The following is a 112,010-nucleotide window of genomic DNA, read 5'->3' as shown; positions in this document are numbered from 1 at the left end:
GTGTCGCGCGAAATTCTGCAGCAGAGCAAGGATATCGACGGCATCCGCAGCGGTTGTACGCGCAAGGTGCTCGGCATGCTGGAAGACCTGGCCGAGAACGACAAGGAAAAGTACGCGACGTTCTGGGGGGCCTTCGGTTCGGTGCTCAAGGAAGGCGTTGGTGAAGACTTCGCCAACAAGGACAAGATTGCTGGTCTGATCCGCTTTGCCTCGACGCATAACGACACGTCGGAGCAGACTGTGTCGCTGGCCGACTACATCGGCCGCATGAAAGAAGGCCAGGAGAAGATTTACTACGTCACTGCCGATACCTTCAATGCCGCCAGGAATAGTCCGCACCTCGAAATCTTCCGCAAGAAGGGCATCGAAGTGCTGTTGCTTTCCGACCGTGTTGACGAGTGGGTTGTCGGCCATCTGACCGAGTTCGACGGCAAGCATCTGCAGTCTGTCGCCAAGGGTGGCCTCGATCTCGGCAAGCTGGAAGACGAGGAAGAAAAGAAGGAAGCCGAGAAGGCTGCCGACGAGTACAAGGAATTGCTGGAGAAGGTGAAGACCTCGCTTGGCGACAAGGTGAAGGACGTTCGCGTCACCTACCGCCTGACCGACTCGCCGTCCTGCCTGGTTTCCGACGAGCACGATCCTTCCGGTAATCTGGCTCGCCTGCTCAAGGCGGCCGGACAGAATGCACCGGCGACCAAGCCGATCCTCGAAATCAACCCGCAGCACCCGGCGGTGATGCGTCTGAAATACGAGGAAAATCGCTTCGACGACTGGGCTGCCTTGTTGTTCGAACAAGCCATGTTGGCCGAAGGTGGCCAGCTTGACGATCCGGCCGGCTTCGTCAAACGCATCAACGACCTGATGATGGCCTTGTCAGGCAAGTAACGCGGCACAGCGAAGAAACTCAAACGGGGCGTTCAGCCCCGTTTTTCTTTTGGCAAGCACCCATAATGCTCCCGATGAATTCTGAAGCTTTACAACTGTTGGTCACCCGTACCATGCCCTACGGCAAGTACAAGGGGCGCCTGATTGCCGATTTGCCCGGCCATTACCTGAACTGGTTTGCCCGTGAGGGATTTCCGAAAGGTGAGATCGGTCGTTTGCTGGCGCTGATGCAGGAACTCGATCACAATGGTCTGGCTTCACTGCTCGATCCGCTACGCCAGCGCTGATCGCCGAAGGGCCGCGGTAAAGGAGTGCAAATCTGAGCGGCCGGCGTTACAAAGGCTCACGAATCGCATGCTATATTGCGCCGCATGAATGACAAGACAGTAGGCGAACACCGTCTGTCCATCAGCGAAGTTTTGCAGATGATGGTTGATGACGGGATGGTTACGCAGGAAACGGCCGAAGCGCTGAAGAACGAGCGGCGCCTGCATGGCGGCAAGATTCATCCGCTGATCGTCATTGCCGATCAGAAGTGGCGGACGACCCGGCCGCCCGTCAGGTTGCTCAGTCTCGAGGTATTGACCGAGTGGCTGGCCGGCCGGAGCGGGCTCGATTATCTGCATATCGATCCGCTCAAGATAGATTTCACCGGTGTCGCAGAAATCATGTCGAGCGCCTATGCGGCGCGCTTCGGCATTCTTCCGGTGCAGGTAACGACGCGCGAAGTGGTGATTGCGACGGCCGAACCCTATATCAAGGAATGGGTCGAGGAACTGAAGCCGATCCTGCGCAAGGAGATTCGCCGGGTGATGGCCAACCCGGACGATATCGGCCGTTATCTGGTCGAGTTTTTCAACCTTGCCAAATCGGTCAAGAAAGCGGCGGCCAGGGGAGAAACCACCGCCGGCCTGTCGAGTTTCGAACAACTGGTCGAACTGGGTAAGGGCAATCGGCAATTCGACGCCAACGACCAGCATATCGTCCATATTGTCGATTGGCTGTGGCAATACGCCTTCGACCAGCGGGCTTCCGACATTCACATCGAACCGCGCCGCGATCTCGGTATCGTCCGCTTCCGCATCGACGGCGTGTTGCATCAGGTCTACCAGATTCCGATGGCGGTGATGAACGCGATGACCAGCCGCATCAAGCTGCTCGGTCGCATGGACGTCATCGAAAAGCGCCGGCCGCAGGATGGGCGGATCAAGACCCGCACGCCGGCCGGGCAGGAGGTCGAACTGCGTCTATCGACGCTGCCGACGGCTTTTGGTGAAAAGCTGGTGATGCGGATTTTCGACCCGGAAGTGCTGGTCCGCGATTTCCGTTCGCTGGGCTTTTCCGAAGATGACCAGACGCGCTGGCGGCAGATGACCCAGGCGCCGAACGGCATCATTCTGGTTACCGGCCCGACCGGTTCGGGCAAGACGACGACGCTGTACACGACGCTGAAGCAGTTGGCGACGCCGGAGGTCAATGTATGCACCATCGAGGATCCGATCGAGATGGTCGAGTCCGCGTTCAATCAGATGCAGGTCCAGCACAGTATCGACATGGGCTTCGCCGATGGCGTGCGTGCCTTGATGCGGCAGGACCCGGACATCGTGATGATCGGCGAAATCCGCGATCTGGAAACCGCTGAAATGGCCATCCAGGCGGCGTTGACCGGGCATCTCGTGTTGTCCACGCTGCACACCAACGACGCGCCATCGGCGATTACCCGCCTGCTCGATCTCGGGGTGCCGGCCTATCTGATCAATTCAACGCTGCTCGGCATCATGGCCCAGCGTCTGGTGCGCACCCTGTGCCCGCATTGCAAGAAAGCGGTGCCGACCAACGATGAGCAGCGCGCCGCCTGGCGATCACTGGTCGCGCCGTGGAAGTCGGGCGAACCGGCCCAGATCTACCAGCCGGTTGGCTGCCTGGAGTGCCGGATGACCGGCTATACCGGGCGCGTCGGCATCTATGAAATTCTCGTCAACTCGGTTGAAGTGCGCCGCCTGATCAATCCCCAGATGGAAGTGGCCAAGTTGCGCGAGCAGGCCTATCGCGAAGGCATGCGACCGCTACGGATTTCCGGTGCAATGAAAGTGGCGCAGGGGGTGACTTCGCTGGAAGAGATCATCAAGGTGGCGCCGCCAGCCGACGACGTTTGACGTCGGCAAGGGGCGCTTCGTCTCTTATCGGACGCAGAATTTGTCGTTGCGTGGGCAGGGTTTGCCGGGCTTGACCTCAGGGTGGGGCGCCGGATGCGGGACGGGCCCGGGAGGCTGTCCGTAATTGCCCTGACACAGCGCCATGCGCCGATTCTGTTCGGCCGGCGCCAGCCTGAGTCGGAGAACATTCTGGACACAGTGGTCCACCGCGCCACCGAGTCCGCCACCGCCAAATACCGGAACCTGGACCACTGCCGGCTCGGTTTTCGCCTTGGCCCGGCAGATTGCTTCAAGTTCCGCCCGCCGCGCCGCATCGACCGGATGCTGCGCCAGTTCGCGCAGGCATTCGCTCATGCTGTCCGACTGATAAACCCCTTGCTGGGCGGCCGCCTGGCGTTCTCCTGCCTGCCGCTGGCGCTCCGCCGCTTCGTCGGCCCGCTGGGCGGCTTCGCGCTGATCGACATAGTTGCGCATCCGCGCGACATCCCGCTCCGCCTGCTGGCGGGTCTCCTCCGGCACCGTGTCGTCGGGACGAACGGTCAGCGTACCGCTACCGCTCGGACAGGGAGAATTGGCAATCTCGGTCTTGCCGTTCGGCAGACGGCATTTGTAGATTTCCGCCTGCACCGGCAGGGCGAGCAGGCAAGCGGCGAAGAGGGTGAGCAGAATCTTGTTCATGGCTTCTTTATAGCTCAAACGCTTCGAATCGGGCGGCCGTTGACGAGAAAAGCGCTCCGGAGAGCGCTTTTCTCAGAGGACCGACTGGGGATTAAAGAATCATCCCCGCGCCGACCGTGTTGTTGTTGCTTTCGTCGATGATGATGAAAGCCCCGGTACCGCGGTTTTCCAGGTAGGGGTCGGCGAACAGCGGCTGGGCCAGCTTGAAGGTGACCTGGGCGATATCGTTCATCGCCAGCTTTTCGGCCGGGACTTTTTCCAGCGTATTGACATCCAGACGATGGTCGATGGCGGCCAGCTTGGCCTTCGAATCGCGCGTCGTGTGGCGGATCAGGTAGGTGCGGGCGCGGTCCATTGGCGCTTCGGCCATCCAGCAGACGGTGGCTTCGATCTGCTTGACGGCGGCCGGGACTTCGCTCGACTTGACGATCATGTCGCCGCGCGAGGTATCGATCTGGTCGGCGAGCAGGATGGTTACCGATTGTTCGGTGACGGCTTGCGGAATATCGACGCCGCCGATCTGGATGGCCTTGACCGTCGAGGTCAGGCCGTTCGGCAGCACCGTGACGGCATCGCCGACTTTCAGCGTGCCGGCTTCGACGCGGCCCATGAAACCGCGGTAGTCGTGCAGCTCCGGGTTGGCCGAATCCTGTGGGCGGCAGACGTACTGGACCGGGAAGCGGAATTTCTCGGTGTGTTCGGTATGGGCGGCCGGGGCGGCTTCAAGGATTTCGAGCAGGGTTGGGCCGTCATACCAGTTCAGGCTGTCGCCGCGGTCGACGATCATGTCGCCGTTCAGTGCCGAGAGCGGCAGGAAGCGGACATCCTCGATACCGACCTTGGCGGCGAATTCGAGGTAGTCGGCCTTGATTTTCTCGTAGGTGTCCTGCGAGTAATCGACCAGGTCCATCTTGTTGATGGCGACGACCAGATGCGGAATGCCGACTAGTGCAGCCAGTTTCGAGTGACGGCGGGTCTGGGTCAGCATGCCCTTGCGTGCATCGATCAGGATGATCGCGAGGTTGGCGGTCGAGGCGGCGGTCACCATGTTGCGGGTGTACTGCTCGTGGCCCGGCGCGTCGGCGATGATGTACTTGCGCGTCCCGGTCGAAAAATAGCGGTAGGCGACGTCGATGGTGATGCCCTGTTCGCGCTCGGCCTGCAGGCCGTCGGTGAGCAGCGAGAGGTCAACCGCGCCGAGGCCGCGCTTTTCCGAGGTCTTGGCAATGGCCGACAGCGTGTCGGCGAGGATGGTCTTGGTATCGAACAGCAGGCGGCCGATCAGGGTGCTCTTGCCGTCATCGACGCTGCCGCAGGTCAAAAAGCGCAGCAGGCCGTGGTCTTCAACTTGGGCGGTCATCAGAAGTAACCCTCTTTCTTGCGTTGTTCCATGGAGGCGTCGCTGGTCTGGTCGTCCAGACGCGTCGCGCCGCGCTCGGTGATGGTGGTGGTGGCGGTTTCGAGAACGATCTTGGAAACCGTGTCGGCGTCCGACTCGACCGGGGCGGTACAGGAAATATCGCCGACGGTGCGGAAGCGCACCTGCAGGTCGACGATCTCTTCGCCGGCCTTCACCGGGTTGGCGATTTCGCCGGAGACGAGCGGCACATTGACCGGCACGATGGAACCCTGGCGGATGACCACCGGGCGGGTATGGGCGAAGTAGATCGACGGCAGTTCCAGGCCTTCGCGCTCGATGTATTGCCAGACGTCCATTTCCGTCCAGTTCGAGATCGGGAAGGCGCGGATGTTCTCGCCCTTGTGGCTGCGGGCGTTGTACAGGCTCCACAGTTCCGGGCGCTGGTTTTTCGGATCCCATTGGCCGAACTCGTCGCGGAAGCTGAAGATGCGTTCCTTGGCGCGCGCCTTTTCCTCGTCGCGCCGGGCGCCGCCGATGCAGCAGTCGAAACCGAATTCCTCGATGGCTTCGAGCAGGGTTACCGACTGGTGCTTGTTGCGCGATTCGCCTTCATGCTTCAGGACGACGGTGCCGCGGGCCATCGAGTCTTCGACGGAGCGGACGATCAGCCGTTCGCCCAGTTCGGCAGCGCGCTGGTCGCGGAAGGCGATGACTTCCTGGTAATTGTGGCCGGTGTCGATATGCAGCAGCGGGAAGGGGAACTTGCCGGGGCGGAAGGCCTTTTCGGCCAGGCGCAGCAGGCAGAGCGAGTCCTTGCCGCCGGAAAAGAGCAGTACCGGGTTGGAACACTGGCCGGCCACTTCGCGCATGATGTGGATGGCTTCGGCTTCGAGCCAGTCGAGGTGGCTGAGCGTGGTGCCTTGAGTCGTTTGGGTCATCGCTGGTAAATCCGCGTGGATTGTTGAATGGCGTCATTGTAGCAAGGGCTTAATATTCGTTTAAGAACAAGTGCTCATCTTATTATTGCCATTGGTTATAAGTGACGGATTCCGGAAAGGGAACGTTTTCGACGTGCATCGGTCATTTGAAAGACAGTATCGCTCTGTCATCACACTGAATAAGGAGAAGAATATGAATCGCCATGCAACTTACGCCCTGTCCGTCCTTTCCATCGTCTTCCTTGGCGCCTGTGCAACCGGAATGGGAGGGCCTTCGGCTAGCGCTGATCTGGCTGCACGCTCGGGCAGTACCGTGTCGGGCAATGTCGTTTTCAGTGAAGCCGCCGGCAAGTTGCGCGTCGAGGCCACGGTGGCCGGGCTGACGCCCGGAGAGCACGGTTTCCACGTACACGAAGCGGGCGATTGCAGTGCGCCGGATGCGAGCAGCGCCAAGGGGCATTTCAATCCGGTCGGCCAGCCGCACGGTCATTACGCTGGCCCCGAGCATCACGGCGGCGATATGCCCAACCTGCTGGCCGATGCCCAGGGAAATGCGCGCTACAGTGCCGAGGTCAGCGGGCTGAGCCTGAGCGGGGCGACGAACGGCATTGTCGGGCGCAGCGTGGTGATTCATGCCGATCCGGACGATTACAAGTCGCAGCCGGCCGGCAACTCCGGCAAGCGCGTTGCCTGCGGGGTGATCGCCGTTCGCTGAACGGATTCAGGGGTTCGGCTGGATCATCGCTGCCGGGACGACCCACTGCTCGTATTCGGCGGCGCTGACATAGCCCAGGCCTAGCGCCGCCGCCCGCAGGGTGAGGTTGTCGCGGTTGGCCAGCTTGGCGATTTCTGCAGCCTTGTCGTAGCCGATATGCGGCGCGAGCGCGGTGACGAGCATCAGCGAGCGTTCCAGCAGTTCGGCGATGCGCTCGTCGTTGGCCGCAATGCCCTGAACGCAATGGCGGTCGAAACTGCGCAGGCCGTCGGCGAGCAGGCGGACGCTTTGCAGGAAGTTATGGGCGATCAGCGGCTTGAAGACGTTCAGCTCGAAATTGCCGGAGGCGCCGCCGATGCTGATTGCCACGTCGTTGCCGATGACCTGGCAACAGAGCATGGTGAGCGCTTCGCACTGGGTCGGATTGACCTTGCCGGGCATGATCGAACTGCCCGGCTCATTTTCCGGAATGCGGATCTCACCCAGCCCGGAGCGTGGCCCGGAGGCCAGCCAACGGATGTCGTTGGCGATTTTCATCAAGGCCACGGCCAGTGTTTTCAGTGCGCCATGGGCGGCGACCAGCCCGTCGTTGGCGGCCAGCGCGGCGAACTTGTTGGCGGCGCTGGTGAAGGGCAGGGCGGTTTGATCAGCCAGTTTGGCGGCGACCCGGAAACCGAATTCCGGATGCGTGTTGAGCCCGGTGCCGACCGCCGTGCCGCCGACCGCCAGCGGGTAGAGCGACGGCAGGCTGGCGGTAATGACGGCCTCGGCATGCTCCAGTTGGGCGACGTAGCCGGAAAATTCCTGGCCGAGCGACAACGGCGTCGCATCCTGCAAATGCGTGCGGCCGATTTTGATGATCCCGCTGAAGGCGGCCGCCTTGCCGGCCAGCGTTGCCGCCAGCTGGCTGAGTGCCGGCAGCAGCTGCCGGCTGATGCCCAGCGTGGCGGCCAGATGCATGGCGGTAGGAAAGATGTCGTTCGACGACTGGCCGAGATTGACGTCGTCGTTGGGATGGATGCGGCGGGTACTGCCGCGTTCGCCGCCCAGCAGTTCCGAGGCGCGATTGGCCAGCACCTCGTTGAGATTCATGTTGCTCTGCGTGCCGGAGCCGGTTTGCCAGACTGCCAGCGGAAACTGGTCGTTGTGCCGGCCGCACACCACCTCGTCGGCCGCCGTCATGATGGCGTTCGCCTTGTCGAGCGGGAGCAGGCCGAGTTCCAGATTGACCATCGCGCAGGTCGCCTTGATCACCGCCAGGGCGTGGATCAGTTCCTCCGGCATGCGTTCGGTGGAAATCGCGAAGTGTTCGAGCGAGCGCTGGGTTTGCGCGCCCCAGAGGCGGTTGGCCGCCACCTCGATGCTCCCGAAACTGTCCTTTTCCAGCCGCGTCATGGCGCTGGTCCTGCCTAATGCCGGGCGCGCAACTCGGCGTTCAACTCGTCGGCGACCTCGGCCCAGTCGGCATCCTGGAGCAAGGCTTCACGCAGGAAACCGGCCTGTGATGCCGTCCAGAAGGGTGCTTCGTGCAGTTGAACGGTTTCGGCCAGCGGGCGGTGGCTTTCGATAAAGCGGGCAATGGCCGCCTCGTCGTTGGGCTGGCCGAGTTGGGCAAACAGATGGCTCATGTTGTGTACGGGACGTTCCATGGTGCACTCTCCTTTTTTTCCCGCGACGCCGGTGTCGCCGCGCCAGGACTATGCATTGGAGTCGGCGGCGCGGCAGAAGTTCGGGCGCTGTAGCAGCGATTCCTGAAGGGCCGGTGGCAAGGGCGGCGATTGCGGCCCTTGCCCCGGCGCCCATGGTGTTCCCTAGAAGCCGACCAGATCATCAACCGGCAGCACGAGTGGGGCGCCGGTTATCCGTTCCAGGGTTTTGCCGACGATGTCGACGTTGTTGTCGAAACCGCCGTGCGAGGCATTTTCGGTCTTCCTCGCCAAGCCGCCAGCGCCGCGCCGCGTGACGAATTTTTCTTCCTGATGAATGGTCAGGCGCTCTTTCAGCTTGCTGATTTTCGCCGCATTGCGCCAGTTGGTCAGGGCTTCGGCCGAACTGGACGAGCCGTCCCAGTCGGCGTACTGCGGGTTATAGACATTCTCCAGACCGAGGATGGGCATCCGCAAATCAGCCTCCAGGGCGTTGGAAACGAAATAGAGCAGGGACTTCTGGTAAATCTGCGCCACGTTGTCGTCCCGCTCGCATTGGTCGCCCAGGATATCCAGATAGAGTTTGTCCATGATCTCGGCTTGCGGTGCGTAGTGCCGGTTGGCAAAAGCGACGGTGCACGCCGGAGCGTACAGATGGACGGACTTGACGCAGGCCGTTAGGTCTTTCTGCGCCAGATTGCCGAGCAGCCGGCCAAGTACGATGGAGCCGGCGGAATGGCCGATCAGGTGCAATTCGAATTTGTCGCCCCAGCTACCGGCCAGCGAATGCAGCGCGTTGGTCAGCAGATCGCCGCCGCGCCCGCTTTCCGCTGCCAGTTCGGCGTTCTCCTTCATTTCGCTCCACAGCGGACGGGCAAAGGGGCGGCCGATGGTTTTTTCGACAATCGGGTCGCTGACCTTGTCGGTTACCCAGCCGCCGACGCCGCCGGCCATGCCCGCTTTGTTGGTCGTCTTGTCGGCCAGGATGTTGCCCAAGGATTCGAGCAGACCGCTCTTCCACACCAGAAACAGCGGGTAGCAGCCATTGCCGAGGAAATACCGTCCCATCGCCTGGGCGCGCTTGATCGCGCCACTTTCGTTGTTGAGGCCGCCGTGGGTATAGATCACCAGCCGCTTTTTCTTCTGCGCGTTCTGCCGGAACCAGGTGTCGGGCAGGATGCATGCCTGATTCTGCAAGGTTCGCGTGACGCCATCGAGTTTGTCGAAGCGGTCGACCCGCCCGTTGTTGCCGAGCACGATACTGTGCCGGTAGGCCGTTTCCTCGTCCCACCAGTTGGTTTGCGCCGCGGCCGATGCGGCCCCCGGCTTTTCCTTGCTGCCGGTCGCCAGACGACCCGAGACGACGCCCGGTACGCCCATCGCGGCAACCCAGACGTCCATCGCATGGGCCATCCAGTCGGCGTAGCCGATTACGGCAAAGCCGCCGGCGCCCCAGTTGTTGCCCCAGGAGTTCTGGATGATGAAGCCGGAACGGTTGAAACCGACCAGGGCGAAAGCGTGCCCGCCACTCCGGGATGGCTTGCCGTCGTAGTCGATGAGCGGCAGGGTGGCATGTGAGCTGGGCGGCTTGGCGCTCGCTTTCACCTTGTCCCAGCCTTTGTGGGTATAGGCCGAGGCATAGATCGCGCCGACATCCTGAATCGCCGCCTGCAAGTCGGTAATGGCCTGCGGGTCGATGCGGTAATACACGCCCAGCGTCCGCTCGATCGAATCGACATCCCAACCCGCGGCCGGCAGGGCTTCGTCGCCCGCCCCGTAAGGCCAGTTGGATTCGAGGCAGACCCCATTGTGATACCAGCCCTTGAGCGCGCCGCGACAACTTGAGCCATCGTAGTTTTCACCCTCGTACTCATCGAAACGCCGGGCGAATTTGTACAGCATGCGCGGACTGACCGACTCAAGCTTCTTCGGCATTCCGCCGGCCCGCCAGCGCAGGTAGTTGATGACGCAGGCCAGGCCGAAGCCGGTGCAGGCGCCTTCTTGTCCCTGGTCGAGAATCAGTCCGGCCTGGGTATAGGCGCCCATGAACTGCTTGATTTCGTCATCCGCCGGGAAGGCCTGCGCCAGCGAGTGGGGCGGCGGCATGTAGGGGCGGTCGCGGAGATCAGCCAGGTCGGGCGTGACATTGAGCGTTGCCCGGCGCGCCGCGACCGGCGCGCCGGCCACGGCCTTGGCGCCGACCAGCGGTAGCACGGCGCTGCCCCATATTTTCTGGGCCATCTGGAAGGTTTCGGAGAAGCGCTCCAGCCCGTGGCTGCCGCCATTGATCACCTTGCGGGCCGCTTTCAAGTCATTCTTGCTCAAGGCTTTGACCAGCTTTTCCCGGTTGGCGCCGAGAAAGGCAGCCAGCAGGCAGGCGGCCACTTCCGGCGCACAGGCACTGTCCGGGTTCTCGGCCAGCGGAATGTTGAGCACCTTGCCAAATTTCTCGTAGTTTTCGCGCCCGGTCAATTGCACGAAACCCCGCCCGCGATAACGTCCGCCATCGCCGGGATTCTTGTTGCCCAGCCGGCCGTCGTAGGCGCTGAAGGCGGCTTGGCCGGGCCGGGTATTGAAATGCGACGGCAGTTCGGCTATCGGCACAAAACCCTCGGTCTCGGCCCGTATGGTGCCCAGCGCGACGGCGATCAGGTTGGCATCGGTCAGGCCGAAGGCGGCCAGTGCGGCGGTGACGTAAGGCAGATTGGTGGCGATGTTCGAGGTTCTGGTGAAGGGAAACAGCTTGGCCACCAACGCCGTGTCCACCTTGACGGTGAGTTCCGCGGGCGGCGAAATCCCCAGGGCAGACAAGCAGCGCGGCCCGCCGATGCCATCCGCCACCAGACCGACGCTCGATTGCCAGGCGCGCAAGGCGGTCTCGGTATCGACATTGAAGTCCTCGCCGGTCGCCAGTCCGGGATAGGTGGCGGCGTCCTCGGCCAGGGCCTTGCGCAAGGCCTTCTTCAGTTCGGCAACCTCCTTGCCGACGTTGCCGCGCATCAGTAGCAGCATGTCAATTTTTGTATTTGCCATTTTCAAGCCTCCTTGTGGTGGTTGAATCAACAACAACGTCGCCGCGGGCAACACATTGTTGTGTCTGTTAAACGCTTACCTGACCAGCGTTTCCCGAGCGGGGGCGGTGCATTCGGTATAGCCGGCCTTGGCCGTGCGGTTTGGGCACCAGGTGTTCAAGTTGACGATGTAGGCATCGCTACGCCGGTTCTTCGCCTTGAAGAGAAGCTGCTCCGCGTCGGAACGATCGGCGGCGGTGGCGACACTACGGAATGAGCCCTGGCGGAAAAAGATCGCGGTGTTGGTGAGGCCGTATTTTTTTGCCGCTGTTTCGGCCTCGTACTGCGCCGCCGCAAGATCGGTGTCGCCGCCGTAAACCACCCCCCATTGCAGCGCGGTGCCCGATGAGGTTTGCGCCTTTTCAACCAGTGCGGCACTTGAGGCAATAGTCACTTGCACACTGGCTTCGACCTTGGCCGAAGCCAGTTTCAGTTTTTTGTTTTCCTCTTCAAGTTCGCTCAGCAGAAGCTTCTCGGCCGGATCGCTGGTCCGTGCTTGGGCCGCGGCCAGTGCCTTGGAGAGCTTTTCGTTCTGGGCCGTCAAGTCGGTGATGTTGGCTTGCGCTTCCTTGAGTGCCTGGTCTGACTCGACCAGTTTGGCCTTCCACTTGAAGCCGACAATGCTGCCTTCCTCAAAGCCGGCGCTGACCAGCAAGTTGTTGAAGGTGGTCGGGAAGGCCAGCAACAGGACTACCAGGGCGAGCAGCAAAGTGTCCCGGACCAGCGCCACGAGGTCCTTCCACGTGCTCAGGAAAGTAGTCTTGCTGTCCGGGTTTGATGGGGTAGTCATAGCGATTGAGGCTATCGCATGGCATATACTAAAAACATCATTCAAATGAATGATCTTGGGGGACGGAGCTAGACTTGATGATGCTCGACGCAGTTTCGCCGCGCTGTCAGCGCAACGAGAAGAATTGCTTGAGCCGGTGATTGACCGACAGAGACAGGAGGGACCGATGCCTGAGCAAATGCACGAACTTGATCGCCTGGCCGGACAGTTGTTTCAGAGCGTTTTGACGCCTGACCGGCTGCCGGAGGTGATGGACTCTCTGGCGACTTGGTTGCAGCCGCTAGCCGGTATCGGAACTCCGGCCGGGGGCGCGGTGCCGAATTGGCCCCGTATCGTCGATCTGTTCGTCCATTGCCGGGCGCTGCGCGAGTTTGCCGATCATGCGGCCAGTTCGGCTCATCCCAGCCATGTCGCGGCGATCATTCTGACGCCGAGTGCCCGGGTTCTCGACTGCGATTACCGGGGCGAGTCGTTTCTCAAGGCCGGCAATGTCATGCGCATGCAGGGTGGTCAACTGCAGTGCACGGTGGCCGGTTTTCAGCCGCGCTTCAACGCGGCGTTGAAGGAAACGGTGGGTACCGGCCGAACGACGAACTTTCTGCTGCATCCGCCGGAGCAGCCGGCACAGCGCTTCAGCCTGACCCTGACCGGGATGCAACCGGGACTCCCGGCCGGAGATGAAGGCGGCGCCGCGAGGATTCACGACATCCTGTGTCTGGTCGCGCCACTCGATGGCCGGCGGATCGCGACGGCGCGCCAGCTGATGGATCTGTTCGGTTTGTCCGCTGCCGAAGCGCGTCTGGCGCGCGCCATCTGTCACGGCGATTCGGTCGAGGAATACGCCCGCGAGCAAGGTTTGCGTTTGCCCACGGTGCGCACCCAGCTCAGTTCGATCTTCAATAAAACCGGCACCACGCGCCAGGCGACGCTGGTTCGCCTGATTGCCGGCATACCGGTGGTGCGCGATCTGGCCTAGCTTGCCTGGGCGCCGTTCAGGAAGCGCCGGCGCAGATAGCTGATGATCTTGGCCGACTCGTACAGCCACTGGCTGTGGCCGGCCTGATCGGTGATTTTCAGGCAAGGCACCTTGGCCTGTCCGCCGCCGTGCACCAGGTCTTCGCGATTTTTCCCCGGCTGCTGCGCGTCACGTTGCTCGATGTTCAGCGACAGGCGGCGCATTTCCTGCCTGACCTTGATGCAGAAAGGGCAGGTCTTGTATTGATAGAGCACGATGCTGCTGCATTGCCGATCGACTTCGTCCTGTGCTGCTGGTGGGCGAACCAGACCGGTCGGCCGGGTCAGCCGCTCGCCCAGCAGCAGCAAGGGGCCGATGACGAGGCGCAGGGTTTTGAAGAAGGCTCTGATGACAGTTTTCATGGTCGATTCCGGGAATGTGGCGGGAGACTGCCGGGACGCCGGCAGTCATCTCCTTGTGCAGGGGCTGATCGGCCAGCCCGTTAAAGCCTCACCGGCCGGGGCGGGCCGGCGGGGTCTGGCTCAGGCGTTGGGCAGGGCAGCGTGGGCTTTTTCGTATTCCTTGAGCAAACGCTGGTGCAGCTCGCAGCCTTCAAGATTCAGGCCGGGCGATTGCAGGCCGAAGAAACGCTGGTCGCCGTCGATCAGATCGGTCGCCAGGTCCAGCGTTTCGTCGCCGTACAGACCGACCAGGGCGGCTTCGTAGGCGTCCGGATCGTCCAGTTCAAGCAGGGTTTCGATGCAGCGGTAGGTACGGCGACGGGCAGCGTCGAGCTGCTCGAACTGGCCTACCCATTCGCAGCCTTCACGCACCGCGTCCATGTCGCCGGCGGCCAGGGCGAGCATGGTCTTTAGTTCGCCGACGCGGAGATCGGCCCACAGCGAGCCGGCATCCGGGGCGAGGCCGATCAGCGCGGCGACCGGGCGTTCATCGGTGATGTTCAGCTCGTTCAAGGTGTCGAGCAGATCGCCGCATTCATCGTCGCTCAGCTCGGCGAGGTGCAGGATGGCCGGGCGGACGATGGCGCCGTTGCTGTTGTTTTCCCATTCCAGGTCGTCGATCGGGTAGATCTCCGACATCCCGGGGACCAGGATGCGGCAGGCGTAGACGCCGAGATGGTCGAAGTCGGCGACGTAGATGTCATGGCCGTCGGCCTGGATGCATTCGCACAGCCAGGCGTAGTCGTCGGTGGTCCGGCCGTTTTCCAGATCGTTGAAGTTCCAGTCGACGAACTCGAAATCCGGCGTCTCATTGAAGAAGTTCCAGTGCACGATGCCGCTCGAATCGACGAAGTGGATTTCGATATTCGGCGCGCTGGCCACTTCGTCGAGGTCGAATCCGGGCGGTGGGAAGCCGTCGAGCGCTTCGAGGGCGCGGCCCTGCAGCAGTTCGGTGAGAGCGCGTTCGAGGGCGATTTCAAAGCGCGGATGGGCGCCGAAGCTGGCGAAAACGCCCTGGTCGTGCGGGTTGAGCATGGTCACGCACATCACCGGGTACTGGCCGCCGAGCGAGGCGTCCTTGACCAGGATGCCGAAGCCGGCGGCACGCAGGCCGGTAATGCCGGCGGCGATGCCCGGATAGCGGGCGATGACTTCTTCCTGCACGTCCGGCAGGCACAGGCCTTCGCCGATCACCTTGAACTTGACGTGGCGTTCGAGAATTTCCGACAGCGCCTGGGCGCGCGCCTCGGCCGGGGTATTGCCGGCCGACATGCCATTGCTGACATACAGGTTGCTGATGATATTGACCGGGAAAAAGACCTCGGCGGCGTCGCTCTGGCGGATATAGGGAATGGCGCAGATGCCGCGCTCGAAATTGCCGGAATTGATGTCGACCAGCATTTCGGCCGGGATGCCGTTATCCGGGTTGTAGAAGGCCTGCAGTTCCGGGGTCAGCAATTCGGCCGGCCAGGCGGTGTCGGCATCGCCCTGGGCGAGGGCAAACCAGCGTTCGCGCGGGTAGTGGGTGAAGGCGCGCTGGGCGATCGCTTCGCCGAGATAGTAATGGTTCCAGAAGTAATTGCAGGACAGCCGCTCGAAAAACTCGCCGAGTGCGCTGGCTTGCGCCGCCAGTTTGCTGGCCCCCTTGCCGTTGGTGAACATCAGGTGACAGGCGCGATTGCGCACATGCACCGACCACACGTTATCGACCGGGTTCAGCCATGAGCATTCCTCGATATCGAAACCGCGTGCTGCCAGTTTGGCCTGCATCGAGGAAATGGAGTGTTCGAGGGAGGCATCTTTGCCCGGAATAAAGTGTTCGGTTTGCATCGGGCGTCCTGCCAAAGGGGGAAACGGTTAGGCAGCGGTGATGCTGCGGCAGGCAGTGTACGTCAACGCACCCCGAAGGCTGTGCAAAATTGTGACGGGCGCCGGGTTATCGTTTCGGCACTTGAGATGAGCCGGCTTGATCGGGCTTGAAAACGGCGCAGTCACGGTCGAGGCGATATTCGGTGCCAGTTAGGCATCTACTTCGCCTTTCGCCGATAGGCCCCAGGTGGGCTGCCGGTCCATTTCTTGAAGGCACGGTGAAAAGTCGTCGGGTCGTCGAAGCCGATCTGGTTACCAATCAGGGCAACCGGCATCCTGGTTTTGGTCAGGCGCTGAATAGCCACATCCCGCCGCAGCTCATCCTTGATCGCCTGGAAGCTGGTGCCTTCTTCACCGAGGCGGCGGGAGAGCGTGCGCAGGGAAAAGTGAAGCGCCTTGGCCACGTCCTCAATGCCGCTTGTCTGATCCAGCCTCTTCTCGAGGAATTCGCGGACCCGGTGGCTGACGATGCGTTCGGCAAAGGAAACGAACATCCAATCGGCCGGGGCGCGGGCGAGAAATTCGCTCAGCGAGTGCTTGTCCTGGCGGATGGGGGTTTGCAGCTGGCTGCTTTCGAAATACAGGGCGGTCAGCGGTTGATCGAAATAGGCCGGTCCGGGATAAAGGAAAACGTATTCCGAGACGTGCGCCGGGCGCGAGTAGGTGAAATCGATGCGGGCCAGCGGCATCTTCCGACCCGAAAGCCAGGAGGCAATGCCGTGTACCAGTTTGAGCATCATTTCCTGGGCAAAGAAGTTGTTGGCTGTCTCGACGGTTTTGGGAATCAGCGCTATCTGTACCAGGTTGTCCTTGTTGTCGAGCTCGAACGCAAGATCGTCGAGGATGAGGCGAAAGAACTGCGTATATCGATACAGCGCAGCAATCAGATTGGCCGATTCGAGCATGCTCAGGCACAGGAACTTCAACGTGCCGCCACGCAGCGGCCGCGAAAACATGCCGGGCGTTTCGTCGTCAATCTCTCTGGCCAGCAAGCGGTAAAGGCTGGCGAACTGGTCGGTTGTGACCCGGGCGCTGCTTTCTTCGAGCAAGTCCGGGGCGATGCCGACGCGGTGGATATAAGCCTCGCGTTGCTGTGCCTCAAGCGGGATGCCGCTCAGCAGATTCCGGATGAACTGGATGGGAACAGTGGTTGAAGACTTGCTCATGGTGTTCCTGGCGGCAATGTTTGTGTCAGCTCGGGGGTGGAACAATTTTTGGCCGATTGTGCAATGTTTTCGGCGTGACCGGCAAGCGCGCCATTTTTATGGTTAGTACAATCAGTTTCGCAATCAGTCATCGAAGTGCGGAAAATTTTGAGGTTTCTGGCAAGCAGTAAGGAGGAGGTCGGCGTGAAGACGAATTTATCCAATCTGATATCGGAATTGTCCGGGCCAGCAAAGTGCGGTGCGGCAGCATCGACGAGACCTGCGAGAAGGAAATCGAAGTAATGTACGGAAAGAGCGAGCTGGCCAATGCTTGACGGCACGATTCTGATTCGTCGGGAGGGGGGCATTGCAACGCTGACCCTCAACCGCCCGGCAAGCCGCAACCTGCTTGACATGGAGATGGCGCTGGCCCTGCGCGCCGGCCTCGACGAAGTGGCGATCGACGCCTCGGTGCGGGCCGTGGTAGTGCAGGCGGCCGGTAAGCACTTCATGGTCGGGGGCGATGTGAATTGGTTTCACGGGCTGCTTGATGCCGCGCCGAGCGAGCGCCGGACCCAGCTCAACCGGATGATCGACGAGGTGCACGGTGCCATCGGCCGTATCCGCAACATGGACAAGCCGGTATTGGCCGCCGTGCGGGGTGCCGTAGCCGGCTTTGGCTTTTCGCTGATCGCGGCCTGTGACCTGGTGGTGGCTGACCGGACTGCCTTTTTCACGCTGGCCTACAGTGGCCTGGGGGCCTCGCCGGATGGCGGCTCGACGTATAGCCTGCCGCGCCTGCTCGGGCCGAAGCGGGCCATGGAAATGGCCCTGCTCAATGAGCGCATGGATGCCGCCAAGGCTCAAGAGGTCGGCCTGATCAACCGCGTCGTCGAGGCCGCTGAACTCGATGCCGTGGTGGCCGAACTATCCACTCGCCTGGCCGCCGGGCCGACGCTCGCCTTTGCCCGAACCAAACACCTGATCAACGAATCCCTGGAACACAGCCTGACCGACCAGTTGCAGGCGGAAGAGCGGGGTTTTCTCGAATCCTCGCTGACCGGGGATTTTGCCGAAGGCGTGCGGGCCTTCGTGGAGAAGCGTATGCCTGAATTCCACGGGCGCTAGGCCCGTTCGCCCCTTTGCCGCTGCCGACGGGCAGTCCGGCAAATTTTCACGTACCGCTGATACGCGACCCTGATGCGGTCATCGGGTTCTTTTTGCCCAAAATTTCGGAGAAACACTGATGGACTTTTCGCTCACTGAAGAGCAACGCATGATCCAGGATCTGGCCCGCGAGTTCGCCGATCGCGAAATCGCGCCGCCGGCGGCCCAGGCTGATGTGGACAAGGCTTTTCCGCTGGCCGTCCAGCAAAAGGCGCTGGAACTGGGTTTGCTGAACATTGGCCTACCCACCGAATACGGCGGTGCCGGCCTCGGGTGTCTGGAGGTTGCCTTGGTCACCGAGCAATTTTGCCGTGCCTGCCTGGGAATCGGTACGACGCTGTGCATCAATGCCCTGGCTGCCGAGCCGATCCTGCTGGCCGGCAACGACGCGCAGAAGCGTACCTATTTCTCCCGCTTGGTGGCTGGCGAATTCGCCAGCTTTGCGCTGACCGAGCCGGGGGCCGGGTCCGATTCCGCGGCGATTCGTACCGCGGCGAAACGGGTGGCGGGCGGGTACCAACTATCCGGTAGCAAGATCTGGATTTCCAACGCCTCGCTGGCTAGCTTTATGGTGGTTTTTGCCAAGACCGATCCGGCGGCCGGGCACAAGGGAATCAGCGCCTTCATCGTTGAGCGCCAGTCGGCCGGCCTTTCCGTCGGCGAACCGCTGGGCAAGCTGGGCCAGCGCGCGGCGCCGAGCTGTGAGGTGTTTTTCGATCAAGTCTTTGTGCCGGAAGCCAACCGCCTCGGTGCTGAGGGCGAAGGTTTCTCGATCGCCATGCGCACCTTCGACCAGTCGCGGCCGATGGTGGCGGCCTTCGGTCTCGGCCTGACCCAGCGTTGCATTGATGAGTCGCTGGCCTATGCCTGCGAACGCCAGTCGATGGGCAAGCGCCTGATCGACCATCAGGTCATCGCCCATCGTCTGGCCGACATGCGCATCCGTCTCGAAGCTTCACGCCTGCTGACCTACCAGTCGGCCTGGCTGGCCGACCAGGGCTTGCGCAATACCGCCCAGGCCTCGATCGCCAAGGCCTTCACCTCGGATGCCGCGATGTGGGTGGCGACCGAGGCGGTCCAGATTTTTGGCGGCATGGGCTACAGCACCGAGTACCCCGTCGAGAAACTGTTTCGCGATGCCAAGGTGTTGCAGATCTACGAGGGCACTAGCGAAATTCAACGCAACATCATCGCCCGAGACATGGAACGGGCCTGAGCCGGTTTCCCCCTATTCATTGCAAAGGAAGCAAGATGCAGAACTCTCTAGATCCAGTCATCCTGGCCGCGGTCCGTACCCCCTTCGGGCGCCGCAACGGCGCTTTCCGCCAAACCCGTTCCGACGAACTGCTGGCCGGGATCGTCAGTGAAGCCGTGCGGCGTTCCGGCGTGCCGGTCGCCGGTATTGCCGATGTGATTGCGGGCTGCGTTAGCCAGGCTGGCGAACAGGGCGCCAACATCGCCCGCCAGGCCGTGCTGCTGGCTGGCCTGCCGGCCGAGATTCCCGGGGTCAGCCTGAACCGGATGTGCGGCTCCAGCCAGTATGCCGTGCATGCGGCCGCCCAGTCGATTTTGGCGGGCGACGCCGAGTTTGCTGTCGGTTGCGGCGTCGAGAACATGAGCCGGGTACCGATGTTTCTCGACCTGACGCTGGGCAAAGGCGACTTCAAGGGCTTTGACAACCTGCACCCCGGCATCATGGCCCGGTTCGCCATTCCGCATCAGGTCGAGAGCGCCGAACTGATCGGCGACCACTGGCAGATCAGCCGCAGCGAGTGCGACGAATTTGCCAGGGAGAGTCATCGGCGCGCTCACGCTGCCCGATTGGCCGGCGTGCACCAGGAAATTGTGCCGACGGCAGGTGTCGACAAGGAAGGCAACGCGATCACCCTCGATTACGACGAAGGCGTGCGGCCGGTGATCGACGTCGACAAGATGTCGGCCATGGCGCCCGTCTTCCGTACGCCTGAAACGGGTGTCGTGACGGCCGCCAACGCCAGCCAGATGTCCGATGGCGCGGCCGCCATCGTGCTGGGCAGCGCCGCGGCCGCAGCGCGCCTGGGCCTCAAGCCGAAGGCCCGCTTCAGGGCGCGGGTGGTGGTCGGTTCCGACCCGGTGCTGCAACTGACTGGCGTCATCCCGGCCACTCATCTGGCACTGAAAAAAGCCGGGCTGAGCATTGCCGATCTGGACTGGATCGAGGTCAATGAAGCCTTCGCCACCGTCGCCATTGCCTGGGTACGGGAGTTTTCGCCGGACATGGAAAAGTTCAATCCCTGGGGCGGCGCGATTGCCCACGGTCATCCGCTGGGTAGCACCGGGGCCGGCCTGATGGCCAAAATGCTCAGCGGCCTGGAGTCGCGTGACGGTCGTTTCGGCCTGCAGGTGATGTGCATCGGCCATGGCATGGCTACTGCCACCATTATCGAACGTATGGCCTGAGGGCCAGGGCCTTAACCACGAATTCGGAAGGAATGATCATGCCAAACACCTTAGCGCCGGAAATCAAACAGACTATTCGCAACACGCTGGGCGATGCACTGCAGCGCGCCGTTCGTCGCTCGCCGAACAAGGAGGCGCTGATCTTCGGGCAGCGCCGCTGGACCTACCAGGAGCTCGCCGTCGCCGCCAATCGCGTGGCGAATGGCCTGCTTGCCGCGGGCTTGCAAGCGGGTGATCGCGTCGCCGCCTACGGCAAGAACTCGGATGCCTACGTGCTGCTCTGGCTGGCCTGCAACCGGGCCGGCCTGATTCATGTGCCGATCAACTACGCGCTGACCGAAGGGGAACTGAAATATATTCTCGATCAGTCCGGGGCCAAGGCCGTGTTCCACGATGTGGCCATTGCCGAGCATGTCATGCATCTGAAGCCCGCCTTGCAATGCACGCTGTACGGCACGTTTTACGACGGCAATGAACTTGATGTTTTGGCTATGGCGGAACGGCGGGGTGGGGAGCAGCTGCCGGATGTCGCGATTGACGAGAATGCCGTCGCCCAGATTCTCTATACCTCCGGCACGACCGCCAACCCGAAGGGGGCGATGATGACCCATCGGGCCTTGCTCGCCGAATACGCCAGCGCCATCGTCGCCGTCGAAATTACTGCGACGGATCGCTCGCTGGCCTCGCTGCCGCTCTATCACTCGGCCCAGATGCACGTCTTCCTGATGCCGCAGCTGCTGATGGGGGCGACCACGCTGATCATTCAGGCGCCGTTGCCGGAGGTGTGTTTCGATACCATCGTTCGCGAAGGCATCACCTCCTTCTTTGCTCCGCCGACGGTGTGGATTTCGCTGCTCCGTCATCCGGGCTTCGATCGCCACGACCTGTCCAGCCTGCGCAAGGGCTATTACGGTGCTTCGATCATGCCGGTGCCGGTTCTCGAAGAACTACGCAGCCGCCTGAGTTCGCTACGGGTTTTCAATTGCTACGGACAAAGCGAAATCGCTCCGCTGGCGACGGTGCTTTCCCCCGAGGATCACCTGATTGCGCCGGCCTCGGCCGGGCGGCCGATCCTGAATGTCGAGACCCGGGTGGTCAATGAACAGATGGAGGAGATGCCGGTCGGGGAAATGGGCGAGATTGTCCATCGCACGCCGCAAGCCATGATCGGCTACTGGGACAAACCCGAGCAGACGGCCGAGGCCTTTCAGGGCGGCTGGTTCCACTCCGGCGATGTCGGCTATTTCGATGCAAACGGCTTCCTGTTCATCTGCGACCGCATCAAGGATGTGATCAACACCGGCGGGGTGGTCGTTTCCAGCCGCGAGGTCGAGGAGTGCCTGTACACCCATCCGGCCGTTGCCGAAGTCGCCGTCATCGCCTTGCCTGATGCGAAGTGGGTCGAGGTGGTGAGCGCGGTGGTCAGCCTGAAGGCCGGCGCCAGCGTCACGGAAGAGGAGTTGATCAACTTCGCGAAGGGCAAGATCGCGCCGTTCAAGGTGCCCAAGTACATCTTTTTCAAGCAGGAATTGCCGCGCAACACGGCCGGCAAGTTGCTCAAGCGCGAATTGCGTCGGGAATTCGCCGGCTAGTCCGGTCTGGTCGTCCCTAACAAACGAGGAATGCCGCCCGACAGGCGGCCTGAATCTCAGGAGTAAGTCATGTTTACAGGGCAATGCATCAAGCTCAGTCGTCTGGATGGCGACATCGCCCAGCTCGTTTTCGATCGTCAGGGCGAGACCATCAACAAGCTGGATCGCACCACGCTACTCGAGTTGGCGCGCGTGGTTGCGCTGCTGGCCGCCGATTCGAGCATTCGTGGCGTGCTGGTCTCCAGCGCCAAGGATAAATTCATTGTCGGTGCCGATATCAAGGAATTCGGCGAACTGTTTTCCCGCGACGATTCAGAACTGGATGCCCACATGAAATGGGCTAACCGGATATTTTGCGACTTCGAGGATTTGCCTGTGCCCAGCGTGGTGGCGATCAATGGCATGGCGCTCGGCGGTGGCCTGGAGTTTGCGCTGAGCGGAACCCTGCGGATGATGGCCGATGATGCGCTGATCGGCCTGCCCGAGGTCAGTCTTGGCCTGTTCCCCGGCTATGGGGGAACGGTGCGCCTCTCTCGTCTCGCGGGCGCCGAAGTGGCGGTCGACTGGATCGTCAGTGGCAAACCGCGGCGGGCAGCCGAGGCCCTGGCTGGCGGGGTGGTTGATGCGGTCAGTCCGGCCGATCTGCTGCTGGCGCAAGCAGCGGAACTATTGCGGCAAGCGATTTCCGGTGAAATCGATGCCGATGCCTGCCGGCGGAAGAAACTGGGTGCGCTGCCCGGGGACAAGGCGAGCCGGGATGCCATTTTTTCCCAGGCCCTGGCCAGACTGTCAAAGTCTATCGGACAGCACCAGCCAGCCGCCCGGATGGCCGTTGAAGCCCTGGCGCAGGGGGCCGACTGCGTTCGGGATGGTGCGCTGGACTACGAACGGCAGGCATTGATTCGGGTCGCCAAGACACAGGCGGCCGATGCGATGATCCAGGCTTTTCACAATCAGCAGGCCTTGAAAAAGCTGTTCAACCGGCATCGGGCCAATGCCCGGCCAGTCAAGGCCGCTGCCGTGCTGGGCGCCGGGATCATGGGGGGCGGCATCGCCTACACCAGTGCCAGTAAAGGCGTGCCGGTTCGTCTTAAGGATATCTCTCAGGGGCAGCTGGATCTGGGGATCGCCGAAGCCAGCAAGCAGATCGGGCGCCAGATCAAAAGTGGCCGACTGAGCGAGGACAAGGGGCAGAAGGTGCTGGCGTCGATCCTGCCGCAACTGGATTACGCCGGCTTTGCCGATCGCGATGTCGTCGTCGAGGCGGTCGTCGAGAACCTGAAGATCAAACATGCCGTACTGGCTGAGCTGGAAACGGTGGTTGGGCCGAACACCATCATCGCCTCCAATACCTCGAGTCTGCGCATCGACGAGATTGCCGCGCCGCTGCAACGGCCGGAGAGTTTCGTCGGCATGCATTTTTTCAACCCCGTACCGGTCATGGCGCTGGTCGAGATCATCAAGGGCAGCCGGACCAGTGAGGTCGCGGTGTCTACCGCCGTCGATTACGCCGTGAGCATGGGCAAGACGCCGATCGTCGTGCAGGATTGCCCCGGCTTTCTGGTGAATCGAATCCTGACGCCCTATGTGCGCGCCTTCATCGATCTGGTGGCCGATGGCGTCGATTTTGTCCGCATTGACCGGGTCATGGAGGACTTCGGCTGGCCGATGGGGCCGGCCTACTTGATGGACGTCGTCGGGATCGATACCGGCTGCCATGTCTTCGACGTGATCTCGGCCGGCTATCCGGAGCATATGCCGAAGCAGGAGCGCAACGCGCTGGCGGTGATGGTGGCCAACAAGCGTTACGGGCAAAAGAACGGTATCGGCTTCTACCGTTATGAGAACGATCCAAACGGCAAGCCGAAGAAAACGGTGGCCGAGGACAGTTACCAACTGCTGAAGTCGATTCAGTCAGCTCAGCCGAAAGAAGTTTCAGATCAGGAAATCAGCGAACGGATGATGCTCAGTTCCATCCTGGAGGCTGCCCGGGCGCTTGAGGGTGGCGTGGTGGCGACGGCCGGGGAACTGGATGTGGCGATGCTGCTCGGCATCGGCTATCCGCCATATCTCGGCGGGCCGCTGAAATACGTGGACTGGCTTGGTCTGCCAAAAATCGTCGAACTTGGCGAGAAATATGCTCATCTCGGGCCGCAATATCGCGTCACCGAGAAAATTCGTCAGATGGCGGCCGGCGGAGTGAGGTTTTACGGATGAGCGAATAAGCGGTCATTCGGCTTCAAATGAAAAAAGCGGGGATGGCCTTGTGGTGGCCATCCCCGCTTTTTTATGCAGCAACCGGAATCAATGCCGGTTCTGGATTTCCTCGATGTAGCCGAGCATCCCGGTATGGATGTTGCCGGCGTTGCCTTCGTCGGTGTCGATGTGCATGGCCAGGCGGAAATTGGGATTCACCCGAACCACAACATCGCCGAAGATCAGCTCGCGCTCGCCTTCGACGCGGACGCGGACGACATAGTTGTCGCGCACCCGGAAACGCATCGCATCTTCCGGCGACATGTGGATGTGGCGCTGGGCGCAGACCACGCCGCGCTCGATGGTGGTGCTGCCGTACGGGCCTTCGAGCGTGATGCCGGGCGTCCCGGCAAGGTCGCCGGACTGGCGGATCGGCGGCTGGATGCCGAGCTTGAACTGCTCGGTCATGGCGATCTCGACCTGGGTTTCCTTGCGTGTCGGACCGAGCACGCGGACCTTGGCGATGCGCCCCTTGGGACCGACCAGATGGACCTGTTCCTCGCAGGCGAATTGCCCCGGCTGCGACAGCTCATGCATCGGGGTCAGCTGGTGGCCGGGGCCGAACAGCGCCTCGACGTCGGCCTGTGCCAGATGCACGTGGTGGGCCGAGATTTCGACCGGAATGGCCGGCGTTTCCTCGGCCCTGGCTTCCAGTAGCAACTGGTTGCGTTCGATGGCGCGTAGCGCCTCCCAGGCGACCAGGCGTTCGTCGTCGTTGGTGACGACGAGGATGGTGACCGGCGAATCGTCGGCCGAAATGATGGCGTGCGAGCCCAGTTTGCCGAGATTGCGGTTCTTTTCCTCGTCGAGCTTGATACCCATGTAGCCGAGGCCCTGGCAGGCCAGGCTGCGCACCGTGGCGCTGCTTTCGCCGATGTCACCGGTAAAGGCCAGGACATCGATGCCGCCCATCGCCGCGACGTAGGCGCCGATGTTCTTGCGCACCTGGTAACAGAAGGCCTTGTGGGCGAGTAGGGCGCGGTGATGGCCGTCCTCGGCCGCCGCCTCGATTTCCTGGATGTTGCTGGAAATCCCGGAAATGCCCTTGAGGCCGCTTTCGGTGTTGATCAGCGTCGAGAGCTGTTCCGGCGACATCTGGTGCTTGTCCATCAGGTGGATCATCACCGCCGGATCGATGCTGCCGGAACGGCTGGGCATGATCAGGCCGTCGGTCGGCGTCATGCCCATCGTCGTGTCGATCGAACGGCCGTGGTCGATGGCGCACAGCGAGGCGCCGATGCCGAGATGGCAGGAAACGATCTCCAGTTCGCCAAGCGGGCGTTTGAGGACTTCCGCCGACTTCAGCGAAACATAGCGGTGCGAGGTGCCGTGGAAGCCGTAACGGCGGATGCCGTGCTGCTTGTAGAGGTCGTAGGGCAAGCCGTAGAGGTAGGCGTAGGGCGCAAGCGTCTGGTGGAAGGCGGTATCGAACACGGCAACCTGCGGCACGCCCGGGAAATGCTTGAGGGCGACGCGGATACCGGCGACGTTTTCGGGATTGTGCAGGGGGGCGAAGACCGAGAGTTCCTCGATTTCGGCAATCACCGCCGGCGTGATGACGACTGAACTGGAAAAACGGTTGCCGCCATGCACGACGCGGTGGCCGATGGCGGTGACTTCTTCCGGATGGAAGGTGAAGGCGTCGCCGAGCAGGGCGGTCGCTTCGCGCATCACCGAGAACAGTTCGGACAGCTTGAAGGGAGCGTGTTCCAGGGTTTTCTGCTGGGGTCCGACGCTGACCGTGATATGGGCGAATTCCTTGTCGGCGTTATCGATGATGCCGTGGATGTCGGCGCCGCTCTCCTGCGTGTCGTAGATGCCGAAATGAATCTGGCTGATCCCGACATTGAGGACGACGATCTTGCCCGGCGTATTGGTGTTCAGCGACAGCGCGTAGGGATCGTCGGACTTGGCGACGGCGCGGGCCTGGGCGGTGACCAGATCGACCGACATGGCGCGCGTCCGGTCGGCCAGTTGGCGGGAGAGATAGCCGACCGCCTTCGGGTTGGTCAGGATGTGGCTGTTGAAGACCTCCTGCGGAATCATCAGCACGAAGCAGCGGTTGCCGGCGATCACGTCGGCGACAATGCGGTCGCCGGTGAGCAGCGACATCACGCCGAAGACGTCGCCGGACTCCAGCTGACTGATCACGGCCCGGGTGCCGGTGTTGTCGGTCATCGAAATCTCGGCGTGGCCGCTGATCATCACGCCGATGAACTTGCCCTCGTCGCCGGTTTCCAGAATGGCCTCGTTGCCTTCGTAGGTGGCGAGCCGGGACTTGATGACGATTTCCTCGACCTGGTCGGCCGGGAAGTTTTCGAACAGGCGTACCTGCTCAAGGAAAAAACGTTTCAGATCGATTTCGCTCATGCTCGCCTCGCTTGAATTCAATATATTTATCAAGCAACAGACTATCACTTTGCTGCGGTGCAGCAAAGGCCTCCCATGGAAAGTGCTAATCGTCCGGAAAGCCCGGTTTCCGGTTGATCTCGGTCGAAGCCCGCAGCTTTCGATAAACTGTCACTGTTTTCTGCCAGAATCCGTCTTTCAAACAACACCCGCCACTTTGGATTTGCCATGACCTACAAAGTTTTTGTCGACGGCCAGGAAGGTACGACCGGCCTGCAGATCAACGAATACCTCGCCAAACGTCCCGATGTTTCGCTGCTCAAAATCGCGTCGGACAAGCGCAAGGACCTCGCCGAGCGCAAGCGCCTGATCAACGAATCCGACGTCACCTTCCTGTGTTTGCCGGACGATGCGGCCAAGGAATCGGTGACCCTGGTCGACAATCCCGATACCTGCATCATCGATGCTTCGACCGCCCATCGGATCAATCCGGACTGGGTCTTCGGCCTGCCCGAACTGGCGCCGCAGCAGCGCGACAAAATCCGTCAGTCGAAGCGCATCGCCAACCCCGGTTGCCATGCCTCGGCCTTCATCCTGGCGCTCAAGCCGCTGGTTGCTGCCGGCCTGCTGCCGGCCGCGACGCAGATTGCCGCCAATTCGATCACCGGCTACTCCGGCGGCGGCAAGAAGATGATCGAGGACTACCAGAGCCCGGCCCGCATCGACGCCCCGCGGCCCTACGCCCTCGGCCTGGCCCACAAGCACCTGCCGGAAATGGCCGCCTACACCGGCTTGACCGTCGCGCCGATCTTTCAGCCGATCGTCGGACCGTTCTACAAGGGCTTGGCCCTGACGGCCTTCATCCATCCGCAGCAATTCACCCGGCCCGCCTCGCCGGCCGACGTCCAGAAACTGCTCGCCGACTATTACGCCGGTGAGCAGTTCATCCGCATTCTGCCGGTCGATCTCGAGGGCAATACCGACGGCGGGTTTTTCAATGTCGAAGCCTGTAACGACACCAACCGCGTCGATATCTGCGTCTTCGGCAACGCCGAGCGGATGCTGCTGGTCGCCCGCCTCGACAACCTCGGCAAAGGCGCCTCGGGCGCTGCCGTGCAGGCGATGAACGTCCATCTCGGCGTCGAGGAAAGCCTCGGGCTGGTCTGATATCCGGTCGTTAGCCAACAAAAAACCGCCAGTCCGGCGGTTTTTTGTTGCCTGCTGCCTGAGTGCTCCGGCGCCTCAGTTCCGGCGCTGTCGCGGGGCGATCCATTCGAACAGCGTGGCGTAGAGCATTTCGGGGCTGACTGGCTTGCTGATGAAGTCATCCATGCCGGCGTCGATGCATTTCAGTTTGTCTTCGGCGAAGGCATTGGCGGTCATCGCCAGAATCGGCGTTGCGTTGCAGTTTTCCAGCCGGCGGATGCGGCGGGTTGCTTCCAGCCCATCCATATTGGGCATTTGCATATCCATCAGGATCAGGTCGTAGTCGTTCGCCGCGGCCAGCTTCACCGCTTCGACGCCATCTTCCGCACAATCGACCCGCCAGTCGATGTCGGCCAGCATTTCTTGCGTGACTTCCCGGTTCACCGGCTCATCCTCGGCCAGCAGAACGCGCTTGCCCGGATAATCCTGTTTCAATCGACTTTCGATCGCATCGGGGATGAAGCGATCGCTCTGGGTGGTGGCTGAGGTACCTTTCTTGAGCCGGACACTGAACCAGAAGGTGCTGCCCTGGCCTGGCGCACTCTCGCAGCCGGCATCGCCGCCCATCAGTCGGGCCAGGCGCTTGGTGATGGCCAGGCCGAGGCCGGTGCCGCCGTATTTTCGGGTGGTGCTGTTGTCGGCCTGCTCGAAGGCCGAGAACAATCTGGACAAGGTTTCCTGGGGCACGCCGATGCCGGTATCGGTCACCTCGAAGCGCAGCATCGCGCTATCGACATCTTCGGCCAGCAGCTTCACTTTCAGGCAGATACCGCCGGCATTGGTGAATTTGACGGCATTCATCGCGTAATTGAGCAGGGCTTGTTGCAGCCGCGTCGAGTCGCCCAGCAGGTTTTTCGGCAACAGCGGCAATTCGCTACTCAAATAGAGGCCTTTGGCCTGCGCCTCGTCATGCAGCATCGACGTCACATTGCCGAGTATCGATTCGACGCGAATCGCGGTTTCTTCGAGTTCGAACTTGCCGGCTTCGATTTTCGAGATGTCGAGGACAGCGTTGATGATATTGAGCAGGTGCTTGCCGGCGGCTTCCAGCTTGTCGAGCTGATCGAACTGCCGGGGCGTCAGACCGCCGCGGCGGATCATGTGGGCCATGCCGGTAATCGCATTGAGCGGGGTGCGGATTTCATGCGACATGTTGGCGAGGAAAGAGCTCTTCGCGACATTGGCCCCTTCGGCCACTTCCTTGGCTTGCGACAACTCGGCCGTGCGGGCCGCGACCAGTTGTTCGAGATGCAGCCGGTGGCGCATCAACTCCTCGGCATCGTGCTTGGCATCGGTAATGTCTTCCGAGATGCCGAGCAGGAATTCGGCCTTGCCCGCACTGTCGCGCAGGGCCAGTTTCTTGGTGTGCAGAATCCGTTGCTCGCCCTGCTGCGTGCAGATGAACTCCTCGGGAATATCAACCACTGCCGACGACAGCAGCGCCTCGCGATCCTTGGCGGTAAAGAAATCCGCCTGCTCCTCGGTGAAGATGTCATGGGCATTCTTGCCCAGCAGATCCTGCCGGCCGCAACCGAGCAATTGCTCGCCGGCCTTGTTGAACAGCACGAAGCTGAGATCCGAAGCCCGCTTCAGGAACAGCATGTTCGGAATGTTCTCGACAATCGAATTGAGCAGCCGGCTGGTCGCGCGGATTTCCTCTTCGTTGCTCCGATGCTGATTGAGCAGGGCGCCGACTTTTTCGGTCATCGAATTGATGCCGAGCTGGATTTGCCCGAGTTCGTCATTGACCGAAACCGGGATGCGGGCATCGAGGGCGCCGCCTTCCACCGCTTTCAAGACCGCCAGCGAGGCGGCGACACGCCGGGTGATCAGGCGCTGGGCGATGAGAACGATGGCCAGCGAGCTGAACAGCACGAACAAGGCCGAACCGAGTACGCCCCACAGCGTGACGGAGCGTTTCTGGGCATCGATTCCGGCGGTACTGACGGTGACCACGGTGGTGTAGATGTGCGAACGGGTCGAGTCGTTACGAATGCGCGATACGCTGGTCAGCTGATCGCCGTTGACCAGAAATTGCTGATCGGGTGCCGATTCAGTCAGCCACTGCGTGTCAAAGCCGGGAACGCCTGCCGCCAGCTGCCCGAGGTAGGCCGTGTCCGTTGCCACGATGACCCGGCCGTTTCGTCCGATGGCCATGCCGTGCCGGTAGGGGGCGGCGAGCAGTTCGCTCATCAGCGACTGACGCGAGATGGCGGTTACCGCCAATTCATCATTGCCGATCATCCGTCCGACGAGATGCAGGCGCGAGCGGAGGTTTTCGTCGGCAGCTGCGCCGTAGCGATCGATGTAGAACCAGCCGAGGGCACCGAAGGCGGCAACCTCGACACAAACCACCAGCATCGCAAGACGCGCGATCAGGCCGAGTCGGGTTTTTTTCATGGTGTGTAACGCGGCGTGTCGGCCGGCGACTCGAGTTGTGTAGTTTTCTCGCGCTCGAAGCGGACCTGTTCGGGCGGGACTTGGCCGAGTATTTCAATACCCAGTTCGGGGCGTGTCGCGTGCGGGTTCCAGCGGGCGATGTACACCGTTTGCTGGACGTGGTGGCTGACCGGATCCATGTAGGCGTCGTTGTTCTGCATGCCTTCGCTGGCCGTCCGCCGGTAGTTTTCAAGTTGCTGGATCAGCGCGCTGTTTTCGGTTGTTCCGGCACGTTCGATGGCGGTCAGCAGCGCCTTGGTCGCCAGATAGGCGGCATGGGTCACGTCGCCGGGATAGTTCAGCTTGGTATGGCCGTAGCGTTTCCGGTAGCGTGCGACGAATTCGGCGGTGCCCGGAGTGCGGAGGTTCCACGCCCAGGTCGTTCCAAACAGGGGACGCGGCGTTCCCGGAGCGGGATAGAGCTCCTCCCAATCGACCTCGCCGACGATCCACGATTGCCGTTCGAGGATCTGCGGGTCGATTTGGGCAAACAGCTTGATCTGGTTGTCGCCGCTGATGCTCGTCACCACCACGTCGGCCGGGATGGCGGCGACCCGTTTGAGGACGTCGAGCGGGTCCGGCAGGGCTTCCGGCGCCAGCACCTCGCCGACCACGGCGCCACCCGATTCGGTGATGTAGCGACGGGTCGCTTCGGCATTGCCGCGGCCCCAGGCGTTGTCCTCGGTCAACAACAGCACCCGTTTCGACTTTTTGTTTGCCAGGGCGTACTTGATCAGCGCCCGATAGAAATTTGCGCCGTGGGCATCGAAGACGAATTTCGTGCGGTGGGCATCCTCGACCGACTCGGAGGGTGCGGACGAATTGGTGTTGATGAAGAGCACGCCGTGTTTCTGACAGACGGCCGACATGCTGGCGGCGACACCGGAGCTGATCGCGCCGATCATGAAGCCAACTTTGGTCTGGGTGATCAGCTCTTCGGCGACGCGCGCCGATTGTTTGGCGTCGAGACTGGGGTCGCGCGAAAAAAGGACGATTTCGCGTCCGAGAACGCCGCCCCGGGCATTGAATTCGTCGATCGCCATTTCGGCGCCGCGGCGGTCCGCCTCGGCGTGCAGCGCGAAGCGCCCGGTGGTCGGCGCGACATGGGCAATAACGAGAGGCGCCGTTTTTTCCGCGGCGGCGGCAATGTTGATGCCGATAATCGCTGGCAGTTTGCCAGCTGCGCCGGGAAGCGATGTCGCGATCAAGCTGACCAATGCAAATGCCACCATCGATAGCTGCACACGACTTTTCATGACCGATTGTCTTCCCGCTGTTTCGTTAGAAGGGGATTTTAATTGTCGGCGCAGACATTAGCCATTTAATTGGCAGGGTTTTAACTATTTTCAACCGCCACCCGTTGTGTCTGACCTGCCGCAACGCTCCGCAGTCTGCGAAATGGATTGCTGCGGGCGGCGCGGGCTGCCGTGCATCAAGCAGCCAAATTGGCTGCTTGATGCCATTGGTATGGTCAGTGGCGAGGCAGAGTCGCCTCAGCCCTTGATGTGCAAACCGCACTCCTTGGACTCCGGATTTTCCCACCACCAGCGGCCGGAGCGGACGTCCTCGCCGGGCGAGATGGCACGCGAGCAGGGGGCGCAGCCGATGCTCGGGTAGAACTTGTCGTGCAACGCGTTGTAGGGCACGGCGTTCTGCTTGATGTAGGTCCACACTTCCTTTTCGCTCCACTCGGCGAGCGGGCTGAATTTTTCCAGGCCATTGCCTTCATCGTATTCGCGGGTCGCCAGATTGGTCCGGGTGGCAGCCTGCTCGGCGCGCAGGCCGGTGATCCAGGCCCGTTTGCCGGCCAGGGCGCGGCGCAGCGGTTCGACCTTGCGGGCGTAGCAGCAGGCCTTGCGTAGCGTTACCGACTCGTAAAAGGCATTGATGCCGTGATTGCGCACGTAGCTCTCGACTTCCTCGGCCTGCGGGAAGTAAACCTTCAGTTTGAGGCCGTAATGCTTGTGCACTTCCGCCATCAGGTCGTAGGTCTCCGGCGGCAGGCGGCCGGTATCGAGACTGAAGATTTCGATCGGCAGTTTGGCCTTGACGATCAGGTCGGTCAGCACCATGTCTTCGGCGCCGAGGCTGTTGGCGAAGGTGGCCGGCGACCAGTTGTCGGCAATCTCGGCGAGCAGCTTGCGGGCCGCCACCGTTTTGGCAGCGACGCTGGCGGTCAGTTCGGGGGTGATGTTGAGCAGGTTGGGGGTCATGGCAAGCTCAGGCGCGGCGGCGGAAACGGGGTTGCGGCTGGTCGGTCGAGGTCTGGTAAGCGTCGCTGAAGGTGGAAAAACCCTTGGCGATGGCCTGGACCGCGTTCTTGTCGCCCTTCAGGGCGTAGGCATCGAAACCGACGCGTTTCAGGAAGAACAGCTGGTCATGCAGCACATCGCCGACGGCGCGTAGTTCGCCTGCGTAGCGATAGCGCTGGCGCAACAGGCTGGCCGTCGAGTAGCCGCGGCCATCGACGAATTTCGGGAAGTCGATGGCAATGACGATGAAGTGGTCGAGGTCGCCGCCGATGTCTTCAAGCCGGTCGTCACCTTTCAGCAACAGGCCGATGCGCTTGTTGCCGGAAATGATCTCGGTCTTGCGGGCCAGCCACACGGCGGCCGGGAAAATCACGTCGCCGCTTGGCAGGGCGACGTTTTCCGGCGTTTCGTCGGGGCCGAGTTCCAGGGTTTGCCAGGTGTCGGCGGCAAGCGTGTTGTCTTTGATCAGTTGAGCCATCATGCGGCCTCCTTTTGTGCCGTTTTCGCCTTGCCGTGAGCGCGGCCTTCATAAACGCGGTTCTTGAACGGGTCGATGCCGATGCGATCGAAGGTGTCGAGGAAGCGCTCGTCGGGGTGACGGTTTTCGAGATAGACGCTGATGATCTTTTCGACGACGTCCGGCATTTCCTCGGCCGCGAAGGACGGGCCGATGACCTTGCCGAGCCTGGCGTCGTAACCCTGGCGGCCGCCCAGCGTGACCTGATAGAACTCGGCCTCGTTCTTGTCCACCCCGAGCACGCCGATATGGCCGACGTGGTGGTGACCGCAGGCGTTCATGCAGCCGGAGATGTTGAGGTCGATCTCGCCGATGTCGAACAGGTAGTCGAGATTGTCGAAGCGCGCCTGGATGGCATTGGCGATGGGAATCGACTTGGCGTTGGCGAGATCGCAGAAATCGCCACCCGGGCAGCAGATGATGGCGGTCAGCAGGCCGATGTTCGGGGTCGCCAGCCCGGCGCCCTTGGCGGCTTGCCAGACGGCGTGGAGATCGGATTTCCTGACGTCGGCCAGGATGACGTTCTGTTCGTGGCTGACGCGCAGCTCGCCGAAACTGTACTGGTCGGCGAGATCGGCGACGAGGTCCATCTGATCGGCGCTGATGTCGCCCGGCGCGGCGCCATGCTGCTTCAGCGACAGGGTTACGGCCACGTAGCCGGCGACCTGATGCGGATGGGTGTTGCGTTCGACCCAGCGGGCGAAGGCCTTGTCGTTCTCAATCTGATTGGCGAAGGCGCTGGCATCGACCTGACGGTCATAGGCCGGGGCGGTGAAATGGGCGGCGATGCGGTCGTATTCCGCCTGCGTCAGCGTCGCCGGGCCGTCCTTGATCTGCGCCCACTCGGTTTCGACCAACTGGGTAAAGGCGTCGACGCCGAGCGCCTGGACGAGAATCTTGATGCGCGCCTTGTAGGCATTGTCGCGGCGGCCAAAGCGGTTATAGACGCGGAGGATCGCTTCGCAATAGGTCAGGATGTGCTGCCAAGGCAGGAAGGGACGGACGATCTGGCCGCGGATCGGCGTCCGGCCAAGGCCGCCGCCGACGATGACGCGGAAACCGGTTTCGCCATCCTGCTGCTGCAGATGCAGGCCGATGTCGTGGAACCAGGTGACGGCCCGGTCTTCTTTGGTGCCGGAAATGGCGATCTTGAACTTGCGCGGCAGGAAGGCGAATTCCGGGTGGAAGGTGGTCCACTGGCGGAGGATTTCGGCGAGCGGCCGCGGGTCGATCACCTCGTCGGCGGCAACGCCGGCGAACTGGTCGGTGGTGATGTTGCGCAGGCAGTTGCCGGAAGTCTGGATGGCGTGCATCTCGACGTCGGCCAGGTGGCCGAGGATATCTGGGCAATCCTCGATTTTCGGCCAGTTGAACTGCATGTTGTGGCGCGTCGAGAAATGGCCATAACCCTTGTCGTAGGTGCGGGCAACAAAGGCCAGCTTGCGCAGCTGGGCGGTATTCATCATGCCGTAGGGCACGGCGATGCGCAGCATCGGCGCATGGCGCTGGACGTAGAGGCCGTTCTGCAGGCGCAGCGGGCGGAATTCGTCGCTGGTCAATTCGCCGCTTTGCCAGCGGCTGACCTGATCGCGGAATTGCTCGACACGCTCGGTGATCAGTTGGCGGTCGATGGCATCGTATTTGTACATGGAGTTTCCTTAAGCAACGATCAGCTTGCCGCCGATGAGAATGAGCATGGAGGCCAGCAAGCGGCGAAGAATATGTTCCGGCACCTTGGCAGACACCTGCGTGCCGAGCCAGATGCCGGGCAGCGAGCCAAGCAGCAGGCTGCCGAGCAGGGCCCAGTCGACGCCGCCCAGGGCCCAGTGGCCGAGGCCGGCGACCAGCGTCAGCGGTACGGCGTGCGCGACATCCGATCCGACAATCTTGACCGGCGATAGTTTCGGGTAGAGAAAGAACAGCGCGGCGACGCCGAGGGCGCCGGCACCGACCGACGAAATGGTGACCAGGACGCCGAGGGTAGCGCCGATGGCGATGGTGATCTTGCCAAGATAACGTTGGCGCAACGGCGAATCGTCATGTTGACTGGCGTAGCCGCGCAGTTTGCGGCCGAACAGAATGGCGATGGCGGTGAGCAGCAGTGCAAAACCGAGACCATTCGAGATGACTGCGCCGATCACGTTGCTGCCCTTGGGCAGTTGCGACAGTATCCACAACGTCAGGGCGGCGGCCGGGATGCTGCCGAGCGCCAGCCGGCCGGTGATGGCCCAGTCGATATGCCCCTTCCGGCCATGGGCGACAGTGCCGCCAGCTTTGGTCAGCGCCGCGTAAAGCAGGTCGGTGCCGACCGCGGTGGCCGGGTTGATGCCGAAGACCAGGACGAGCAGCGGCGTCATCAGCGAGCCGCCGCCAACACCGGTCAGGCCCACGATGGCGCCCACGGCAAAGCCGGAAAGGGTATATAAATAATCCATGGCGCGCATCGTATCAGCCACTATTTGAATCAAAAAGAATATTGGGTTAGATTGTTATATCTATCGGTTATTAAGTGCTGCCATGAAACTTCAGCAATTGCGTTACATCGTCGAGATCCAGCGTCAGGGATTGAATGTTTCGGAAGCCGCCGAAGCGCTGTATACCTCGCAGCCTGGTATTTCGAAGCAGGTCAGGCTGCTCGAGGATGAACTGGGCGTGGCCATCTTCGAACGCAGCGGCAAGCGCTTTACCGGCGTCACCGAACCGGGCAAGACGGTGCTGGCAATCGCCGAGCGCATCCTGCGCGAAGCCGAGAATCTCAAGCGGGCGAGTAGCGAGTTCGCCACCGGCGATAGCGGTCGCCTGGTCCTGGCGGCGACGCACACCCAGGCCCGCTATGCGCTGCCCATCGTGGTCCGTGATTTTGTCGCCCAGCATCCGACGGTCAAGCTGGAAATGCACCAGGGCAGCCCGACGCAGATCGCCGAATGGGTGGTGTCCGGCGAGGCGGATATCGGCATCGCCACGGAAGCGCTCGATCAGTATCCGCAACTGATCACGCTGCCGGTTCGCCAGTGGAGCCATTGCGTCATTGCGCCGGAAGGCCATCCGATTCTGCAAACGCTGCCGCTGTCGCTCAGCGAACTGGTCAAATGGCCGCTGATTACCTACGACACGGCTTTCACCGGGCGCTCGCGGATCAACCGGGCGTTCGAGCGCATCGGCACCGAACCCAATGTCGCGCTGACTGCGCTCGATGCCGACGTGATCAAGACCTACGTCACCCTTGGCCTCGGGCTGGGCATCATTTCGGCGCTGGCCTTCGATGCCCAGCGCGATACCGGGCTGGTTGCGATCGATGCGGCGCAACTGTTCGAATCGAATACCACCCGTCTCGCCTTGCGCCGGGGCAGCTATCTGCGCCGCTACGACTACGACCTGATCGCCCTGTTCGCCCCGCATCTGTCGCAGCATGTGGTCAAAGTGGCGATGCAAGGGGGGAGCGATGCATATGATCTATAACCTTTGGCGTATTCTCAGTGACACATTTCCCGTTTAATCTTCGCCGCCTATTCGGGAGATTTGCTGATGAATGCCGTACCAGACGAAAAGCAGTTGCAGAAGCTGTTGCAGGGCGTCGATATTCCGCCCTGTCCGGCGATCCTGGTTGAACTCGATGGCGAGCTGAAAAAGGATGCGCCCGATCAGCGCGAGATTGCACGCCTGATCAGCAAGGACGTGGCACTTTCCGGGCGCGTCATGCTGATTGCCAATTCGCCGGCCTTTTCGACCGGCCGCAAAATGGATTCGATCATTCAGGCGCTCAACGTGCTGGGCTCCCAGCAGCTATTCAATCTGGTGATTTCGCAGTTGCTCAAGGTCGCGCTGTCCGGCAAGCCCGATGTGCCGATGGACCGTTTCTGGGAGTCGTCGGCCCAGACGGCGCGCGTCTCGGCCGAACTGGCCAAGCGGTTGCGCTGCGTGCGTCCGGATATCGCCTATACCTTCGGCCTCTTCCACGATTGCGGCATTCCGCTGCTGATGAAGCGCTTTCCGCAAACCCGCGAAGTGCTGGCCGAAGCCAATGCATCCGAAGAACTGACGTTCACCGAAGTCGAAGAAAAACATCTGGGCACCAACCACACGATCGTCGGCTACTTTCTGGCCCGTCGCTGGCACTTGCCGAGCGATGTGGCCGAGGCCGTTCTGCACCATCACGATTACCCGATGCTGGCGCGCTCGGACACGATTTCGACTACGGCGCGGGCGGTGATCGCGGTCAACGTCCTGGCCGAGCACATCATCCGTCTGCATACCCAGGGCAAGGGCGAGGAGGAATGGGCCAAGGCCGGGCCGCATGCCTGCGAATTCCTCAATCTGTCACTTGCGACGGTCGACGACCTGATCGAGGATTTGCGCGACTGGCTGGGCTGATGGCTGCATGCGCGGCGCCGGGTCGCGCAGGATAAGGGAGGGCGTCGAGAACGGCGCCAGCTTTTCAAGGAAGTCGAGCAATTCGAGGACCGGCGAGTTGCGGAAGAATTTGGCGGCCGGCGTATCCATCCAGATGCGGTCGGCGTAGGCATAAAGCTCGTGCGGCTGGTCGCCGATGCCGTCGCCATCGCGGTCGAAGCCCTCGTAGCCATCCCAGCTGTTGCCCCACCAGACGTCGCTCATCGGGTCGCCGTCGGCGACGATGCTGACCGGCCACAAATTGCTGCGGAAGGTGTTGCCGATGGCGATGTGACTGCCCCTGACGCCGTAGAAATAAATGCCGGTGACGTTGTGGGCGATCAGGTTGTTGACGAAGGTCATCCGGTTGATCGGATTGGTTGACGAGTCGGTCATGATGCCGTGCGCGCAATGAACGATCTCGTTGCCGTCGATCAGGGCTGCCGAGATCTCCTTCAGGGCGATGCCGGCGCCGGCCGGGTCCATCGCATGGATGATCAGGTTGCGGCGGATGATCAAGCCATCCGAGTTCAGCGCAACGATCCCGGTCGAATTGTCCTCGAAGCGGTTGCCCTCGATCAGGCTGCGGTGGGCAAACAGCAGGTTGAGCGCCCGCCGGCTGTTCTTGACGGTATTGCCGACGAAGCGATTGCGCGGGGCGTTGCTCACCGTGATGTCGCGAATCTGCGCGATATCGTTCTGTTCGATACGGTTGCCGGTGCTGTACCAGAGGCGCAGGCCATCGCCGCGGTCGGCTGAAGGCCCCGGCCGGGAGCGGATGCGGTTGCGGCGCACGATGCTGTCGTTGGTCTTGTGCAGCGAGATGCCGAACAGCACGTCCTCAATGACGTTATTCTCGATCAGCAGTTCGTTGCCTTCGGCCATCAGGCCGCCGTCCAGCTTGTCATGCGAGTCGCCGCTGTTGCGCAGGGTCAGGCCGCGCAAGGTGACGCGGTCGGCCTTGACGGTGAGCACAGTGCCGTGGCCGCCGGCGTCGATGATGACCTTGCCGTCGCCGTCCAGCGTGATCGGCTTGCTGATCACTGCCGGTCCCTGGTAAGTGCCGGGCGGCAGACGGATGACGGCGCCCGGCAGGGCGGTATCGAGCCAGGGCTGCAGGGCTTGGGCGGCTTGCCCGGGCAGGGCGAAGCAAAGACAGGCGAGAGTGAGCAGGCGAAGGATCGTCATCGAACCCGGATTGTCGCGCTGACGGATGTCAATTGACGTTCACCTGCATCAAGTTTTGCGACAATTCGGTTCGCTTATTCCCAATGTTCGGTGACTTCGCTGGCCCAGGCGGTGGCCGAGAGCAGGGCACGGTTGACGGCATGGGGTTCGAGGCCGGCGGCGAGGGCGGTGCTTTCCATTCGCGCCAGGTCGAAGGCATCGCTGGCTTCGGCCACGGCGAGCAGATCGGCAAAGGGGCCGCGGCGTTCGAGCAGCGCGGCGCGCACGTCCTCGGACAGCGGCATGTCGTTGAGCAGCTCAGCCAGCGGACGGTGCAGCAGGCGATCGAGACAGGAGAAGATGCCAGTCAGGAAGAGCGGATCCTTGGCCTTGCCGGGCATCAGCTGTGCGCCGAGAACTTCCATCAGGCGGCCACGGGTGAGGGCGCTTTCGACCAGCAGCCAGTCGCCGAAATTCGGTTCGCGGACCGAAAAGAGCAGCACGGAAAGCCAGCGGGTCAGCCGCTGCCGGCCGAGGATGATCAGGGCCTGGCCGAGCGAGTCGATGCGGTGGTCGAGGCCGAGGGCCGCCGAATTCAGATAGCGCAGGATGCGGAAGGTGAGCAGCGGGTCCTGCTTCATCGCCTCGGCGATTTCCGCCGTTTCGGCATCGCCCTGGACCAGGCGCAGCAGATGCAGCAACTGGACCTTGTGCGGGTCGGCGCCGACTTCGTTGGGGCGCTGGATGCTTGCTGCGGCAAAGCGGCCGTGGAAATAATCGAAATGCGTTTGATGGCAGAACCGATGGTCGTCCAGCGTTTCGATGTTGCCGCCGAACAGATGTACCGGGTGCGTCTTCTCGCTGGCCCGGAAGGCCGAGGAGAAATCGCGGATGGCGCCGGCTTCGCTGCTGCCGACGTCGACCACGCCATAATCGGCGAGCAGGATGCTTTGCGTGAAAGCGGGATTTTTCGGCTGACGGAAGATGCCGATCGCCAAACCGCGCTGGCGCAGCGTTTCCAGGCGGGCGCCGAGCGATTCGGCGTCGGCGTCGGGAGCCAGCTGGATGAGCAGGACAAGATTGCTTGTCTTCAGGTTGTCCACGGCCGGCAGTTCAAGACTGGCCGAGTTCAGCGGAATGAAGGCCAGGCTGGTGTTCCAGGCTTCCGGGCTGGCATTCAGCGTGGCCAGCAGACTCTGATCGAATTGCCGCTGCCGCTCGCTGTCGGCATTGGCCTGGAGCATCGAATCCTGCAGGAAAAAGAGATGGCCGGCGAGGCGATTCTTGCGGTCGAAGACGGCTTCCCGGCAGAGAAAGGTCGCCGCCATCGCCGGCGCTTCCGCCTCGGGTTCGTGGTGCTCGCGCTCGGCCCTGGCCGGCGTCTGGCCGATCTCTTCCTTCTGGCCGCCAAACAGTTTTTTCAGGCTGCTGAACAAGGTGCTCTCCCCCAAATAAAAATGCCCACCTCAGGTGGGCATTCTCGCATGGCTGGCCGAAGCTTAGTTTACTTTGGCCTTGGTCCGGAGGTCCTTGACCAGTTGCTCGATCTGCTGCTGGCTGGCGCGCTGTTGCAATTGCTGCTTGACCTGCTCGAACGGCGGCGGGGTCATCGGGCGGGAGTCGTCGAGCTGGATGACGTGGTAGCCGAAGTCGGACTTGACCGGAGCTTTGGTGTATTCGCCCTTCTTCAGCTTGACCAGCGCTTCGCCAAACGGCTTGACGTAGGTGGCCGCGGAGCTCCAGCCGAGTTCGCCGCCCTTGTCCTTGGAGCCGGGATCCTTCGACTGCTTGGCCAGGTCGGCCAGCTTCTCGCCCTTGTCCAGCTTGGCGATGATGGCCTTGGCCTCGTCTTCCTTCTCGACCAGGATATGGCGCGTCTTGTATTCGACGCTGCCGAGATTGCTCTTGATGCCTTCGTATTCGGCCTTCAGGCGATCGTCGCTGATCGGGTTGGCCTTGACGTATTCGGCGAGGAAGGCGCGGATCAGGACGGCTTGCTTGGCCAGTTCGATCTGGCCGGGAACCGTGCCCTTCTTGTCGAGGCCCTTCTTCTTCGCTTCCTGGGCAAGGATTTCGCGGCGGATCAGCTCTTCCTTGACGGCGTTTTGCAGTTCCGCATTGTCCGGGGCTCCCTGGGCCTTCTGTTCGGCGACGAACGCGTCATAGACCGATTGCGGGATGGCCTGGCCGTTGACGGTGGCAAAAGACTTGCCCTGAGCGAAGACCGGGGCGGAAACGATGGCGCCGGCAAGCAGCAGAGCGACCAGGCGGGGGGTTTTAAGCATGAAATTTATCCTTGGGTGGGGGAAAACCAAAAAATTATACTTCGTCGGGTGTCAGTGCGCGGATGCTCAGCGCATGAATTCTGCCGCGCATCAGATCGCCCGCTGCATCATAAATCAGACGGTGACGGGCAACCGTGTTCTTGCCGGCAAAAAGAGGCGAAACGATGTCCAGTTTGTAGTGGCCGCCATCCTTGGCGCCGGCATGGCCGGCATGCCGGTGCGACTCGTCCTCGATGGCGATCGACACAGCATGCAGAACGGCCAGCCGCTGGCGCAGCAGCTCGACGGTGTCGCCGCTCACGCCGGCAGGGCCTTCTTGAACGGTTTGACCGTGACCTTGGCGTAGACGCCGGCGGCAATGTAGGGGTCGGCGTCGGCCCAGGCCTGGGCGGCGGCCAGCGAGGCAAATTCGGCGATGATGATGCTGCCCGAGAAGCCGGCCGGGCCGGGGTCCGGCGCATCGATGGCCGGGCACGGGCCGGCCAGGATCAGGTGGCCGTCGGCCTGCAGCGCCTGCAAGCGGGCGAGATGCGCGGGACGGGCGGCCAGCCGGGCTTCGAGCGAAGCCGGGACGTCTTCACCGATGATCACATAAAGCATTATTTTTCTTCCTCAACGTATTTCGACAGCAGCATGCCCTGGCCGACGACGAAGACGAGCAACAAGCCCATGCCGCCGAACAGCTTGAAATTGACCCAGACATCGGTCGGGAAATTGAAGGCGATCACCAGATTCAGCACGCCCATGAAAATAAAGAAGGCCACCCAGGAGAAATTGACCTTGCTCCAGACCGCTTCGGGCAGGGTCATCTGCTCGCCGAGCATCGCCTTGATGGCATTCTTTTTCAGGACCAGCGCGCCAAAGGCCATGCTGCCGGCGAACACCCAGTAGAGGATGGTTGGCTTCCACTTGATGAAGTTCTCGTCCTGGAAAATCAGCGTCATGCCGCCGAAGACGCTGACCAGCACGAGGCTGACCCAGAGCATCTTGTCGACCTTGCCGTGGCGGAAGTGGACCCAGGCGATCTGGGCGACGGTCGCCGCAATGACGACAACGGTGGCCAGCAGAATCGGGGCCTGTTTGACGTCGATTGTCGCCGAACCGAGTAGGGAGCCAACCCAGCTTGCCGCCAGTTCCGGGTTCTTTTCGGAATACTTGAAGGCGATGAAGAAGAGGATGACGGGGAAAAGGTCGAAGAGTAGTTTCATGGCGGGGCATTATATACTCACCGCCGACGGCGTTCCGCCAGCCCGGCGAACGGGTTGTGCCGGAGTGGCGTGCACCCCAACCGGCAATGCGAGAGTTCATGAACACCGTTTTGATCGTCGACGACAGCGATATCAACCTGACCCTGATCAAGGCGCTGGTGCTCAAGCTGGGGGAGTGTGCGCCGGTGCTCTTCGACAACCCGCTGAAGGCGCTCGAATGGTGTCGCGAGCACGTGCCGGACCTGGTCATCGTCGATTACATGATGCCGGACATCGACGGGCTGCGCTTCATCAGCGCCTTCCGTGCCCTGCATGGGCGCGACGAGATTCCGGTGCTGATGATCACCGCGAACGACCAGAAGGATGTCCGCTACGAGGCGCTGCTCGGCGGCGCCAACGATTTTCTGACCAAACCGATCGACCGCGTCGAGTTTTCGGCGCGCGCCCGCAACATGCTGTCGCTGCGCCAGGGCCAGAAATTCCTGGCCGATCGGGCCGAGCATCTGGCCGAACTGGTCGCCGAGCGCACGCGGGAAATCCGCAATCGCGAGAAGGAACTGATTTTCCGGATGTCGCGGGCGGCCGAGTTTCGCGATCCGGAAACCGGGGCGCACATCCAGCGCATGGCCCATTATTCGCAGGTGATCGTCGAGGGATTGGGCCTCGATGCGGCCACCCAGCAGCTGATTCTTGAAGCCGCGCCGATGCACGATGTCGGCAAGATCGGCATCCCCGATTACATTCTGCTCAAGCCGGGCAAACTCACGCCGGAAGAGTTCGAAGTGATGAAGGGCCATGCCCGGCTCGGTTTCGAGCTGCTCAAGGATAGCGGCTCGGATATTCTGCGGGCCGGTGCCGAAGTGGCGATTTCCCATCACGAGAGGTTCGATGGCAGTGGCTACCCGTATGGACTGAAAGGCAGCAAGATTCCATTGTTCGGGCGTATTGTTGCAGTGGCCGACGTTTTCGATGCCCTGAGCTCGGAGCGGCCGTACAAGAAAGCCTGGCCGCTGGAGCGGGTCCGCAAGTTTCTCGAAGACGGTCGCGGCCGACATTTTGATCCGCTGTGTGTGGAAGCATTTCTCGCTGGCTGGGAGCGGATTCTCGACATTCGCCAGCGGTTCACGGATGAAGAAGTGCCGATGCTTTAGGCCTTGGACGCCTAACTTCTCGGGTGACCGGTATCGGCTGACAGGAGAATGGAATGACTGGGAAGTTCGTGCTGGACAAGGCGGCGATACTTGAGCGCCTGGGGGGCGACGAAGATATTTTCGCGATGATGCTCGCCATGTATTTGCAGGATGTTGATCGGTACTCCGCCAATATCGCCGCCGCCGTGGCGAGCGGCGCGCCGGCCGAGGTACAACGCGAGGCGCATACGATCAAAGGCTTGCTGGCCACTTTTTCCGACGATCTTGGCGCAGCCGACGCTTCGGCCATCGAACGGAAAGCCAAGGCCGGCGATATGGACGGGCAGGAGGTGGCCGTGCTGGCGCTACAGGCCCGCCTGTATCTGGTCGCCGAGGTGTTAAAGGCGGAAAGCGGCCTCCCCCGGTAAGCGCAGGCAATCGGCGGCACCGGCGCTGCCGCCGGGCAGGTGCGGCACGACGCCGAGCAGCGGAGCGGGCAACAGGGCCTGCAAGCTGGCCAGATTTTCGGCGAAACGCGACATCGCCGGATCGATCCGGTTGGCGACCCAGCCGGCAATCGACAGACCGCGTGCCGCGATGGCCTCGGCGGTCAGCACGGCGTGGTTGATGCAGCCGAGGCGCATGCCGACGACCAGGATCACCGGCAGGCCAAGCGCGACCGCGAGATCGGTGGTGCTCTGGTCAACGCCGAGCGGCACGCAAAAACCACCAACCCCTTCGACGATCAGCAGATCGGCCTGCTCTCCGGCCGTTGCGCAGGAAGCCTGGATGGTCGCGAAATCGATGCGGATACCTTCCTCGGCCGCGGCAATGTGCGGCGCGATGGCGGCCTTGAAACAGTACGGGTTGATGATGGCGGTCGGCAGCGCGACGTTGCTCGCCGCCCGGATGCATTCGACGTCGTCGTTCCGGCCGGCGGCATCGGTCCCGGCGGCGACCGGCTTCAGGCCGGCGGCGGCCAGCCCGAGCTGGCGGGCGCGCTGGAGCAGGGCGCAGGTGATGAAGGTCTTGCCGATTTCGGTATCGGTACCGGTGAGGAAGTAGGCCTGTTTCATGTCCGGGCAATCAGGGTGATGACGTCGTAGGTCAGCGGCAGGCCGGCTGGCGTGCGCAAGGTTTCGAATGCCGCTTCGGCCCGGCTGAAGGCGCTGCGGCTCATCAGGTTGGTGCGCCGGCCGGCCCCCAGCTGGTTGGCGCCGATCGCCTTGACCGCCTTGAGCAGGCTTCGGAAATCGGCGTAATGAGCGATTTCCCTGGCGTTCGTCACTTCGATCGCGGCAAAGCCGCTCTGCGCGGCCATTTGTTCGATTTCCCCGGGGGAATGAAAGGCCAATGTATGGCGGTAGCTATCGACGCCGGCGAAGGCGTGGCGCAATTCGTGGAAGGTGGCCGGCCCGAGGCTGGCGATGGCCAGCTGGCCGCCCGGGCGCAAGACGCGGCGGGCTTCGCCGAGGACGCGGGGCAGTTCGCACCACTGCACGGCCAGGCTGGACCAGTAGAGGTCGAGGCTGGCATCGGCCAGCGGCAGATGTTCGAGATCGCCGGCCAGCCGGCAGCAGGCGATCGGGATTTGTTCCAGCATGGCCGGCGAAAGATCGACGGCTAGTGTCGTTGCCGTGGGAAAGCGCGCTTGCAGCAGGGTCAGCGCATGGCCGGTGCCGCAGCCGGCATCGAGCAACCGGGCCGGCAGCAAGCCGGCCGGCAGGGCGGCGGCCAACTGCGCGCAGATCGTGCGCTGGACGGTCGCGGCGCTTTCGTAGGTGGCGGCGGCGCGCTCGAAGGATTGGCGAATACGCGCCTTGGTCGGTCTAGTCATCAATAAAGGCGGTCAGTCGGGCGAGAAATTCGTCCGGGCGGGAGATGAAGGGGGCGTGCGCGCAGTCGGCGAAGACTTCGAGGCGGGCGCCGGGGATGGCGGCGGCCAGCGCTTCGCCGGCGGCCAGTGGCATCAGCGGGTCGGCCGCGCCGTGGATGAGCAAGGTCGGCGCTTTGACCTGCCGGGCAAGATCCCGCAAATCGACGTCGCGCAGCCAGTTCAGGCCGGTCGCCAGCGTGGCCGCCGGTGGCGCCCGGTCGGCCAGGTCGAGCAGTTGCCGCGTCACGTCCCTGGCCCGGGCATCGCCGCGATTGAAACCGCCGACGAAGCGCGGCAGCGTGGCTGCGGGATCGGCCGCGACGGCGACCGCGAATTCGGCCAGCGTGGCCGGCGGCATGGCGTGCGGCCAGCCGGCGCGCTGGACGAAGGAGGCGGTGCCGGCGACCAGGATCAGCTTGCCGACTTTTTCCGGGGCACGGGCCGCCACGGCCAGCGCCAGCAGGGCGCCGAGCGACCAGCCGCCGAGAGTCGTGCCGGGTTGCAGGCGCTCGGCGAGATCGGCGGCCGCCGCAGCGAAATCGCTGATCAGCGGCGCATCGCGATAACCGGGCAGGTCGAAAATCTGCCCGTGCAGCGGATCGATTGCCGCCTGCAGCGGGCCACGGCCCAGGGACCAGCCGGGCAGGAAGACGAGCGGCGGGGTCATGCGAGTTCCCTGAGGGCGGCGATCAGTTGGTCGATGTCGGCGGCGCTGTGGGCGGCGGAGACGGAGATGCGCAGCCGTGCAGTGCCCGGCGGCACGGTCGGCGGGCGGATGGCCGGCAGCCACAGGCCTTTCTCCCACAAGGCGCTGGCGAGCTGCACGGCGTCTTCGTTGGCGCCGACGATGAGCGGCTGGATGGCGGTGGCCGAGGGCAGCAGATGCCACGGCAGATCGCTCAGGCCGTCGCGCAACTGGGCGATGCGGGCAAACAGATTGGCCCGCCAGGCATCGCCCTGGCCGATGATCTTCAGGCTGGCCGACAGCGCACAGGCGACGGCCGGCGGCGCGGCGGTGGTGAAGATGTAGCTGCGGCCTTTTTGCAGCAGGTATTCGATGGCCGTGGCCGAACCGGCGACGAAAGCGCCGCCGATGCCGGCCGCCTTGCCGAGCGTGCCCATCAGCAGCAGGCGCGGCCGATAGGGCAGGTTGTAGTGGGCCAGGCTGCCTTGGCCCTGCGCGCCGAGGACGCCGAAACCATGTGCGTCGTCGATCACCAGCCAGGCGTCGTAACGCTCGGCCAGTGCGCACAGTTGCGGCAGCGGCGCGAGATCGCCGTCCATGCTGAATACGGCATCGCTGACGATGATTTTGCTTGGCGCGTTGCTGGCCGCCAGCATGGCTTCGAGCGCTGCCATGTCGTTGTGGGCATAGCGCCGGGTGGCGGCACCCTGCGCCTTGGCCAGTTGCATCGCATCGATCAGCGAAGCATGGTTCAGCTTGTCGGCGAATATCGCGCTGCCGCGCCCGGCCAGGGTCGGCGTGACCGCCAGATTGGCCAGGTAGCCGGTGGAAAAGGTCAGGGCGCGCGGGAAGCCGACGAAGGCGGCGATTTCCTTTTCCAGCGCTTCGTGTGGCGCCAGATGGCCGCTGACCAGATGCGAAGCGCCGCTGCCGGCCCCCCAGTGCAGCGCGCCGTCGGCCATCGCCCGGGCGATCCCGGCATCGCCGGCCAGGCCGAGGTAATCGTTGCTGGCGAAATTGAGCATTTCGCGGCCGTCGACGGTCGCGGTCCGGCCGCAGGGCGATTCGAGCACGCGCCGGCGGCGGGTCAGGCCGGCCGCGGCGATCTCGGCCAGTTCGTTGTTCAGGCGGTCTTCAATCATGGTTGGTCTGGAAAGGCGGAGCGATCGAGTCGTCGGCAAGAAAGGCGGTCAGGCTGGCCAGCACTTCATCGTCCCAGGACCACATGAAGGAGTGCCCCATGTCGAATAATTGCAGGCGCGCGCCGGGAATGTGGCGTGCCAGATATTCGCCATGGGCCAGCGGCAGCAAGTTGTCCGCCCGGCCGTGGATGACCAGCGTCGGCGCGGCGATGGACTTGATGCCCTCGAGCCGGTCCGGCGAGGCGGCGACGGCCAGGGCGTGATGAAAGGCGGCCAGCGGGTTACTCGTGCGCCCGGCCGCCCGGCGCAGGGCGGCCGTCAATTGGGTACGGGGAAACTCGCGGCTGCCGCCGTAGGTCAATGCCCAGCCGGTCAGTACGTTTTGCTCAATGGCGGGGGCCGATCCGGGGGGCTGGGCGAGCGTTGCCCGGATGTAGTCGAGCAGTGCTGCTCCCGGCCCGGGCAGGGCAAAACCGACGGTCGGCTGGCCCATGGTTGCGGCCATGTACGGCCGCTGGTCGGCCGAACTGGAAATCAGCACCAGGCGGTCGACCGCCTCGGGATGCTCGATGGCCAGCAACTGGGCGATATAGCCGCCCATCGACAGGCCGACCACCGTCGCCTTCGGCAATTGATGGCCGTGCAGCACGGCGAGCGCATCCTGCGTCAGCTCGGCCAGCCGGTAGGGCTGGGTCTGGAAATCGACAGTCGACGACTGGCCGGTATCGCGATGGTCGTAGCGGATGACGTAGTAACCGAGGCTGGCCAGCCGCCGGCAAAAGGCATCTGGCCAGAAAATCCCCTGGTTCATCGCGCCCATGATCAGCAGGATCGGGCGGTCGCCCGGTTGGCCGAAAGCCTCGGACCACAAGCTCAGCCCATCCGTCGTCCGTATCGTTTTTTCCATACTCGTCGCCATCTCGCCGCTCAGCAATTTCAGCGCAGTAACGCCAAGGCCAGGCTGATCCCGGCGGCGAGGCCGACGACGAGAAGCGTCCGGCTCAGCCAATAGACCCGCCGGATCAGTTGCGCGTTCTGATCGGCCAGTGTCTTGATCAGTTGCGTGGAATCGATCATTTCCTTCTGCAGGCGGCTGACATCACCGGCCAACGCGCCGATCCGCGCTTCCAGATCGGCCAGGGTCGGGGCTTCCGGCGCGAGGCTCGGCGAACCGCCGGTCGGTGTTCCGGCATCGGTCGCCGGCTTCTTCCCGGCCACGGTCTCCCACAGCTTCTTCGCACCATCGGCCACCTTCGGCGCATTGCTGACGACATCGGTCCAGGGAACTGCTTTGAGAATGCTGAGCCAGCCTATTGCCATGGGGAAAACCTTTGTGGAATGTCGGTGCGATTGGCGATGTTCAGCGCTGACCCAGGCTCTCGTGCAAGGCGCCCGATATGGCTTGGCCGAGAAGCGCGATTTCCTCGTCGCTGACGATGTACGGCGGCATCAGATACACGGTGTTGCCGATCGGCCGGATCAGCGCGGCGCGGTCGAGCGCGGCGCGGTAGAAGCGGCGGGAGAAATACGGGTCGTCGGTGGCGACGTCGAAGGCGGCGATCATGCCGCGTTGGCGCAGGTGACCGACTTGCGGGTGGTCGGCCAGCGGGGCGAGGGCGGCGCTGATTTCTGCCGCTTTCAGCCGGTTGGCGGCCAGCACGTCGTCGGTCGCGAAGATGTCGAGCGTCGCCAGGGCAGCGCGGCAGGCCAGTGGGTTGCCGGTGTAGGAGTGCGAGTGCAGGAAGGCGCGGGCCACCGAGTCGTCGAGGAAGGCGGCGTAGAGCGCGTCGCTGCACAGCACGATGGAGAGCGGCAGATAGCCGCCGGAGATGCCTTTCGACAGGCACATCAGGTCGGGCCGGATGGCGGCCTGTTCGTGGGCGAAGAAAGTGCCGGTGCGGCCGCAGCCGACGGCGATTTCGTCGCAGATCAGGTGCACTTCGTACTGGTCGCACAGTTGGCGGGCGAGGCGCAGGTATTCCGGGTCGTACATCGCCATGCCGGCGGCGCCCTGGACGAGCGGTTCGACGATCAGCGCGGCGATCCGTTGGCCGTGTTCCTGCAGATGTTTTTCCAGTGCGGCGGCGGCGCGCCGGGCGACATCGGCCGGCGTTTCACCGGCTGCGGCCTGGCGGAAATCGGGCGAAGGAACGACCGAGGCGGCGCGCACCAGCGGCGCGTAGGCGTCCTTGAACAGCGCGACGTCGGTGACGGCCAGCGCGCCGACCGTTTCACCGTGATAGCTGCCGGTCAGGCAGAGGAATTCGGCTTTCTCCGGGCGGCCGACATTGCGCCAGTAATGAAAGCTCATCTTCAGCGCGATTTCGGTGGCCGAGGCGCCGTCCGAGGCGTAGAAGGCGTGGCCGAGGGCGCCGCCGGTCAAGGCCGCCAGGCGCTCCGACAGCTCGACCACCGGCTGGTGCGTGAAGCCGGCCAGCATGACATGTTCGAGGGTGTCGAGCTGGTCGCGCAGCGCCGCGTTGATGCGCGGGTTGGCGTGGCCGAACAGGTTGGTCCACCACGAGCTGATACCGTCGAGGTAGCGCTTGCCGTCGAAGTCGTAGAGCCAGGCGCCGCTGCCGCGGGCGATGGGAACCAGCGGCAGATGGGCCGGCGAGGCGGTCGCGGCGTGGTGCTGCATCTGCGTGCACGGGTGCCAGACGGCGGCCTGGCTGCGTTCCAGCCAGGCCTGGTTCGCCGACTGATCCATCAGTGCAGGACTTGCGAGTCGGTCGCCGCCTGCTCGGGCATTTCGGCGTGCACCAGTTCGGCCTCGGCGTTGGGGTAGAGCGGGGCGCCGCAGTCCTCGCAGAATTCCATCGGGAAATGATGGTCGAGGAAGACGACGTCCTTGACGCCGCATTCGCGCAGCACGGCTTCGATTTCGCCGGCCGCATCGGTCGCTTCGTCTTCGGCGCCGAGCAGCGGCCAGACGATGCCGTGGTAGGTGTCGTCCTTGTTTTTCGGACCGAGGCCGACGCGGTATTCCTCCATCCGGCGGTCGTAGCAGGGGCCGACGACGGCACGCATATCGGCCGGCATCAAGCCGAGCGTGGTCTGCAGGAAGGCGACCGAAGCTTTCAGCGAATACGGGCGGGACAGGCGGTCGGCATTGCGGCAGCCGGCATGGTAGGCATCCGGCAGCAGCGGCTGCCAGGCGCAGCCGGTGAGCAGCGGTTCGAGATTCGGGCTGCCCTGCTTGATCCATTCCTTGAGCGCGGCTTCCTTGTTGCCATCCTTCTCGTTCCAGCGGAACAGCGGTTTGCCGCGCGGCACGGCGATGCCGCCGACGAGGTAACGAACGTCGGAGAGAAAGCGGTTGGTTTCGGCCATGCCGGCGGCGTCGACCGCCAGATGCTGGCCGGCGAGCGTGGCCAGGCCGAGCGCCTGGGTCATTTGCCAGGTGTCGCAAAAGCTGCGCGGCAGTTGGTCGGGGCTGAACAGGTAATCGGCCAGCGCGACGCGGGTGTCGGCCCCGAAAACGTGGGCGCCGAGTTGCACGGTCAAGGCTTCGACGGTGCTCTTGGGCAGGGCGCAGGCGGGAATCGAGAAGCGCGACCAGGCGAGGACCGGCGCGGCGAACAACTGGATGTCGAATTCCTGACCGTGCGCTTCCAGGCGGCTGGTTTCGGCGCGCGACTCGACCATGTCGGCGAGTTCGTCGTGGGCGCGCGGGTTGGCTTCGAACAGGCGGTCGAGGGCGGTATTGATGTCATCCTCGGCGCCATTTTTCAGCAGGCTGTCGACCGTTTCGGCGAGCAGCTCTTCCCAGTAACTGTCTTCCAGCTTGCCGCCGGATTCCGAAAGCCCGATGGCCATGCGTTGCAATTCTGCCGCATCGCGTGAGAGGCGGTCACGCGAGCCGAAGCGGGTTCGTTTCATGGGGATTCCAGAAAATACAAAAAAGCAATTTTACCAGCCGGTAAAATTCGGCGTATCGCAATGCACGAAATTCGACGAGGTCGTCCCTGATGCTGATCTTCCTTTCTCCCGCCAAATCGCTCGACTACAAGACGCCGCCGCACCTGGCCACGCATACCCAGCCGGCCTACCTGAAGCATTCGGAAACGCTGATCCGGCAACTGCGCAAGTTGTCGCCGGCCGATATCGCCAATCTGATGGATTTGTCCGACCCGTTGGCGCTGCTCAATTTCAACCGTTACGCCGAGTGGTCGCTGCCTTTCTCGCCGGAAAACGCCAAGCAGGCCGTGCTCGCCTTCGACGGCGATGTCTATGACGGCCTGGCGGCGAAGACCCTGAGCGCCGACGATCTGGCCTTCGCCCAGCAACGGGTGCGCATCCTGTCCGGCCTCTACGGCATCCTCAAGCCGCTCGACCTGATGCAGCCCTACCGGCTGGAAATGGGCACCCGTTTTGCCAACAAGGACGGCAAGGATCTCTACGCCTTCTGGGGCGAGCGCCTGCTCATGGCGATCAACGACGAACTAGCCGGGATGCCGCGGCCGGTCGTGGTGAACCTCGCTTCCGAGGAATATTTCAAGGCGGCGGTCGGTCGCAAGATCAACGGCGAAACGATCCAGCCGGTATTCGAGGACTGGAAGAACGGGCGCTACAAGATCATCAGCTTCTACGCCAAGCGGGCCCGCGGCCTGATGACGCGCTACGCCGTGGTCAATCGGCTGAGCGAGCCGGAGGGTCTGAAGGATTTCGACTACGACGGCTACGCCTACGCCCCGGAAGCCTCCGATGCGACGCGCTGGGTCTATCGCCGGCGTCAGGCGTGAGGGCTGGCCGGCCGGTAGCGGCAACCCTGCCAGGTGTCGCGCCGGGCGAGCTCGGCGGAAACCCGCGGCGCCAGTTCGTAGAGGCGCAAATTCCAGTGCGGTGCCAGCTTCAGCTTGGGCGGCACCTCGCTGCCCAGGCGCTGCAGCAGCAGGTCGGGCGAAAGGCGTTCGAGGAAATCGGCGAGCAGGCTGATGTACTCGTCTTCGCCGAGCAGCTGGACGGTGGCCGGATCGGCCTGCCATTCGCGCGCCAGTGCCGTGCCGCGTACCAGTTCCAGCTGATGCAGCTTGAGGCCGCGCAGGGGCAGGGCTGACAACTGCCGGGCGCCGTCGAGCATGCTCGCGGTGCTTTCGCCCGGCAGGCCGAGGATCAGGTGGGCGCTGACCTCCAGGCCGCGGGCCGCGGCCCGCCGGATGGCATCGGCGCTGGCGGCAAAGTCGTGGCCGCGATTGACGCGGTGCAGGGCGATGTCGTTGCAGGATTCGACGCCGATTTCCAGTTCGATGATGTGCTCGCGCGCCAGCTCCGCCAGGTAATCGAGTACTTGGTCGGGCAGGCAGTCGGGGCGGGTGCCGATGGCCAGGCCGCTGATTTCCGGGTGGGCGAGAGCCTCGTCGTAGCAGGCGCGCAGGCGGTCGAATTCGCCGTAGGTGTTGGTGTAGCTCTGGAAATAGGCAATGTGATGGCGGGTGCGCGGATAACGGCGCCGCAGAAAGTCGAGGCCGTTGTCGATCTGGGCGCCGATCGACTGCCGGCGATCCAGATAGCCGGGCGTGAAGCCGGCGTTGTTGCAGAAAGTGCAGCCGCCGGTGCCGAGCAGGCCGTCGCGGTTCGGGCAGGTGAAGCCGGCCTCTACCGAAACCTTCTGGACCCGCCCGCCATGGCGCGCTTTGACGTAGTCGTTCCAGGCGTTGTAGCGGCGTTCGCCGAAGGGCGACAGGCGGGATTCAGGTGGCATGCGGGTCCGGCAGCAGCGCCGACGCCGCGGCCGGCTTCAGAATCTGGAACGCCAGCGTGGTGCGGCCGCGCAGCCGTAACAGTTCCTTGTCCTTGCTGACCAGGATGTTCGCCTCGCAACGGGCGGCGAGTTCGAGGAATTTCTGGTCGTCGCGGTCCTTGCAGCGCGGCAGCGGCGGCGCTTCGCCGGCCGGTACGAGCCGGACCAGGGCGCTATAGCGGGCATAGCGTTCAGTGATCATGACCGGCGTCATTTTCAGTTGCGGGTAGGTCAGCACCCGCTGCAATTCGTCGAGCGTCCGCTCGTCGGCGAAACATTCGATACGGCCGTCTTCGAGCGCGGCCATGATCGGCACGGCGTCGATATTGGCCCAATGGAAGAGATCGAGGACGACGTTGGTGTCGAGAACCAGGCGCAGCATGGCGCGGATTATAATGCGCCCCTCTTCAGAATCAGCCCCGGAATCCACATGCCCCGCATTCTTCTCGCCCCGATGGAAGGTCTCGCCGACGATCTGCTGCGCGGCGTGCTGACCTCGATTGGCGGCTACGACTGGGGAATCTGCGAGTTTGTCCGGGTTTCCAATACCATTCTGCCAACCAAGACTTACGAGCGGATCTGCCCAGAGCTGCTCAACGCCGGCCGGACGGCCAGCGGCACGCCGATGCGCGTCCAACTGCTCGGTTCCGATCCGTATTTCATGGCCGAGAACGCCCGCCGACTGGTCGCCCTGAATCCGGCCGGCGTCGATCTCAACTTCGGCTGCCCGGCGCCGACGGTCAACCGCCATCGCGGCGGCGCCGCGCTGCTCGGCGAGCCGGAGCTGTTGCATGCGATCACCAGCGCGGTCCGCGCCGAGGTGCCGGCGCATATTCCCTTCACCGCCAAGATGCGCCTCGGTATCGAAGACACCAGCCGGGCGGTCGACTGCGCCCAGGCCCTGGCGGCGGCCGGCATTGTCGAACTGATCGTGCATGGCCGGACCAAGGTGGACGGTTACCGGCCGCCGGCGCGCTGGGCGTGGATCGACAAGGTGCGGGCGTCGGTCGATATTCCGATCATCGCCAACGGCGAAGTGTGGACCGTTGAAGACTTTGCGCGCTGCCAGCAGGAAACCGGCTGTGCCGACATCATGCTCGGCCGGGGCGCCGTGGCCGACCCGCTGCTCGCCCGCCGGGTGCGCGGCGAAGCAGTCGGCGGCTGGGAAGAAATCCTGCCCGGCGTCGCCGACTACTGGCGCGGCATCCGGGTCAAGGTCGTGCCGGTGCATGCCGGTGGCCGGCTCAAGCAATGGCTGGCGATGCTGCGCCGCAATTACCCGGAAGCCGAGCTGCTCTATCAGCGCCTGCGGCCGATCAAGGCAGCGCAGGATATCGAAGCGGCGCTGGTCGCCGAGGGCATTCTCGGCGAACTGCCGTTGGCCGCATGAGCGGCAACTCGCGTTTCATTTCCAGCGCCCAGGACGGGCCGCATCGCGACCTGGAAGCGCAGGTGCGCCGGCATCTGGCGCATCCGTTCCGGAAACCGGTTGCCGATTACAACCGCGAGGCCTGCCGCGCCGCGCTGGCGGCGTACCGGCAATGGCAACCCGAGGCGCCGCTGATACTCGATGCCGGTTGCGGCGTTGGCTGGAGCACCCAGCGCATTGCCGAAACGTTTCCCGATCACTTCGTTTTTGGCGTCGATCAGTCGGTCGACCGCCTCAGTCGCGGCAAACCGCTGCCGATGCCGGCCAACGCCCTGCTGATCCGCGCCGATCTGGTCGATTTCTGGCGTCTGCTGGCCGAACACGGCATCCGGCTGGCCCGCCACTACAACCTCTATCCGAATCCATGGCCGAAGATCGGCCATCTGGCGCGGCGCTGGCACGGCCACGCGGTCTTTCCGGTATGGCGCGAGCTGGGCGGCGAACTGGAGTGCCGCAGCAACTGGCGCATCTATATCGAGGAAATGGCTGTGGCGTTGAGTCTGCTCAGCGGCCAGCCGGTCGCTGCCGAGCCGTGGCAGACGGCTGACCCGATGACGCCGTTCGAGAAGAAGTATCTGGCGTCCGGCCACGCGCTGTGGCGCTGTCGGGTCGATCTGCGATGAGCGTCTGCCAGAGCTGCGGCGCTTGCTGCGCAACCTTTCGCGTCGATTTTCATCCGGTTGAACTGGCTGGCGGCGCCTTTGCCTGGGGGGCGGGCGTCCCGCTCGAAATGACCGTGCCGGTCACCGCCAACATTGTCCGCATGGCCGGCACCGATGCCGCCGCACCGCGCTGCGTCGCGCTGGCCGGCGAAATCGGCCAGCAGGTGAGCTGCACCATCTACGACAGCCGCCCGTCACCGTGCCGGGAATTCGATACCGAGCACGCCGCCTGCAATCGGGCACGCCAGCGCTGCGGTCTGGCCCCCTTGTAGTTCGTTTGCAGGCTTGCCCCGGGCGCTGCTTCACTGTACTTTTCCGGCTCGATAAATGAGTTCGCGCAAGCGATGGAGAACGTATGGGACTGTTGAAGAACATTGTACTGGGCGGCCTGGTCGTCCTGGCGACGACCGGTGTGCAGGCCGGTGCGCCGGAAAAAACCGCGTCGGGTCTGATCTACGAATCGCTGAAGGACGGCAACGGTGAAAAGGCCACGCCGGAAGCCACCGTGCAGGTCAATTATCGTGGCACGCTGGCCAATGGCATCGAGTTCGACAGTTCCTACAAGCGCGGCCAGCCGGCCTCCTTTCCGCTGAATCGCGTCATCCCGTGCTGGACCGAAGGCGTCGCCAAGATGCGCGAGGGCGGCAAGGCCAAGCTGACCTGCCCGCCGAGCATTGCTTATGGCTCGCGCGGCGCCGGTGCGGCCGTGCCGCCCGATGCGACACTGACCTTTGAAGTGGAACTGCTCAAGGTCATGCGCTGATTAATCGCTGCGGTCGGGCTGGCCGGCCGTTTTCCGGCTGCCGGCAAGCCGGCCGCAGCCTGGTGATAAGCGCGGCTTTATCCCCGTTTCGGTCGCGTAAGTCTGTGGATAAGCTCTGGATCGTTGTGCTAATCCCTTGTCTGACAAGCGAAAAGCGACGCTGACTAAAAAATGGGCGGGGCGGTTTTTCCCCCGGCTGGGCGGCTTGACGTAAAAAACGCTTGGCCGATGGCTGATCCCCTGAATGGGGATAAAGCCTGTTTATCCCCGTTCTGGTCGGGCAAGTCTGTGGATAAGCTCGGGACAAGTTCGGCAACTGCCTGAACGGGCAGCAAAAAATGGCGCTGCCTATTAAATGGGCGGTTTCCCCGTTCTGCCGGTGCTTTCCGGCGGATTATGGGCTGACCGGACAATCCAAGTTCACAGCAAGCCTTCTAAAAGATAAAATATATAAGACTTGGTCGAGGATGGTCTTTTGGATGAACGGATCCTCCCCGTCATTGTCGTAAAATAGTCAGTTACGCCAAGAATTTCCCAGAGCAACCCTTTACGAAAGGAAGTCGCCGTGCTTGAAGCCTACCGCGCCCATGTCGCCGAACGTGCAGCCCTCGGTATCCCGCCGCTGCCGTTGTCCAAGCAACAGACCAGTGAGCTGGTCGCCTTGCTGAAGAACCCGCCGAAGGGCGAAGAAGCCGCCCTGGTCGAGCTGATCACCTACCGTGTTCCGGCCGGTGTGGATGACGCCGCCAAGGTCAAGGCCGAGTTCCTGGCCAAGGTCGCCAAGGGCGAAGAAGCCTGTGCCCTGATTTCCAAGGCCAAGGCCACCGAACTGCTCGGCACCATGCTCGGCGGTTTCAACGTCAAGCCGCTGATCGACCTGCTGGGCGATGCCGGCGTTGGCGCCATTGCCGCCGAAGGCCTGAAGAAGACCCTGCTGGTCTTCGACTTCTTCCACGATGTCGCCGAACTGGCCAAGGCCGGCAATGCCAACGCCAAGGGCGTCATCCAGTCGTGGGCCGACGGCGAGTGGTTCACCTCGCGTCCGGAAGTCCTCGCTTCGCAGAAGCTGACCGTTTTCAAGGTCACCGGCGAAACCAATACCGACGACCTGTCGCCGGCTCCCGATGCCTGGTCGCGTCCGGACATTCCGCTGCACGCGCTGGCCATGCTGAAGAACCCGCGTTCGGGTATCGAAGCCGACGAGCCGGGTGCCCGCGGTCCGGTCAAGCAACTCGCTGCGCTCCAAGCCAAGGGCAACCTGATCGCCTACGTCGGCGACGTGGTCGGTACCGGTTCTTCGCGCAAGTCCGCCACCAACTCGGTGCTGTGGTTTACCGGTGAAGACATTCCTTTCGTCCCGAACAAGCGTTTCGGCGGCTTCTGCCTCGGCTCCAAGATCGCCCCGATCTTCTTCAACACGATGGAAGATGCCGGCGCACTGCCGATCGAAATCGACGTCAACCAGATGGACATGGGCGACGAGATCGAACTGAAGGTCGATCAAGCCACCGCCAAGGTCACCGCGCTGAAGAACGGCACCGTGATCGCCGAATCGCAGCTGAAGACCGCCGTGATTCTCGACGAAGTCCGCGCCGGCGGCCGCATTCCGCTGATCATCGGGCGTGGCCTGACGACCAAGGCGCGCGAATTCCTCGGCCTGCCGCAAAGCACGCTGTTCCGCCTGCCGCAGAACCCGGCCGACAACGGCAAGGGCTACTCGCTGGCCCAGAAGATGGTCGGCAAGGCCTGCGGCGTCACCGGCATCCGTCCGGGCACCTACTGCGAGCCGAAGATGACCACCGTCGGTTCGCAAGACACCACCGGCCCGATGACCCGCGACGAGCTGAAGGATCTGGCCTGCCTCGGCTTCTCCGCCGATCTGGTGATGCAGTCCTTCTGCCACACCGCCGCCTATCCGAAGCTGGTCGATGTCCGCATGCACCGCGAACTGCCGTCCTTCATCAGCACCCGCGGCGGCGTTTCGCTGCGTCCGGGCGACGGCGTCATCCACTCCTGGCTGAACCGTCTGCTGCTGCCGGATACCGTCGGCACCGGCGGTGACTCGCACACCCGTTTCCCGATCGGCATCTCCTTCCCGGCCGGTTCCGGCCTGGTTGCTTTTGCCGCCGCCACCGGCGTCATGCCGCTGGACATGCCGGAATCCGTGCTGGTCCGCTTCAAGGGCAAGCTGCAGGATGGCATCACGCTGCGCGACCTGGTTAACGCCATTCCGCTGTACGCCATCAAGGCTGGCCTGCTGACCGTCGAGAAGAAGGGCAAGAAGAACGTCTTCTCCGGCCGTATCCTGGAAATCGAAGGCCTGCCGGATCTCAAGGTCGAACAAGCCTTCGAACTCTCCGACGCCGCCGCCGAGCGTTCGGCCGCTGCCTGTTCGGTGCGCCTGAACAAGGAGCCGATGGTCGAGTACATGCGGTCGAACATCACGCTGATGAAGTGGATGATCGCCGAAGGCTACGAAGATGCCCGCACCCTGAAGCGCCGCATCAACGCCATGGAAGACTGGATCGCCAACGGTACGCTGCTGCAGCCGGATGCCGACGCCGAATACGCCGCCGTGATCGAAATCGATCTGGCCGAAGTCACCGAGCCGATCCTGGCCTGCCCGAACGATCCGGACGACGTCAAGGTTCTGTCCGAAGTCGCCGGCGCCAAGATCGACGAAGTCTTCATCGGCTCCTGCATGACCAACATCGGCCACTTCCGTGCCGCCGCCAAGGTTCTCGAAGGCAAGTCCGACATCCCGACCCGTCTGTGGATCGCTCCGCCGACCAAGATGGATGCTCTGATCCTGACCGAAGAAGGCTACTACGGCGTCCTCGGCAAGTCCGGCGCGCGCATGGAAATGCCGGGCTGCTCGCTGTGCATGGGCAACCAGGCACAGATCCGCAAGGGTTCGACGGCAATCTCCACCTCGACTCGCAACTTCCCGAACCGCCTCGGTATCGACACCCAGGTGTACCTCGGTTCCGCCGAACTGGCCGCCATGTGCGCTCTGGCCGGCCGCATCGTGACGGTTGCCGAGTACATGGAGCAGATCAAGCTGGTCAATGCCAAGGCGGCCGATGTGTACCGCTACATGAACTTCGACAAGATTCCGTCCTTCGTCGAAGTGGCTGAAACGGTCGAGATGTGATTGGCGAAATCGGCGCCTTTTAGGCGTCGAGCGCAGTAAAAAGCCCCCGCCGGGAAACTGGCGGGGGCTTTTTGTTGCTACCTGTCATCGGCTCGAAACCGCTGTTCGGGCAAGAGCCGAACCGAGTTGATCAGTCGTGACGAACGAGCACGTAGGCGTTGCGAAATTTGCTGCCCTTGATCTCGGAGACATCGAATGAGTTTCCGGTCTTGAACAGGACGACCCGACCGGCGGCTTCTTCCTGGCTGCTGCCGGCAATGACTTCCTTCACCTCGAAAATCAGCGGCTCGGGGGCGATCAGGTGAAATTCAAGCGTGGCGTTCGGCGCTTTGGAGGTGGTCAGTTTCGCGGTGGCATTAGCGCCCGCCAACGAGACGGTCTGCTCCAGTTCGCCACCCAGGTAGACATCGATTTTGACCGGGTCGCCGGCCAATGCGGGGACGGGAATTGCCAGCAATGCGGCAAGCAGTATGGGAAGTGATTTCATCGAGTAGTTCCAGTCATGACCAAGGTGGCTGCGGGGGATTGACATAACGTCAAGCGCAGCAGAACTCAAGCAACCGGGAATTCTACTACCGGGGCGGCGGTTTGTCGTTTGCAGTTTGTGGCCTGGTATCCCGTCGCATGTCTGCCGCCGAAAAGCCGACCGCCCTTGGCGGTTGACCGTCAGGCCAGGCGACGGAGATACTGCGCTCCCTCGAATTGCCCCAACCACCGTTACTCTGCGAATCTCATGGCTGCTTCCAAAACACGTATTGACTGGTCACTTCTCTGTTTGCGTCTCGCGGTCGGCGGGATGGCCTTCTTCGCTGGCTTCGAACCCCTGATGCACGCCGCCTTGCCGTCTTCGGTGGCGCAGGCCGGTCACTGGGGGCTGCATCTGGCTGAAATGCTGTGCGGCATTCTGATGTTGCTCGGCCTGTGGATGCCGGTGGCCAGCCTCGGGCTGACCCTGATCATCGGCTGGCCGCTGGTTCATGGCTGGCTACACGGTGCGGCCCTGCTGGGCAACCTCCACGGGCTGTTCCTGTTGCTTGTCGCCTTTGCATCAGCCTTGGGCGGCGCCGGGAAATGGGCTGTCGGCAGAAACTGAGTGCTGGCGCCTAGCCCGGGTCGGTAGGCCGGTTGCCGGGCGAACCGTCAGGCAAGGATGCAAGCTAGGGCGGTTGTTGGCACGGGCCGGCTGTCGCGTTCAATAAAAAGCCCCCGCCGGTTTCCCGGCGGGGGCTTTTTCGTTGCCGCATTGGCAGCGGCGATAATTTATTCCCCGGTCGGCGCAAATTCCGCCGGTACCCAGCTGTAACCCTTGGCTTCCTTGCGGACGTGGCCGATACCGGGGAAGGGCAGGTGCATGCCGCCGATCAGGATCTTTTCGCTGGCGGCCTTGGCGAAGATTTTCTGGCGCGTCGCGACGGCCGCCTTGCGATCGACGTCGAATTCGATGGCGACTTGCGGGCGGGCGAACTGGACGGCATGGTTATGGACGATGTCGCCCCAGATCAGCAGTTTTTCCTCGCCGCTGCCGACCAGGTAGGCGCTGTGGCCGGGAGTATGGCCGTTAGCGGCAAAGCTGCTGATGCCGGGCAGGATTTCCTGATCAGCCGCGTAGGTTTTCCACTTGCCGGCCTGGAGATAGGGGGTGGCGGCGTCGCGCGCCATCTTGAAGAAAGGCTGGGCATCCTGCGGTGCCTTGGCGGCGATTTCCGCGTTTAGCCAGAAGTCGTTGTCGGCCTTGGCCGACCAAATTTCGGCATTGCTGAAAACGGCCTTGCCTTGGGCATCGACCAGGCCGTTGACGTGGTCGCCATGGAGGTGGGTGACGAGCACGGTGTCGACCTGTTCGGGCCTGTAGCCGGCTGCCTTCAGGTTGTCGACGATGTTGCCGAGGGCCGGGCCGAAGGCTTTGGCGGCGCCGGCATCGACCAGCACCAGCTGGCTGCCGGTATTGATCAGGTAGGCATTGACCGCGGTCTGCACGGCCGGGCCTTTGACGAACAGGCGGGCGAGCAGTTTCTGCACTTCCTTGTCGTTGGTGTTCTTGAGCAGCTTGGTATCGAGCTTGATGGCGCCGTCGTAGAGCGCGGTGATCTCGAAATTGCCGAGGAACATCCGGTAATAGCCGGGAACCTGGGTTTTGGCCTGCGGGGCTTCGGCCAAAGCCAGGCCGGTACAGAGCAGAAACAGGCCGGCGACGAACAGCCGGGCCAGACGGGGGGTGTTACGGGGCAGGTTTCGCATGGCATTCTCCTGGTTGGGGAGGCAAAGTATCCCATGCTTGGCGAATAAATGGCGCAGCCACCAGGCGACTTTTGCCGGCCGGTTCGCCTTGGTTCAGGTCGCCCGAAATGCCGTTAGAATCGGGCATTCATCTTTGCCGCCCATCGCATCTGCTCCCTGGAAGGAGAAACCCGTGGCCCGGAAAACTGCCTGTCGCAAACTTTGCCTGGCCATGCTCACCAGTCTGCTGGCCGGGAGCGCATTGGCCCAGAGCGCCGACCAACTGCCGCTGGCGCCGGATTATGTCGGGGAGATCCGCCGCTCGGCGGATGGCAAGTTGATTGCCGTTCCGGCCAGCGAAGCGGCGGCCGGCAGGCATTCGGGCGATGGCCCGGCGCCGGCGACGATGGTCGTCGGTAGCGGCGAGAAGGTCACGACGCTGAGCGAAGCGGCGCGGCTCGCCCGCGATGGCGAGGTGATCGAGATCCGGCCGGGCAATTACCGCGGGCAACCGGCGATCTGGACGCAAAACAATCTGCTCATCCGCGCCGCCGGGGAACGGCCGGTCATGCTGGCCGACGGGAAAAGCGCCGAGGGCAAGGCGATCTGGGTGGTCCGGGGCGGCAATATCCGGATCGAGAACATCGAGTTTCGCGGCGCCCGGGTGCCTGACGGCAACGGCGCCGGCATTCGTTTCGAGAAAGGCCAGTTGACGATTCATGGCTGTCGTTTCGTCGACAACGAAATGGGCGTGCTGACCGCCAATTCGGCCAACCAGACGCTGGTCGTCGCCGATAGCGAATTTGGCGATGCGCCGCGGCATGCCGGTGCGTTGCACCATCTGCTCTATGTCGGCGCGATCGGCAAATTTACGCTGAGCGGCAGCCGTTTCTTCAATGGCTATCTTGGCCACCTGGTCAAATCGCGGGCGCGGGAAAATCATGTGCTTTACAACATGCTGGCCGACGGTGCCAGCGGCCGGGCTTCCTACGAGCTCGAATTTCCCAACGGCGGCATCGCCTACGTCATCGGCAACGTCATCGCCCAGAGCGCCGAAACGGACAATCCGAGCCTGCTTGCCTATGGCGCCGAGGGGCCGCGCTGGCCGGACAATGCGCTGTATGTCGCGCACAACACGCTGATCAATGACAAGCATGCCGGCAACTTTCTCGCCGTCTGGGCCGAGAAATTTCCGGCCGGCATCGATATCTGGGCGATCAACAACCTGACGGTGGGTAACGGCAACTTGTTCCGCCCGGCGCAGGGCCGCTTCGAGGGCAACCTCGCGGCTTTGCGCGGCGAGCTGATCGAATACGGCGGCCTGCCGCTACGCCTGACCAACCCGTCGCCGCTGCGCGGCACCGTCCGGCTGCCGGGCAGCGTCGGCGGCGTCAATCTGCTGCCGAGCGCCGAATTCACCTATCCGGTCGGCAGTCGGCCGATTCGCCTGAGCAACGTCCTGTCGCCCGGCGCCTTTCAGTGAGCGCCGGGTAAAAGGCGATCTACGGCGAAGCCGGGCTTACGGGCAAGCCGCGGCCATTGCCGTCGCCATTTCGGCCGGGGCGACGTCGCGAATATGGGTGGCGACCGACCATTGATGGCCGAAGGGATCTTCCAGCCGGCCGTAGCGGTCGCCCCAGAACATGTCGGCGACCGGCATGGTGATCCGCGCCCCGGCGGCGACGGCGCGGGCCACCGCCGCATCGACATCGGCGACATAGAGATGGATGGTCACCGGCGAGCCTTTGAGGGCCAGCGGGTCGAGCGAGCCGTACTCGGGGTAGTCGTCGACCAGCATCAGCATCGAATCACCGATGCTCAGCAGGGCGTGCATCAGTCGGCCGTCGGGGCCGGCCAGGCGGCCCATTTCGACGGCGCCGAAGGCTTTGGTATAAAAGGCAATGGCGTCGATGGCGCCGTGGCAGACCAGATGCGGCGTGATTGTCATCATGCCGGGTGGAATGGCTTGAACCGGATTCATGGGATTCTCCTCTGCATAGGGTGGGAACCGGAGGCCTTCTTGTTGCGACGAAGGACTTGTTTCCAGATCGACACGCTGCGCCGAATTTGGTTCGCATTCCGTAATTCGGCGCTGCAGTCGCCGACTCCGGCCGCCAATCCGGTGCGCTATTTGGCCGGTACTTCGATGCCGTGCTTGACCAGCCAGTCCCGATCCAGCTCCCATTTGACGTCCTTGATGCCGGGCTGGGCCAGCACGATTGTCCGCGCTTCCGCCTGAACGCGACCGAGGTTTTCCTGGGCGGCAATGTAGGCGGGGTTGTTGGGATTCTTGGTGTCGAGGTCCGGGTAGAGAACCGCCAGCACCTTGAATGCCGGCACGTCAAAACTGCGTGGCGTGCTCAGATAGGCCGTGTCGCCGGCGATCTTCAAGACCTTGAACTGATAGGGATAGCTCTTCAGTTCCGTGCCGGCCTGCGCCGCGATGACGCCGGTCATTTCGCGCGAGCGGGAGTCCGGGGCGCGGATGTACCAATCGAGCCAGACCAGGAAGATCAGCGTCAGGATTACCCAGTAACGTCGTTTCATCGTGTTGTTCCAGGGGCGGTGAAAGAGGGCTGTATTGTGCGCTTCGGCGCTTTCGAATGTGGCGGGAAGCGGCACAAACCGGGGTGTCTATTTTGCCCGGGCCAGCCATTTGAGCAGGGTTTCGTAGAGCACATCGGGATCGACCGGCTTGGCGATGTGATCGTTCATGCCGGCGGCCAGGCAGCGTTGCCGGTCGTCATCGAAGGCATTGGCGGTCATCGCCAGGATCGGGGTGCGCTCGCGTCCGGGCAGGGCGCGTATCGCCTCGGTGGCTTCGAGTCCGTTGAGTTTCGGCATCTGCACATCCATCAGGATCAGCCGGTAGTCGGTGCGCTTGGCCATGGCCACGGCTTCCCCGCCATCGTCCGCCAGGTCGACCAGCAGGCCGACTTCGGTCAGCAAGTCGCGAGAGACCTCCTGATTGATCGGTTCGTCCTCGGCCAGCAGGATCAGGGTGCCGGCAAATTGGGCTTTCAAGCGCTCCTCGGCTGACAGCGGCGCTGCCACCGTTGCGGCCGGCGCCTTGCCCGCCACCGTGCTCAGGCGGACGGTAAACCAGAAGGTGCTGCCAACGCCGGCCTGACTATCCACCCCGATACGGCCGCCCATCATTTCGGCCAGCCGCTTGCTGATCGCCAACCCGAGACCGGTGCCGCCGTACTGCCGGGTCATCGAGCTATCGGCTTGCTCGAAGGCGCTGAACAGCCGTTTCTGATCTTCCTCGGCAATGCCGATGCCGGTGTCGCGCACTTCGAAGCGCAGCAGCATGTCGGTGCCGTTGTCCTCGGCTACTGCCGCGGCAATAGTGACCGAGCCGGCGTTGGTGAACTTGATGGCGTTGCCAGTCAGATTGAGCAGGATCTGGCCCAGGCGTAGCGGATCACCGGATAGCGTTAGGTCGGTCAGTTCAGCGGGCAGATCGATGCGCAGTTGCAGGCCCTTGTCAGTTGCCGCTTGGCTGGACAGGCTGCGCAGGTTTTCCAGGATGCCGCCCAGGCGGAAATCGATACGTTCGAGGTTGAGGCGTTCGGCCTCGATTTTGGAGATGTCGAGGATGTCGTTGATGACGCCCAGCAGGTGTCGGGAAGCCTTGGCGGCCTTGCTCAACTCGTCGATCTGTTTGACGTCGGTGGCCCGGCGCAGCGCCAGCGCGGTCATGCCCATGATGGCGTTCATCGGGGTGCGCAGCTCGTGGCTCATGTTGGCGAGGAAAGTGCTCTTGGCCCGGCTGGCCGTCTCGGCCGTTTCCTTGGCGACGGAAAGCGCCGCCGTTCGTTCTTCGACCAGTTTTTCCAGGTGGTGGCGATACTGTTCCAGCTCGGACTCGGCCTGCTTGCGCTGCGTGATGTCGAGGACGTGCGAAATGAAATACATCGGTTGGCCCTCGCCGTTGCGAACCAGCGAACTGGCTACGCGACCCCAGACGACATGCCCCTGCTTGTGGATGTATTGCTTTTCAAATTCGGCATGGTCGGTTTGCTCGCTATGCCCCGAGGTGCCGGTCTGGATGAATTTCGTGCTGACTTTCCGGAAGTCGGGATGGGTGATGGTGTTGACGTACATGCCTTCCAGTTCGGTTTTGCTGTAGCCGAATATTTCGCACATCTGCTGATTGACCTTGAGGAGCTTTCCTTCGAGGTCGACCAGGCACATCCCGATATTGGCGTTCTCGAAGCCGAGCCGGAAGAGGTTCTCGCTCTCCCGCAATTCTTGCTGGCCGTGCGCCAGCGTATCGAGCATGCCGTTGAACTGGCGGGCCAGTTGCGCCGCTTCATCATCCCCGGCGAGCTGCACCCGGACAGCAGGATTCCCCGCCTGGACGGCATTGGCGACCGTCTGGATGGCGTGCAGCCGGCGGGTCAGGTAGCGACCGCTGAGAATCGCCAGCAAGGTGCTGAGCAGCGCGGCGATCAACACGTAAACCAGACCGCTTTGCCGCGTCTCGGCGAGGCGCGCCTGCAAGGATCCCTGGCCGAGACCGATTCTTACCCAGCCGATCTGGCTGCCGCCGAGCGTCACCGGATAAGCGACATCGACTAGCGTCGGGCTTCGCTGCAGGACCGTCAGTTCCGGTTTTGCCGGCAGGTCGGCCAGATACTGGCCGCGTCGCCCAGTGTCGCTGTGGGCCAGTATCTGGCCCCGGTTGTCCAGCACGATGGCGTGCCGCAGATCGGGGTAGGGTGCGAGGCCCTCGACGATCTCCTGCAGGCCGCCAAAATCCCGTGAAGCCACCCAGACCGCCGCCGAGGTGGCGACGCTGCGCGCCAGTGCGACGGCGTGCCCCGACTGCTGCTGCATCACCACGGCTTGCTGGCGGTGCGTCTGGTCCCAGATGAACAGCGACATCATCGAGACGACGACCAGGGTCATCCCGACGACCAGTTGTCGGCGCAAGGTGGCGGTCACCAGGCGTTTGAGGTACTCGACCATTACTTGCTTTCCACCCGGCGCACTTCTTTCTCGAAGCGCTCGATGTATGCGGCGACCACCCCGTAGCTGCGGTCATCGGCGGCGTGAAAGCGCGCCGTTTCCATGCCGGCGAGAATCGCTCTGCCTTGTGCTGTCGCGGTCAGTTCGAGCAGCGTCTTGGTGACCTGGGTGCGGACGACTTCCGGCACGTCGTCGCGCACCATCACCGAGTTGTTGAGCAGCGGGGGCGTTTCCCAGGCCTGTTCGAGCTCGGCCGCTTCGCGCGGATGGTCGCGCTGGAAGACGCGCCAGGGTGGCGGCCAAGTGGCACCGGCGGCGGTTTTGCCAAGATAGACGTTGATGATCGAAGATTCCTGCGAGCCGACGTAAATATTCTGAATGTCGCGTTTGACGTCCACGCCGTGCGTCTGCAGAAAATATTGCGGCATGATCGCGGCCGCCAGCGCGGTGGGCGACGGGTAGCTGACGGCCTTGCCCTTGAGGTCGGCCGGCACCTTGATCTGTCCATCCTTGCGGACGATGAAAATGCCCCGGAAGTCCTCGGCATCGCCGGCCATCGCAATGACGGAGTAACCCGTCTTCATCGCGGCCAGTGTCTGCCACGGGTTGGGGAGCAGGAAAGCCGGTTCGCGAGCCGCGTATTTGTGCTCGAAAGCGGCGTAATCGCGGGATGCCTCGAGTTCGATCCGGGCGCCCTGCAACTGCTGGTTGAGGTGAGCAACCAGCGGTTGATAGGTCTCGCTGAGTTTCTGCGGGTTGTACAAGGGGTGGATGGCCAGGCGATAGACCGGCACCGTACCGTTGGGCGCCACGCTGCTGTATTGCAAGGGCTTCTCGACCGGCTGCTGTTCGCACGCAGCAAGCAGGATGGCGCCTAACAGACAGGTAAGGTGGGCTAACTTGTTCATTGATGTCGTTTCATTGGGGTGACCAGATGGCGAACTGCTGACGATCAAGGCCGACTCTATCACTTTCGCGCGGCTTATCGCGCTGACATACGGGCGACTGGTCGGTATTGCGCAGGAAAACGCCATCTTGTCGAATTTTTGAGTCGAATTGCTCCGGCTTGAAAAAAGAGCAAAAAAGGACGAGCATTCGCCCCCTTTTGCGATCCGCCAAGGAAGCCGTTATCGGTGCCGCCCAAGGATCGAGCATAACTTCACCAACGGAACAGCCATGACCTTCAAAGACAGTTCGTCGCACTTTCAGATCGTCGACGTAACGATGATCGAACCCGATTCGAGCCATCTCCGGCAGAACATCGAAGAAGGGAGCCTGAAGGGCCTGGTCAACTCGATCGAGAAACTGGGGGTGATTCACCCGCTGGTCGTTCGCCCGGCCGCTGCCGAGGGGCGTTATACGGTGATCGTCGGCGAGCGTCGTCGTCAGGCCGCCATCCTGGCCGGAGAAAAAACGGTGCCGGTGCTCGTCCGCCCGTGCGCGGCTGACGTAACCCTGGAGGTGCAGGTATTCGAGAACATCGGCCTCGGCGTGCGTTCGGCACTGGAGCCGCGCGACATGGCCAACGCCATTCAGGCGATCGCCGAACGGTTCGCGACGCCGGAAGAAGCCGCGCAATATTTCGCCCGGCCGGCAACCTGGCTGAGCCAGGCCACCGCGGCGGCCAATCTGTCGGAGAAGGTCACGGCCTTGCTCGATTCGGGAAAAATCGCCAGCACCAGCACGGCTGTGCAACTGGAAAGGCTGGCCAAAAAGAACGAGGCCAAGGCCGACTCCTTGATCGATCAGATCGAGCAATTGCCGGAAGGCGAAAAGGTCTCGAAGAAGGTCGTCGACAATGCCCTCTCGGAAGAGAGCGGACGGCGCAAAAAGACCGAAGAACCGGCCGCCGTCGCCGAATCCGTCGCTAACGCCGCTCCGCCGATCGAGCGCGAAGCCACGATTGCGGTGCGGGACGATGCGCCGGCTCCGCTGCCCGCCACGGCGCCGGCGGCCAGCCGCAGCCGGGTCAATCCCGGCAAGGTCAGGCTGGTCGCCGAAATTCTCGGCCTTAGCGATGGCGACGAAGAGGAAGTTCTGGTCAGGCTGATCGATGAATTTCTGGCGTTGAAGAACGCCTAAGCCGCTCGCCGCATCCAGCCCTTGCCAGATTCCGCGAAGCCTCAGGCAGCATGACTTTCCGCCGACCGTTGCCGATCCAGCCCGGCCTGCTGTCGGGCGTTGTCTGCGCGCTCGGTGCCGGTCTCGCCTGGGGGCTGGTTTTCGTCGTGCCGCTGATGCTCATCGACTACCCGCCGCTGCTGATCTCGGCCGGCCGCTACCTGGCCTTCGGCCTGATCGCCTTGCCACTCGCCTGGCGCGACCGGCAACGCCTGTGCCGGCTAGATCGACAAGACTGGGCCCGCGCCTTTGAGCTGGCGCTGATCGGCAACCTGCTTTATTACTGCCTGTTGGCTGCGGCTATCCAGCTGGCCGATGCACCGGTCCCGACCATGCTGATCGGCACCTTGCCGATCGTCATCGCCGTCTGCGCCAACCTTGGCCGAGGCGGCATTGCCTGGCGCCGCCTGTTGCCGTCGCTGGCGGTGATCGGGCTGGGCATTCTGCTGGTCAATCGGCATGAACTCGGGCGCCTGGCCGGCGGCCGCAGTGTTGAAGACTATCTGCTTGGCAGCTTGCTGGCGCTTGGCGCGCTGGCTTGCTGGACCTGGTATCCGCTGCGCAACGCGGCCTGGCTGAAAGGGCGGCCGCGCCTTGCCTCGACTACGTGGGCCACGGCCCAGGGCCTGGCAACGCTGCCGCTGGCGCTGCTTCTGTTTGTCGGCATTTCGCTGCTGGTGCCGAGTCCGGCCGGTTTCGACTGGCCGCTCGGCCCGCAGCCTGGCAAATTTCTTGGTCTGGTACTGGCGCTGGGTCTGCTCGCTTCCTGGCTCGGCACGCTGCTCTGGAATCGCGCCAGCACCTTGCTGCCGACGGCGCTGTCCGGGCAATTGATCGTTTTCGAAACGCTCGCCGCTCTGGCTTATGCCTATGTCTGGCGAGGCGAGGCGCCAGGGCTGGCCAGTATGGGCGGCATCCTGTTGTTGGTGCTTGGCGTGATTCTCGGCGTGCGTGCCTTTCGGGCCGCTTGAATGCTCGCTTCGGGGCGGTAGCTGCGGGTTTGCGGCGAAGCCAGATCTACCGAATACGACGTGCTAAAACGGTATTTTTGGTGCAAAAGTGACACATGTTATAAATATGGTATAAAATATCAAAGCCGATTTCGGCTGCCCGTGTTTTTTTGTGGGCTATGCTGTTGTCATTAAGCTTTACTTTTGAAATGACAAATAATTTGCTGTTAAAGGGGGGATCATGAGTATTGCACTCCGTATTATTTTGCTGATTGCGCTGGCGATTGTCGGTTTGATCGGGGTCGGCGGTTTTGCCTTGTATGAGATGGCCAGCATCAATCAGGGCATCCGGGAAATTAACCAGATGACCCTGCCAAGCATCAGTACGCTTCAATCGGCACAGACGGCTTTCCTTCGTTTGCGGCCGCCCTTGCTGACCATGCTGGTGGTCACCGATCCGCAAAAAGTGGCCGGGCTGGAGAAAGAGTTCACCCAGAACATGGATCAGTTGCGTGGGGCGCTCAAGAGTTACGAAAAGCTGATTTCCGATCCCAAGGATCGTGAGATGCTGGACAAAGACAACCAGATGTACCTCGAGTACGCGGCCTTTTCCGAGAAATACATTGGCGCGATTCGCCAGGGCAAGCCGGATGAGGCACTGAAAATTTCCGGGCAGGCCAAGCAGATAGTCGATGGCTTGAGCAACGCGCTGGTCGAGCATGGTCAGTACAATCAGGAACTTGCCGTAAAAGGCGGCAAGGAGGCCGATGCCACCTATGAAAGTTCAAAGACTTGGGTTGTCTCGGCCATCTTGCTGGTCAGCCTGTTGATAGCCGGCATCGGGTTCGTCATCTACAGCCATGTTTCTGGTTCGCTCGACAAGATGGTCGGCATGTTCTTGCGGATCGAAAAGAATCTCGATTTCACCACCCGTCTTGAAGTCAAGGGCAAGGACGAAATTGCCAATGTTTCGCATGCTTTCAACGGCCTGCTCGACCGCTTGCAACAGAGTTTCCGCCAGATCGCGGCGCATGCCGATTCGGTCAGCTCGGCGGCCTCCCGGGTGTCTACCGCCGCCCACCAGATGTCGATTTCCTCCAGCCAGCAGAGCGACTCCGCTTCCAGCATGGCCGCCGCGGTTGAAGAAATGACGGTCAGCGTCAATCACGTCGCCGACCGGGCCGAGGATGCCCGCAAGCTGTCCACCGAGGCTGGCCGGGTGGCACTGAACGGCGAGGGCATCATCAGCGACACCGTCCAGTCGATCAATGGCATTGCCCATACGGTGCAAAGCGCTTCCGGACAACTGACCGAACTGGAGCTGCAAAGCGAGAAGATCAGCAGCATCGTTGCGGTGATCAAGGAAATTGCCGATCAGACCAATCTGCTGGCGCTCAACGCCGCCATCGAAGCGGCGCGGGCTGGCGAACAGGGGCGTGGTTTCGCCGTGGTTGCCGATGAAGTGCGCAAACTGGCCGAGCGTACCGGTCTGTCGACGCAGGAGATCGCCAGCACCATTCAGCAGATGGTTGCCGGCTCGCAGGCGGCCGTCAAGAGCATTCAAAGCGTCGAAGGCGCGGTCGAGGCCGGGGTCGGCTTTGCCGAACAGGCAAGCAGCTCGATGCAGGAAATCGGCAACGGTTCGCGTGACACGGTGGCAATGGTCAGCGACATCACCAGTTCGATTCGCGAACAAGGCGTTGCCAGCACCCAGATTGCCCAGCAGGTCGAGCGGATCGCCCAGATGACCGAGGAAAACAGCGCCGCGGCGCAGTCGACTTCGGAAACCTCCGAGCAACTCGCCGAACTCGCCCGGGAACTGCAGGAAATCGTTGCCCAGTACCGGGTCTAGGCAAGCCCGGACAAGCCGTAACGCCAAGGCTGGCCACGTGGATAACGTGAGCCAGCTTTTTTTCGTCTACCGGAGTTGTTCCGCAGGGCGATGTTCATTACCCTTGGCCGCCGCGCGCCATTGCCAACAGCTCAACAAGGAAAATCCGTGTATTACGTCGTCGAAAGCAGCAAATCGTTCAGCGAAGTGATCTTCGATCTGGAGCCGGTCGTCCAGCGTCTCGGCTTTGTCGTTCTGCACGGCCATGACCTTGGCGATACCTTGCGGCGCAAGGGCATCGATCTCGATGACGACTGCCAAGTGTTCGATATTTGCAATTATCGCCAGATCGAAAAGATGCTGGCCATCGACTTGCGGTTGAGCCTGGCCTTGCCCTGGCGGATTTCGGTATATACCGAAAACGGCGCGACCAAGATTGGCCTGCTCCGGCCGGAAAGCCTGCTCGCCACGCTTTCGGACCATCCCGAACTGGTCCGGCTGGGCCGCGAGGTCGAGGAAAGAATGGTCCAGATCGTCGACGAGGTTCGCTAGGCGGGGGCGCCGCGTCGGGCAGCCGGTCTTCGTCCCGGGCGTGATGCCGGGGCGGGGAAGTTCAGCCGCCGCTTTTTTCCAGCGCCGCCAGCAGCTTGATGGCGCGTTCGCGGTTCTTGGCAATGGCCGCCGCCCGCTCGGCAACGTTCGCGCTCTCGGCGAGCGAGTTTTCAAGCAACACTTGATGCGGCGTCCGGCCATTCATCGCGGCTTCGATCATACGGTCGGCTTGCTGGATCAGTTCATCTTCGGACATGGGAATCTCAAATCGGAGTTTGCAGCAGCTTTTAATCGTTTTTTCCGTTCGAGTAAAGCCGAATTTGTATCTTCACCTTCGACCGAACATTGCCGGCTTGCTCAGAGACGGAGGTTGCCGTTCCCGAAAAGCCCGATCAGACCGATCTCGATGGGGGGCGAAGACGTCGTCGATCTTAATCCGTAAGGCGGATCGTACCGTCGGCATTCAGCGTCACGAACGGGTTGTAGCAGGCTTCCCAGAGAAAGCCGTCGGGGTCGGCGAAGTAGCCGCGAAAGCCGCCCCAGAAGACCTTGTCGGCCGGCCGCGCCAGGGTCGCACCGGCCGCCACCGCTTCATCGAGCAAAGCCTGCACGGCCGCTTCGGAGGCCACGTTATGGGCCAGCGTAAAGCGGGCAAAGCCGCTGCCGGTGGCCGGCACGTTGGCATCCTCGGCCAGCGCATCCCGCTGGAACAAGGCAAAGGCCAGCGAACCAGCCTGAAAGAAGGCTATTCCCTCCTGGCTGGCCGATGATTCGCGCCAGCCCAGTGCCTGATAGAAAGCCCGGCTGCGGGCCAGATCGGCGACGCCGAGTGTGATGAAGCTGATGCTCTGTTTCATGAAAGCCTCGAATTCAGCAAGGATTGAGTACGCGCCGGCCATTTGCCCAAGCTCGGTTGGCCATTGGGATACCGTGTTGGCGACGGTAATTGTCAGCGGAAAAGTAAAATATCTGTGTTAAAACCGCAGTGATTTTCCGGTTTGTCATTTGCGGTGACCAACCGAAGCTGTCTCTAACCCGCGTCTTTTCTCGAACATTAGACATGCCCAGACCAACTGTCCAGATTCACCATCATCCGGCCGCCCGGCCCGGCGGCCAGCCGCCGCTACTTTTCGTGCACGGCGGCTACAGCAATGCGGCCTGCTGGAATGTGCGTTTCATTCCCTACTTTCAGGAACGGGGTTACGACTGTTACGCGGTCGACCTTTCCGGTCACGGCGCTAGTCCGGGGCGCGAACGCCTCGATGAATTCGGCCTCGACGACTATGTCGCCGATCTGTCCTCGGCGGTCGCCGCGCTGCCCGAAGTACCGGTGCTGATTGCCCATTCCATGGGCTGCCTGGTCTGCCAGCGCTTTCTCGAACAGGGAACGGCCAGCGCCGTCGCTTTCCTGGCACCGGTGCCGCCAACCGGTACGGCCGGTACGGTCAGCCGCTTCGCGCTGAGCATGCCGGATTTTTTCGCCGAACTGCCCAATGCGGTCAATGGCACAGCCAGCGAAAAAACCATGCGGACCATGGCCAAGGTGTACTTTTCGCCGAGCCTGCCGGCCGAAGAAACGCTGCAGTACCTGCCGCTGCTCCAGCCGGAATCGGAGAAGTCGGTGGCCGAAATGGTCATGGCACCGCTCCGTCTGGCGCGTCGCCGGGCAAGAATCCCGGCGCTGGTCATGGGCGGCTCGCAAGACCAGGTATTCCCGGCCTCGATGCTCTATTTCACCGCCGCCGCGTGGCAGGCAAAAACCGTGGTGATCCCCGGCGCCGGCCACATGCTGATGCTCGACCCGCAATGGCCGGAGGCTGCCGGCAAGTTGCAGCAATGGCTGGAAAGCCTGACCTGATCGGGAACTCAGGCTGCTGACGGGGCCGCCGGCTCGGCGGAAAAATAGCGGCGCGGCTCCATGCCCAGCGTTCGCCGGAACATCGCGGTAAAGGCGCTGGCGCTGCGGTAGCCAAGTTTTTCGGCGACCAGCGCGACCGGCACGTTGTTGGCCAGATGGCCGAGCGCTTCGACCAGCCGTGCCTGCTGCCGCCACTGGCGAAAGCTCATGCCGGTTTCGCGCTGGAACTGGCGGGCCAGCGTCCGGCTGCTGGTCGCCTGCTGCTCGGCCAGGGTCTCCAGCGTTTCGCGGCTGTCCGGGTTGGCGACCAGTTCCTCGCACAGCCGGTGCAGGCGTGGCTCGCCCGGCATCGGCAGGTGCAGCGCGGGGATTCTCAGGAAACGCAGTTCGGCCAGCGCCAGCGCCGCGATCTGGCCGCCGCGGCCGGCCCGGTCGTAGGCCAGCGGTTCGTCGAGCAGGGCGAGGATCAGGGCGCGCAGCAGCGGGCTGACGTCGAGCAGGCAGCAACTGTCGGGCAGGTCGGGTGCCGCGTCGGGGCGGATGTACAGCGTGCGCATCTCGACCGGGCCGAGCATGATCACCCGGTGCGCCGTGTTGGCCGGAATCCACACGCCGCGCACCGGCGGCACCACCCAGCTGCCGGCCTCGGTTTCGACGCGCATGACGCCGCTGCCGGCATAGATCAGTTGTGCCCGCAGATGGCTGTGCACCGGCGTTTCGCCACCGCGGTAATTGCGTGCTTTGGCGGTGACCGGGTGGGGCAGGGTCTGGTGTTCGTCGTCATGGCCGCAACTCATCGTTGGGCCGGCGATTGTCCATTTCACGATATTTTTTGTCCGGACATGCTGGGATCGGTCATTCTAGACTGGCATTCCGGAAATCTGGAAGTACCCATCATGGAAAAGACCCTCACCGCCGATGCCAATCTCGCCGCGCCGCCCGCCGCCGACGCCCTGAATGCCACCACCTATCCGGTGATTGCGGCGATCAGCTTCTCGCACCTGTTGAACGACATGATGCAATCGGTGCTGCTCGCCATCTACCCGATGCTCAAGCTCGGCCTCAACCTGAGCTTCGGCCAGATCGGCATGATCACTCTGACCTACCAGCTCACCGCCTCGCTGCTCCAGCCGCTGATCGGCCTATACACCGACCACCGGCCGAAGCCGTACTCGCTGCCGCTCGGCATGGGCTTCACGCTGGTCGGCCTGCTCTCGCTGTCGCAGGCTGGCAGCTTCGAGGCCGTGCTGGTTTCGGCGATGCTGATCGGTATGGGCTCATCGGTCTTCCACCCGGAATCCTCGCGTGTCGCCCGCATGGCGGCCGGCAGCCAGCCCGGCCTGGCGCAGTCGCTGTTCCAGATCGGCGGCAACCTCGGCTCGGCGATCGGGCCGTTGCTCGCTGCGCTGATCGTTGTGCCGTACGGGCAGGGCAGCGCCGCCTGGTTTTCGCTGTTCGCGCTGATCGGCGTCGTCGTGCTCAGTTTCGTCGGGCGCTGGTCCAGCCACCATGTCGCCAACTTCAGGAAGCGCATGAAGGCGCATGCAGCCAACGGCCTGACCCGCCGTCAGATCGGCTGGTCGCTCGCTATCCTCGGCCTGCTGATCTTCTCCAAGTTCTTCTACATGGCCAGCCTGAGCAGCTATTACACCTTCTACCTGATGGACAAGTTCGGCCTGACGCTGCCGCACGCCCAGATCTACCTGTTCGTCTTCCTCTTCGCCGTGGCGGCGGGCACCGTGGCCGGCGGGCCGATCGGCGACCGGATCGGGCGCAAGCGCGTCATCTGGGGTTCGATCCTCGGTGTCGCCCCCTTCACGCTGCTGCTGCCGCACGTCGGGCTGTTCTGGACCGGCATCCTCTCGGTGATCATCGGCATGATCCTCGCCTCGGCCTTCTCGGCCATCCTTGTCTACGCCCAGGAACTGCTGCCCGGCAAGGTCGGCGCCATCTCCGGCCTGTTCTTCGGCTTCGCCTTCGGCATGGGCGGCATCGGCGCCGCGCTACTGGGGCAGTTGGCCGACGCGACGAGCATCGAGACGGTGTATCGGGTCTGCGCCTATCTGCCGCTGATCGGCTTGCTGACGGCGTTCCTGCCGACGATCAAAAAACCGTAGTTTTTGCATCCGGTAGTTTGGGGTGTGATCCCGATATCCCGCCGGTAAGAATCACCGCGCAATATGCCATTGTTGTTTTAGTATTCGTTTCCGTCGATGACGGATCGGCTTATCTATAGCGACATTGAGGAGACGCGCATGGTTCAACCAGCAAAGAAATCTGCAACCAAGACCATCAAGGTGAACCTGGCCCAACAAATCGTTGAAGCCCATGAAGGAAATACGAGGATTTTCAGGTTCGAGTGCGTGACCGGCGATAATGAGCACCCAACGGATCGAGGGATGTTCAGAGTCATGCGCAAGGTTCACCCCTACCGTAGCCATACCTATAGTGTGCAGATGGACTATGCCATGTTCTTTACCCAAGACGGTAAGGCGCTGCATCAGTACCACGGCGTCGTGCCATTGTCCGTCGTGCGCACTGCCCGCAGCAGTGTCGGAGACTGGTTCGGGTCGCACGGATGCGTTCGCTTGGCCGAGGCCGATGCGAAAGCGCTTTACGGATGGGTCTCGGTTGGCACAACGGTGCTGGTCTCATGAATCCGGCCATCAAGCGATACGGACTATTCGGCCTGGTTTTTGTGGTCGGACTATTTTCGGGGGTGGGTTTGACCGAACTTGGCAAAAATGACCTTGTTGCCGCAAGCCCGGATCGGGAGATTGTTGCTGGCACCGAGATCATCAGCATTCTGGACGACGAAGTGATGTCCCTGACCTACCGCACCAACGCGCTGACATTAACCGCGCAGCGATCAAAGCCGGCTGATCGGTTTGCCGTCCAGGTCACCTTTGCCAATGGTCGAAAACCCCAGCAATGCCTGGTGTCGCCAGACTTGGCTGGGTTGTTGCCCACCTTCTCGAACATCGTTGCAAAACGACAAATTCAGTCACAGCGATTTGAGGCCGAATTTCCGCAAATACTGGGAATCTTGGAAATCAAGGACCGCATCGTCGCCGAAGCGCCCCCAGCAATGGTTTTTCGCACGACAGAGAAAAGGTCAGCTATTGCAGCGTCCTACGACGGGTACGCCGCCGAGGTGGGGACATCGATCAACGCCTTCGTCAAGCTGGAAGGCGGCTGTGAAGCGTTGGCGCAGCGTTGATCGAATTGACGTGTTGGCGCTGGGCGTCAATCAATTATTTTTCCCTGATCAGCAACAAATACTCGGCCGATCAGGTGGCTGGCACTGTCGGAGTAATTGAGGGCTGACTCCGGTTGTTTCTTTGGCATGCAGACCCGAATCCGCCTGCTACCGGGCAGGCCGGGGGCGGTTCCCGGCATCATTCATACGACGCTAGCATTCTCCGTTTTGGCCGCTATATTGATTTTGGGTAGGCCGAATTGCGCCGGGCTGGTTCTGCTTGAGCCGTGACCGAAAAATGGCCAACCCGCATTCCAATCGTCTTTCTGGCGCCACGCAGCTCGTTCCCGGTTGTCGTTTGCCGGCCAGGTGGCCCGTTTCGCCAGCTTTTTCGGAGAAATGCCATGCCCCATCGTCCCAATTATCTTCCCCGCATCTGGAAACCCCCCTTCGTCCTGCTCGCTGCTGTCGCGCTGGTCTGTCAGGCGGCGCCGGAACCGCTGCCGGCCTTGAATATCGATATCCAGCAGACCTCGGTATCCGGCATTTCCTCCGGCGGCTTCATGTCGGTCCAGTTTCAGGTGGCCCACTCTTCGATCATCAAGGGGGCGGGCATCGTCGCCGGCGGCCCCTACAACTGTTCGCAAAACGATGTGGTTAAAGCAACCACCAAGTGCTCCTGTACCGGCGAGCCGAACCTGGCCTGCGAGGTTACGCCGACCAGCGCGCAGGTTTCGACGCTGGTCGATGGCACCAAGGCGAGCTTTGCCGGCGGGCTGATCGACGATCCGGCCAACCTGAGCCGGCAACGCATCATTTCGCTGGCCGGCGGCAAGGACCCGTTGGTGCCGGCACCGGTGACCAGACAACTCGCCGACTACTACGCCAAGCTCGCTGTCCCGGCCGCCAATTATTCCGCCGTGACCCTCGAAAACGCCGGCCATACCCTGCCGACCAAGGCCTACGGCAGCGCCTGCGCGGTGACCGATGTCCCCTATCTCGGCAAATGCGGCTTCGATAGCGCCCAGGCGATCCTCAGCTGGATCTACGGGCCGCTGAAAGCGCCGGTAAAACGCGCGCGCGGGCGGTTCATCGAGATCGATCAGACCCCCTTCATTCCGCAGGATGGCGCGTTCAGCTTCCTCTGGCATTCCGGGCTGGATCAAAGCGGCTGGCTGTATGTACCCGACAATTGCGCCAGGGGCGCTGCCTGCCGCCTGCACATCGCCCTGCACGGCTGCAAGCAGGGGCAAAGCTACCTGCCGCTCAAGCCGCCGCCCGGTGGCGGTTTGTACAACGGAACCACCTTCGTCAAGAACGCCGGCTACGACCGTGTGGCGGCCAATAACAACATCGTGGTGCTATTCCCGCAGGCCGTCTCCATTCCCGCCGTCAACCCCAACGGCTGCTGGGATTGGTGGGGCTACACCGACCAGCACTACGCCGACCGGCAAGGCGTACAGATTCGCGCCTTGCGCGGCATGGTCGATCGCTTGAGTTCGGGTAGGCATTGAGTTGGCCGGCACCTGCCGGCGGGGTCGGACTGCCGGCAGGTTAAATCGAATGGTTGGTGGGGGGACGGTTTAAAACTTTATCGTCTCTGCCCACTTTGGTTCTGCTGGAATCAGACTCTCTGAATTTGACGGCGCATAACAATGCCATCCTCGTACGTCGTTTTATTTGGGTTAAAGAAGTGCTTGAATCGTGCAACCTCCTGAAACCCCGCAGCCCCATAGATGCTTCGTGCATGCCTCCATGTTTCATTTACGAGTAGCAACGCCGAAGTGAGCTGTGGAAATGCTCTGGCAACATGGTCAATGCAGCCAAGAAACAGTTGCGTGCCAAGACCTCTGCCGCGGTAGGCCGGAGCAATTGTCATCGACGTAATGTAGAGCTCGGTTCCAAGCAGTGGGGCGTGACGATCAAGGATGTCGTGGCTTAAAGCAAAGTGCTCCGCGATTGGAGCTGGCGACGCCTTCCATATTTCCGAGAAGATGCAGCCAATACAATCAGCCCCGAAGTGGGCCATAAGCGATCCTTGATGGAAGGCTTTGATTCGCGCCTCATAGACTTCGCGAAGCTCCCTGTTTCCCGTGGCAAACCCGTGGGCTTCCATGTCCATGATCTGGTCAATATCGCGTGGCGTTGCGTCGGTAAGGACTATGGATTCCATGTAATCAATATGTTCGGTAGAGATGGATAACGAAGATGTAGAAAAACTCCGTCAGAAAAACGGAGAGGGGGTTTTTTTAGGGAGGGCATCTCACTTCGGGGAGACGATTACTCACGGTCAGAACGACTCGATGGTTAAGCATCGGGTCTGACGGGTAAAAACGCCTCTTTGCCAATGACCGTTGTCCAGGGGCGTACCTGGTAGCGCGTCACGATACCGTGCTTCACATAGGGATCAGCTTCTGCGAATTGCGCGGGGGTGTCGGGTGAGTCGCATTGAAACAGGAGTACGGCACGATCTGCAGGGTCGGCCAAAGGGCCTGCAAGAACAAGTTCTCCTTTGGCTTGGGCTTGCCAGGCGTGTTGGAGATGTGCCGTCCGAAACGGAGTTCTGCGTTCAAGATAGTCGGGTACGAAGTCATAGAACATTAGGTAGTGCATCGCATGCTCCAAAGTAATGATCGGCTATTAAGTGCGTGGGCTGGCTCGTTGCAAGACATGACGAAGAGTTCACTCGTCCACATGGACTCGTGCATTCGGCACCTCGCCAAACACATCCGGGGCATACATCGCTTCCACCCGCGTCGGCGGTAGCGCGAAGCTGCCGGCGTTGTTCAGGCGCAGGGTGTAGTCGATGGTGAAGCGGCCTTTCGGCAGCATGGCGTAGTAGGCGCGGTAGGCGCTGAAGCTGCGTTCGACGTAGGTTGGCGCCATGCCGCGCTGGTCGCGGTTTTCGCCGAGGCTGGCGATGGCCGAGTCGCGGCCGTCGCCGTCGCCCATGATGCGGGCGCCGGCCGGGACCGGGTCGGTCAGGGCGACCCAGGTCATGTCGTTGTCGGCGTCGACGGTCAGTGTGACGCGCCAGAGGTCGCCGCGGTTGATCTTGCCCGGCAGCTTTTCCTGGAGCGGCGTTACCTTGCGGCTGATCCGGTAGCCGGCATTACGCGCCGGGCCGTCGGGGATGGCGGCGAGTAGCTGGACGGTGGCCCACGGTTTGCCGCTGCCTTCGTGGCTGATCGCCAGCTTGTCGTCCTTGCCCGGCGTGGCTGGCCAGGGCAGGTTGAGCGGGGTGCCGGCGGCCTGCTTCCAGTCGTGTTCGGCCCTGGCCTTGGCGAAGCTGGCGAGCGTGGTGCCGGTGACTGCTTCGCGCTCGAACTTCCGGGCGAAGCGGTCGAGCGTCACGCGCGCCCAGGCGTTGGCCGTGGTGGTCAGCCAGCGGCCGCGCACCTGGCGTTCCATGGCGCCCTGCAGCAGACGCGGCAGGTCGTCCTGCCACTCGGCATCGTCGAGCATCGCTTCGATCAGCCGGAAGGCGTTGGCGTCGGCGTTGAGCATCATCCACCACCAGTAGTCCTCACGTTCGCTGGTGAAGACCAGGCGGCTGCCGGCGTAGCTCAGGCGGTTGCGCAGTTCCTGCCGGGTCGCCGCCAGTTTCCTGTCGCGTTGTGGCAGATCGGCGAGGCGCAGGCTGACCAGATACCAGTCGATCAGCGCGGCCGTCGGCAGGCGCAGCGGGTCGATGTCGAGCGCGGCGGCGGCCCGGGTCGGCTTGCTGCCTTGCCGGGTCAGCGCTTCGAGGGCGTTCAGGCGGCGGTACAGCAGGCTGTCGGTCGGCGCCCATTCGTTGGTCTTGATGCGTCCCTCGGCATAGGCGGTGAGGCCCTGCAGCATGCGCTGGCGGCTGTCTTCGGGAATGGTGAAGCTGGCCAGCGTGACCAGGTCGAGGATATAGGCGGTCAGCGTGGCACTGCCGGGGCTGCCGGGGAAGTAGCTGGCCAGCCCATTGTGGTCGAGGTAGCCGGGCAGGGTCTCGGCGATGGCTTGCCAGCGCTTTTCGTCGAGCAGGCCGACGGCGATCGAGGTCTTCTGTTCCAGGCAGGAGAAGGGGTATTCCTCGAAGAAGCGCGTCAGGCCGGGCGGCGGACTGGCGAGCTTGGGCGACAGGCTGATTTCCAGCCCGCCCTTGCCGGGCAGCGCGCCGGCCGGTTGCGTTACCGGCACTTCGTATTTGCCGGCGATGCGTGTGAAGCTGGCCTGCTGCACGGTGACCGGCACGGCCGGGGCGATCTGCTGGGTGATGCGCAGCGTGTCCTGGCTGTTGCCGCCTTCCTCACGGGCAGCGAATTCCCATTGCTGGGCGGTGACGCCTTCGGCCGCCTTGATCGGCCAGCTCAGTTCGCCAGCGCCTTCCGGGGCCAGCGTGACTTTTTGCGTGGTGAGCGTCGTTGCGCCGTTCTTGCCGCTGACCGCGACGACCATTTGGCGGGCGGTGCCGTTGCGCAGCGTCAGCATCGCCTTGAAGCTGTCGCCTTCGCGGACCAGCGGCGGCAGGCCGGAGATGATCTGCAAATCCTGCTTGGTCTTCACCGTCGTGCTGCCGGTGCCGAACAGCCCGGCTCCGGCGGTGGCGATGCCGACCAGCTTGAACTCGGTCAGCGAGTCGTTCATCGTCACTTTGAGCGTTGCCGTGCCGGTATTGTCGAGGACGACGCGCGGTTGCCACTTGAGCAGCGTGTCGAACAGTTCGCGGGCCGGGGCGCGGCCGCCGCCACCGCCGGGCGGCAGGGCTTTCTTGCCGAAGTGGCGCTTGCCGATCACCATCGATTGCGCGGTGGCCGTTTCGACTTCGTAGCCGCGCTTTTGCAGCAGCGCGTCGAGTAGGTTCCAGCTGTCGTTCGGGCGCAGTTCGAGCAGCGCCTGATCGACCGCGGCAAAGGCGACTTCGCTGCCGGCCGGGGCCGGCTTGCCATCCGGCGTGGTGACGCGGATTTTGACGGTGGCTTCTTCGCGCGGCCGGTAATCGGTCTTGTCGCTGCTGATTTCCACTTTCAGCTTGAAGCCGTCGGTACCCACGGCGATTTCGCCGAGGCCGAGGCGGTAGGCCGGCTTGGCCAGATCGACCATGGCTGTCGGTTGCTGCGGGTTCCACCATTCCTTGAACCAGGCCAGCGGCTCGCGCCAGCCCCACTGGAACAGCGAATACCACTTCAGCGGCTCGACCCGGCCGCGCACGGCGAGCACCGAAACGAAAACGTTCGGCCCCCATTCGGCCTTGACCGGGATTTCGACCGTCGGCTTGAAGCGCGACAACGGCTGGACGAAGCTTTCGATGACCCCGCCGGCTTCCACCGAGATCAACGCGGTGGCCTCGCGGAACGGCGTGCGCACCTGGAAGCGGGCCGTTTCGCCGGGTTGGTAGGCTTTCTTTTCCGGGATGACATCGATGCGATCCTGGTTGCCGGCGGCAAACCACAGGTCGCCGCCGCCGGTGACCCAGTAACTGCTGCCGGCGCGGGCGATATTGCCTTGTTTGTCCTTGGTCTCGGCGAGCAGGTAGATCGAGCCGGCATCGCTGGCTTTCGGCTCGCAGAGCAGCAGGCCGCGGCTGTCGGTGGTGCCGGCGCAGACTTCGCCGATCTCCTTGTATTCGGTGCTGTTCTCGTAGGCGTAGAAGCCGCCGACGATGCGCCGGCGGTGGCTGGTGTCGATGCGGCGCTTGGCCTTGACGTTGACCGCCTGACCGGCCAGCGGCTTGCCGGCGGTGTCGAGAACCACCACTTCGACCCGGTTGCTGCCCGAGGACGACGCCCAGTCGGCCACCTTGAGGCCGATGGCGAGGGCGGCCGGCCACAGCTCGACGCGGCCGCCGATCGTCTGGATTTCGCCATTCGGGTCGGCAAAGCTCATTTCGGCATGCACTTCGCTCGGGCCTTTCGGCTTGGCCGGCAGCACCACATCGAGCTTGCCGGCGCCGGCCTTGTCGAGTTGCACGGCTTGCTTGTCGAGGATCAGCGTTTCTTCTTCGCGGCCGTTGTCCACCTTGAAGGCGGCGAGGGCATCGGCATCGAAATTGATCTGGAAATTGTAGCCGTCGTAATGCGGGTAGCTCGGCCAGCGCGGGCGCAGTGTGGCCGATACCTGGACCTCGGCATGCTTCGCCGCGCCGCCGTTCAGGAAGGACAGGCCGAGTGCCAGCGGCACCTTGGCCGGGGCCACCTGGCGGGGCGGCACGCCTTGCACGCTGCCGGTGAACACCGGCAGGCGGAAGTCGGCGACGCGGATTTCGCCGCTGCTGATTTCGCCCCGCTTGCCGCCGCTGAGGGCGATCTCGTAGGTGCCGAGCTTGGCCGATTCCGGCACTTTCCAGCTATTGACGGCCGATGCCTGGGCATCCCAGTTCACCGGCTGGGTGAACTCGGTGCCGCTCTCGCGGTGCCGGATGACCAGCTTGTCGGGCAGCGTGGCCAGGTCGGGCAGGGCAAAGCCGCGGCTGGTGCGGCTGCGCGCGATGTGTTTCAGCGACACCGTCTGGCCGAGCCGGAACAGGCTTCGGTCGAGGATGCTGTGAATCTTGAAGTCGCCGGTCGAACCCCAGGTTTCGACGCCGAAGCGCCATGGCTCGATACCCTCGTTCCAGTCGGACCGAACGAAGCTGTAGTCGCCGTTCAAACGGGCGCTGGCGAACAGGAAATTGCCGCTGTTGCGGCAGTTCGGGGCGGCCAGGGCCTGATCGACCGCGGCGCGGCCGAGGCGATCGGTCTTACCCTGCCACAGCGAGCGGCCGTCGCAGCCGGAAATGCGCACCTCGGCATCGGCCACCGGCTGGCCGGAATCGAGCGCGGTGACCCAGACCAGCGCATTGTCCTTGCCGGTTTTCAGATGCACGGCGAGGTTGGTGACCAGCGCCGCAGTGCGCACGTACATCGGCTTCGGGGTGGCGAGCAGCGCGTTGCCGAGCAACTGGCTCTCGATTTCGACGATGTGGTAGCCGGGCTTGCCGAGCGGGATGCCGACCACCTCGAATTCGCCGCTGCCGCCGGGCTTCGGCAGATCCTGCCGGGTGACGCCGGGGCGCTTGGCGAGGAAGGAGAGTTCGCGGGCGTAATACGGGTCGAAGCGCAATTCGCTGACGCCGTCGATGGTCATCCGGACTTTGCCGGTCTGCTGCTCGAATTTTTCCAGCGCTTGCATCGCCACGATCACGTCGGCGTCTTCGGTCAGCCGTTGGGCGCTGAAACGGTGGCTGCCTGGCAGGGTGAGGTGGGCGGTTTTCAGGCTGGCTTCGATATTACGCAGCGTCACCGGCAGCAGGCCGCCTTCTTTCAGTTCGACAATGCCGAAATTGCCGGGGAACTTGGCGAGCGGCGGCAGGCTGCCGGTCCGGCTCTTCAACGGAAAGCTGGCGGCGTTGGCCAACGGGCGACCGGCTTCGTCCTTCAGGCCGGCGGGAATTTCCACGGTGAGTTCGGCGTTCTGCGGGAATGGGCCGGGGAAGGTGACGGACTGGAAGACCGCTTCCTTCTCGTTGTTCTTCTGGTTGGGGTCGAGCGGGGCGCGCGGCCCGTCGCCGGTGACCAGCCGGAATTTGCCGAGCAGTTTGGCCGCGAAGGCGGCATTGAAATTCAGTGTGATCGCCGAAAGCGGCGAGCACGGCGCGCCGGCCTTTTCGCGTTCGCAGCCGAGGGTCGCCTTGAACGGTTCGCGCACCTTGTAAAGGAAGCTTTCTTCCTTGCCGGTCGGCGTGCCGTTCTCCGCCCGGATGCCCTTGCCCCAGACCAGCTTCATCTTGCGGCCGGCCGGCAGGCTTTCGCTGCAGCTGACGACGATCGACGTGGCAGGCATGCCGCCAATCTGGTCGAGCACTGCGGCGCGGATTTCCTTGCTCACCGGGCGGGCCGGAATGCGCTGGCCGACGCCGTCGGCTTCGCACCACAGATTGCCTTCCAGCGATTTGCCGTCAAGCGGCCCGCCGCCATGGATGACGAAGGCCTGGTCTTCCTCGATGGCCGCGCCGGCGCTCGGCTGGATTCGCCACGGGCGGGGCGCCGCGCCAACAAACTCGAAACGGCTCTTGCCGCTGACCCCTTCACCATTGACGGCGGTCAAGCCGGGTTTCAGCGAAAAGCTGCAGCGCTCGCCGGCTTGCAGAGGCCGGGCCAGCTGCCAGGCCCAGGCTCGGCTGTCGATCCAGCGGCCTTCACCGGCAATGCCGGCACAGTCGATGACGAACGGCGGCGCGGCGTCGGCCTCGCCCAACTTGACCATGTCGCTGCTGAAGCGCACGGTGGCCCGGCTTTGTTCGGCCACCTGGCCTTGCGGCTGGAATTGCTGAACGGTAGCGGCCTGGCTGCCGAGCGCGGCGAGCAGAAGCCCGGACAGGGCAAGGGTGTGAGCAGTTTTCATCGGTGGTCGCGCCAAAAGTTGGGAATGCCCAGGGCATCAGCGATATTGCCACAGATGGCGGGGCAATCGACATCGCTGCCCGGCCCGGCTATCCTCCGCGTTTTATCGAACAAACCGGGGAAAGTGATGGGACAGGCAAAACAACGCGGCGATCAGGCGGCTCGTATCGCGCAGGCGCAGGCCAAGCTCGCCGCAGCGCGGCCGGAAAAGCTGATTTGCAATACCTGTGGCGGCGATGTGACGACGATCAACCCGGTTAGCACGCGCGGCCTGCGCGGCCTCAATGCGATCTGGGTCGGCCAGTGCGATTGCGGCAAGACGACTTTCTGCGCCTCGGGCGAGCCGAAGGCGGTCGATGCTTTCTTCTTCGCCCTCAGCGAAAACGGCGAACTGAGCCTGGGCAGCCAGAGCAAGGACGGCGAAGAGCACAAGACGGCGTAACGGCCGTCTCCCGCCTCCAGCCAGAATTGGGGGCGGTGGCGCGGCAAGCATGCCGCCACCAATGTAACTAGATAGTTTGAACTAGGCAAAACCCGGCGCGCTGGCCATAATGACGCCCTTGTCATCAGGGGGTTTTATGGCCATCGAGCTGTTCAATGACGGTAAGCACATCGTCCACGCTTTCTACGATCTGGTCGACGATTCAGCGGCCGGTGCCGTGCAGTGCAACCAGTTTCTGGTGGTCGACAACGGCCACGGGGCGCTGATCGATCCGGGCGGCAACATGACCTACACCGGTCTGTTGATGGATATGCAGAAGCATTTCTCGTCCAAGGATCTCGACTACATCCTCGCTTCCCACCCGGACCCGGACATCATCGCGTCGGTGAACAAATGGTTCATCGCGTCGCACTGCAAGGTGATGATTTCCAGCCTGTGGACCCGCTTCGTGCCGCACTTCACGACCGGCCGCGACGTTTCCGACCGGATCCTCGGCATTCCCGATCAGGGCACGGTGATCCGTCTGGGCGGTTGCAAGCTGCTGGCCTTGCCGGCCCACTTCATGCACGCCGAAGGCAACTTCCAGTTTTACGATCCGGTCGCCAAAATCCTTTTTTCCGGCGACCTCGGTGCATCACTGGTGCCGCACGAGAAGGCCGCCGAGCCGATCAGCGATTTCGCCAGCCATGTCCGTTTCATGGAGCCGTTCCACCGGCGCTACATCGTGACCCGCAAGGTGTGCCGCTTCTGGGCCAACATGGTGCGCCAGCTGGAGATCGAGCAGATCGTGCCGCAGCACGGCAGCCGTTTCGTCGGCCAGTCGGCGGTCAATGACTTCATTGCCTGGGTCGAAAGCCTGGAATGCGGCGTCGACCTGATGACCCAGAACAACTACCAGATTCCGCGCTAGGCGGCGGCCTAACCGCCCTTCGTCGGCCGAAGGGCGGGTTTCAGATCAGGCTGGACTTGCGGCGCACCGCGTCGACATAGGCCAGCGCATCCATCGCCGTCCCGTCCCGTTGGGCTCGCCAGATCGTTTCGGCCAAGCATTCGAGCAGCACGTGTTCGGCGTCGTGCGGCTCCATCCGGGCGCGCAGGCTGTCGAAGGCGGCGCGGATGCCGGGCGGCTGGTCGATGCTGACCTGTTCGTGGATAGCCAGGTGCAGCGAGAGGTGGAGGAAGGGGTTCATCTGGCCGCCTTCCGGCGTCCATTCCTTCTCCAGCGCCCCCTTGGCATCGCTCAGCAGCGCATGGTATTCGGGATGGCGGGCGGCCAGATCGACGGCGGTCACTTCGGCGCCGACCAGCGGCAGGCGCTCAAGATGCTTTTTCCAGGCATCGCAGAAAAATAGACGGACCTGCTCGCGGGAGGGATTAAACATGAGAACTCGCAAAAAGTAGGGTGATGGCGGAATTGTGGAACAGCCGGTTGCCCGAGGCGCCCGGCGCGATCTGGCCGCTGCCGTAGGCGCCGAGCAGCGGCGTGCCGGGAAACTGCTCGCGAAAGGCCTGGAGGTCGCGGTCGTCGTCGCCGTAGAAGAGCGGGCCGCGGCCGATGCAGGAAAACATCAGCGCGAAATCCGGCGCCGGCCCGGCCTTGCCTGCCGCTGCCAGAGCTTGGCGCATGTCCTGCTCGGCGGCCAGCGGCTGGCGGATGGTCCAGGTGATTTTTTCGCCGATCGGCAGTTCGGCGGCCAGCGTCAGCGAACCGTCGGCATTGGCCGAAAGGATCGGGATCGCCGGCTCGTCCGGCTGGCGCAGGACAGCAATCTGGTGCACCGGCGGATTCTGCCGCAGCTCGGGCGGCAGGGCGCGGCGCAGGCTGTCGACGGCGCTGTGGCCGCCGACGCGGCGCAAATCGTAGCTTTCGCTGAGCTCGACCGGCTGCGCTTCACCCAGGCAACGTAGCCCGGTGCTCAGCGCCAGGCTGCTGCGCAGGCCGGGCAGATTGAATTCGGCGCAGCCGCTGGTGTTCAGTCGGCCATGCGCCCAGACGGCGGCATCGGTGTCGAGCAGTCCGGCGCGCGGCGGGCCGGCCTGCCAGTCGAAGGGCAGGGCGCCGTGACCGCTGAAGCAGAGAGTAGGCGTCGTCGCAGGGGGCGGGTCGGCCGAATCGGCGGCCAGGACCAGGGCGGCGGCGGCCGGCTGGTCGCATTGCCAGCCGCGTTCGGTGAACAAGCCGTTGGCCGTCCCGCCGCCAACCTGCAGGCAGCCGCCGGCCCGCGCTGCCGCAAGAATTGCCGGTGGTGCATGGCGGATGAAATCGCGGCTGAGCAGCAGGATGATCTGTTCGGCCCGTTCCAGCCCGGCCTCCGCCAGGGCCTGGCGTACCGCCTCGGCGGCCAGTTCCGGCCCGGGGCGCAGGCCGGAAACCAGGGCGCTGGCGACCTTCATAGCGTCTTGCCCTTGAAGCCGCAAAGGTCGACCACGACACAGCGCGCGCATTCCGGCTTGCGTGCCTTGCAGATATAGCGGCCATGCAGGATCAGCCAGTGGTGGGCATCCTTCTTGTAGTGGTCGGGCGTGACGCGGAGCAGCTTCTGTTCGACTTCGAGCACCGTCTTGCCCGGGGCCAGGCCGGTCCGGTTGCCGAGCCGGAAAATGTGCGTGTCGACGGCGATGGTCGGCTGGCCGAAGGCGGTGTTGAGCACCACGTTGGCGGTCTTGCGGCCGACGCCGGGCAGGGCTTCGAGCGCCGCGCGGTCGGCCGGAACTTCGCCGTCGTGCAGTTCGAGCAACAGGCGGCAGGTGGCGATGACGTTCTTCGCCTTGGTCCGGTAGAGGCCGATGGTCCTGATGTAATCGCTGAGGCCCTCGATGCCGAGCGCCAGCATTCGGTCGGGGGTGGGGGCGACGGGAAACAGGCGGGCGGTTGCCTTGTTGACGCCGACATCGGTGGCCTGGGCGGAAAGAATGACCGCGATCAGCAGTTGAAATGGCGTGGCGTAATGCAGTTCGGTGGTCGGCGCCGGGTTGGCGGCGCGCAGGCGAGCAAAGAACAGCTCGATATCGGCTTTTTTCACGGGGTAGCGGCGGCGGTGGATTGTCAGGCGTTGCAGAATACGCCATATTGCACAAAACAAGATTCTACCCAACCGAGAAGGAGGGCGGCTCAGATGTCAGCTACGCCCCACGCAAGCTGCAATGATTTCTCCCAGTTGGTCGAGGGGAGTCCGGTTGCGACCATCGTTATCGATGCCCGGCATTGCGTGACGCACTGGAATCGCGCCTGCGTCCAGCTGACCGGCACGCCGGCTTCGCAAATCATCGGTGCCAACGAGCATTGGCGGCCGTTTTACCCCGCAGCCCGGCCGATTCTCGCCGACCTGATCGTCGATGGCGCGCCGGATGCCGTGGCGGAGCGTTTTTATCATGGCAAATTCAAGCGCTCGGCCTTGATCGACGGGGCATTCGAAGCCGAGGATTTTTTTCCGGGCTTCGGTGCTGGCGGGCGCTGGCTGTATTTCACGGCGGCGGCGCTGCGCGATGCAGAGGGCAAAGTCATCGGCGCCATCGAAACCCTGCAGGATGTCACCGAGCAACGGCGGGCCGAAACGGCTCTGCGCGAGAGCGAAGCCCATCTGGCGCAGATCGTCGATGGCATGTCGGTGGCGACGCTGGTCATCAACGCCGGGCATCGGGTTACCCACTGGAACCATGCCTGTGAAGTGCTGACCGGCATGTCGGCCCGCCACGTCATCGGCAGCGGTAACCAGTGGCAGGCTTTTTATCCGTCGCCGCGGCCGATCATGGCCGATCTGGTTATCGACGGGGCCAGCGAAGCAGCGGTCGATCGCTTCTATCACGGCCGTTTTCGGCCTTCGCTGCTGGTGCACGGTGGTTACGAAGCGGAGGATTTCTTCCCGCATTTTGGCGAAGGCGGCCGCTGGCTGTTTTTTACGGCGGCGCCGTTGCGCAATGCGCTCGGCGAACTGGTCGGCGCCATCGAAACCTTGCAGGACGTCACCGAACGGCGGCGCGCCGAGGAGGCGCTGCGCGAAAGCGAGGAGCGCTACCGGCTGTTGAGCCTGACCGATTCGCTGACCGGTTTGTACAACTCGCGTTATCTGCATCAGCGTCTGCAGTCCGAACTGGAACGCAGCGACCGCTACCAGCGTGCGTTGTCGCTGCTGGTGATCGATTGCGACAATTTCAAACGGATCAACGACAGTTTCGGCCATCTCGAAGGGGACCGTGTCCTCAAGGCGCTGGCCGGCGTGATCGCGCATTGCCTGCGGCGCAGCGACAGCGGTTATCGTTATGGTGGCGAGGAGTTTGTCGTCCTCCTGCCGGAAGCCGGTATCGAGGCGGCGCTGGCGATGGCCGAGCGTTTGCGCAGCGGCTTTGCCAGTCAGGAAGTCATTGCGGCCGACGGCCGCTCGATCCGCTGTACCGTCAGTATCGGCGTTGCCGAACAGCGCGGCGGCGATAGCAATAATTCGCTGATTCGCCGGGCCGATGAGGCGAGCTACCTGGCCAAGCAGAGGGGCAAGAATTGTGTGGTCGTCGCCGCCTGAAGCCGATATGGCGCCCGGGCTGTTACTAAAGTTATATTTTTGACGTCTATCAAGGCATAATTCAGCGATGAAGCTGCCCGCTGCTCGTTTCCTTGTTATTTTTGTGCTTTTTCTGTCCCTTCTCGGTTTCGGCTGGTTATATTGGTCCGGCCGGCCACCGATACCGGCGAGCCGCGCTGTATTGCCGGTTCTTGCCATGCAGGGCGATATTCTGCAGCCGATATTGCCGCTCCAGCCGATTTCCGGTCTCGACCCGGAGCGGGTCGCGCTCGGCGCCAAGCTGTTTCGCGATACGCGCCTATCGGCCGACCTGTCGCTGGCCTGCGTCTCCTGCCACGATCTGGGCAAAGGCGGCGTCGATGGCCGGCAGTTTTCGGTGGGTGTCGGTGGCGCGCTAGGCGGCATCAACGCCCCGACCGTATTCAACAGCGGCTACAGTCTGGCGCAATTCTGGGACGGGCGCGCTGCCACGCTCGAAGAGCAGGCGGCCGGACCGATCCAGAATCCGATCGAGATGGCGGCAAGCTGGCCGCAGGTGCTGGCCCGGCTGGCGCAGGACAGCGAGCTGAAGATCGCTTTCAAGCAGAATTATCCCGATGGCCTGACGGCGAACAACGTGCTGAATGCCATCGCCACCTTCGAACGCTCGCTGGTCACCGTCAATTCCCGTTTCGATCGCTACCTGCGTGGTGAGAAGGACGTCCTGACTGAGCTCGAAATCGACGGCTACCGGCGTTTTCGCGAGTACGGCTGCACCAGTTGCCATCAGGGCGTTCTGGTCGGCGGCAACATGTACCAGAAGTTCGGCGTGTTGGGCGATTACTTCGCCGGCCGGGCGATCACCAAGGACGATCTGGGCCGTTTCAACGTCACCCAGCGGGAGGAAGACCGGCATGTTTTCAAGGTGCCCGGTTTGCGCAATGTCGCGCTGACTGCGCCGTATTTTCACGACGGCTCGGCCCGCACGCTCAATCAGGCGGTGATGGTCATGGGCCGCTATCAGCTCGGACGCGACCTGTCGACCGAGGATGTCGGGGCGATCGTCGCCTTCCTGACGACCTTGAGCGGTGAATTGCCGGTCGAGGCCCGGCCGTGAGCGCGCTCAAGTTCTGCCCGCCGGAGCGCTGCCACCGGCTGCGCCTGGGTATCGGCTTTGTCCTGCTGCTGGCCCTGGTCACCGGGCTTTTCATCCAGGCCGACGAGGTTTCGCCGGACGAGCACTACGCCTACATGCAGTCGCTGCGCCGTGTGCAACAGGCCGATGTCGAACTGAACGGGGCGGTACTGGCGAGTTATTCCGATCTGCTGCAGAACTACGATCCGCTGGTCCGGCATATGCTGCAAATTCGCGACGCCCAGACCGATCTGCTGCGGATGCCGTCGCTGCTGTCGGACACTTCCCAGGCCAAGCTGAAGTTTCTGGTACAAAAACTCGTCGCCAGCCAGCGCGAGAAAGAGCTCGATGTCGACCGCTTCCAGCGCAGCAATGCCATCCTGCGCAATTCGGAGTTTTATTTTCCGGTGGCGGCGGAGTCGCTCCTGCAGACGACGGCGCTCCGCGACAACAGCGAGTTCGAGCACTTCATCCGCCATTTGCTGGACTATGCCCACGGGGTGAAACTCGATCTGGCCGAGCATTTGAATGACGAAGTGCTTCGCCTGCGGCGCATGAACATCAGGACGGAAGGTCCGTTGTCGCTCAATCAAATGCTGGTCCATGGCGAAGTGATCATCCAGCGCCGGCCGGAAGTCAATTTGCTGGTCGAGCGCATCATGCGTTCGCCGACCGCGGCCTTGCTCGAAGAAGCGACCCGCGTGTACACCGAGGGGCACGAAGAGGCGCTGCGCATTGCCGGTTACTACCGGCAGTTGCTCTACATCGTATCGCTGCTGCTGATCGGCTATGCCGTTTACGCGCTGGTCCGCTTCGAGCGCGACCGCCGTCAGCTGACCGCGGCCCACCTCGACTTGGCCGAGCAGTACGAGGCGCTGCGCCGGGCCGAGGGCGAACTGCGCCTGTATGGCACGGTGTTCACCAATGCCGCCGAAGGCATGACGATTACCGATGCCGATTCGCAGATCGTCGCGGTCAACCCGGCGTTTACCGCGATTTCCGGCTACCAGTCCGACGAGGTGGTCGGCCAGCGAACGTCGATTCTCAATTCCGGACAGCAAGGCCAGGAGTTTTACCGCCAGATGTGGGGCGAGCTGATCGACGAGGGGCACTGGCAGGGCGAAATCTGGAACCGCCGCAAGGATGGCGGGATTTATCCGGAATGGCTGTCGATTGCCGCGGTGCGCGACGAAAAAGGTGTAACGACCCATTACATCGCCGTCTTTACCGATATCTCCGAGCGCAAGCAGAGCGAAGCGCGTATCCATCATCTGGCCCACCACGACGTGCTGACCGGTCTGCCCAACCGTCTGCTGCTCGAAGACCGGGTCGGTCAGGCGATGCTCATGGCGCGGCGTATCAACCGGCCGATGGCGCTGGTCTTCATCGACCTCGACCGATTCAAGAACATCAATGACACGCTCGGCCACGAAGTCGGCGACAGCCTGCTCCAGCAGGCGGCCCAGCGTTGCCTCGGCGTGCTGCGCGAGACCGATACGCTGTCCCGTCAGGGCGGCGATGAATTCGTCGTCGTGCTGGCCGACCTGGAGCATCGTCAGGATGCCATGCACATCACCCGCAAACTGCTTTCGGCGCTGCGCCAGCCCTACCTGTTGGCCGGCCATGAACTGACGATTACCGGCAGTGCCGGTATCGCGCTCTTTCCGGACGACGGTCAGACCACCTCCGAGCTGCTGCGTAAGGCTGATGCGGCGATGTATCGGGCCAAGGACGAGGGGCGCAATACGCTGCGTTTCTTCTCGCCGGAAATCAATACCGCATCGCTCGGCGAACTGTTGCTGGAAAACGATCTGTACGGGGCGCTGGAGCGCAACGAATTGCTGATGTACTACCAGCCCAAGGTCAATGCCCGGAGCGGCGAGCTGGTCAGCGCCGAAGCGCTGATGCGCTGGAACCATCGCGAGCAGGGGATGATTCCGCCGACCCGCTTCATCCCGCTGGCCGAGGAAAACGGCCTGATCAACGCGTTTGGCGAATGGGCGATCCGCAACGTCTGCGCCCAGCAACGGGCCTGGATGGATGCCGGACTGCGCGTCGTGCCGGTCGCCGTCAATATTTCGGCGCAGCAGTTCGCCAAGCAGGATCTGCCGAAGATGGTGGCCCAGGCGCTGGCCGAGTACGGCATCCCGCCGCAGCTGCTCGAACTCGAATTGACCGAATCGCTGCTCATGCGCAATTCGTCGCATGCCACGACGGTGCTGCGGACGCTGCGCAGCATGCACATCCATGTCGCGATCGACGATTTCGGCACCGGTTACTCCTCGCTCAGTTACCTGAAGCAGTTCCCGGTACAGTCATTGAAGATCGACCGGTCCTTCGTCTGCGAAATCGGTGAGCATGGCGAAGACGTCCGGCTCGCCTCGGCGATCATCGCCATGGCCCATGAGCTGGATCTCGAAGTCATCGCCGAAGGCGTCGAAACCGAGGCGCAGCGCAGCTATCTACTCGAACGCGGCTGCGATCAGTTCCAGGGCTATCTGTTCGGCCGGCCGCAGCCGGCCGAGGAACTCGGCAAGCTACTCGCCGGCCAGCCGCTCGATGGGGCGATCGGCTGAGGACGGTGCGGCGGGGCTGAAGGTCAGCGGGCGGGGTTCCTGCGAACGCGCCCGCAATTGGCCGCAGCCGCCATCAATATCCTGGCCGGCCGAATTGCGCAGCTTGGTCAGGATGCGCCGGCGGTGCAACAGGCGGACCATTTCCTCGGCCCGTTCCTGGGCCGGGCGCCGAAAACCCTCGCCCTCGGTGGTGTTGTAGGGAATCAGGTTGAGGATCGCGTACTTGCCGGTAAGCAGCCGGACGATGCCGTCCATTTCCTCGGCGCTGTCATTGATGCCGTCGAGCAGCGTCCATTGGTACTGGATCGGGTAGCCGGTGGTCCGGGCGTACTCTTCGCCGAGCTCGACCAGCTCGGCCGGGTCGAGGCGCGGCGCCTTGGGCAGCAGGCGGGTGCGTAGTTCGGCATTGGTCGTGTGTAGCGAGAGGGCCAGGGCCGGCTTGACCGTTTGGCGCGGCAGGCGCTCGAACACCCGGCGGTCGCCGACCGTCGAGAACACCAGATTCTTGTGGCCGATGCCGCCGGCCGTGCCGAGAAGGTCGATGGCTTCCAGCACATTGTCGAGGTTGTGGGCCGGTTCGCCCATGCCCATGAAGACGACCCGCTTGACGGTCCGCCGGGCGCGGCCGAGAACGAACTGGGCGACGATTTCGGCGCTGTCCAGCTGGCGCAGCAGGCCGTCGCGGCCGGTCATGCAGAAAACGCAGCCAACGGCGCAGCCGACCTGGGTCGATACGCATAATCCGTCGCGCGGCAGCAGCACGCTTTCCACGGTCTGGCCGTCGGCCAGTGCGACAAGCAGGCGTTCCGAGCCATCCTCGCCGGCATGCGCCGAGCGGACCCGGGCCAGGCCGTGCAGCTCTGCGTCAATGGCCGGCAGTGCGGCGCGCAGCTCGAGCGGGTGAAAATCCTCAGCACGTCGCCGCTTGGCCCCGCTGTCGAGCGGCCGGGCTTGCAGCCAGGCGCGCAGGATGCGTTCCTCGTGGCAGGTCTTGGCGCCATGCGCGCGCAGGGCTTGGCGGAGTTGTTCGATATTCATCGGGAAGTCGGCGCGTCCGGCAAACAACGCGCCGTTGGCCGTCAGCCGGCCACGCTGACCGCAGCCGGCGGTTTCTGCTTGGCGCGTTCGGCAGCGCGGGCATCCATCCAGTTTTTCCAGGCGATCATGCAGCCGAGCAGGATGAAGGCGCCGGGCGGCAGCAAGGCGAGCAGGAAGCCGCTGTAGCTTTCCGGCAGCAGCTGGATCGGATGCAGGCTGGGGAAGACCATGTCGATGCCGCCCAACAGCGTGCCATTGCCGAGCAACTCGCGCATGGCGCCGAGCACGGCGAGCGTCCACAGCATGCCGACGCCCATGAAAATGCCGTCGAGTGTCGATTGCAGCGGCGGGTTCTTGGCGGCAAAGGCTTCGACGCGGGCGAGCACGATGCAGTTGGTGACGATCAGCGGAATGAAGATGCCGAGCACCAGGTAAAGCTCGTGCAGGTTGGCGTTGAACAGCAGATCGACGACGGTGACCAGCGCGGCGACGATCAGGATGAAGACCGGGATGCGGATTTCATGCGGGATGAAGTTGCGCAGCGAGGCGACGGCAAAGTTGGAGAGCGCCATGACCAGGATGGTGGCCAGCGACAGCATGATGCCGTTTACCGCATTGGTCGTCGTTGCCAGCAACGGGCAGAGGCCGAGGATCTGCGCAATCGAGGTGTTCTGTTTCCAGATGCCGTTGCCGGCAATGGTCTTGAATTGGTCACGGGTGATCATTTGACAGCTCCCGTTGTGGAAAATAACGCATCGCGGTTTGCGTCGGCCCATTTGACGGCCTTGAGCACGGCTTTGCTGACGGCGCGCGGGGTGACCGTGGCGCCGGCGTAGTAATCGATACGGCCGCCGTCCTTCTTCACTTTCCAGTCGCGCTCCGCCACCTCGGCCAGCGACATCGTCCGGAACTGGGTGATCCACGGGCGGGCCTTGTTCTTGTCTTTCTTGACTTCGACGTAATCGCCGAGGCCCGGCGTTTCCTTGTGCTGGGTGACGCGGACGCCGGCCACCTGGCCATTGGCGCCGATGGCCAGGATCAGCCTGATCTTGCCGGCATAACCATCCGGGGCGATGGCTTCAAAGACCAGCGCCACTGGCTGATCACCGCGCCGTGCCCGGTAAAGCGTCGAGGGGTCGGTCAGCCCGAGCTCCGGGGTTGCCGGCAGGGTCAGTGTGTCGTCGAGCAGGGCGTTGTCGTACTCGCTGCGCGGCAGGACTTCGTCGACCAGCTTCATTTTTTCTTCGGCCGCCGATGCCTCGATCGACGGTTTGGTCCACAGATAGGCGCCGGACAGCAGGCCGGTGAAAACGATGATGAAAACGAACAGGATTGCCGCCGTGCGGACGGCCATGCCGGTCGCGGTGAATTGGCGCGTCGCACTCATGCTTTGTCCTTCATGCCGAAGATCGGCGGCTGGGTCAGCAAGTCGATGACCGGTGCACACAGATTCATCAACAGGATGGCGAAGGCGACGCCATCCGGATAGCCGCCAAAGACGCGAATGATGTAGGCGAGCAGGCCGGCCCCGGCGCCGAAGATCAGCTTGCCGCGCGGCGTCGTGCAGCCGGAGACCGGGTCGGTGGCGATGAAGAAGGCGCCGAGCATGGCGCCGCCGGAAAACAGGTGAAAGAGCGGGCTGGCGAACTGCGTCGGCTGGTACAGCCAGAGTCCGCCGGAAATCAGGGTCAGCGCGCCAATGAAGGCGAGTGGGACATGCCAGCTGATGATCTTGCGCTGCCACAGCCACAGACCGCCCAGCAGATAGCCGGCGGCCACCCATTCCCAGCCGCGCCCGGCGAAAGTGCCGAAAATGTCCTGATTGGCCAGCAGGTGGGCGACGTCGACCTGGCCTTCGCCCAGTTTTAGGGCCGTCTTCAGCGCATCGAGCGGTGTCGCGCCGGAGAGGGCGTCAAGGCGTGGGGCGAAGCCGAGAATGACATTGATCTGCTCGATCAGACCGGCTTGCAGACCGATGCCCGGCCATTGCGACATCAGCGCCGGGAAGGCGACGATGCAGACGGCAAAGGCGATCATCGCCGGATTGAACGGATTCTGGCCGAGGCCGCCGTAGAGATGCTTGGCGACGACGATGGCGAAGAAGGTTCCGGTGACGACCAGCCACCACGGCGCCAGCGGCGGAAAGGTCAGGGCGATCAGCCAGGCGGTGACGATGGCCGAGCCGTCGGCCAGGAACATCGCCTGCGGTTTGCCCTGGATGCGGAGCATCAGGGCTTCGGCGAGCAGCGCGGCCAGCGAAGCGATGACCAGCTGGGCCAGGATGGCCGGGCCGACCAGCCAGGCGTAAGCGGCGATGCCGGGAATCAGCGCGAGGCAGACTTGCGTCATCACCTGGTTGACACTGACGTCCTTGAGGAGGAAGGGGGCGGGGGCGAACATCATTCGGTTTTCTGGCTATTGTCGCCGGCCGGAACGACTACTTCCGGCGTCGTCGGTTCGAGAACCGTACGGCGTGCTTCGATTTCGGCGATATCCCGTTGCTGCTGCGCGCTCAGGGCTTCGGTGTTTTTCGGCTGGGCTGCTTCACGCTGCGCTTTGGCGCGTTCGATGGCCGCTTGAATGGTCGCCATTTTTGCCGCTTTTTCGGCGTCGACCGGAGCGCTCGGCGCGACATCGGCCGGTGCTGCTGCTTCGTCGGCGTCGGCTGCGGCAGCCGCCGCAGCTTCCGCGGCCTTCTTGGCGGCTTGGGCGGCGGCTGCTTTGGCCAGCTTCTCGGCCTTTTCGGCTTTCTCGCGCTCGTCGCGCAATTGCTTGAATTCGAAACGGGCCTTGGCGCCGTCGGCCGCATTCTTTTCCCGTTCGCGGGCCCAGATTTCGCTCTTGGCAAAGCGGAAATACTGGACCAGCGGGATGCGCGACGGACAGACGAACGAGCAGCAGCCGCATTCGATGCAATCGAAGATGTGATATTCCTGCGTCTTGCCGAAATTCTTGGCGCGCGAGAACCAGTACATCTCGAACGGCTGCAGTTCGTGCGGGCAGACCGTGGCGCAGGAGCCGCAGCGGATGCACGGCATTTCCGGCGCCTTGGGCGGGAACAGGCGGTCGCAGTGGGCAATCAGGCAGTTGGTCGCCTTGACCACCGGAACCTCGGCATTGGGCACGAGAAAGCCCATCATCGGGCCGCCCATCACGATGCCGTCGGTATCCGGGTGCGGCTGGGCGAGCTTGAGCAATTCGCCCATCGGCGTGCCGATCAGCACCTCGTAGTTGCGTGGCTGGTCGACATTGCCGCTCAGCGTGACAATCCGCGAGACGACCGGTTCGCCATGGGCGATGGCGCGCCAGGCGGTATAGGCGGTGGCGACGTTGAAGCACTGGACGCCGAGGTCGGTCGAGCGTTTTGACGCCGGCACTTCCTTGCCGGTCAGCACGCGGATCAGTTGCTTGGCACCGCCGGCCGGGTAGAGGGTCGGCACCTGGATGACGAGAAACGATTCGTTCAGCGCGGCGATCGCCGCCCGCATCGCGGCGGCGGCTTCCGGCTTGTTGTCCTCGATGCCGATCAACACCTTCTTCGGCTGCAGCAGGTCGCGGAAGATGCCGATGCCGCGCACGACTTCCTCGGCCCGTTCGCGCATCAAGAGGTCGTCGCAGGTGATGAAAGGTTCGCACTCGGCGCCGTTGATCACCAGTTCATCCATCGGCACGGTCTTGGCCGGGGTCAGCTTGCCGTGGGTCGGGAAAACCGCGCCACCGAGGCCGACGACGCCAGCCTGTTGCAGGCGCTCGCGGACTTCCTCGGGTTTCAGCGTCTTGTAATCAAGCGGTTCGCGGGCAATCCATTGATCCTTGCCATCCGGTTCGATGACGACGCAGAGGGCGTCGAGGCCGGAGGGATGGGGTTGCACATGCATTGCCACGGCGACCACGGTACCCGAGGTCGGGGCGTGGACGGCAGCCGAAATCCAGCCATCCGCCTCGCCGATCAACTGGCCCTTGAGAACCGTGTCGCCGGCCTGGACCACCGGGCGCGGCGTGCCGCCGATGCTCTGGTGCAATGGCACGATCAACCGGGAAGGCAGCGGCGCCTGGGCAATTGGCAAACCGACGGACTGCGTCTTGTTGGTCGGCGGCTTGACGCCGCCCTTGAATTTGAACAGGTTCATCAACATCAGGCGGCTTTTATGCCACCGGCACCGCCGGTGGGGGTATCCCTTGCGGGCATCGATATGGTTTTGATTTCGACGACCGGATATTTCCATTTCCAGTTGTCGAGGTTTTCGCCGATCGGCTCCATGCGGATGCATTCAACCGGGCACGGCGGCAGGCACAGTTCGCAGCCGGTGCACAGCGGCGCGACGATGGTATGCATCTGCTTGGCGGCGCCGACGATGGCGTCGACCGGGCAGGCCTGGATGCACAGCGTGCAGCCGATGCAGGTCTGTTCATCGATGATGGCGACCTGCTTGGGTTTTTCCTCGGCTTCCAGATCCTTGACTTCGCGGCCGAGCAGGTCGGCCAGCTTTTGCACGCCTTCCATGCCGCCGGGCGGGCACAGGTTGATATCCACTTCACCCTTGGCGATGGCTTCGGCGTAAGGCTTGCAGCCGGCGAAACCGCACTGGCCGCATTGCGTCTGGGGCAGGATGCCTTCGATTTTTTCGACCAGCGGGTCGCCTTCGACCTTGAACTTGATCGAAGCGAAGCCGAGCGCGGCCCCGAGGACGACGGCCCCGAGGGCCATGATGGCGATGGCGAGCAGGATGTCCATTATTGATACTTGTCCAGGCCGGCGAAACCCATGAAAGCCAGGGCCATCAGGCCGGCAGTGACCATCGCGATGGCGACGCCGCGGAAGTGCACCGGCACGTCGGCGCCCTCGACCCGTTCGCGGATGCCGGCGAAGAGAATCAGCACCAGCGAGAAACCGATCGCGCTGCCGGCGCCGAAGAGCAGCGAATCGACGAAGTTGTAGCCGTTCGAAACGTTGAGCAGCGGCACGCCGAGCACGGCGCAGTTGGTGGTGATCAGCGGCAGGTAGATGCCGAGCGTCTGCTGCAGCGTCGGCGAGGTCTTGGCGATGACCATTTCAGTGAGCTGGACGATGGCCGCGATGGTGACGATGAAGGACAGCGTGCGCAGGTATTCCAGACCGAACGGCATCAACAGGTAATGGTCGATGATGTAGCTCGCCCCGGTCGCCATGGTCAGCACGAAGGTCGTCGCGGCACCCATGCCGTAGGCGGTTTCCAGTTTCTTGGAAACGCCCATGAAGGGGCAAAGACCGAGGATCTTCACCAGCACGACGTTGTTGACCAGCACCGCGCCGACGAGGATGAATAAGTAGTGGCTCATATTTTGAAAAAGCTTCGGTCGCGCATTATCGGGTTTTGGCGCAGGGCAAACAACCGCGCCTTGCGTATGGACTTATATGGATTTCCGCATGACGTTAGCCAAGGTTTCCGCCACTTCGCTGACCAGATCCGGGCCGCGGTAGATGAAGCCGCTGTAGAACTGGACCAGGCTGGCCCCGGCCTTGATCTTTTCGGCCGCATCTTCGCCGCCCATGATGCCGCCGACACCGATGATCGGCAGTTCGCCGGCCAGCGCCGCCGAGAGCTTTTTCAGCACCGCCGTCGATTTGCCGAAGACCGGGGCACCCGACAGGCCGCCCGTTTCATTGCCGTTCGGCAGGTTCTCGACACCGTCGCGCGACAGCGTGGTGTTGGTGGCGATCACGCCATCGATGCGGTGGCGACGCAGCGCATCGGCGATCGCGGTGATTTGCGCGTCGTCGAGGTCGGGAGCGATCTTCAGCGCCATCGGCACGTACTTGCCGTGCTTGTCGGCCAGTTGTTCCTGTTTCGCCTTGAGCTGGGCGAGCAGGTCGTCGAGCGCCTCGTCCTTCTGCAGTTCGCGCAGGTTCTTGGTGTTCGGCGAGGAAATATTGACGGCGACGTAGCTGGCGTCGTTGTAAACCTTTTCCAGGCAGATCAGGTAATCGTCGGCCGCCTTGTCGATCGGCGTCGTCGCGTTCTTGCCGATGTTGATGCCGAGGACGCCGCCCTTTTTCGGGAAATCAGCCGCCCGGACGTTCTCGAGCAGCTTGTCGACGCCGGCGTTGTTGAACCCCATCCGGTTGATGATGCCCTGTGCTTCCGGGATACGGAACAGGCGCGGCTTCGGGTTGCCGTCCTGCGGGCGCGGCGTGATCGTGCCGATTTCGAGGAAGCCGAAACCGAGGCCGGCCAGGCCGTCGATATAGTCGCCGTTCTTGTCCAGGCCGGCGGCGAGGCCGACCGGATTGGGGAAGCGGATGCCCATGACGTCGACCGGGCAGGGGGCCACCGGTTTGGCCAGCAAGCCGGCCAGGCCGCTCGCGTTCAGGAAGGCGACGCCGCTCATGCCGATACCGTGGGCGGTTTCGGCGTCGAGCGCGAAGAAGAATTTGCGGATGAGTGGATAGAGCATAGCCCGCGATTTTACCGTAATGCTGCCCGCCGTGCCGTGCCGAATAGGCGTTTTGGCCTAGCCGCCGATCATTTGTCGCAAGCCGAGCAACACCCCCATGCCGACGATGAAGGGCAACCACGGATTGCGCCACAGGGCGGTCGCGGCGATGGCGGCAGCGGCCGCGGCGAGTTTCGGATTGAACACTTCGAGCGTGCCGCCGACGACCAGCACATCCGGCACGACGATCGCCGCCAGTGCGGCGGCCGGCGCATAGCGCAGGGCGCGCTGGACGACCGAGGGCAGGGCGACGCGGTTGCCGAGGACGATGAAGATGGCGCGCGGCAGGGTGGTGGCGAGGCCGATCAGAATGAAAATGAGCCACAGCGAAGCGTCGTAATTCATCGCGGCGATCTCCGGTGTTCCCAGTGTTCGGCGGCAAAACCGGCGGCGATGCCGGCGATGATGCCGACCACGACGCCGAGGCGCAGCGGCATGTTGCGCAGCAGCGTCGCGCTCGCCCCGCCGACCAGCGCGGCGACCAGCATCGGGCGGATGCGGGCCATCGGCACAAGCAGCACGATCAGGGCAATGGTCGCCATGAATTCCAGCGACCACGCCTTGGGGATGACGCCGGCGGCATGGATGCCGAGCAGCGCGAAGGTTTGCCAGAGCAGCCACGACCAGATGGCCGGGGCGAGGTAATAGCCGAGGCGCCAGCGCGGGTCGTCGTTCTGCAGCATCTTGTCGAGGCAAGTGGCGAAGACGCCGTCGGTCAGCAGGTGGCCGGCCAGCCAGCGGCCCGGCGTACCGACGCCGCGAAAGCCCGGGGCGAGGGCGGCGCTGAAAATGACGAAGCGCAGGTTGAGGGCGAGCGCCGTGGTGACGATCAGCCACAGCGGTGTTCCGGCGGCAATCAGCGGCAGCGTGCCGAGCTGGGCGGTGCCGGCGAAGACGATGACGTTCATGCCCATCGCCTGGAGCGGCGTGAATCCGGCACTGACCATCGCCATGCCGACAACCAGCGCCCACGGCACGAGGCCGACCGAGAGCGGCAGGAATACGATAAAGCCCTCGCGGGCGCCGGACCGGAAACTCGAATGCACCGCGCTTCTCTCCTTTGCTCGACGGCCGCAAAGCATACCGTCAGGCGGCGCTCGCACCAAGGCCGGCTCGCGCAATTTTGCCGGCTGACGCACAATGGGCAAGGAGCCGCCGAAACCTTGGCAACGGGCCGTCCGGCCCGTTATCCGGCGGCCGTTGGGGAGATTCGTCATGCCCGCCATTGCCGCGACAGATAAGCAGTACGTGCTCGCCCTCGACCAGGGAACGACCAGTTCGCGCGCCATCCTGTTCGATCGGGCGGGGCGGCTGTGCGCCGTCAGCCAGCAGCCCTTCGCCCAGTCCTACCCGCAGCCCGGCTGGGTCGAGCAGGATGCCGGGGAAATCTGGCAAAGCCAGCTCGCCGTGGCGCGCGCCGTGCTGCGCGACAACGGCATCGGCGCCGGGCAGATTGCCGCGCTCGGCATTGCCAATCAACGCGAGACGACGGTGCTGTGGGATCGCCGGAGCGGCGTACCGCTCGCTCCGGCGATCGTCTGGCAGGACCGGCGGACGGCCGGGCCGTGCGCGGCGCTGGCTGAAGCCGGCGCTGAAGACCTGTTCGCCCGGCGCACCGGGCTGCGTCTCGACCCGTATTTTTCCGGCACCAAGCTGGCCTGGCTGCTCGACCACATTCCCGGTGCCCGCGGGCGGGCCGAAAAAGGCGAGCTGGCCTTCGGTACCGTCGATAGCTGGCTGGCCTGGAAACTGACCGGCGGGCGAGCCCATGTCACCGACCCGTCGAATGCCTCGCGCACCCTGCTGTTCGATATCCATCGTCAATGCTGGGATGCCGAGCTGCTCGCCCGGCTCGCCATTCCCGCCGCGCTGCTGCCGCGGGTGGTGGACAGCAGCGGCGTGGTCGAGTCGATCGATGCCGGCTGGCTGGGCGCCGCCATTCCGCTGGCCGCGCTGGCCGGCGACCAGCAGGCGGCGACTTTCGGCCAGGTCTGCCTGCGTCCGGGCATGGCCAAGAATACCTACGGCACCGGCTGTTTCGTGCTGATGAATGCCGGCCGGCAGGCGCAGCCGTCGCGGCACCGGTTGTTGAGTACCATCGGTTGGCGCTACGCCGGGCAAACGACTTATCTGCTCGAAGGCAGCGTGTTCATGGGCGGCGCGCTGATCCAGTGGCTGCGCGACGGTCTCGGCATGATCGCCAGCAGTGCCGAGGTCGAAACGCTGGCCGCTTCAGTGCCGGATAGCGGCGGGGTCTATCTGGTGCCGGCCCACACCGGCCTCGGTGCGCCCTATTGGGACCCTTACGCCCGCGGTGCCTTGCTCGGTCTGAGCCGGGGCAGCGGTCGCCCGCAGATCGCCCGCGCCGCGCTGGAGGCGATCGCTTTCCAGAGTGCCGAGGTGCTGCTCGCCATGGAGCAGGATGCCGGACATCGGCTGGCCGAACTGCGCGTCGATGGCGGGGCGGCGGCAAACAACCTGCTGCTGCAGTTCCAGTCCGATCTGCTCGGCGTGCCGGTGGTTCGCCCGCAGATTACCGAGACGACGGCGCTTGGTGCCGCCTATCTGGCCGGTCTCGCGGTCGGCTTCTGGCAGGATGAAGCCGAACTGAGCGCGCTGTGGCAGGTCGATCGCCGCTTCGAGCCGGGCCGTTCGGCCGACTGGCGCTCCGACGCACTGGGCGGCTGGCAGCGTGCCGTGCAGCGTGCCCTGCACTGGGCGGAGGCCGACTGATGGCCAATACGCCAAGCCGCGCCGAACAACTCGCCACGCTGCGCGCCGGGCAGCGCTGGGACGTGCTGATCATCGGTGGTGGGGCGAGCGGCCTCGGGGCGGCGGTGGATGCCGCGGCGCGCGGCTATTCGACCCTGCTGCTGGAGCGCGGCGATTACGCCTCGGGCACTTCGTCGCGCAGCACCAAACTGATCCACGGCGGCGTGCGCTATTTGCGCCAGGGCGATCTGGGCCTCGTCCGTCATGCTCTGATCGAACGCCGCCGCCTGCTCGCCAACGCCGGTCATCTGGTGCATCCGCTGCCTTTCGTCATTCCCGCTCGGAGCGCCTGGCAGCGCCTGTATTACGGCAGCGGGCTGAAGCTCTACGACCTGCTGGCCGGGTCGAGCAATCTGGCGCCGTCGCGGCTGCTCGACCGACGCCAGACGCTCGCCGCATTGCCCGGCCTGAGTCCGCTCGGTCTGAGCGGCGGCGTGCAGTATTGGGACGGCCAGTTCGACGATGCCCGGCTGGCCATCGCGCTGCTGCGCACCGCCGGCGATCTCGGGGCGAGCTGCCTGAACTATCTGGCGGTCAGCGGCTTGCTCAGCGCCGGCGGCAAGGTCTGCGGCGTGGTCGCCGAAGATGGCGAAAACGGTGAGCGTTTCGAACTGTCGGCCAAGGTGGTGATCAACGCCACCGGCGTGTACGTCGATGCCGTGCGCCGTTTCGAGGCGCCGGCCGCGTCGCCGGTGCTGACGCCCAGCCAGGGCATCCATCTGGTACTCGATGCGGCTTTCCTGCCTGGCGAAACGGCGCTGCTCATCCCGGAAACGGCCGACGGCCGGGTGATGTTCGCCATTCCCTGGCAGGGCAAGGTGCTGCTCGGCACGACCGATACCGAACGCGACGATCTGCCGGACGACCCGCAGCCTTTTGCCGGGGAAGTCGATTTCCTGCTGCAGACGGCGGCCGGGGTGCTGGCCCAGGCGCCGCAGCGGGCCGATATCCGCAGCGCCTTCGCCGGCCTGCGCCCGCTGCTGCATCCGGACGACGCAGGCAAGGGCGGCACCGCGGCGCTGTCGCGCGAACATGCCGTGCTGGTCAGCGCCGGCGGGCTGGTGACGGTGGCCGGCGGCAAATGGACGACCTACCGGCTGATGGCCGAACAGGTCGTCGACCGGGCGGCCGCGGTCGGCCAGTTGCCGGCCGTGCCGTGCACCACCGCGAGGCTCAAACTGCATGGCTGGAATGGCCAGGCGAGCGGGCCATATGGCACCGATGCTCCGCTGCTCGCCGCCTTGCCCGGGCACGACCGGCTGCTCCATCCCGACCTGACGCTGACCGAGGCGATGGTCCGTTTCGCGCTGCGCCACGAAGGCGCGCGGACCATCGAAGATATCCTGGCCCGGCGCCATCGCGCGCTGTTTCTCGATGCGCGGGCCGCCGCGGCGTGCATCGCGCCGGTCGGCGACATCGCCGCCGAGGAACTGGGCCTGTCGGCCGAGCGTCTGGCCGCCCTGGTCAGGCAGGCCGGGCAGCGTGCCCGGCAGTTCCGGCTTGATGACAGTGCGCCGGCCGAAACTCAGCGCTGAATGGCGGCGGCCGGGCGGAGCACGGTAAAAACCACGCCGGCTGCCAGCGCCAGCCCTGCCGCCACGGCAAACGCCAGGCTCGGCGCGACCGCCCACAAGGCGCCGGCGAGCAGCGAGGCCGGCAGATAGAGCAGGCCGGTAGTGAAGTTGTAGACGCCGATTGCCGTGGCGCGTCGCTCGGGTTCGAGGTCGGCAATGAAAGCCTTGCTCTGCGATTCCTCGATCGCATAGAACAGTCCGTAAATGGCCAGCGCGCCGACGATTTCCCAGCGGCTGGCGGCGACCATCAGCCACAGGTTGATCACAGCGTAGACAGCATAGCCGAGCAGCACGATGCGGCTGCGCCCGAGGCGGTCGCCGAGCCGGCCGACGAGCGGCGCGGCGAGCACGCAGGTGGTGTTGAACAGGGCGTAGAGCAGGACGATTTCGGTGACGCTGAAGCCGACGGCATGGGCCTTGAGCAGAATGAAGCCGAGGCTGAAATAGGCCAGGGCGAAGACGCCGGCCGGCCAGAGAAAGCGCTTGAAGGCGGGGCTGAGCTGTTGCCAGTTGCGGCGCACGCTTTCGCGCCGATGGGCCTGGCCGGGTTGATCGGGGATGCGCGTCAGCACCAGTACGCTGACGACCGCCGGGACAAAGGCCACCATGAAGAGCGTGGCATAGGTGCTCGCCGATTCGCCGAGCCAGGCCAGCAGCGCATAGGCGATCAGCGGCCCGAGCACGGCGCCCGATTTGTCGAGGGCCTTGTGCACGCCGAAGGCATAGCTACGCGAACCCTGGGCGGCGATCGATGGCAGCCAGGCATCGCGCGGCGGTCCGCGAAAACCCTTGCCCAGGCGCTCGATGACGCGAAAGATGCTGAGCCCGACGAGCGAGGAGGAGAGCAGCAGGATCAGCTTGGCCAGCGTCGAAAAGCCGTAACCGGCGGTGGCGAACCATTTGCGCCGGCCGCTGCGGTCAGACAGCCAGCCGGCCAGGTAGTTGAGAGACGAAGCCGAAAAGTCGGCGAGCCCCTCGATCAGTCCGAGCAGCGCGCTGGAGGCGCCGGCCACGGTGGTGAAGAAGAGCGCGAATACCGAAAAGATCATTTCCGAACTGAGGTCGGTGAGAAAGCTCACCAAGCCGAGCTTGAGGATGTCGGGATGGAGGCGCGGCGGCGGCTGCACGGCGGGCGCTGGACTGCGTTAGTCGGCTTGCCGGGCCGGCGCCAGGCGGCGAATCTGGCGGCCGACCAACTGGCGAAAACGCGGGCTGTGCAGGCAGATGCCGCCGACCAGGCCAACCAGGCAACCGAGGATGGTATCGAGAAAGCGCGCCTCGATCAGTGCCGATGGCGAGCTTTGGACGAGGGTAGTGGCTTCGACCAGCAGGATGGTCATCGGCGTGATGAAGATGGCGGCCAGTGCGTAATGCCGGACGACCAGCATTTCGATCACGAAGGCGAGGGCGATCATGACCAGCGATATGCGCCAATTGTCGAGCGGCAGCATCAGCAATCCCCAGGACAGCAACAGACCGACGCCGGTGCCGATCAACCGCTGCAACTGCTTGTTCCACACCGCCCGCAAGGACATGCCCTGGATCACGGCCAGGCAGCTGATCGTCACCCAGTAGGCCTGAGTCAGTTGCAGCGCCTGGGCCAGGGCCAGCGAGATGCCGACGAAGCTGCCGATCACGATCGAATCGAAAACGACGAAATCGAAGGTCGGCGGCGGCAACGGGGTAACCGGCTTGGCAGGCTGCGAGCGCAACATGTACACGCTGTAGAAAAAGGCGATCAGGCAGGCCAGCAGGCAGCCCATGGTCAGCAGGCCGACCTTGAGCGGTATTTGCAGCACGTCGCCCGGCGCATTGGCGCCGATCGCCGCAGCCATGATGAAGAAAAAGCTGCCCGGCGGCCCGAGGTTGTAAAAGCGGCAGACCATCGTCACCAGGATGGCGGTAAAGGTCAGGACCAGCATCATGGCCGGCGGAAAGAGATGACTCATCACACCCAGCGCGTAGCTGGCGATCATCGCGAAGGCGCAGACCATCAAGGACACCATCCGGTGATGCAGCGGTGTCTCCGGCAGGTAGAGGAATACCAGGCCGCCGAGCGACGAGATCAGGCCGTAATCCATGTGCTCGAAATAGGCGCCGACCAGCAGCGGCAAGCCGGAGGCCAGGGCGGCGGCGAACGGCATCTGCCAGCGCCGGTCGCTGGCATTGATGGTCGTCAGATGAAGCAATTCGGCGCGAATCAATATCTTCAATCGGAGCCATCGATGCGAGCGCGTCATTGTTCTACCTTTTTGCCTGGGCGGTTACTCGCGGAAAAGGCGAGAACGGATCGGATAAATTTTACTGTGAACCGGCGGCGAGGCACCTGGCGATAGTTTTCAGCGTTTCGTGAAATAGTTGGCTGACAGCCAGCGGGGCTTGCTTTAGCGTGGGAAGCACTGAATGACCCTGTGCTTCTGAAAGGAGCGCTACCATGTCTCGCTTCAACAAGTCCTCGCTGCTGGCTCTTGAGACAACCGCCGCCCGCTCGGCCGCCTATCTCGATGCCTGCGATTTCGGCGGCCAGTACTGTCGGCTGGATCCCGGCTTTTACCAGGCCTGCGGCGATGTTCTGATCAAGATCTTCGCGATGGTCGATGCCGACAAAGCCTTTCCCGATTTGCTCGAACACTCGGCAGCAGCCCGCGAAATCGCCGATTCGATCCAGATCGGCCGGCGAATCGAGCTGAGCCGGCTCGGCTACTATCCCCAACTTGCAGTATTGCTGGACCGGGTCACGGCCTGAGCGCCTGACCGGAAATCGCAACGGGGCGCGCTGCTACTTGAGCCGGGCGCGCTGGCGCAAAGGCTGTTTTTGTAACAATTGCTAACAGGCAGTCTGTGGCCGCTCCGGCTAAACTAGCGGCCATGCCGAATCCCCCGACCCGATTACTTGCCTTGCTGTGCTGCCTGAGCCTTCCGGCCATGGCTGCCGGGCTCGGCGACCCCTTCGCGACCGAAAGCATGGCGCCGCTCAAGCCGTCGCCGCAACTCGCCGCCCGCGTCGGCGAAGCGCCCTGTACCACCGATATTCCAGATGCGCCGCTGACGGCCATCGAGGCCGTCGATCTGACGCTGTGCAACAACCCGCAGACCCGCGAAGTATGGGCGGCGGCGCGCGTCCAGGCGGCGCTGGTCGGGGTCGCGCAGTCGGCCTGGCTGCCCGACCTGGATGGCCGGGCGAGCGGTGGGCGGACCTACTCGGAAGCGCGCAACTATAACCAGAATAGTGCGGCGCTGACCCTGTCCTGGCTGCTCTACGATTTCGGCCAGCGTTCGGCCAATATCGAGAACGCCCGGCAACTGCTCAGTGCGGCGGCGTCGACCCAGAACGCCACGGTCCAGGCGCTGTTCCTGGCTGCCCTGCAAGGCTATTACAGCGCCCAGGCGACGCGTGCCGCGGTGCTCTCGGCGACCGAGGCCGAACGGGCTGCCCGCGAAAGCTTCGCCGCGGCCGATGCGCGCTACAACGTCGGCGTCGGCACGCCAGCCGACCGTCTGCAGGCGCAGACCGCCTTGTCGCAGGCGACGCTGAACCGCATCAAGGCCGAGGGCGAGGCGAGGAATGCGCTGGGCACCCTGGCCAACGCCATGGGCTTCGACGCCCAGCAGCGGATTGTCCTGGCCGACATTCCGGCGGCGATGCCGGATGGTGCGTTCCAGAAGGATATCGACGCGCTGATCGCCGATGCCCGGGCCCGTCGCCCGGATCTGCAGGCGGCCGAGGCGCAGCTCAAGGCCGCCGAGGCCGGCGTCGATCTGGCCCGCGCCCAGGGGCGGCCGACCGTCAGCCTGTCGGCCGGGCCGACCTGGCAGGAGGTCGGCGGGGTGAGGACGAATGCCCAGACCGTCGGCCTGACGCTTAGCGTGCCGATCTTCTCCGGTTTTGAAACGACCTACCGCGTGCGCTCGGCGGCCGCCCAGGCCGAAGTCAAGGCGGCGCAGCGCGACCGTCTGAACAAGCAAATCGCCCTCGATGTCTGGCGTGCCTACCAGAGTCTGACCACCGCGACGCAAAGCCTGAAGACGACGGCCGATCTGGTGGCCAGTGCCGAGCAGTCGGAGCGGGTGGCGCTCGGCCGCTACAAGGCCGGGGTCGGGACCGTGCTCGAACTGCTGACGGCGCAGAGCGCGCTGGCCAGCGCCCGCCTGCAGCGCATCCAGGCCGGACTCGACTGGAACGTATTTCGCGCCACCCTGGCCCAGGCCATGGGCGCTCTTGATTACACGCTGCTGCAAGCGGCAGCGGAAGGAAGACCATGAAACGCATCAGCACCATCCTCATCGGCGTCACGGTCGCCGCCGGCCTGATCGGCGGCGGCATCTGGTATGCCAGGCAACGCGCGGCGCAGGATCCGGAACAGCGCTACAAGCTGACCAGCGTCGAAAAAGGCGAGGTGACGCAGACGGTTTCGGCCAACGGCACGCTCAATCCGGTGGTCCTGGTCAGCGTCGGGACGCAGGTCTCCGGCACCGTCAAGAAGCTGTACGTCGATTTCAACGACCCGGTCAAAAAGGGCCAGGCCTTGCTCGAGCTCGACGATGCGCTGGTCTCGGCCGCCGAGCGGCAGAGCGCGGCGAGTGTCGCCAACGCCCAGGCCGCCCTCGAACTGGCCCAGGCCAACGAGGCGCGCATCAAGCAACTGTTCGCCCAGGAGTATGTTTCGAAGCAGGAGTACGACCAGTCCCGGCAAGCCCTCAAATCGGCCAACGCCCAACTGGCGCTGGCACGCGCCCAGAACGAGCGCGACCAGGCCAACCTGAATTTCACGGTGATCCGCTCGCCGGTTGACGGCGTGGTGATCGACCGCGTCGTCGATCTCGGTCAGACCGTGGCGGCCAGCTTCCAGACGCCGACGCTGATCAAGATCGCCCAGGATCTGTCCGAAATGCGCATCGACACCAGTTTTGCCGAAGCCGATATCGGCCTGATCCGCGAAGGCCAGAAGGCGCGTTTTACCGTCGATGCCTTCCCGAGCCGCAACTTTGTCGGCGATGTGCAGCAGATTCGCCTGAATCCGACCAATCAGCAGAATGTCGTCACCTACAACGTCCGCATCAATGTCGCCAACCCGGAACTGGTGCTGCTCCCTGGCATGACCGCCTACGTCAATATCGGCGTGCAGAAGCGCCAGGAGGCGCTGCTCGTGCCGAATGCGGCCTTGCGCTTCAAGCCGGCCGAGGCTGCCGAGAAGAAACCGGAAAATGGCCAGAAACCGACCGCGCCCGGGCCGGGCATGGGGGCGGGCGCCGATGGCGGCGGGGCCAAGGGGCCGGGCGACAAGAAGGGCAAGAAGCGCGATGGCCAGAGCGGTACGGTCTACGTGCTGGCCGGCGGCGAAATCAAGCCGGTCAGCGTCCAGCTCGGCATTACCGACAACCGCAATACGGAAATCGTCGGCGGCGACCTGAAGGCCGGCGATCGCGTGGTCACCGGTGAAAACACCAACGGTATCAAGCCGCCCTCCAGCGTCGGCATGCGGATGTTCTGATGGCTGAACCGGTCATCCGGGTCGTCGGCCTGGGCAAGTCCTACGAAACCGCCGCCGGCTTGTTCCCGGCGCTGCGCGGCGTCAATCTGGAAATTCATCCCGGTGAATACATCGCCATCATGGGGCCGTCCGGCTCCGGCAAATCGACTTTCATGAACCTGCTCGGCTGTCTCGATACGCCGACCGTCGGCGATTATTTCCTGGCCGGGCAGAACGTCGCCCAGATGGACAACGATGCGCTGGCCATCCTGCGCAACCGGACGCTCGGCTTCGTCTTCCAGGGCTTCAACCTGCTGCCGCGGATGAGCCTGCAGGACAACGTCGCCTTGCCGCTGGTTTATGCCGGTGCCGATAAGGACAGCCGGCGCGCCGCGGCGCGCGAATTGCTCGACAAGGTCGGCCTCGGCAAATATGCCGAATCGTTGCCCAACCGCATTTCCGGCGGCCAGCAGCAGCGCGTGGCGATTGCCCGGGCGTTGGTCAACAAGCCGCGCCTGATTCTCGCCGACGAGCCGACCGGTAATCTCGACAGTCACACCAGCGAGGAAATCATGCGGCTGTTCGGCGAATTGAACGGCGAAGGCATCACCATCGTGCTGGTCACCCACGAACCGGACGTCGCAGCGCATGCCAAGCGGCAGGTCAAGTTTCTCGACGGCGAAATCGTCAGCGATCACCTGACGGAGCATGCCGCATGCTGAAGGCCATGCTCAGCGAAGCCTGGCTGGCGATGGGCGCCAACCGCCTGCGTACGGCGCTGACCATGCTTGGCATGGTGATCGGCGTCGGCGCCGTGGTCATCATGCTGGCCATCGGGCAGGGCGCCCAGTATGCGGTGCAGCAGACGATCAGCACCATGGGTTCCAATCTCTACATCGTGCTTTCCGGTTCCTTCACCACGGCCGGCGTGCGCAGCGGTTCGGCCGGCGGGCCTACGCTCAACGTCGGCGACGCCGAGGCGATCGCCGAACTCGACGGCGTCGCCAATGTCGCGCCGACCCATCAGGGTTCGCGGCAACTGGTTTACGGTTCGCAGAACTGGAGTACCCAGGTGGTCGGCACGACGCCGCCCTACCTCGATGCGCGGGCCTGGAACGTGGTCAATGGCGCTGCCTTCGGCGATTCCGACGTGCGCTCGTCGACGCGCGTCGCGCTGATCGGCAAGACCGTGGCGCAAAACCTGTTCGGCGACGAGGACCCGGTCGGCAAGACCATGCGCATTCAGCAGAACCCGTTCACGGTGATCGGCGTGCTCGGCAGCAAGGGCCAGAACCTCGACGGCCGCGACCAGGACGATACCGTGATCATTCCGCTCAGTACCGCCCAGCGCAAGGTTTTCGGCACGCCTTTCCTGGGCTCGGTGCGGATGATCATGGTCCAGGCCGAATCGGCCGAGGCCATGCCCAAGGTCGAAGCCGGCATGACCGCCTTGC

Annotated in this window: 105 protein-coding genes (2 of these 105 running past the window's edge); 44 read left to right on the top strand and 61 right to left on the bottom strand. The window is 63.4% G+C overall.

The window, feature by feature from the left end; translation table 11 throughout:
* The 3 genes from htpG to KI611_RS13835 form a co-directional block, all read left to right on the top strand.
* Positions 1-885, top strand: partial view of a molecular chaperone HtpG gene (gene htpG / locus KI611_RS13845; RefSeq protein WP_226416245.1) — the final stretch only. 1,032 nt of this gene lie to the left of the window's left edge; the window shows 885 of its 1,917 coding nt (coding positions 1,033-1,917); the start codon falls outside the window, past its left edge; its stop codon occupies positions 883-885.
* Positions 886-959: 74 nt separating this feature from the next.
* Positions 960-1,172, top strand: coding sequence for a DUF3820 family protein (locus tag KI611_RS13840; protein ID WP_226416244.1), 213 nt, complete (start codon positions 960-962; stop codon positions 1,170-1,172).
* A gap of 84 nt (positions 1,173-1,256) precedes the next feature.
* Complete coding sequence (locus KI611_RS13835; RefSeq protein WP_226416243.1) at positions 1,257-3,041, top strand: GspE/PulE family protein; 1,785 nt, start codon at positions 1,257-1,259, stop codon at positions 3,039-3,041.
* Positions 3,042-3,065: 24 nt separating this feature from the next.
* Here KI611_RS13835 and KI611_RS13830 read toward each other — a convergent pair whose 3' ends face one another.
* From KI611_RS13830 to cysD, 3 genes are all read right to left on the bottom strand, one after another.
* The gene (locus tag KI611_RS13830; protein ID WP_226416242.1) at positions 3,066-3,719 is read right to left on the bottom strand and encodes a DUF4124 domain-containing protein; all 654 of its coding nucleotides are present in this window, start codon (positions 3,717-3,719) and stop codon (positions 3,066-3,068) included.
* Positions 3,720-3,810: 91 nt separating this feature from the next.
* Positions 3,811-5,079 (bottom strand): sulfate adenylyltransferase subunit 1, encoded by a 1,269-nt coding sequence (locus tag KI611_RS13825; protein WP_226416241.1) that lies wholly within the window; start codon positions 5,077-5,079, stop codon positions 3,811-3,813.
* Positions 5,079-6,017: a sulfate adenylyltransferase subunit CysD gene (gene cysD / locus KI611_RS13820; protein WP_226416240.1), complete on the bottom strand. Its 939-nt coding sequence runs from the start codon at positions 6,015-6,017 to the stop codon at positions 5,079-5,081. Before cysD ends, KI611_RS13825 begins: the two co-directional genes overlap by 1 nt.
* A 193-nt stretch (positions 6,018-6,210) precedes the next feature.
* Between cysD and KI611_RS13815 the strand changes: the two genes are divergently transcribed.
* On the top strand, positions 6,211-6,732 hold the full coding sequence (locus tag KI611_RS13815; protein ID WP_226416239.1) for a superoxide dismutase family protein: 522 nt from the start codon (positions 6,211-6,213) through the stop codon (positions 6,730-6,732).
* Between the two features lie 6 nt (positions 6,733-6,738).
* Here the strand turns inward: KI611_RS13815 and fumC are convergent, their stop codons facing one another.
* From fumC to KI611_RS13795, 4 genes are all read right to left on the bottom strand, one after another.
* Entirely contained in the window at positions 6,739-8,127 is a 1,389-nt protein-coding gene (fumC, locus tag KI611_RS13810) for a class II fumarate hydratase (RefSeq protein ID WP_226416238.1), read from the bottom strand.
* A gap of 14 nt (positions 8,128-8,141) precedes the next feature.
* Positions 8,142-8,381 carry a DUF2789 domain-containing protein gene (locus KI611_RS13805; RefSeq protein WP_226416237.1) on the bottom strand — a complete coding sequence of 80 codons (240 nt, stop codon included), beginning with the start codon at positions 8,379-8,381 and terminating at the stop codon, positions 8,142-8,144.
* A gap of 162 nt (positions 8,382-8,543) precedes the next feature.
* Positions 8,544-11,411 (bottom strand): peptidoglycan-binding protein, encoded by a 2,868-nt coding sequence (locus tag KI611_RS13800; RefSeq protein ID WP_226416236.1) that lies wholly within the window; start codon positions 11,409-11,411, stop codon positions 8,544-8,546.
* A 75-nt stretch (positions 11,412-11,486) separates the two neighbouring features.
* The gene (locus tag KI611_RS13795; protein ID WP_226416235.1) at positions 11,487-12,239 is read right to left on the bottom strand and encodes a hypothetical protein; all 753 of its coding nucleotides are present in this window, start codon (positions 12,237-12,239) and stop codon (positions 11,487-11,489) included.
* A gap of 166 nt (positions 12,240-12,405) precedes the next feature.
* Between KI611_RS13795 and KI611_RS13790 the strand changes: the two genes are divergently transcribed.
* Positions 12,406-13,215, top strand: a complete 810-nt coding sequence (locus KI611_RS13790; protein ID WP_226416234.1) for a helix-turn-helix transcriptional regulator — start codon at positions 12,406-12,408, stop codon at positions 13,213-13,215.
* Here the strand turns inward: KI611_RS13790 and KI611_RS13785 are convergent.
* From KI611_RS13785 to KI611_RS13770, 4 genes are all read right to left on the bottom strand, one after another.
* Positions 13,212-13,616: a glutaredoxin family protein gene (locus KI611_RS13785; RefSeq protein WP_226416233.1), complete on the bottom strand. Its 405-nt coding sequence runs from the start codon at positions 13,614-13,616 to the stop codon at positions 13,212-13,214. The two genes, KI611_RS13790 and KI611_RS13785, sit on opposite strands and share 4 nt — an antisense overlap.
* 120 nt (positions 13,617-13,736) lie before the next feature.
* Positions 13,737-15,485, bottom strand: coding sequence for a 30S ribosomal protein S12 methylthiotransferase accessory factor YcaO (ycaO, locus tag KI611_RS13780; RefSeq protein WP_226416232.1), 1,749 nt, complete (start codon positions 15,483-15,485; stop codon positions 13,737-13,739).
* Positions 15,486-15,682: 197 nt separating this feature from the next.
* Positions 15,683-16,690, bottom strand: a complete 1,008-nt coding sequence (locus KI611_RS13775; RefSeq protein ID WP_226416231.1) for an AraC family transcriptional regulator — start codon at positions 16,688-16,690, stop codon at positions 15,683-15,685.
* Positions 16,687-17,010: a hypothetical protein gene (locus tag KI611_RS13770; RefSeq protein WP_226416230.1), complete on the bottom strand. Its 324-nt coding sequence runs from the start codon at positions 17,008-17,010 to the stop codon at positions 16,687-16,689. The genes KI611_RS13775 and KI611_RS13770 overlap by 4 nt, the downstream gene beginning before the upstream one ends.
* On the opposite strand from KI611_RS13770, the gene KI611_RS13765 reads away from it, so the two are divergent.
* The 5 genes from KI611_RS13765 (at position 16,997) to fadB (ending at position 24,084) form a co-directional block, all read left to right on the top strand.
* A complete protein-coding gene (locus KI611_RS13765; protein ID WP_226416229.1) occupies positions 16,997-17,797 on the top strand; it encodes an enoyl-CoA hydratase/isomerase family protein in 801 nt (266 codons plus the stop codon). The two genes, KI611_RS13770 and KI611_RS13765, sit on opposite strands and share 14 nt — an antisense overlap.
* 118 nt (positions 17,798-17,915) lie before the next feature.
* Entirely contained in the window at positions 17,916-19,052 is a 1,137-nt protein-coding gene (locus tag KI611_RS13760; protein ID WP_226416228.1) for an acyl-CoA dehydrogenase family protein, read from the top strand.
* 35 nt (positions 19,053-19,087) lie between these two features.
* The gene (locus tag KI611_RS13755; protein WP_226416227.1) at positions 19,088-20,275 is read left to right on the top strand and encodes a thiolase family protein; all 1,188 of its coding nucleotides are present in this window, start codon (positions 19,088-19,090) and stop codon (positions 20,273-20,275) included.
* Between the two features lie 38 nt (positions 20,276-20,313).
* Complete coding sequence (locus KI611_RS13750) at positions 20,314-21,867, top strand: acyl-CoA synthetase (RefSeq protein ID WP_226416226.1); 1,554 nt, start codon at positions 20,314-20,316, stop codon at positions 21,865-21,867.
* 69 nt (positions 21,868-21,936) lie between these two features.
* Complete coding sequence (fadB, locus tag KI611_RS13745) at positions 21,937-24,084, top strand: fatty acid oxidation complex subunit alpha FadB (RefSeq protein WP_226416225.1); 2,148 nt, start codon at positions 21,937-21,939, stop codon at positions 24,082-24,084.
* Positions 24,085-24,171: 87 nt separating this feature from the next.
* On the opposite strand, the gene KI611_RS13740 is transcribed toward fadB, so the two are convergent.
* Positions 24,172-26,493: an acetate/propionate family kinase gene (locus KI611_RS13740; protein ID WP_226416224.1), complete on the bottom strand. Its 2,322-nt coding sequence runs from the start codon at positions 26,491-26,493 to the stop codon at positions 24,172-24,174.
* A 207-nt stretch (positions 26,494-26,700) separates the two neighbouring features.
* On the opposite strand from KI611_RS13740, the gene argC reads away from it, so the two are divergent.
* The gene (argC, locus tag KI611_RS13735) at positions 26,701-27,639 is read left to right on the top strand and encodes an N-acetyl-gamma-glutamyl-phosphate reductase (RefSeq protein WP_226416223.1); all 939 of its coding nucleotides are present in this window, start codon (positions 26,701-26,703) and stop codon (positions 27,637-27,639) included.
* Positions 27,640-27,714: 75 nt separating this feature from the next.
* On the opposite strand, the gene KI611_RS13730 is transcribed toward argC, so the two are convergent.
* The 6 genes from KI611_RS13730 to KI611_RS13705 form a co-directional block, all read right to left on the bottom strand.
* Positions 27,715-30,078, bottom strand: coding sequence for a response regulator (locus KI611_RS13730; protein WP_226416222.1), 2,364 nt, complete (start codon positions 30,076-30,078; stop codon positions 27,715-27,717).
* Positions 30,075-31,373: an ABC transporter substrate-binding protein gene (locus KI611_RS13725; protein WP_226416221.1), complete on the bottom strand. Its 1,299-nt coding sequence runs from the start codon at positions 31,371-31,373 to the stop codon at positions 30,075-30,077. Before KI611_RS13725 ends, KI611_RS13730 begins: the two co-directional genes overlap by 4 nt.
* A gap of 237 nt (positions 31,374-31,610) precedes the next feature.
* Entirely contained in the window at positions 31,611-32,330 is a 720-nt protein-coding gene (locus KI611_RS13720) for a phosphoadenylyl-sulfate reductase (protein WP_226416220.1), read from the bottom strand.
* A gap of 7 nt (positions 32,331-32,337) precedes the next feature.
* Positions 32,338-32,850: a DUF934 domain-containing protein gene (locus KI611_RS13715; protein WP_226416219.1), complete on the bottom strand. Its 513-nt coding sequence runs from the start codon at positions 32,848-32,850 to the stop codon at positions 32,338-32,340.
* On the bottom strand, positions 32,847-34,535 hold the full coding sequence (locus KI611_RS13710) for a nitrite/sulfite reductase (RefSeq protein WP_226416218.1): 1,689 nt from the start codon (positions 34,533-34,535) through the stop codon (positions 32,847-32,849). Before KI611_RS13710 ends, KI611_RS13715 begins: the two co-directional genes overlap by 4 nt.
* A 9-nt stretch (positions 34,536-34,544) precedes the next feature.
* On the bottom strand, positions 34,545-35,321 hold the full coding sequence (locus KI611_RS13705; protein WP_226416217.1) for a sulfite exporter TauE/SafE family protein: 777 nt from the start codon (positions 35,319-35,321) through the stop codon (positions 34,545-34,547).
* Between the two features lie 82 nt (positions 35,322-35,403).
* Here KI611_RS13705 and KI611_RS13700 point away from each other — a divergent pair, with 82 nt between their 5' ends.
* Both KI611_RS13700 and KI611_RS13695 read left to right on the top strand, forming a co-directional pair.
* Positions 35,404-36,345 (top strand): CysB family HTH-type transcriptional regulator, encoded by a 942-nt coding sequence (locus KI611_RS13700; protein ID WP_226416216.1) that lies wholly within the window; start codon positions 35,404-35,406, stop codon positions 36,343-36,345.
* 66 nt (positions 36,346-36,411) lie between these two features.
* The gene (locus KI611_RS13695; RefSeq protein ID WP_226416215.1) at positions 36,412-37,257 is read left to right on the top strand and encodes an HDOD domain-containing protein; all 846 of its coding nucleotides are present in this window, start codon (positions 36,412-36,414) and stop codon (positions 37,255-37,257) included.
* Here KI611_RS13695 and nosD read toward each other — a convergent pair.
* The 6 genes from nosD to KI611_RS13665 all read right to left on the bottom strand — a co-directional run bounded on the left by nosD (position 37,204) and on the right by KI611_RS13665 (position 41,935).
* Entirely contained in the window at positions 37,204-38,463 is a 1,260-nt protein-coding gene (gene nosD / locus KI611_RS13690; protein ID WP_226416214.1) for a nitrous oxide reductase family maturation protein NosD, read from the bottom strand. The genes KI611_RS13695 and nosD overlap by 54 nt on opposite strands.
* A 74-nt stretch (positions 38,464-38,537) precedes the next feature.
* Complete coding sequence (locus KI611_RS13685) at positions 38,538-39,878, bottom strand: EAL and HDOD domain-containing protein (protein WP_226416213.1); 1,341 nt, start codon at positions 39,876-39,878, stop codon at positions 38,538-38,540.
* A gap of 63 nt (positions 39,879-39,941) precedes the next feature.
* The gene (locus tag KI611_RS13680) at positions 39,942-40,727 is read right to left on the bottom strand and encodes a peptidyl-prolyl cis-trans isomerase (RefSeq protein WP_226416212.1); all 786 of its coding nucleotides are present in this window, start codon (positions 40,725-40,727) and stop codon (positions 39,942-39,944) included.
* A gap of 34 nt (positions 40,728-40,761) precedes the next feature.
* Positions 40,762-41,028 carry a BolA family protein gene (locus KI611_RS13675; protein WP_226416211.1) on the bottom strand — a complete coding sequence of 89 codons (267 nt, stop codon included), beginning with the start codon at positions 41,026-41,028 and terminating at the stop codon, positions 40,762-40,764.
* Positions 41,025-41,327 carry a YciI family protein gene (locus KI611_RS13670; RefSeq protein WP_226416210.1) on the bottom strand — a complete coding sequence of 101 codons (303 nt, stop codon included), beginning with the start codon at positions 41,325-41,327 and terminating at the stop codon, positions 41,025-41,027. The genes KI611_RS13675 and KI611_RS13670 overlap by 4 nt, the downstream gene beginning before the upstream one ends.
* Entirely contained in the window at positions 41,327-41,935 is a 609-nt protein-coding gene (locus KI611_RS13665; RefSeq protein WP_226416209.1) for a septation protein A, read from the bottom strand. Before KI611_RS13665 ends, KI611_RS13670 begins: the two co-directional genes overlap by 1 nt.
* 98 nt (positions 41,936-42,033) lie before the next feature.
* Between KI611_RS13665 and KI611_RS13660 the strand changes: the two genes are divergently transcribed.
* The gene (locus KI611_RS13660) at positions 42,034-43,086 is read left to right on the top strand and encodes an HD domain-containing phosphohydrolase (RefSeq protein ID WP_226416208.1); all 1,053 of its coding nucleotides are present in this window, start codon (positions 42,034-42,036) and stop codon (positions 43,084-43,086) included.
* Between the two features lie 53 nt (positions 43,087-43,139).
* The gene (locus KI611_RS13655) at positions 43,140-43,493 is read left to right on the top strand and encodes an Hpt domain-containing protein (protein WP_226416207.1); all 354 of its coding nucleotides are present in this window, start codon (positions 43,140-43,142) and stop codon (positions 43,491-43,493) included.
* Here the strand turns inward: KI611_RS13655 and bioD are convergent.
* From bioD to KI611_RS13615, 8 genes are read right to left on the bottom strand one after another with little or no spacing between them, the layout of a single operon-like run.
* Positions 43,464-44,141, bottom strand: coding sequence for a dethiobiotin synthase (gene bioD, locus KI611_RS13650; RefSeq protein WP_226416206.1), 678 nt, complete (start codon positions 44,139-44,141; stop codon positions 43,464-43,466). The two genes, KI611_RS13655 and bioD, sit on opposite strands and share 30 nt — an antisense overlap.
* The gene (gene bioC, locus KI611_RS13645; protein WP_226416205.1) at positions 44,138-44,902 is read right to left on the bottom strand and encodes a malonyl-ACP O-methyltransferase BioC; all 765 of its coding nucleotides are present in this window, start codon (positions 44,900-44,902) and stop codon (positions 44,138-44,140) included. The genes bioD and bioC overlap by 4 nt, the downstream gene beginning before the upstream one ends.
* Positions 44,895-45,608 carry an alpha/beta fold hydrolase gene (locus KI611_RS13640; protein WP_226416204.1) on the bottom strand — a complete coding sequence of 238 codons (714 nt, stop codon included), beginning with the start codon at positions 45,606-45,608 and terminating at the stop codon, positions 44,895-44,897. Before KI611_RS13640 ends, bioC begins: the two co-directional genes overlap by 8 nt.
* A complete protein-coding gene (gene bioF, locus KI611_RS13635; RefSeq protein ID WP_226416203.1) occupies positions 45,605-46,768 on the bottom strand; it encodes an 8-amino-7-oxononanoate synthase in 1,164 nt (387 codons plus the stop codon). The genes KI611_RS13640 and bioF overlap by 4 nt, the downstream gene beginning before the upstream one ends.
* Complete coding sequence (locus tag KI611_RS13630; protein WP_226416202.1) at positions 46,761-47,675, bottom strand: alpha/beta fold hydrolase; 915 nt, start codon at positions 47,673-47,675, stop codon at positions 46,761-46,763. The genes bioF and KI611_RS13630 overlap by 8 nt, the downstream gene beginning before the upstream one ends.
* A gap of 29 nt (positions 47,676-47,704) precedes the next feature.
* Positions 47,705-48,088 (bottom strand): hypothetical protein, encoded by a 384-nt coding sequence (locus KI611_RS13625; protein ID WP_226416201.1) that lies wholly within the window; start codon positions 48,086-48,088, stop codon positions 47,705-47,707.
* Between the two features lie 40 nt (positions 48,089-48,128).
* A complete protein-coding gene (gene bioA, locus KI611_RS13620) occupies positions 48,129-49,478 on the bottom strand; it encodes an adenosylmethionine--8-amino-7-oxononanoate transaminase (protein ID WP_226416200.1) in 1,350 nt (449 codons plus the stop codon).
* The gene (locus tag KI611_RS13615) at positions 49,478-50,650 is read right to left on the bottom strand and encodes a DUF2863 family protein (RefSeq protein WP_226416199.1); all 1,173 of its coding nucleotides are present in this window, start codon (positions 50,648-50,650) and stop codon (positions 49,478-49,480) included. Before KI611_RS13615 ends, bioA begins: the two co-directional genes overlap by 1 nt.
* A gap of 89 nt (positions 50,651-50,739) precedes the next feature.
* Here KI611_RS13615 and yaaA point away from each other — a divergent pair, with 89 nt between their 5' ends.
* A complete protein-coding gene (gene yaaA, locus KI611_RS13610; RefSeq protein WP_226416198.1) occupies positions 50,740-51,513 on the top strand; it encodes a peroxide stress protein YaaA in 774 nt (257 codons plus the stop codon).
* Here yaaA and KI611_RS13605 read toward each other — a convergent pair.
* Together KI611_RS13605 and KI611_RS13600 are read right to left on the bottom strand one after the other, a co-directional pair.
* Positions 51,504-52,472, bottom strand: coding sequence for a TIGR01212 family radical SAM protein (locus tag KI611_RS13605; protein WP_226416197.1), 969 nt, complete (start codon positions 52,470-52,472; stop codon positions 51,504-51,506). The genes yaaA and KI611_RS13605 overlap by 10 nt on opposite strands.
* Entirely contained in the window at positions 52,462-52,893 is a 432-nt protein-coding gene (locus tag KI611_RS13600; RefSeq protein ID WP_226416196.1) for a putative toxin-antitoxin system toxin component, PIN family, read from the bottom strand. Before KI611_RS13600 ends, KI611_RS13605 begins: the two co-directional genes overlap by 11 nt.
* Positions 52,894-52,941: 48 nt before the next feature.
* Between KI611_RS13600 and KI611_RS13595 the strand changes: the two genes are divergently transcribed.
* The 5 genes from KI611_RS13595 to acnB all read left to right on the top strand — a co-directional run bounded on the left by KI611_RS13595 (position 52,942) and on the right by acnB (position 58,519).
* Positions 52,942-53,901 (top strand): tRNA dihydrouridine synthase, encoded by a 960-nt coding sequence (locus KI611_RS13595; RefSeq protein ID WP_226416195.1) that lies wholly within the window; start codon positions 52,942-52,944, stop codon positions 53,899-53,901.
* Positions 53,898-54,563, top strand: coding sequence for a tRNA (guanine(46)-N(7))-methyltransferase TrmB (gene trmB, locus KI611_RS13590; protein WP_226416194.1), 666 nt, complete (start codon positions 53,898-53,900; stop codon positions 54,561-54,563). Before KI611_RS13595 ends, trmB begins: the two co-directional genes overlap by 4 nt.
* The gene (locus KI611_RS13585) at positions 54,560-54,874 is read left to right on the top strand and encodes a YkgJ family cysteine cluster protein (protein WP_226416193.1); all 315 of its coding nucleotides are present in this window, start codon (positions 54,560-54,562) and stop codon (positions 54,872-54,874) included. The genes trmB and KI611_RS13585 overlap by 4 nt, the downstream gene beginning before the upstream one ends.
* An 83-nt stretch (positions 54,875-54,957) precedes the next feature.
* A complete protein-coding gene (locus KI611_RS13580; protein WP_226416192.1) occupies positions 54,958-55,365 on the top strand; it encodes an FKBP-type peptidyl-prolyl cis-trans isomerase in 408 nt (135 codons plus the stop codon).
* A gap of 565 nt (positions 55,366-55,930) precedes the next feature.
* Positions 55,931-58,519: a bifunctional aconitate hydratase 2/2-methylisocitrate dehydratase gene (gene acnB / locus KI611_RS13575; protein ID WP_226416191.1), complete on the top strand. Its 2,589-nt coding sequence runs from the start codon at positions 55,931-55,933 to the stop codon at positions 58,517-58,519.
* Between the two features lie 130 nt (positions 58,520-58,649).
* On the opposite strand, the gene KI611_RS13570 is transcribed toward acnB, so the two are convergent.
* Positions 58,650-59,006, bottom strand: a complete 357-nt coding sequence (locus KI611_RS13570; RefSeq protein WP_226416190.1) for a hypothetical protein — start codon at positions 59,004-59,006, stop codon at positions 58,650-58,652.
* A 246-nt stretch (positions 59,007-59,252) separates the two neighbouring features.
* On the opposite strand from KI611_RS13570, the gene KI611_RS13565 reads away from it, so the two are divergent.
* Positions 59,253-59,612, top strand: a complete 360-nt coding sequence (locus tag KI611_RS13565) for a hypothetical protein (protein WP_226416189.1) — start codon at positions 59,253-59,255, stop codon at positions 59,610-59,612.
* 167 nt (positions 59,613-59,779) lie between these two features.
* Here KI611_RS13565 and KI611_RS13560 read toward each other — a convergent pair whose 3' ends face one another.
* Complete coding sequence (locus KI611_RS13560; protein ID WP_226416188.1) at positions 59,780-60,757, bottom strand: MBL fold metallo-hydrolase; 978 nt, start codon at positions 60,755-60,757, stop codon at positions 59,780-59,782.
* Between the two features lie 172 nt (positions 60,758-60,929).
* Between KI611_RS13560 and KI611_RS13555 the strand changes: the two genes are divergently transcribed.
* Positions 60,930-62,219, top strand: coding sequence for a hypothetical protein (locus KI611_RS13555; protein WP_226416187.1), 1,290 nt, complete (start codon positions 60,930-60,932; stop codon positions 62,217-62,219).
* 36 nt (positions 62,220-62,255) lie between these two features.
* Here KI611_RS13555 and KI611_RS13550 read toward each other — a convergent pair whose 3' ends face one another.
* The 4 genes from KI611_RS13550 to KI611_RS13535 form a co-directional block, all read right to left on the bottom strand.
* Positions 62,256-62,717 carry a VOC family protein gene (locus KI611_RS13550; RefSeq protein WP_226416186.1) on the bottom strand — a complete coding sequence of 154 codons (462 nt, stop codon included), beginning with the start codon at positions 62,715-62,717 and terminating at the stop codon, positions 62,256-62,258.
* Between the two features lie 146 nt (positions 62,718-62,863).
* Positions 62,864-63,283, bottom strand: coding sequence for a hypothetical protein (locus tag KI611_RS13545; protein ID WP_226416185.1), 420 nt, complete (start codon positions 63,281-63,283; stop codon positions 62,864-62,866).
* A gap of 87 nt (positions 63,284-63,370) precedes the next feature.
* Positions 63,371-65,713: a PAS domain S-box protein gene (locus tag KI611_RS13540; RefSeq protein WP_226416184.1), complete on the bottom strand. Its 2,343-nt coding sequence runs from the start codon at positions 65,711-65,713 to the stop codon at positions 63,371-63,373.
* On the bottom strand, positions 65,713-66,621 hold the full coding sequence (locus KI611_RS13535) for a PhnD/SsuA/transferrin family substrate-binding protein (RefSeq protein WP_226416183.1): 909 nt from the start codon (positions 66,619-66,621) through the stop codon (positions 65,713-65,715). The genes KI611_RS13540 and KI611_RS13535 overlap by 1 nt, the downstream gene beginning before the upstream one ends.
* Positions 66,622-66,889: 268 nt before the next feature.
* Here KI611_RS13535 and KI611_RS13530 point away from each other — a divergent pair, with 268 nt between their 5' ends.
* From KI611_RS13530 to KI611_RS13515, 4 genes are all read left to right on the top strand, one after another.
* On the top strand, positions 66,890-67,795 hold the full coding sequence (locus KI611_RS13530) for a ParB/RepB/Spo0J family partition protein (protein ID WP_226416182.1): 906 nt from the start codon (positions 66,890-66,892) through the stop codon (positions 67,793-67,795).
* A 50-nt stretch (positions 67,796-67,845) separates the two neighbouring features.
* Entirely contained in the window at positions 67,846-68,805 is a 960-nt protein-coding gene (locus tag KI611_RS13525; protein WP_226416181.1) for a DMT family transporter, read from the top strand.
* A gap of 220 nt (positions 68,806-69,025) precedes the next feature.
* Positions 69,026-70,636 (top strand): methyl-accepting chemotaxis protein, encoded by a 1,611-nt coding sequence (locus KI611_RS13520; protein WP_226416180.1) that lies wholly within the window; start codon positions 69,026-69,028, stop codon positions 70,634-70,636.
* Positions 70,637-70,783: 147 nt separating this feature from the next.
* The gene (locus tag KI611_RS13515) at positions 70,784-71,167 is read left to right on the top strand and encodes a DUF302 domain-containing protein (RefSeq protein ID WP_226416179.1); all 384 of its coding nucleotides are present in this window, start codon (positions 70,784-70,786) and stop codon (positions 71,165-71,167) included.
* 61 nt (positions 71,168-71,228) lie between these two features.
* Here KI611_RS13515 and KI611_RS13510 read toward each other — a convergent pair whose 3' ends face one another.
* Positions 71,229-71,423, bottom strand: a complete 195-nt coding sequence (locus KI611_RS13510; RefSeq protein WP_226416178.1) for a hypothetical protein — start codon at positions 71,421-71,423, stop codon at positions 71,229-71,231.
* Between the two features lie 175 nt (positions 71,424-71,598).
* On the bottom strand, positions 71,599-72,024 hold the full coding sequence (locus KI611_RS13505; RefSeq protein ID WP_226416177.1) for a VOC family protein: 426 nt from the start codon (positions 72,022-72,024) through the stop codon (positions 71,599-71,601).
* Positions 72,025-72,227: 203 nt separating this feature from the next.
* Between KI611_RS13505 and KI611_RS13500 the strand changes: the two genes are divergently transcribed.
* Positions 72,228-73,025, top strand: coding sequence for an alpha/beta hydrolase (locus KI611_RS13500; protein ID WP_226416176.1), 798 nt, complete (start codon positions 72,228-72,230; stop codon positions 73,023-73,025).
* 8 nt (positions 73,026-73,033) lie between these two features.
* On the opposite strand, the gene KI611_RS13495 is transcribed toward KI611_RS13500, so the two are convergent.
* Positions 73,034-73,849 (bottom strand): AraC family transcriptional regulator, encoded by an 816-nt coding sequence (locus tag KI611_RS13495; RefSeq protein ID WP_226416175.1) that lies wholly within the window; start codon positions 73,847-73,849, stop codon positions 73,034-73,036.
* Between the two features lie 72 nt (positions 73,850-73,921).
* Between KI611_RS13495 and KI611_RS13490 the strand changes: the two genes are divergently transcribed.
* The 4 genes from KI611_RS13490 to KI611_RS13475 all read left to right on the top strand — a co-directional run bounded on the left by KI611_RS13490 (position 73,922) and on the right by KI611_RS13475 (position 77,738).
* Positions 73,922-75,142, top strand: coding sequence for an MFS transporter (locus KI611_RS13490; RefSeq protein WP_226416174.1), 1,221 nt, complete (start codon positions 73,922-73,924; stop codon positions 75,140-75,142).
* Positions 75,143-75,280: 138 nt separating this feature from the next.
* The gene (locus KI611_RS13485; protein ID WP_226416173.1) at positions 75,281-75,682 is read left to right on the top strand and encodes a L,D-transpeptidase; all 402 of its coding nucleotides are present in this window, start codon (positions 75,281-75,283) and stop codon (positions 75,680-75,682) included.
* Positions 75,679-76,245, top strand: coding sequence for a hypothetical protein (locus KI611_RS13480; protein WP_226416172.1), 567 nt, complete (start codon positions 75,679-75,681; stop codon positions 76,243-76,245). Before KI611_RS13485 ends, KI611_RS13480 begins: the two co-directional genes overlap by 4 nt.
* A gap of 383 nt (positions 76,246-76,628) precedes the next feature.
* A complete protein-coding gene (locus KI611_RS13475; protein WP_226416171.1) occupies positions 76,629-77,738 on the top strand; it encodes a poly(3-hydroxybutyrate) depolymerase in 1,110 nt (369 codons plus the stop codon).
* A 110-nt stretch (positions 77,739-77,848) separates the two neighbouring features.
* Here the strand turns inward: KI611_RS13475 and KI611_RS13470 are convergent, their stop codons facing one another.
* The 3 genes from KI611_RS13470 to KI611_RS13460 all read right to left on the bottom strand — a co-directional run bounded on the left by KI611_RS13470 (position 77,849) and on the right by KI611_RS13460 (position 84,579).
* Positions 77,849-78,397, bottom strand: a complete 549-nt coding sequence (locus KI611_RS13470; RefSeq protein ID WP_226416170.1) for a GNAT family N-acetyltransferase — start codon at positions 78,395-78,397, stop codon at positions 77,849-77,851.
* 134 nt (positions 78,398-78,531) lie between these two features.
* The gene (locus KI611_RS13465; protein WP_226416169.1) at positions 78,532-78,837 is read right to left on the bottom strand and encodes a YciI-like protein; all 306 of its coding nucleotides are present in this window, start codon (positions 78,835-78,837) and stop codon (positions 78,532-78,534) included.
* A gap of 69 nt (positions 78,838-78,906) precedes the next feature.
* Positions 78,907-84,579, bottom strand: a complete 5,673-nt coding sequence (locus KI611_RS13460; RefSeq protein WP_226416168.1) for an alpha-2-macroglobulin family protein — start codon at positions 84,577-84,579, stop codon at positions 78,907-78,909.
* A 126-nt stretch (positions 84,580-84,705) separates the two neighbouring features.
* Here KI611_RS13460 and KI611_RS13455 point away from each other — a divergent pair, with 126 nt between their 5' ends.
* Positions 84,706-85,020 carry a hypothetical protein gene (locus tag KI611_RS13455; RefSeq protein ID WP_226416167.1) on the top strand — a complete coding sequence of 105 codons (315 nt, stop codon included), beginning with the start codon at positions 84,706-84,708 and terminating at the stop codon, positions 85,018-85,020.
* 136 nt (positions 85,021-85,156) lie between these two features.
* Positions 85,157-85,930, top strand: a complete 774-nt coding sequence (locus tag KI611_RS13450) for an MBL fold metallo-hydrolase (protein ID WP_226416166.1) — start codon at positions 85,157-85,159, stop codon at positions 85,928-85,930.
* A gap of 40 nt (positions 85,931-85,970) precedes the next feature.
* On the opposite strand, the gene KI611_RS13445 is transcribed toward KI611_RS13450, so the two are convergent.
* From KI611_RS13445 to nth, 3 genes are read right to left on the bottom strand one after another with little or no spacing between them, the layout of a single operon-like run.
* Complete coding sequence (locus tag KI611_RS13445) at positions 85,971-86,402, bottom strand: DUF1841 family protein (protein ID WP_226416165.1); 432 nt, start codon at positions 86,400-86,402, stop codon at positions 85,971-85,973.
* Complete coding sequence (locus KI611_RS13440; protein ID WP_226416164.1) at positions 86,395-87,414, bottom strand: FIST C-terminal domain-containing protein; 1,020 nt, start codon at positions 87,412-87,414, stop codon at positions 86,395-86,397. Before KI611_RS13440 ends, KI611_RS13445 begins: the two co-directional genes overlap by 8 nt.
* Complete coding sequence (gene nth / locus KI611_RS13435; protein WP_226416163.1) at positions 87,411-88,043, bottom strand: endonuclease III; 633 nt, start codon at positions 88,041-88,043, stop codon at positions 87,411-87,413. The genes KI611_RS13440 and nth overlap by 4 nt, the downstream gene beginning before the upstream one ends.
* A 93-nt stretch (positions 88,044-88,136) precedes the next feature.
* On the opposite strand from nth, the gene KI611_RS13430 reads away from it, so the two are divergent.
* From KI611_RS13430 to KI611_RS13420, 3 genes are all read left to right on the top strand, one after another.
* On the top strand, positions 88,137-89,537 hold the full coding sequence (locus tag KI611_RS13430) for a diguanylate cyclase (RefSeq protein WP_226416162.1): 1,401 nt from the start codon (positions 88,137-88,139) through the stop codon (positions 89,535-89,537).
* Between the two features lie 196 nt (positions 89,538-89,733).
* Positions 89,734-90,633, top strand: a complete 900-nt coding sequence (locus tag KI611_RS13425) for a cytochrome-c peroxidase (RefSeq protein ID WP_226416161.1) — start codon at positions 89,734-89,736, stop codon at positions 90,631-90,633.
* Positions 90,630-93,227, top strand: coding sequence for an EAL domain-containing protein (locus KI611_RS13420; RefSeq protein ID WP_226416160.1), 2,598 nt, complete (start codon positions 90,630-90,632; stop codon positions 93,225-93,227). Before KI611_RS13425 ends, KI611_RS13420 begins: the two co-directional genes overlap by 4 nt.
* On the opposite strand, the gene KI611_RS13415 is transcribed toward KI611_RS13420, so the two are convergent.
* From KI611_RS13415 to KI611_RS13370, 10 genes are all read right to left on the bottom strand, one after another.
* The gene (locus KI611_RS13415) at positions 93,189-94,265 is read right to left on the bottom strand and encodes an RNA methyltransferase (RefSeq protein ID WP_226416159.1); all 1,077 of its coding nucleotides are present in this window, start codon (positions 94,263-94,265) and stop codon (positions 93,189-93,191) included. The two genes, KI611_RS13420 and KI611_RS13415, sit on opposite strands and share 39 nt — an antisense overlap.
* Before the next feature lie 41 nt (positions 94,266-94,306).
* Positions 94,307-94,990 carry an electron transport complex subunit E gene (locus KI611_RS13410; protein WP_226416158.1) on the bottom strand — a complete coding sequence of 228 codons (684 nt, stop codon included), beginning with the start codon at positions 94,988-94,990 and terminating at the stop codon, positions 94,307-94,309.
* Complete coding sequence (rsxG, locus tag KI611_RS13405; RefSeq protein WP_226416157.1) at positions 94,987-95,652, bottom strand: electron transport complex subunit RsxG; 666 nt, start codon at positions 95,650-95,652, stop codon at positions 94,987-94,989. The genes KI611_RS13410 and rsxG overlap by 4 nt, the downstream gene beginning before the upstream one ends.
* A complete protein-coding gene (locus tag KI611_RS13400) occupies positions 95,649-96,668 on the bottom strand; it encodes an RnfABCDGE type electron transport complex subunit D (protein ID WP_226416156.1) in 1,020 nt (339 codons plus the stop codon). The genes rsxG and KI611_RS13400 overlap by 4 nt, the downstream gene beginning before the upstream one ends.
* Complete coding sequence (gene rsxC / locus KI611_RS13395; RefSeq protein WP_226416155.1) at positions 96,665-98,401, bottom strand: electron transport complex subunit RsxC; 1,737 nt, start codon at positions 98,399-98,401, stop codon at positions 96,665-96,667. The genes KI611_RS13400 and rsxC overlap by 4 nt, the downstream gene beginning before the upstream one ends.
* Positions 98,401-99,000: an electron transport complex subunit RsxB gene (rsxB, locus tag KI611_RS13390; RefSeq protein ID WP_413463912.1), complete on the bottom strand. Its 600-nt coding sequence runs from the start codon at positions 98,998-99,000 to the stop codon at positions 98,401-98,403. Before rsxB ends, rsxC begins: the two co-directional genes overlap by 1 nt.
* Entirely contained in the window at positions 99,000-99,584 is a 585-nt protein-coding gene (rsxA, locus tag KI611_RS13385) for an electron transport complex subunit RsxA (RefSeq protein ID WP_226416154.1), read from the bottom strand. Before rsxA ends, rsxB begins: the two co-directional genes overlap by 1 nt.
* A 72-nt stretch (positions 99,585-99,656) precedes the next feature.
* A complete protein-coding gene (locus KI611_RS13380; RefSeq protein WP_226416153.1) occupies positions 99,657-100,700 on the bottom strand; it encodes a quinone-dependent dihydroorotate dehydrogenase in 1,044 nt (347 codons plus the stop codon).
* A 57-nt stretch (positions 100,701-100,757) separates the two neighbouring features.
* Positions 100,758-101,084, bottom strand: a complete 327-nt coding sequence (locus tag KI611_RS13375; protein ID WP_226416152.1) for an AzlD domain-containing protein — start codon at positions 101,082-101,084, stop codon at positions 100,758-100,760.
* Positions 101,081-101,785, bottom strand: coding sequence for an AzlC family ABC transporter permease (locus tag KI611_RS13370; RefSeq protein WP_226416151.1), 705 nt, complete (start codon positions 101,783-101,785; stop codon positions 101,081-101,083). The genes KI611_RS13375 and KI611_RS13370 overlap by 4 nt, the downstream gene beginning before the upstream one ends.
* Before the next feature lie 169 nt (positions 101,786-101,954).
* Between KI611_RS13370 and glpK the strand changes: the two genes are divergently transcribed.
* Both glpK and KI611_RS13360 read left to right on the top strand, forming a co-directional pair.
* Complete coding sequence (gene glpK, locus KI611_RS13365) at positions 101,955-103,472, top strand: glycerol kinase GlpK (protein WP_226416150.1); 1,518 nt, start codon at positions 101,955-101,957, stop codon at positions 103,470-103,472.
* Positions 103,472-105,046 (top strand): glycerol-3-phosphate dehydrogenase/oxidase, encoded by a 1,575-nt coding sequence (locus tag KI611_RS13360; RefSeq protein ID WP_226416149.1) that lies wholly within the window; start codon positions 103,472-103,474, stop codon positions 105,044-105,046. Before glpK ends, KI611_RS13360 begins: the two co-directional genes overlap by 1 nt.
* On the opposite strand, the gene KI611_RS13355 is transcribed toward KI611_RS13360, so the two are convergent.
* Positions 105,037-106,212, bottom strand: a complete 1,176-nt coding sequence (locus tag KI611_RS13355) for an MFS transporter (RefSeq protein WP_226416148.1) — start codon at positions 106,210-106,212, stop codon at positions 105,037-105,039. The two genes, KI611_RS13360 and KI611_RS13355, sit on opposite strands and share 10 nt — an antisense overlap.
* Positions 106,213-106,230: 18 nt before the next feature.
* Positions 106,231-107,325 (bottom strand): FUSC family protein, encoded by a 1,095-nt coding sequence (locus KI611_RS13350; RefSeq protein WP_226416147.1) that lies wholly within the window; start codon positions 107,323-107,325, stop codon positions 106,231-106,233.
* 194 nt (positions 107,326-107,519) lie between these two features.
* On the opposite strand from KI611_RS13350, the gene KI611_RS13345 reads away from it, so the two are divergent.
* The 5 genes from KI611_RS13345 to KI611_RS13325 all read left to right on the top strand — a co-directional run.
* Positions 107,520-107,831 (top strand): hypothetical protein, encoded by a 312-nt coding sequence (locus KI611_RS13345; RefSeq protein WP_226416146.1) that lies wholly within the window; start codon positions 107,520-107,522, stop codon positions 107,829-107,831.
* Positions 107,832-108,010: 179 nt separating this feature from the next.
* On the top strand, positions 108,011-109,348 hold the full coding sequence (locus tag KI611_RS13340; protein WP_226416145.1) for a TolC family protein: 1,338 nt from the start codon (positions 108,011-108,013) through the stop codon (positions 109,346-109,348).
* Positions 109,345-110,577, top strand: coding sequence for an efflux RND transporter periplasmic adaptor subunit (locus KI611_RS13335; RefSeq protein ID WP_226416144.1), 1,233 nt, complete (start codon positions 109,345-109,347; stop codon positions 110,575-110,577). Before KI611_RS13340 ends, KI611_RS13335 begins: the two co-directional genes overlap by 4 nt.
* Entirely contained in the window at positions 110,577-111,278 is a 702-nt protein-coding gene (locus tag KI611_RS13330) for an ABC transporter ATP-binding protein (protein ID WP_226416143.1), read from the top strand. Before KI611_RS13335 ends, KI611_RS13330 begins: the two co-directional genes overlap by 1 nt.
* Positions 111,272-112,010: the 5' portion of an ABC transporter permease gene (locus tag KI611_RS13325; RefSeq protein ID WP_226416142.1), read on the top strand. The gene runs 482 nt beyond the window's last position; 739 of the gene's 1,221 nt are visible here — the first part of the coding sequence; its start codon is at positions 111,272-111,274; the stop codon falls past the right edge of the window. The genes KI611_RS13330 and KI611_RS13325 overlap by 7 nt, the downstream gene beginning before the upstream one ends.

Origin of the sequence: Dechloromonas denitrificans (assembly GCF_020510685.1) — a bacterium.
Classification (GTDB): Bacteria; Pseudomonadota; Gammaproteobacteria; order Burkholderiales; family Rhodocyclaceae; genus Azonexus; species Azonexus denitrificans_A.
Note: the sequence above shows the minus strand (reverse complement) of the source record. Positions and strands in the feature narration are given on the sequence as shown.

Excerpts from the sequence above, each read along its gene's own strand:
- KI611_RS13840 (WP_226416244.1), top strand. The coding sequence starts at position 960 with ATGAATTCTGAAGCTTTACAACTGTTGGTCACCCGTACCATGCCCTAC.
- KI611_RS13835 (WP_226416243.1), top strand. The coding sequence starts at position 1,257 with ATGAATGACAAGACAGTAGGCGAACACCGTCTGTCCATCAGCGAAGTT.
- KI611_RS13830 (WP_226416242.1), bottom strand. The coding sequence starts at position 3,719 with ATGAACAAGATTCTGCTCACCCTCTTCGCCGCTTGCCTGCTCGCCCTG.
- KI611_RS13825 (WP_226416241.1), bottom strand. The coding sequence starts at position 5,079 with ATGACCGCCCAAGTTGAAGACCACGGCCTGCTGCGCTTTTTGACCTGC.
- cysD (WP_226416240.1), bottom strand. The coding sequence starts at position 6,017 with ATGACCCAAACGACTCAAGGCACCACGCTCAGCCACCTCGACTGGCTC.
- KI611_RS13815 (WP_226416239.1), top strand. The coding sequence starts at position 6,211 with ATGAATCGCCATGCAACTTACGCCCTGTCCGTCCTTTCCATCGTCTTC.
- fumC (WP_226416238.1), bottom strand. The coding sequence starts at position 8,127 with ATGACGCGGCTGGAAAAGGACAGTTTCGGGAGCATCGAGGTGGCGGCC.
- KI611_RS13805 (WP_226416237.1), bottom strand. The coding sequence starts at position 8,381 with ATGGAACGTCCCGTACACAACATGAGCCATCTGTTTGCCCAACTCGGC.
- KI611_RS13800 (WP_226416236.1), bottom strand. The coding sequence starts at position 11,411 with ATGGCAAATACAAAAATTGACATGCTGCTACTGATGCGCGGCAACGTC.
- KI611_RS13795 (WP_226416235.1), bottom strand. The coding sequence starts at position 12,239 with ATGACTACCCCATCAAACCCGGACAGCAAGACTACTTTCCTGAGCACG.
- KI611_RS13790 (WP_226416234.1), top strand. The coding sequence starts at position 12,406 with ATGCCTGAGCAAATGCACGAACTTGATCGCCTGGCCGGACAGTTGTTT.
- KI611_RS13785 (WP_226416233.1), bottom strand. The coding sequence starts at position 13,616 with ATGAAAACTGTCATCAGAGCCTTCTTCAAAACCCTGCGCCTCGTCATC.
- ycaO (WP_226416232.1), bottom strand. The coding sequence starts at position 15,485 with ATGCAAACCGAACACTTTATTCCGGGCAAAGATGCCTCCCTCGAACAC.
- KI611_RS13775 (WP_226416231.1), bottom strand. The coding sequence starts at position 16,690 with ATGAGCAAGTCTTCAACCACTGTTCCCATCCAGTTCATCCGGAATCTG.
- KI611_RS13765 (WP_226416229.1), top strand. The coding sequence starts at position 16,997 with ATGCTTGACGGCACGATTCTGATTCGTCGGGAGGGGGGCATTGCAACG.
- KI611_RS13760 (WP_226416228.1), top strand. The coding sequence starts at position 17,916 with ATGGACTTTTCGCTCACTGAAGAGCAACGCATGATCCAGGATCTGGCC.
- KI611_RS13755 (WP_226416227.1), top strand. The coding sequence starts at position 19,088 with ATGCAGAACTCTCTAGATCCAGTCATCCTGGCCGCGGTCCGTACCCCC.
- KI611_RS13750 (WP_226416226.1), top strand. The coding sequence starts at position 20,314 with ATGCCAAACACCTTAGCGCCGGAAATCAAACAGACTATTCGCAACACG.
- fadB (WP_226416225.1), top strand. The coding sequence starts at position 21,937 with ATGTTTACAGGGCAATGCATCAAGCTCAGTCGTCTGGATGGCGACATC.
- KI611_RS13740 (WP_226416224.1), bottom strand. The coding sequence starts at position 26,493 with ATGAGCGAAATCGATCTGAAACGTTTTTTCCTTGAGCAGGTACGCCTG.
- argC (WP_226416223.1), top strand. The coding sequence starts at position 26,701 with ATGACCTACAAAGTTTTTGTCGACGGCCAGGAAGGTACGACCGGCCTG.
- KI611_RS13730 (WP_226416222.1), bottom strand. The coding sequence starts at position 30,078 with ATGAAAAAAACCCGACTCGGCCTGATCGCGCGTCTTGCGATGCTGGTG.
- KI611_RS13725 (WP_226416221.1), bottom strand. The coding sequence starts at position 31,373 with ATGAAAAGTCGTGTGCAGCTATCGATGGTGGCATTTGCATTGGTCAGC.
- KI611_RS13720 (WP_226416220.1), bottom strand. The coding sequence starts at position 32,330 with ATGACCCCCAACCTGCTCAACATCACCCCCGAACTGACCGCCAGCGTC.
- KI611_RS13715 (WP_226416219.1), bottom strand. The coding sequence starts at position 32,850 with ATGATGGCTCAACTGATCAAAGACAACACGCTTGCCGCCGACACCTGG.
- KI611_RS13710 (WP_226416218.1), bottom strand. The coding sequence starts at position 34,535 with ATGTACAAATACGATGCCATCGACCGCCAACTGATCACCGAGCGTGTC.
- KI611_RS13705 (WP_226416217.1), bottom strand. The coding sequence starts at position 35,321 with ATGGATTATTTATATACCCTTTCCGGCTTTGCCGTGGGCGCCATCGTG.
- KI611_RS13700 (WP_226416216.1), top strand. The coding sequence starts at position 35,404 with ATGAAACTTCAGCAATTGCGTTACATCGTCGAGATCCAGCGTCAGGGA.
- KI611_RS13695 (WP_226416215.1), top strand. The coding sequence starts at position 36,412 with ATGAATGCCGTACCAGACGAAAAGCAGTTGCAGAAGCTGTTGCAGGGC.
- nosD (WP_226416214.1), bottom strand. The coding sequence starts at position 38,463 with ATGACGATCCTTCGCCTGCTCACTCTCGCCTGTCTTTGCTTCGCCCTG.
- KI611_RS13680 (WP_226416212.1), bottom strand. The coding sequence starts at position 40,727 with ATGCTTAAAACCCCCCGCCTGGTCGCTCTGCTGCTTGCCGGCGCCATC.
- KI611_RS13670 (WP_226416210.1), bottom strand. The coding sequence starts at position 41,327 with ATGCTTTATGTGATCATCGGTGAAGACGTCCCGGCTTCGCTCGAAGCC.
- KI611_RS13665 (WP_226416209.1), bottom strand. The coding sequence starts at position 41,935 with ATGAAACTACTCTTCGACCTTTTCCCCGTCATCCTCTTCTTCATCGCC.
- KI611_RS13660 (WP_226416208.1), top strand. The coding sequence starts at position 42,034 with ATGAACACCGTTTTGATCGTCGACGACAGCGATATCAACCTGACCCTG.
- KI611_RS13655 (WP_226416207.1), top strand. The coding sequence starts at position 43,140 with ATGACTGGGAAGTTCGTGCTGGACAAGGCGGCGATACTTGAGCGCCTG.
- bioD (WP_226416206.1), bottom strand. The coding sequence starts at position 44,141 with ATGAAACAGGCCTACTTCCTCACCGGTACCGATACCGAAATCGGCAAG.
- bioC (WP_226416205.1), bottom strand. The coding sequence starts at position 44,902 with ATGACTAGACCGACCAAGGCGCGTATTCGCCAATCCTTCGAGCGCGCC.
- KI611_RS13640 (WP_226416204.1), bottom strand. The coding sequence starts at position 45,608 with ATGACCCCGCCGCTCGTCTTCCTGCCCGGCTGGTCCCTGGGCCGTGGC.
- bioF (WP_226416203.1), bottom strand. The coding sequence starts at position 46,768 with ATGATTGAAGACCGCCTGAACAACGAACTGGCCGAGATCGCCGCGGCC.
- KI611_RS13630 (WP_226416202.1), bottom strand. The coding sequence starts at position 47,675 with ATGGAAAAAACGATACGGACGACGGATGGGCTGAGCTTGTGGTCCGAG.
- KI611_RS13625 (WP_226416201.1), bottom strand. The coding sequence starts at position 48,088 with ATGGCAATAGGCTGGCTCAGCATTCTCAAAGCAGTTCCCTGGACCGAT.
- bioA (WP_226416200.1), bottom strand. The coding sequence starts at position 49,478 with ATGGATCAGTCGGCGAACCAGGCCTGGCTGGAACGCAGCCAGGCCGCC.
- KI611_RS13615 (WP_226416199.1), bottom strand. The coding sequence starts at position 50,650 with ATGAAACGAACCCGCTTCGGCTCGCGTGACCGCCTCTCACGCGATGCG.
- yaaA (WP_226416198.1), top strand. The coding sequence starts at position 50,740 with ATGCTGATCTTCCTTTCTCCCGCCAAATCGCTCGACTACAAGACGCCG.
- KI611_RS13605 (WP_226416197.1), bottom strand. The coding sequence starts at position 52,472 with ATGCCACCTGAATCCCGCCTGTCGCCCTTCGGCGAACGCCGCTACAAC.
- KI611_RS13600 (WP_226416196.1), bottom strand. The coding sequence starts at position 52,893 with ATGCTGCGCCTGGTTCTCGACACCAACGTCGTCCTCGATCTCTTCCAT.
- KI611_RS13595 (WP_226416195.1), top strand. The coding sequence starts at position 52,942 with ATGCCCCGCATTCTTCTCGCCCCGATGGAAGGTCTCGCCGACGATCTG.
- trmB (WP_226416194.1), top strand. The coding sequence starts at position 53,898 with ATGAGCGGCAACTCGCGTTTCATTTCCAGCGCCCAGGACGGGCCGCAT.
- KI611_RS13585 (WP_226416193.1), top strand. The coding sequence starts at position 54,560 with ATGAGCGTCTGCCAGAGCTGCGGCGCTTGCTGCGCAACCTTTCGCGTC.
- KI611_RS13580 (WP_226416192.1), top strand. The coding sequence starts at position 54,958 with ATGGGACTGTTGAAGAACATTGTACTGGGCGGCCTGGTCGTCCTGGCG.
- KI611_RS13570 (WP_226416190.1), bottom strand. The coding sequence starts at position 59,006 with ATGAAATCACTTCCCATACTGCTTGCCGCATTGCTGGCAATTCCCGTC.
- KI611_RS13565 (WP_226416189.1), top strand. The coding sequence starts at position 59,253 with ATGGCTGCTTCCAAAACACGTATTGACTGGTCACTTCTCTGTTTGCGT.
- KI611_RS13560 (WP_226416188.1), bottom strand. The coding sequence starts at position 60,757 with ATGCGAAACCTGCCCCGTAACACCCCCCGTCTGGCCCGGCTGTTCGTC.
- KI611_RS13550 (WP_226416186.1), bottom strand. The coding sequence starts at position 62,717 with ATGAATCCGGTTCAAGCCATTCCACCCGGCATGATGACAATCACGCCG.
- KI611_RS13545 (WP_226416185.1), bottom strand. The coding sequence starts at position 63,283 with ATGAAACGACGTTACTGGGTAATCCTGACGCTGATCTTCCTGGTCTGG.
- KI611_RS13540 (WP_226416184.1), bottom strand. The coding sequence starts at position 65,713 with ATGGTCGAGTACCTCAAACGCCTGGTGACCGCCACCTTGCGCCGACAA.
- KI611_RS13535 (WP_226416183.1), bottom strand. The coding sequence starts at position 66,621 with ATGAACAAGTTAGCCCACCTTACCTGTCTGTTAGGCGCCATCCTGCTT.
- KI611_RS13530 (WP_226416182.1), top strand. The coding sequence starts at position 66,890 with ATGACCTTCAAAGACAGTTCGTCGCACTTTCAGATCGTCGACGTAACG.
- KI611_RS13525 (WP_226416181.1), top strand. The coding sequence starts at position 67,846 with ATGACTTTCCGCCGACCGTTGCCGATCCAGCCCGGCCTGCTGTCGGGC.
- KI611_RS13520 (WP_226416180.1), top strand. The coding sequence starts at position 69,026 with ATGAGTATTGCACTCCGTATTATTTTGCTGATTGCGCTGGCGATTGTC.
- KI611_RS13510 (WP_226416178.1), bottom strand. The coding sequence starts at position 71,423 with ATGTCCGAAGATGAACTGATCCAGCAAGCCGACCGTATGATCGAAGCC.
- KI611_RS13505 (WP_226416177.1), bottom strand. The coding sequence starts at position 72,024 with ATGAAACAGAGCATCAGCTTCATCACACTCGGCGTCGCCGATCTGGCC.
- KI611_RS13500 (WP_226416176.1), top strand. The coding sequence starts at position 72,228 with ATGCCCAGACCAACTGTCCAGATTCACCATCATCCGGCCGCCCGGCCC.
- KI611_RS13490 (WP_226416174.1), top strand. The coding sequence starts at position 73,922 with ATGGAAAAGACCCTCACCGCCGATGCCAATCTCGCCGCGCCGCCCGCC.
- KI611_RS13485 (WP_226416173.1), top strand. The coding sequence starts at position 75,281 with ATGGTTCAACCAGCAAAGAAATCTGCAACCAAGACCATCAAGGTGAAC.
- KI611_RS13480 (WP_226416172.1), top strand. The coding sequence starts at position 75,679 with ATGAATCCGGCCATCAAGCGATACGGACTATTCGGCCTGGTTTTTGTG.
- KI611_RS13475 (WP_226416171.1), top strand. The coding sequence starts at position 76,629 with ATGCCCCATCGTCCCAATTATCTTCCCCGCATCTGGAAACCCCCCTTC.
- KI611_RS13470 (WP_226416170.1), bottom strand. The coding sequence starts at position 78,397 with ATGGAATCCATAGTCCTTACCGACGCAACGCCACGCGATATTGACCAG.
- KI611_RS13465 (WP_226416169.1), bottom strand. The coding sequence starts at position 78,837 with ATGCACTACCTAATGTTCTATGACTTCGTACCCGACTATCTTGAACGC.
- KI611_RS13460 (WP_226416168.1), bottom strand. The coding sequence starts at position 84,579 with ATGAAAACTGCTCACACCCTTGCCCTGTCCGGGCTTCTGCTCGCCGCG.
- KI611_RS13455 (WP_226416167.1), top strand. The coding sequence starts at position 84,706 with ATGGGACAGGCAAAACAACGCGGCGATCAGGCGGCTCGTATCGCGCAG.
- KI611_RS13450 (WP_226416166.1), top strand. The coding sequence starts at position 85,157 with ATGGCCATCGAGCTGTTCAATGACGGTAAGCACATCGTCCACGCTTTC.
- KI611_RS13445 (WP_226416165.1), bottom strand. The coding sequence starts at position 86,402 with ATGTTTAATCCCTCCCGCGAGCAGGTCCGTCTATTTTTCTGCGATGCC.
- KI611_RS13440 (WP_226416164.1), bottom strand. The coding sequence starts at position 87,414 with ATGAAGGTCGCCAGCGCCCTGGTTTCCGGCCTGCGCCCCGGGCCGGAA.
- KI611_RS13430 (WP_226416162.1), top strand. The coding sequence starts at position 88,137 with ATGTCAGCTACGCCCCACGCAAGCTGCAATGATTTCTCCCAGTTGGTC.
- KI611_RS13425 (WP_226416161.1), top strand. The coding sequence starts at position 89,734 with ATGCAGGGCGATATTCTGCAGCCGATATTGCCGCTCCAGCCGATTTCC.
- KI611_RS13415 (WP_226416159.1), bottom strand. The coding sequence starts at position 94,265 with ATGAATATCGAACAACTCCGCCAAGCCCTGCGCGCGCATGGCGCCAAG.
- KI611_RS13410 (WP_226416158.1), bottom strand. The coding sequence starts at position 94,990 with ATGATCACCCGTGACCAATTCAAGACCATTGCCGGCAACGGCATCTGG.
- rsxG (WP_226416157.1), bottom strand. The coding sequence starts at position 95,652 with ATGAGTGCGACGCGCCAATTCACCGCGACCGGCATGGCCGTCCGCACG.
- KI611_RS13400 (WP_226416156.1), bottom strand. The coding sequence starts at position 96,668 with ATGATGTTCGCCCCCGCCCCCTTCCTCCTCAAGGACGTCAGTGTCAAC.
- rsxC (WP_226416155.1), bottom strand. The coding sequence starts at position 98,401 with ATGTTGATGAACCTGTTCAAATTCAAGGGCGGCGTCAAGCCGCCGACC.
- rsxB (WP_413463912.1), bottom strand. The coding sequence starts at position 99,000 with ATGGACATCCTGCTCGCCATCGCCATCATGGCCCTCGGGGCCGTCGTC.
- rsxA (WP_226416154.1), bottom strand. The coding sequence starts at position 99,584 with ATGAGCCACTACTTATTCATCCTCGTCGGCGCGGTGCTGGTCAACAAC.
- KI611_RS13380 (WP_226416153.1), bottom strand. The coding sequence starts at position 100,700 with ATGCTCTATCCACTCATCCGCAAATTCTTCTTCGCGCTCGACGCCGAA.
- KI611_RS13375 (WP_226416152.1), bottom strand. The coding sequence starts at position 101,084 with ATGAATTACGACGCTTCGCTGTGGCTCATTTTCATTCTGATCGGCCTC.
- glpK (WP_226416150.1), top strand. The coding sequence starts at position 101,955 with ATGCCCGCCATTGCCGCGACAGATAAGCAGTACGTGCTCGCCCTCGAC.
- KI611_RS13360 (WP_226416149.1), top strand. The coding sequence starts at position 103,472 with ATGGCCAATACGCCAAGCCGCGCCGAACAACTCGCCACGCTGCGCGCC.
- KI611_RS13350 (WP_226416147.1), bottom strand. The coding sequence starts at position 107,325 with ATGACGCGCTCGCATCGATGGCTCCGATTGAAGATATTGATTCGCGCC.
- KI611_RS13345 (WP_226416146.1), top strand. The coding sequence starts at position 107,520 with ATGTCTCGCTTCAACAAGTCCTCGCTGCTGGCTCTTGAGACAACCGCC.
- KI611_RS13340 (WP_226416145.1), top strand. The coding sequence starts at position 108,011 with ATGGCTGCCGGGCTCGGCGACCCCTTCGCGACCGAAAGCATGGCGCCG.
- KI611_RS13335 (WP_226416144.1), top strand. The coding sequence starts at position 109,345 with ATGAAACGCATCAGCACCATCCTCATCGGCGTCACGGTCGCCGCCGGC.
- KI611_RS13330 (WP_226416143.1), top strand. The coding sequence starts at position 110,577 with ATGGCTGAACCGGTCATCCGGGTCGTCGGCCTGGGCAAGTCCTACGAA.